At 39.5% G+C, this 115,343-nt stretch carries 112 protein-coding genes, 1 tRNA gene, 2 pseudogenes and 1 other annotated feature (1 of these 116 cut by a window edge); of the genes and pseudogenes, 5 read left to right on the top strand and 110 right to left on the bottom strand.

Annotated elements, in window-relative coordinates; genetic code table 11:
* Positions 1-177: 177 nt before the first annotated feature.
* From U5921_RS08250 to U5921_RS08240, 3 genes are all read right to left on the bottom strand, one after another.
* The gene (locus U5921_RS08250; protein WP_324822154.1) at positions 178-687 is read right to left on the bottom strand and encodes a EutP/PduV family microcompartment system protein; all 510 of its coding nucleotides are present in this window, start codon (positions 685-687) and stop codon (positions 178-180) included.
* A 146-nt stretch (positions 688-833) separates the two neighbouring features.
* On the bottom strand, positions 834-2,057 hold the full coding sequence (locus U5921_RS08245; RefSeq protein WP_324822151.1) for a hypothetical protein: 1,224 nt from the start codon (positions 2,055-2,057) through the stop codon (positions 834-836).
* Between the two features lies 1 nt (position 2,058).
* The gene (locus U5921_RS08240; RefSeq protein WP_324822148.1) at positions 2,059-3,456 is read right to left on the bottom strand and encodes a Sapep family Mn(2+)-dependent dipeptidase; all 1,398 of its coding nucleotides are present in this window, start codon (positions 3,454-3,456) and stop codon (positions 2,059-2,061) included.
* Positions 3,457-3,627: 171 nt separating this feature from the next.
* Here U5921_RS08240 and U5921_RS08235 point away from each other — a divergent pair, with 171 nt between their 5' ends.
* A complete protein-coding gene (locus U5921_RS08235; RefSeq protein WP_324822145.1) occupies positions 3,628-4,659 on the top strand; it encodes an aminopeptidase in 1,032 nt (343 codons plus the stop codon).
* Positions 4,660-4,958: 299 nt separating this feature from the next.
* On the opposite strand, the gene U5921_RS08230 is transcribed toward U5921_RS08235, so the two are convergent.
* From U5921_RS08230 to rpsJ, 34 genes and pseudogenes are all read right to left on the bottom strand, one after another.
* A complete protein-coding gene (locus U5921_RS08230; RefSeq protein ID WP_324822142.1) occupies positions 4,959-6,254 on the bottom strand; it encodes a purine-cytosine permease family protein in 1,296 nt (431 codons plus the stop codon).
* 105 nt (positions 6,255-6,359) lie between these two features.
* On the bottom strand, positions 6,360-7,511 hold the full coding sequence (locus tag U5921_RS08225; protein WP_324822139.1) for a PucR family transcriptional regulator: 1,152 nt from the start codon (positions 7,509-7,511) through the stop codon (positions 6,360-6,362).
* A 143-nt stretch (positions 7,512-7,654) separates the two neighbouring features.
* A complete protein-coding gene (gene rplQ, locus U5921_RS08220) occupies positions 7,655-7,996 on the bottom strand; it encodes a 50S ribosomal protein L17 (protein ID WP_206459848.1) in 342 nt (113 codons plus the stop codon).
* A 20-nt stretch (positions 7,997-8,016) separates the two neighbouring features.
* Positions 8,017-8,964, bottom strand: coding sequence for a DNA-directed RNA polymerase subunit alpha (locus U5921_RS08215; protein ID WP_324822135.1), 948 nt, complete (start codon positions 8,962-8,964; stop codon positions 8,017-8,019).
* 91 nt (positions 8,965-9,055) lie between these two features.
* A pseudogene (locus tag U5921_RS16210) lies at positions 9,056-9,139 on the bottom strand (30S ribosomal protein S4); the annotation flags it as partial.
* Positions 9,119-9,622: pseudogene (gene rpsD, locus U5921_RS08210) on the bottom strand (30S ribosomal protein S4); the annotation flags it as partial. The pseudogenes rpsD and U5921_RS16210, both read right to left, overlap by 21 nt.
* A 75-nt stretch (positions 9,623-9,697) precedes the next feature.
* A complete protein-coding gene (gene rpsK, locus U5921_RS08205; RefSeq protein ID WP_206459851.1) occupies positions 9,698-10,096 on the bottom strand; it encodes a 30S ribosomal protein S11 in 399 nt (132 codons plus the stop codon).
* A gap of 15 nt (positions 10,097-10,111) precedes the next feature.
* Positions 10,112-10,483, bottom strand: a complete 372-nt coding sequence (rpsM, locus tag U5921_RS08200; protein WP_324822127.1) for a 30S ribosomal protein S13 — start codon at positions 10,481-10,483, stop codon at positions 10,112-10,114.
* Positions 10,484-10,662: 179 nt separating this feature from the next.
* On the bottom strand, positions 10,663-10,776 hold the full coding sequence (gene rpmJ / locus U5921_RS08195) for a 50S ribosomal protein L36 (protein WP_130861956.1): 114 nt from the start codon (positions 10,774-10,776) through the stop codon (positions 10,663-10,665).
* Positions 10,777-10,796: 20 nt separating this feature from the next.
* Positions 10,797-11,015 (bottom strand): translation initiation factor IF-1, encoded by a 219-nt coding sequence (infA, locus tag U5921_RS08190; protein ID WP_206459853.1) that lies wholly within the window; start codon positions 11,013-11,015, stop codon positions 10,797-10,799.
* Positions 11,016-11,144: 129 nt separating this feature from the next.
* Positions 11,145-11,891 (bottom strand): type I methionyl aminopeptidase, encoded by a 747-nt coding sequence (map, locus tag U5921_RS08185; RefSeq protein WP_324822120.1) that lies wholly within the window; start codon positions 11,889-11,891, stop codon positions 11,145-11,147.
* 1 nt (position 11,892) lies between these two features.
* Positions 11,893-12,537, bottom strand: coding sequence for an adenylate kinase (locus U5921_RS08180; protein ID WP_324822117.1), 645 nt, complete (start codon positions 12,535-12,537; stop codon positions 11,893-11,895).
* A 15-nt stretch (positions 12,538-12,552) separates the two neighbouring features.
* On the bottom strand, positions 12,553-13,833 hold the full coding sequence (secY, locus tag U5921_RS08175) for a preprotein translocase subunit SecY (protein WP_324825971.1): 1,281 nt from the start codon (positions 13,831-13,833) through the stop codon (positions 12,553-12,555).
* Positions 13,834-13,840: 7 nt separating this feature from the next.
* On the bottom strand, positions 13,841-14,281 hold the full coding sequence (rplO, locus tag U5921_RS08170; protein ID WP_324822114.1) for a 50S ribosomal protein L15: 441 nt from the start codon (positions 14,279-14,281) through the stop codon (positions 13,841-13,843).
* Between the two features lie 18 nt (positions 14,282-14,299).
* Positions 14,300-14,482 (bottom strand): 50S ribosomal protein L30, encoded by a 183-nt coding sequence (gene rpmD, locus U5921_RS08165; protein ID WP_324822111.1) that lies wholly within the window; start codon positions 14,480-14,482, stop codon positions 14,300-14,302.
* A gap of 14 nt (positions 14,483-14,496) precedes the next feature.
* Positions 14,497-15,000 (bottom strand): 30S ribosomal protein S5, encoded by a 504-nt coding sequence (gene rpsE / locus U5921_RS08160; protein ID WP_324822108.1) that lies wholly within the window; start codon positions 14,998-15,000, stop codon positions 14,497-14,499.
* Positions 15,001-15,016: 16 nt separating this feature from the next.
* A complete protein-coding gene (gene rplR / locus U5921_RS08155; RefSeq protein ID WP_324822105.1) occupies positions 15,017-15,385 on the bottom strand; it encodes a 50S ribosomal protein L18 in 369 nt (122 codons plus the stop codon).
* A 16-nt stretch (positions 15,386-15,401) separates the two neighbouring features.
* Positions 15,402-15,950 carry a 50S ribosomal protein L6 gene (gene rplF, locus U5921_RS08150; RefSeq protein ID WP_324822102.1) on the bottom strand — a complete coding sequence of 183 codons (549 nt, stop codon included), beginning with the start codon at positions 15,948-15,950 and terminating at the stop codon, positions 15,402-15,404.
* 28 nt (positions 15,951-15,978) lie between these two features.
* Positions 15,979-16,377 carry a 30S ribosomal protein S8 gene (gene rpsH / locus U5921_RS08145; RefSeq protein ID WP_324822099.1) on the bottom strand — a complete coding sequence of 133 codons (399 nt, stop codon included), beginning with the start codon at positions 16,375-16,377 and terminating at the stop codon, positions 15,979-15,981.
* Positions 16,378-16,404: 27 nt separating this feature from the next.
* A complete protein-coding gene (locus tag U5921_RS08140; protein ID WP_324822095.1) occupies positions 16,405-16,590 on the bottom strand; it encodes a type Z 30S ribosomal protein S14 in 186 nt (61 codons plus the stop codon).
* Between the two features lie 12 nt (positions 16,591-16,602).
* A complete protein-coding gene (gene rplE / locus U5921_RS08135) occupies positions 16,603-17,145 on the bottom strand; it encodes a 50S ribosomal protein L5 (protein ID WP_324822092.1) in 543 nt (180 codons plus the stop codon).
* A 24-nt stretch (positions 17,146-17,169) separates the two neighbouring features.
* Entirely contained in the window at positions 17,170-17,475 is a 306-nt protein-coding gene (gene rplX / locus U5921_RS08130) for a 50S ribosomal protein L24 (protein ID WP_324822089.1), read from the bottom strand.
* Between the two features lie 14 nt (positions 17,476-17,489).
* Positions 17,490-17,858 (bottom strand): 50S ribosomal protein L14, encoded by a 369-nt coding sequence (rplN, locus tag U5921_RS08125; RefSeq protein WP_324822086.1) that lies wholly within the window; start codon positions 17,856-17,858, stop codon positions 17,490-17,492.
* An 18-nt stretch (positions 17,859-17,876) separates the two neighbouring features.
* A complete protein-coding gene (gene rpsQ, locus U5921_RS08120; RefSeq protein ID WP_324822083.1) occupies positions 17,877-18,134 on the bottom strand; it encodes a 30S ribosomal protein S17 in 258 nt (85 codons plus the stop codon).
* Positions 18,135-18,153: 19 nt separating this feature from the next.
* Positions 18,154-18,357, bottom strand: a complete 204-nt coding sequence (gene rpmC / locus U5921_RS08115; RefSeq protein ID WP_206459866.1) for a 50S ribosomal protein L29 — start codon at positions 18,355-18,357, stop codon at positions 18,154-18,156.
* Positions 18,357-18,791 carry a 50S ribosomal protein L16 gene (gene rplP, locus U5921_RS08110; RefSeq protein WP_324822076.1) on the bottom strand — a complete coding sequence of 145 codons (435 nt, stop codon included), beginning with the start codon at positions 18,789-18,791 and terminating at the stop codon, positions 18,357-18,359. The genes rpmC and rplP overlap by 1 nt, the downstream gene beginning before the upstream one ends.
* 26 nt (positions 18,792-18,817) lie before the next feature.
* The gene (gene rpsC / locus U5921_RS08105) at positions 18,818-19,687 is read right to left on the bottom strand and encodes a 30S ribosomal protein S3 (RefSeq protein ID WP_324822073.1); all 870 of its coding nucleotides are present in this window, start codon (positions 19,685-19,687) and stop codon (positions 18,818-18,820) included.
* A 24-nt stretch (positions 19,688-19,711) separates the two neighbouring features.
* Entirely contained in the window at positions 19,712-20,044 is a 333-nt protein-coding gene (rplV, locus tag U5921_RS08100; RefSeq protein WP_324822070.1) for a 50S ribosomal protein L22, read from the bottom strand.
* Between the two features lie 17 nt (positions 20,045-20,061).
* Positions 20,062-20,343 carry a 30S ribosomal protein S19 gene (rpsS, locus tag U5921_RS08095; protein WP_324822068.1) on the bottom strand — a complete coding sequence of 94 codons (282 nt, stop codon included), beginning with the start codon at positions 20,341-20,343 and terminating at the stop codon, positions 20,062-20,064.
* 20 nt (positions 20,344-20,363) lie between these two features.
* Positions 20,364-21,197: a 50S ribosomal protein L2 gene (gene rplB, locus U5921_RS08090; RefSeq protein WP_324822065.1), complete on the bottom strand. Its 834-nt coding sequence runs from the start codon at positions 21,195-21,197 to the stop codon at positions 20,364-20,366.
* A gap of 14 nt (positions 21,198-21,211) precedes the next feature.
* Positions 21,212-21,502 carry a 50S ribosomal protein L23 gene (gene rplW, locus U5921_RS08085; RefSeq protein ID WP_324822063.1) on the bottom strand — a complete coding sequence of 97 codons (291 nt, stop codon included), beginning with the start codon at positions 21,500-21,502 and terminating at the stop codon, positions 21,212-21,214.
* The gene (gene rplD / locus U5921_RS08080; protein WP_324822060.1) at positions 21,502-22,125 is read right to left on the bottom strand and encodes a 50S ribosomal protein L4; all 624 of its coding nucleotides are present in this window, start codon (positions 22,123-22,125) and stop codon (positions 21,502-21,504) included. The genes rplW and rplD overlap by 1 nt, the downstream gene beginning before the upstream one ends.
* Before the next feature lie 27 nt (positions 22,126-22,152).
* Positions 22,153-22,788, bottom strand: a complete 636-nt coding sequence (rplC, locus tag U5921_RS08075) for a 50S ribosomal protein L3 (protein ID WP_324822057.1) — start codon at positions 22,786-22,788, stop codon at positions 22,153-22,155.
* A gap of 162 nt (positions 22,789-22,950) precedes the next feature.
* Complete coding sequence (gene rpsJ / locus U5921_RS08070; RefSeq protein ID WP_324822054.1) at positions 22,951-23,259, bottom strand: 30S ribosomal protein S10; 309 nt, start codon at positions 23,257-23,259, stop codon at positions 22,951-22,953.
* 656 nt (positions 23,260-23,915) lie between these two features.
* On the opposite strand from rpsJ, the gene U5921_RS08065 reads away from it, so the two are divergent.
* Positions 23,916-25,424: an N-acetylmuramoyl-L-alanine amidase family protein gene (locus U5921_RS08065; protein WP_324822051.1), complete on the top strand. Its 1,509-nt coding sequence runs from the start codon at positions 23,916-23,918 to the stop codon at positions 25,422-25,424.
* 230 nt (positions 25,425-25,654) lie between these two features.
* Positions 25,655-26,335 carry an ATP-binding protein gene (locus tag U5921_RS08060; protein WP_324822049.1) on the top strand — a complete coding sequence of 227 codons (681 nt, stop codon included), beginning with the start codon at positions 25,655-25,657 and terminating at the stop codon, positions 26,333-26,335.
* Between the two features lie 82 nt (positions 26,336-26,417).
* Here U5921_RS08060 and U5921_RS08055 read toward each other — a convergent pair whose 3' ends face one another.
* The 53 genes from U5921_RS08055 to U5921_RS07795 all read right to left on the bottom strand — a co-directional run bounded on the left by U5921_RS08055 (position 26,418) and on the right by U5921_RS07795 (position 86,985).
* A complete protein-coding gene (locus tag U5921_RS08055; protein ID WP_324822046.1) occupies positions 26,418-27,611 on the bottom strand; it encodes a cation:proton antiporter in 1,194 nt (397 codons plus the stop codon).
* Positions 27,612-27,958: 347 nt separating this feature from the next.
* The gene (gene tuf / locus U5921_RS08050; protein ID WP_324822043.1) at positions 27,959-29,152 is read right to left on the bottom strand and encodes an elongation factor Tu; all 1,194 of its coding nucleotides are present in this window, start codon (positions 29,150-29,152) and stop codon (positions 27,959-27,961) included.
* A 77-nt stretch (positions 29,153-29,229) separates the two neighbouring features.
* Positions 29,230-31,293 carry an elongation factor G gene (gene fusA / locus U5921_RS08045; RefSeq protein WP_324822040.1) on the bottom strand — a complete coding sequence of 688 codons (2,064 nt, stop codon included), beginning with the start codon at positions 31,291-31,293 and terminating at the stop codon, positions 29,230-29,232.
* 21 nt (positions 31,294-31,314) lie between these two features.
* Positions 31,315-31,785, bottom strand: coding sequence for a 30S ribosomal protein S7 (rpsG, locus tag U5921_RS08040; protein WP_324822037.1), 471 nt, complete (start codon positions 31,783-31,785; stop codon positions 31,315-31,317).
* A gap of 115 nt (positions 31,786-31,900) precedes the next feature.
* Positions 31,901-32,317: a 30S ribosomal protein S12 gene (rpsL, locus tag U5921_RS08035; RefSeq protein WP_324822034.1), complete on the bottom strand. Its 417-nt coding sequence runs from the start codon at positions 32,315-32,317 to the stop codon at positions 31,901-31,903.
* 192 nt (positions 32,318-32,509) lie between these two features.
* Entirely contained in the window at positions 32,510-36,190 is a 3,681-nt protein-coding gene (rpoC, locus tag U5921_RS08030) for a DNA-directed RNA polymerase subunit beta' (RefSeq protein WP_324822031.1), read from the bottom strand.
* Between the two features lie 59 nt (positions 36,191-36,249).
* Positions 36,250-40,074: a DNA-directed RNA polymerase subunit beta gene (locus U5921_RS08025; RefSeq protein WP_324822028.1), complete on the bottom strand. Its 3,825-nt coding sequence runs from the start codon at positions 40,072-40,074 to the stop codon at positions 36,250-36,252.
* Between the two features lie 288 nt (positions 40,075-40,362).
* Positions 40,363-41,814, bottom strand: coding sequence for a sodium-dependent transporter (locus U5921_RS08020; protein WP_324822024.1), 1,452 nt, complete (start codon positions 41,812-41,814; stop codon positions 40,363-40,365).
* A 335-nt stretch (positions 41,815-42,149) separates the two neighbouring features.
* The gene (gene rbsB, locus U5921_RS08015) at positions 42,150-43,052 is read right to left on the bottom strand and encodes a ribose ABC transporter substrate-binding protein RbsB (RefSeq protein ID WP_324822021.1); all 903 of its coding nucleotides are present in this window, start codon (positions 43,050-43,052) and stop codon (positions 42,150-42,152) included.
* A gap of 64 nt (positions 43,053-43,116) precedes the next feature.
* Positions 43,117-44,082, bottom strand: coding sequence for a ribose ABC transporter permease (gene rbsC, locus U5921_RS08010; protein WP_324825946.1), 966 nt, complete (start codon positions 44,080-44,082; stop codon positions 43,117-43,119).
* The gene (locus tag U5921_RS08005; RefSeq protein WP_324825970.1) at positions 44,070-45,560 is read right to left on the bottom strand and encodes a sugar ABC transporter ATP-binding protein; all 1,491 of its coding nucleotides are present in this window, start codon (positions 45,558-45,560) and stop codon (positions 44,070-44,072) included. Before U5921_RS08005 ends, rbsC begins: the two co-directional genes overlap by 13 nt.
* Before the next feature lie 36 nt (positions 45,561-45,596).
* Positions 45,597-46,016 carry a D-ribose pyranase gene (gene rbsD, locus U5921_RS08000; protein WP_324825945.1) on the bottom strand — a complete coding sequence of 140 codons (420 nt, stop codon included), beginning with the start codon at positions 46,014-46,016 and terminating at the stop codon, positions 45,597-45,599.
* A 1-nt stretch (position 46,017) separates the two neighbouring features.
* Positions 46,018-46,944 (bottom strand): ribokinase, encoded by a 927-nt coding sequence (rbsK, locus tag U5921_RS07995; RefSeq protein WP_324825944.1) that lies wholly within the window; start codon positions 46,942-46,944, stop codon positions 46,018-46,020.
* Positions 46,945-46,955: 11 nt separating this feature from the next.
* A complete protein-coding gene (locus tag U5921_RS07990) occupies positions 46,956-47,966 on the bottom strand; it encodes a LacI family DNA-binding transcriptional regulator (RefSeq protein ID WP_324825943.1) in 1,011 nt (336 codons plus the stop codon).
* Positions 47,967-48,188: 222 nt separating this feature from the next.
* Entirely contained in the window at positions 48,189-48,554 is a 366-nt protein-coding gene (rplL, locus tag U5921_RS07985; RefSeq protein WP_324825942.1) for a 50S ribosomal protein L7/L12, read from the bottom strand.
* 75 nt (positions 48,555-48,629) lie between these two features.
* Positions 48,630-49,127, bottom strand: a complete 498-nt coding sequence (gene rplJ / locus U5921_RS07980) for a 50S ribosomal protein L10 (protein ID WP_324825941.1) — start codon at positions 49,125-49,127, stop codon at positions 48,630-48,632.
* An 18-nt stretch (positions 49,128-49,145) separates the two neighbouring features.
* Positions 49,146-49,274: a sequence feature (ribosomal protein L10 leader region), on the bottom strand.
* A gap of 10 nt (positions 49,275-49,284) precedes the next feature.
* Entirely contained in the window at positions 49,285-49,983 is a 699-nt protein-coding gene (rplA, locus tag U5921_RS07975) for a 50S ribosomal protein L1 (protein ID WP_324825940.1), read from the bottom strand.
* 49 nt (positions 49,984-50,032) lie between these two features.
* Entirely contained in the window at positions 50,033-50,458 is a 426-nt protein-coding gene (gene rplK, locus U5921_RS07970) for a 50S ribosomal protein L11 (RefSeq protein WP_324825939.1), read from the bottom strand.
* Between the two features lie 123 nt (positions 50,459-50,581).
* Entirely contained in the window at positions 50,582-51,115 is a 534-nt protein-coding gene (nusG, locus tag U5921_RS07965) for a transcription termination/antitermination protein NusG (protein ID WP_324825969.1), read from the bottom strand.
* Positions 51,116-51,243: 128 nt separating this feature from the next.
* Positions 51,244-51,465 carry a preprotein translocase subunit SecE gene (secE, locus tag U5921_RS07960; protein WP_324825938.1) on the bottom strand — a complete coding sequence of 74 codons (222 nt, stop codon included), beginning with the start codon at positions 51,463-51,465 and terminating at the stop codon, positions 51,244-51,246.
* 15 nt (positions 51,466-51,480) lie between these two features.
* Positions 51,481-51,630: a 50S ribosomal protein L33 gene (gene rpmG / locus U5921_RS07955; protein ID WP_324825937.1), complete on the bottom strand. Its 150-nt coding sequence runs from the start codon at positions 51,628-51,630 to the stop codon at positions 51,481-51,483.
* A 253-nt stretch (positions 51,631-51,883) separates the two neighbouring features.
* Entirely contained in the window at positions 51,884-52,156 is a 273-nt protein-coding gene (locus U5921_RS07950; protein ID WP_324825936.1) for a DUF1294 domain-containing protein, read from the bottom strand.
* A 125-nt stretch (positions 52,157-52,281) separates the two neighbouring features.
* Positions 52,282-53,475: an elongation factor Tu gene (tuf, locus tag U5921_RS07945; protein WP_324822043.1), complete on the bottom strand. Its 1,194-nt coding sequence runs from the start codon at positions 53,473-53,475 to the stop codon at positions 52,282-52,284.
* Between the two features lie 73 nt (positions 53,476-53,548).
* Positions 53,549-53,624, bottom strand: a tRNA-Thr gene (locus U5921_RS07940).
* 85 nt (positions 53,625-53,709) lie between these two features.
* Entirely contained in the window at positions 53,710-54,390 is a 681-nt protein-coding gene (gene sigH, locus U5921_RS07935) for an RNA polymerase sporulation sigma factor SigH (RefSeq protein WP_324825935.1), read from the bottom strand.
* Between the two features lie 33 nt (positions 54,391-54,423).
* Entirely contained in the window at positions 54,424-55,185 is a 762-nt protein-coding gene (rlmB, locus tag U5921_RS07930) for a 23S rRNA (guanosine(2251)-2'-O)-methyltransferase RlmB (RefSeq protein WP_417765055.1), read from the bottom strand.
* Between the two features lie 5 nt (positions 55,186-55,190).
* Positions 55,191-55,697 carry a dihydrofolate reductase gene (locus U5921_RS07925; RefSeq protein ID WP_324825933.1) on the bottom strand — a complete coding sequence of 169 codons (507 nt, stop codon included), beginning with the start codon at positions 55,695-55,697 and terminating at the stop codon, positions 55,191-55,193.
* Between the two features lie 17 nt (positions 55,698-55,714).
* On the bottom strand, positions 55,715-56,545 hold the full coding sequence (gene thyA / locus U5921_RS07920; RefSeq protein WP_324825932.1) for a thymidylate synthase: 831 nt from the start codon (positions 56,543-56,545) through the stop codon (positions 55,715-55,717).
* A 141-nt stretch (positions 56,546-56,686) separates the two neighbouring features.
* Complete coding sequence (locus U5921_RS07915; RefSeq protein WP_324825931.1) at positions 56,687-57,967, bottom strand: MFS transporter; 1,281 nt, start codon at positions 57,965-57,967, stop codon at positions 56,687-56,689.
* Positions 57,945-59,336, bottom strand: a complete 1,392-nt coding sequence (fumC, locus tag U5921_RS07910; protein WP_324825930.1) for a class II fumarate hydratase — start codon at positions 59,334-59,336, stop codon at positions 57,945-57,947. The genes U5921_RS07915 and fumC overlap by 23 nt, the downstream gene beginning before the upstream one ends.
* A gap of 31 nt (positions 59,337-59,367) precedes the next feature.
* Positions 59,368-60,540: an NAD(P)-dependent malic enzyme gene (locus U5921_RS07905; protein ID WP_324825929.1), complete on the bottom strand. Its 1,173-nt coding sequence runs from the start codon at positions 60,538-60,540 to the stop codon at positions 59,368-59,370.
* 119 nt (positions 60,541-60,659) lie between these two features.
* Positions 60,660-62,042 (bottom strand): argininosuccinate lyase, encoded by a 1,383-nt coding sequence (gene argH, locus U5921_RS07900; RefSeq protein WP_324825928.1) that lies wholly within the window; start codon positions 62,040-62,042, stop codon positions 60,660-60,662.
* 29 nt (positions 62,043-62,071) lie between these two features.
* On the bottom strand, positions 62,072-63,616 hold the full coding sequence (locus U5921_RS07895; protein WP_324825927.1) for a Na+/H+ antiporter NhaC family protein: 1,545 nt from the start codon (positions 63,614-63,616) through the stop codon (positions 62,072-62,074).
* A 193-nt stretch (positions 63,617-63,809) separates the two neighbouring features.
* Positions 63,810-65,927 carry a sigma-54 interaction domain-containing protein gene (locus tag U5921_RS07890; RefSeq protein ID WP_324825926.1) on the bottom strand — a complete coding sequence of 706 codons (2,118 nt, stop codon included), beginning with the start codon at positions 65,925-65,927 and terminating at the stop codon, positions 63,810-63,812.
* Positions 65,928-66,128: 201 nt separating this feature from the next.
* Entirely contained in the window at positions 66,129-66,638 is a 510-nt protein-coding gene (locus tag U5921_RS07885; protein WP_324825925.1) for a hypothetical protein, read from the bottom strand.
* 272 nt (positions 66,639-66,910) lie between these two features.
* Positions 66,911-69,001 (bottom strand): sigma-54 interaction domain-containing protein, encoded by a 2,091-nt coding sequence (locus U5921_RS07880; RefSeq protein WP_324825924.1) that lies wholly within the window; start codon positions 68,999-69,001, stop codon positions 66,911-66,913.
* Between the two features lie 9 nt (positions 69,002-69,010).
* A complete protein-coding gene (locus tag U5921_RS07875; protein WP_324825923.1) occupies positions 69,011-69,415 on the bottom strand; it encodes a Mini-ribonuclease 3 in 405 nt (134 codons plus the stop codon).
* Positions 69,416-69,471: 56 nt separating this feature from the next.
* A complete protein-coding gene (locus U5921_RS07870) occupies positions 69,472-70,020 on the bottom strand; it encodes a metallophosphoesterase (RefSeq protein WP_324825922.1) in 549 nt (182 codons plus the stop codon).
* A gap of 37 nt (positions 70,021-70,057) precedes the next feature.
* A complete protein-coding gene (gene scfB / locus U5921_RS07865) occupies positions 70,058-71,407 on the bottom strand; it encodes a thioether cross-link-forming SCIFF peptide maturase (RefSeq protein ID WP_417765048.1) in 1,350 nt (449 codons plus the stop codon).
* A 187-nt stretch (positions 71,408-71,594) separates the two neighbouring features.
* Positions 71,595-71,744 (bottom strand): six-cysteine ranthipeptide SCIFF, encoded by a 150-nt coding sequence (gene scfA, locus U5921_RS07860; RefSeq protein ID WP_206459912.1) that lies wholly within the window; start codon positions 71,742-71,744, stop codon positions 71,595-71,597.
* Between the two features lie 228 nt (positions 71,745-71,972).
* Complete coding sequence (locus U5921_RS07855) at positions 71,973-73,343, bottom strand: short-chain fatty acid transporter (protein ID WP_324825921.1); 1,371 nt, start codon at positions 73,341-73,343, stop codon at positions 71,973-71,975.
* 48 nt (positions 73,344-73,391) lie between these two features.
* Positions 73,392-74,321 carry a 3-hydroxyacyl-CoA dehydrogenase family protein gene (locus tag U5921_RS07850; protein ID WP_324825920.1) on the bottom strand — a complete coding sequence of 310 codons (930 nt, stop codon included), beginning with the start codon at positions 74,319-74,321 and terminating at the stop codon, positions 73,392-73,394.
* Positions 74,322-74,359: 38 nt separating this feature from the next.
* Positions 74,360-75,199 (bottom strand): 3-keto-5-aminohexanoate cleavage protein, encoded by an 840-nt coding sequence (locus tag U5921_RS07845; RefSeq protein ID WP_324825919.1) that lies wholly within the window; start codon positions 75,197-75,199, stop codon positions 74,360-74,362.
* Positions 75,200-75,510: 311 nt separating this feature from the next.
* Entirely contained in the window at positions 75,511-77,001 is a 1,491-nt protein-coding gene (locus tag U5921_RS07840; RefSeq protein ID WP_324825918.1) for a sigma-54 interaction domain-containing protein, read from the bottom strand.
* Between the two features lie 145 nt (positions 77,002-77,146).
* Positions 77,147-78,553, bottom strand: a complete 1,407-nt coding sequence (cysS, locus tag U5921_RS07835) for a cysteine--tRNA ligase (RefSeq protein WP_324825917.1) — start codon at positions 78,551-78,553, stop codon at positions 77,147-77,149.
* Entirely contained in the window at positions 78,550-79,230 is a 681-nt protein-coding gene (gene cysE, locus U5921_RS07830) for a serine O-acetyltransferase (RefSeq protein ID WP_324825916.1), read from the bottom strand. The genes cysS and cysE overlap by 4 nt, the downstream gene beginning before the upstream one ends.
* A gap of 193 nt (positions 79,231-79,423) precedes the next feature.
* Positions 79,424-80,890: a M23 family metallopeptidase gene (locus tag U5921_RS07825; RefSeq protein ID WP_324825915.1), complete on the bottom strand. Its 1,467-nt coding sequence runs from the start codon at positions 80,888-80,890 to the stop codon at positions 79,424-79,426.
* Positions 80,891-81,289: 399 nt separating this feature from the next.
* Positions 81,290-81,781 carry a peptidylprolyl isomerase gene (locus tag U5921_RS07820; RefSeq protein ID WP_324825914.1) on the bottom strand — a complete coding sequence of 164 codons (492 nt, stop codon included), beginning with the start codon at positions 81,779-81,781 and terminating at the stop codon, positions 81,290-81,292.
* Between the two features lie 33 nt (positions 81,782-81,814).
* The gene (locus U5921_RS07815) at positions 81,815-82,333 is read right to left on the bottom strand and encodes an NUDIX hydrolase (protein WP_324825913.1); all 519 of its coding nucleotides are present in this window, start codon (positions 82,331-82,333) and stop codon (positions 81,815-81,817) included.
* A gap of 22 nt (positions 82,334-82,355) precedes the next feature.
* The gene (locus tag U5921_RS07810) at positions 82,356-84,074 is read right to left on the bottom strand and encodes a proline--tRNA ligase (RefSeq protein WP_324825912.1); all 1,719 of its coding nucleotides are present in this window, start codon (positions 84,072-84,074) and stop codon (positions 82,356-82,358) included.
* 71 nt (positions 84,075-84,145) lie between these two features.
* The gene (gene ispD, locus U5921_RS07805) at positions 84,146-85,351 is read right to left on the bottom strand and encodes a 2-C-methyl-D-erythritol 4-phosphate cytidylyltransferase (RefSeq protein WP_324825911.1); all 1,206 of its coding nucleotides are present in this window, start codon (positions 85,349-85,351) and stop codon (positions 84,146-84,148) included.
* A gap of 23 nt (positions 85,352-85,374) precedes the next feature.
* Positions 85,375-86,472, bottom strand: a complete 1,098-nt coding sequence (locus U5921_RS07800) for a PIN/TRAM domain-containing protein (protein ID WP_324825910.1) — start codon at positions 86,470-86,472, stop codon at positions 85,375-85,377.
* 39 nt (positions 86,473-86,511) lie between these two features.
* Positions 86,512-86,985, bottom strand: coding sequence for a CarD family transcriptional regulator (locus U5921_RS07795; RefSeq protein ID WP_324825909.1), 474 nt, complete (start codon positions 86,983-86,985; stop codon positions 86,512-86,514).
* Between the two features lie 262 nt (positions 86,986-87,247).
* On the opposite strand from U5921_RS07795, the gene U5921_RS07790 reads away from it, so the two are divergent.
* Entirely contained in the window at positions 87,248-87,919 is a 672-nt protein-coding gene (locus tag U5921_RS07790) for a response regulator transcription factor (protein WP_324825908.1), read from the top strand.
* Entirely contained in the window at positions 87,909-89,387 is a 1,479-nt protein-coding gene (locus U5921_RS07785; RefSeq protein WP_324825907.1) for a sensor histidine kinase, read from the top strand. The genes U5921_RS07790 and U5921_RS07785 overlap by 11 nt, the downstream gene beginning before the upstream one ends.
* Before the next feature lie 112 nt (positions 89,388-89,499).
* On the opposite strand, the gene radA is transcribed toward U5921_RS07785, so the two are convergent.
* The 20 genes from radA to U5921_RS07685 all read right to left on the bottom strand — a co-directional run.
* Positions 89,500-90,876: a DNA repair protein RadA gene (gene radA, locus U5921_RS07780; protein WP_324825906.1), complete on the bottom strand. Its 1,377-nt coding sequence runs from the start codon at positions 90,874-90,876 to the stop codon at positions 89,500-89,502.
* A 181-nt stretch (positions 90,877-91,057) separates the two neighbouring features.
* A complete protein-coding gene (gene fusA / locus U5921_RS07775) occupies positions 91,058-93,118 on the bottom strand; it encodes an elongation factor G (RefSeq protein ID WP_324825905.1) in 2,061 nt (686 codons plus the stop codon).
* 491 nt (positions 93,119-93,609) lie between these two features.
* On the bottom strand, positions 93,610-95,004 hold the full coding sequence (gene asnS / locus U5921_RS07770) for an asparagine--tRNA ligase (protein WP_324825904.1): 1,395 nt from the start codon (positions 95,002-95,004) through the stop codon (positions 93,610-93,612).
* Positions 95,005-95,026: 22 nt separating this feature from the next.
* Complete coding sequence (gene lysS / locus U5921_RS07765; protein WP_324825903.1) at positions 95,027-96,541, bottom strand: lysine--tRNA ligase; 1,515 nt, start codon at positions 96,539-96,541, stop codon at positions 95,027-95,029.
* 52 nt (positions 96,542-96,593) lie between these two features.
* A complete protein-coding gene (greA, locus tag U5921_RS07760; protein ID WP_324825902.1) occupies positions 96,594-97,067 on the bottom strand; it encodes a transcription elongation factor GreA in 474 nt (157 codons plus the stop codon).
* 157 nt (positions 97,068-97,224) lie between these two features.
* Positions 97,225-98,214, bottom strand: coding sequence for a tRNA dihydrouridine synthase DusB (gene dusB / locus U5921_RS07755; protein WP_324825901.1), 990 nt, complete (start codon positions 98,212-98,214; stop codon positions 97,225-97,227).
* A gap of 18 nt (positions 98,215-98,232) precedes the next feature.
* The gene (locus U5921_RS07750) at positions 98,233-99,051 is read right to left on the bottom strand and encodes a type III pantothenate kinase (RefSeq protein ID WP_324825900.1); all 819 of its coding nucleotides are present in this window, start codon (positions 99,049-99,051) and stop codon (positions 98,233-98,235) included.
* A 30-nt stretch (positions 99,052-99,081) separates the two neighbouring features.
* Positions 99,082-100,251, bottom strand: a complete 1,170-nt coding sequence (locus U5921_RS07745) for a PucR family transcriptional regulator (protein WP_324825899.1) — start codon at positions 100,249-100,251, stop codon at positions 99,082-99,084.
* A gap of 55 nt (positions 100,252-100,306) precedes the next feature.
* A complete protein-coding gene (gene ftsH / locus U5921_RS07740; protein WP_324825898.1) occupies positions 100,307-102,316 on the bottom strand; it encodes an ATP-dependent zinc metalloprotease FtsH in 2,010 nt (669 codons plus the stop codon).
* A gap of 67 nt (positions 102,317-102,383) precedes the next feature.
* Positions 102,384-103,838, bottom strand: coding sequence for a tRNA lysidine(34) synthetase TilS (gene tilS / locus U5921_RS07735; RefSeq protein WP_324825897.1), 1,455 nt, complete (start codon positions 103,836-103,838; stop codon positions 102,384-102,386).
* 121 nt (positions 103,839-103,959) lie between these two features.
* Positions 103,960-105,813, bottom strand: coding sequence for a SpoIIE family protein phosphatase (locus U5921_RS07730; protein WP_324825896.1), 1,854 nt, complete (start codon positions 105,811-105,813; stop codon positions 103,960-103,962).
* A gap of 174 nt (positions 105,814-105,987) precedes the next feature.
* Entirely contained in the window at positions 105,988-106,806 is an 819-nt protein-coding gene (locus tag U5921_RS07725; protein WP_324825895.1) for a TatD family hydrolase, read from the bottom strand.
* 155 nt (positions 106,807-106,961) lie between these two features.
* The gene (metG, locus tag U5921_RS07720) at positions 106,962-108,923 is read right to left on the bottom strand and encodes a methionine--tRNA ligase (protein ID WP_324825894.1); all 1,962 of its coding nucleotides are present in this window, start codon (positions 108,921-108,923) and stop codon (positions 106,962-106,964) included.
* A 128-nt stretch (positions 108,924-109,051) separates the two neighbouring features.
* Entirely contained in the window at positions 109,052-109,720 is a 669-nt protein-coding gene (bioD, locus tag U5921_RS07715; RefSeq protein ID WP_324825893.1) for a dethiobiotin synthase, read from the bottom strand.
* A 9-nt stretch (positions 109,721-109,729) separates the two neighbouring features.
* Positions 109,730-110,692, bottom strand: coding sequence for a biotin synthase BioB (gene bioB, locus U5921_RS07710; RefSeq protein WP_324825892.1), 963 nt, complete (start codon positions 110,690-110,692; stop codon positions 109,730-109,732).
* 22 nt (positions 110,693-110,714) lie between these two features.
* A complete protein-coding gene (locus U5921_RS07705; protein WP_324825891.1) occupies positions 110,715-111,293 on the bottom strand; it encodes a biotin transporter BioY in 579 nt (192 codons plus the stop codon).
* 124 nt (positions 111,294-111,417) lie between these two features.
* Positions 111,418-112,020, bottom strand: a complete 603-nt coding sequence (locus U5921_RS07700; RefSeq protein WP_324825890.1) for a histidine phosphatase family protein — start codon at positions 112,018-112,020, stop codon at positions 111,418-111,420.
* Positions 112,021-112,280: 260 nt separating this feature from the next.
* On the bottom strand, positions 112,281-113,312 hold the full coding sequence (locus tag U5921_RS07695; RefSeq protein ID WP_324825889.1) for a lysylphosphatidylglycerol synthase transmembrane domain-containing protein: 1,032 nt from the start codon (positions 113,310-113,312) through the stop codon (positions 112,281-112,283).
* Positions 113,309-114,454 (bottom strand): MGDG synthase family glycosyltransferase, encoded by a 1,146-nt coding sequence (locus U5921_RS07690; RefSeq protein ID WP_324825888.1) that lies wholly within the window; start codon positions 114,452-114,454, stop codon positions 113,309-113,311. The genes U5921_RS07695 and U5921_RS07690 overlap by 4 nt, the downstream gene beginning before the upstream one ends.
* A 135-nt stretch (positions 114,455-114,589) precedes the next feature.
* On the bottom strand, positions 114,590-115,343 hold the 3' portion of the coding sequence (locus tag U5921_RS07685; RefSeq protein WP_324825887.1) for a DUF4097 family beta strand repeat-containing protein. It continues 170 nt past the right edge of the window; the window shows 754 of its 924 coding nt (coding positions 171-924); its start codon lies beyond the right edge, outside the window; it ends in the stop codon at positions 114,590-114,592.

Raw genomic sequence — 115,343 nt, 5'->3', positions numbered from 1 at the left:
TTTTACAAAAAAAGCACCTAAACAAATACAATAACGTGTATTTTGCCTAGATGCTACTTCGCATACTATCATTCCGAGCTTTTTACTACGTCGCACAAGCTCTTTTGCTTTATAGTATGGATTATATAGAAAAAAAATTTTATTGTCAAGCATCTATCGATCAATTTTCTCAATATTCTACAAACTGTGTCCTTCTTTTACTTTATTTTTTATATATTTTAGAAAAGGCTCAAATCCCACGCCTTTCACACTGCTCGTTACAAAGCAGGTTTTCGCACCTGCACGAATCAAATGATCGGCAGCTTGCTGAATTTGCTCCTTGCTTGCGGCATCACTCTTTGTTATGATTCCGACAATCGGCTTCCCTCCGAACATCATACCGAAGGAGGGAGCAAACATTGTGCCGTCTTCAGTCGCATCCTGCACAAGCACTATGACATGAGCGTCTGCTGCTGTGACAGAAAGTGCACCATAATAGCCCTTCTGCTCCAAATATTCACCCGGTGTATCTAAAATACAATGATTAATAAATTGTACGGTTTGTGTTTTATGATAGTGAAGCTCCTGATTAGTTAAATATTGGCAAAGCGTTGTTTTTCCGCTGTGAGACCTTCCCACTAATATCATTCGAGGAATCTCTTGTCCATTGTCTTTTAAGGATTTTAAGGTAACTTCCTTCTTTTGCATAAGACGATCCTTCCTTTTCTCTTGTTTGGTCAATTATAGCATTTCTTTCTGCAATTTTAAATCCTTAAAGTCTTTTCTTTTTTATAGGTTATGCTTGCAATATTTTTTATATAACTAAAAAGAATGTACTATATATTTGATTTTATCTAGAGAAAAAGGATGTACATGATATGAGCACTCATCCCTGCACAAAGGCCTCCAACTGTATGGCATAAAATGGCATGTCCAGTTAATTCTCTAAATTGTAAACTATCCATCATTGCAACATGGGTACTCAAGTATCCGCTCCAGCACATACACATAGCGGTAAACACTGCAATATCATTTCCACTTGCCAAGCCATTAGATACCAGACTAGGAATGAGGCCGATTGCTGCCCCTGCCGCACCTAATGCCGTAATTGGAACAGATATTCCCTCAGGTGAAGCAAATCCAAACAACGGTGTTAAGATAAAATCCATTTTTTCAGCAAGAAAGGGCAGCAAGCGAATTCCTTCATAGGCGTTACCTGTAAATATCCCATTATCAGAAGGACCATTCGTGAGCATCATGACAATCGTACATATTATCAGCACACCCGGAATAATTGCCGTTCCCATGTAAACTCCATTTTTCCCTCCTTCAAGCATGGCTTCCATGAATCGTTCCATCGTACTGCCATCTCTGATGATTCGTTCGTCCATACTGATCTCACATGGTTCAGATTTTATGGAGGCCATTTGCTCTTCACCAAATAATCGTTTGCTCTTTATAAGCATAAGCCTGGCACTCACGATACTGCCCACTATTGCGCCAAAATTTCCTATTAAAGCTGAAAAGATAAAGCTTCCACCTTCAGGATTTTTTATACCAATCATATACGTCGTAATGATTAACCCCATGCCAAACGCAGTTCCTATATTCGTAAGTGCAGGAAGCTGATACTTCTTAAAATATCTTCTAAAATTATCATCATCGGCCAAAGTTAAAATTGCCGGATTATCGGATAGATAGGTTGTAACTACACCCACCACGCTAGCACCAGGCAAACCATATAAAGGTTTCATTAAAGGGGATAGTATTTTATTTATGGCCGCAACAACACCAAATTCGGTAAAAAGACCTGCTATTGCACCCGCTACTACTGCAATCGCCATAATATATAGAACGGTATTAAGCAGTAAATCATATGCAGTATTCATCATGGTATTCAGCATATTGACTGTTCCCATTTTACTGCCTAAAGTACCAAAAATTATTATAAAAATTATAAGAAACAGTAATGTTTCAAAACTCAGTGCTTTCTTCACCTTTGTTTGAGAATAAGAAGCGTTTTGGTTCAAACTGTTAGAGTTATTTTCTTTAGTCATTGTGGATAGATTCATCTGCATTTTATTCACCTTTAATTTTTAATAAATTTTCTAATGCATCCGCGTAAATCTCTGTCATTTTCATATAGCTGTCTATTGAAAGAAATTCATTCGCCTTATGAGCCATTTCTTCTTCATGAGGAAACAATGCCCCAAAAGCTACCGCACCCGGTATCGCTCTTGCATAGGTTGCTCCGCCGATTGCGAGAGGATTTGTTGTCACATCTCCCGTAATTCTTTGGTAAGAGGACATTAATGCTTCAAATACCGGAGATTTTTCCTCAATAAATACCGGAGCGAGATAATCATATTCCTCATACTCAAAATTTGATTTGTCGCCCGTATCTTTCATTACATCAGTTATTTCTTCTTTTCGCATGGATGCAGGATGTCTTAAATTTCCTTCCAAATGAACTTTGCCTTTATCAAAAGTTATTTTTCCTATATTGAATGTAAGTTTGCCAGACATCTCATCATGAAACCCCAATCCAAAAAGACCTCCATTGTAATCCATTCCAATGTATTTGTTATACCTTACTGCAAAATCAGCAAAATCAGATTTTACATCAAACAGTGAAAGTACTCCTATAAGTCTGCTTATCGCATTTTCGCCTTCGTCTGGAGCCATTGCATGACAGGCTTTGCCTTTCGAAGTAATTGTCATCTGTGTTCCCGTGACAGCAACCTTTATATTTTCTGTTTTCGGAATCTTTCTGAACACATCTCGAACAGTTTTTTCATTACAAAATTGAATATTGCAAACAGCATCCGAAGGAACTACATTTCTCCCTGCACCGCCTCTAAACTCCACAAGGCTGGCTTCTGATTCACATTCTTTTATATGAAAATCCAGATTAAAATCCAATAACCCTTTCTCACAAAACACAACAGGAAAATATCCGTCCGGAACAATAGAGCAATCAGGCAACCTGTCTGCATGCGCGGTATAATACTGAATCCCTCTCCAAAGCTCTTCTTCATCCGTGCCCAATATCATACGCAAAGAAGTCCCTTTAGGTATCAGATTGTTTTCTTTTAAATATTTCATTGCATAAAGGCAACTTATTATCGGCCCCTTATCATCTGATGATCCTCTCCCGTATATTTTCCCTTCATCCACAAATGCATGAAATGGCTCACTCGTCCAACCTTCTCCAGCTTCAACTACATCTATATGCCCCAGTATTCCTACCATATATTCCCCATCCCCAATAGTAATTTCACCGGCATATCCATTTAAATTTTTAGTATTCATATTCATACTTTCCGCTAAAGCCATCACCTTTTCAAGCGCCAAACCTACAAACTTCCCAAAGGGTCTGCCCGGCTCAGCTTTCTCACTAAAAATGCTAGGTATATTAATTAATTCGATTAAATCATATATCATACAATTTCTTTCATTCGTCAGAAAATCCTTCATTTCTTTTTCCTTTCAATTAAAATTTATTATATGTAATTATATAAAACAGTTCATTCATTTGCTTTGTTATAATTTTAAATTTAGCATCTTATAATTATTTTTTTTACAATGATACTTATTTTTCGTTTATGTATAATCTCTTTAACACAATTAGAATAGGAGAGGTGAAAAATGTTAAAATTTGAATTACAACATGCTGCAGATAAACTTATATTTGAAATATTTGCAGTGAAAAAAGGAGAAACAGTTGTCGTTACTGCAGATACAATGTCTGATTCGGATCTTTTAGATGCAGTATCCGCCAGTGTGTACAAAGCTGGTGGTTTTCCAATGGTGATTATGATTGCAACTCCTGCTTCTGTTGGAAAAGCAGCTGACCCTGATATTCCAGTAGAAGCCTTAACAGGTGCATTAATGGGAGCCGATGTATGGATTGAATTTAATCACCAATGGCTTCTTTACTCAACTCCGTTTGAACGAGCAATGGCAGGTAACCCTAAACTAAGATATATGTGTCTTGTAGACTTTTCAAAGGAATTATTAGTCAGAACAGTTGGAAATGTAGAAACTCCTCAGCTTCAAGTATTTATGAACAGAGTGAAAGAACTGCATGAAGCTGGTAAACAAATGAGAGTAACGACTCCCGCCGGCACCGATGTTACATTTGAGCTTGATCCAAATCATGTCGTCGCTAGCGACTGCGGTGATGCTTCTGCACCGGGAATGCACATGCTTACAGGGCAGCTGAATGTAGTACCAAAATTCGGCACAGTAAACGGAAAAATTGTATTTGATGGCACTGTAACCCCACCATTTGGAAAGGTTCCATCACAACCAATTGAGCTGACTATTAAAAGGGGAAAAATTGTAAAATTTGAAGGTGGATCTGAAGCTGCAGAATATGAGAAGTACCTGAATTCATTTAACGATGAAGGAATGTTTAAAATGGCACATATCGCTTATGGTTTTAACCCTGGTGCAAAGCTTACAGGAAACGTCGTAGAAGACGAAAGAGTTTGGGGCTGTACAGAATGGGGCATCGGATATGTAAGTCCAATGGATGCACCTCCGATTGGACAAGACGCAAAATCTCATACTGACGGAATCTGCTTGAATTCAACCGTATACCTGGATGATAATCTTATTATGAAAGAAGGCAAAATCGTAGATGATGAATTGCGTGAGCTATCTCCGATAAAATAAGGTGCTCTGCCCGATAGAATGCGGATGGGGCGTATTTAATGCTATAATTTTATAAAAAAATGTTGGAGTAATTTTTACCCCAACATTTTTTATAGAAACTATAATAGTAATTATATGAATCAGATTTTTACCTTCCATCCACAATTCCTTTTACATTCTACAATACTAAAACAAGCTCAATAATTGATGTGACCCCATAGTACATTTCCTGTTTCAGGATTCCAAAGAAGTTTTCCATTACGGAATTATCATGACAATTTCCTTTTCTAGACATACTTTAAAATATCCCACCGCCTTCTCTATTTTTCTAAAAGATTTCCCTCTAAATCAAATTCGTCTTTTTTCGGCAAGACCTGATACAGCGCTGCATACAAAATTGCTGATGTTGCAAATCCAAGGAAAATTGCCCCGCTAACCGCACACCAAATTGAAACTGCGGTTCCCAGAAGCCAGCTAAAAACACCTGCCCAATTGAAACCTTTGCAATATCCCCATCTATGGACGAGTCCTTTTCTGATAATCCAATAATCTGCTACCATTACACCCCCTGTCGGCAAGAACAGATAGCCCAGCCAATCAAAGAAGAAGCTCACATTATCTAATAGACCTAACACTGCCAGCGCGGTACCTATAATGCCCGCAATACCGGTTACAAAGGCTCTTTTATCATCTTTTGTGTTAAACAACATCACCATGTTTATACCTGCGGTGTAAGCGTTTGTTGTATTGGTTGTCCATGTTGCTAATATTAATACAATTGTTCCAAGGAGGGGAAGTCCAATCATACACATAATTAAACTTAAATCATTTTCCCCAACTATTTTAGTCAAAATTGCTCCCACTATCAATAAAGCTACCCCTGGTGGTATAATCCCAATAAAAGAAGATGCCCATACCCCGCCTCTGCTTTTTTGGTATCTTGTAAAATCTGGTGCACATGCCATTCCTACACCTAAAAAACTGGCCGTAAGAACAATCCCATCAACAATAGACATTGTCGCTTCAACTTCTACATTTAATTGACTTGTTCCAAAATTTTTTATTGCCATATAACATCCGATTCCCATTATAATGACCAGTGCCGGGACTGAAATTTTATTCAACCATTTTAAGGAATCAATACCAACAACTGCAGTGACAAGCATAATAATGCCCCATATTGCGGCTGCCAGTTTACTGGAAAAATCAATTCCCATAGTCGCCATAAAACTTGAAAATGCACTCCCACAAACATTATTTTGTACTGCGAACCATCCAATGCATGATACTGCGAAAATAGTTGAAATTATAATTCTCGCACCATTTTCTCCGAAAGAAGATTTTGTTACTACACAGGTTGGCACATGCAGGTCTACCCCAACTATTCCGGTTAATACAGTCACAATTACTGAAATAACATATCCTAGTATTCCTGATATAATAGCGTTTTTAAGGGACATCCCACTAGCCAGCAAACCGCCTACTAATAATGAAGGTACGCAGATGTATACACCTGCCTGAATCAGTGCAACATCGCCCCAGCTTTTCCGCTCATTTTCTGGAACGCGTTCCAATGTGGTTGTTTCAATATTAACTACTTTTTCTTTTGTATCCATGTTGGCCTCCTTTTTTGTAAGATTATATAGAATTTAAAGGCCTTCTACTTTATAATTATTTTAAAAAAGCAAATTATTTTTTAAAATAATTACAAATTTCTGAAATTATAGCTTCCTGGATAATACATGTCTAAGTTTTACAGCTATCGCAATTGTTTCATAAAATTTAATGTTATCCGCTTCCATATGAAGTGCCACCTTTACTTTATTAACTCTGTAACGAATGGTATTTTCATGTTGATTCATTGCCTTTGCACATTCCAAATAATTCCCTGAATGTGCAACAAATAATTCAATCGTCTGTAAAAGCTCGGTAAGGTTCTCTTCCGAAACCTTCTGTCGAATCATTTCAACGTAAGCATCATAAAAGTCGTAGGCTTCTTCCGAATCTTTTACACATAATAGCAGCTGCAGAGACATCAATGGATCATATTCCTGCTTTGTTATTTCCAGAGACTTTGCAGTGTCTAAAGCGCGTCGTCCCTCTTCCAAAGCCTTTGCTATGTCCTTTCTGTTATGGATCCGACTATATCCCAACACTGAATTTTTCATCAGATCAGATATCCTGCTTGACACCACATCCGAATTATGTTTTACGCTTTTACCGTCTTGTCCGCTTAAAATAAATAAAGAATAATTGTTGCTTCTTATATAAATATCACTTTTACGATTTAGAAATTCTTTATAAAATTCCCCTTGAGCTATTTGCGATTCAAATTCTCCATTAACATAAATCACTCTGAGATTTTGTTCTATATTCGGATTGATGCTATATAATATTTCTACCTTCTCATTACCAGTTATATTTCCATAACGAATCTTATCAATTTTTAACGAATTGATTGCGTTTGCATTATCAATGGCAATGTATTTGTTAATGGCATGCATTATGTGCGCATACGGCAAGTTCTCTCTTATCAAAAGAATTGGAAAGCCATTTTCATTGCATTTTTGAAGAGTATCTTTATCTAACGTGTCTATGCAATCATCGTTTACAACAAGAAGTCCGCTGCATTTTCCTGAAATCAATGAATCAATAAATTTTTCCATATTGCTTTGATTCACTTTAAACTGTTCTAGGCATGAAATAAAAAAATCGCCCTCATCTACAATTTTGTCGTCTAAAATGTCTTCTTTATAGGGACAATCAAAAACAGAAATCCTTTTTACTTTTCGAAATAAGCCGGATTCTCCTGCTAATATCTCAATATCTTTAAATAAATCATTCTTAATGATTTCACTTAATGTTATATTCATTCTCATTCCTATCTTAATACACAAAAACTTAAATTTTTCTAAATTTTAATATAGATTTCAAATTAAGAAAAGGGCAATGCTTAACTTGTAAAAAAAGCCTGAGGAAACTACCCCAGGCTTTGTATTTGATTCACAAAATAAGCTTATACTAATTCTAAAAATACCAACTCGGCACAGTCCCCTCTTCTAGGTCCTAGCTTTAGAATTCTGGTATAACCACCGTTACGTTCTGCATATTTTGGTGCAATTTCATCAAACAGCTTTGTTACTACATCTTCATCAAAGACGTAAGCCAGTACCTGTCTTCTTGCATGCAAATCTCCACGTTTTGCCAATGTAATCATTTTTTCTGCTTCTCTTCTTGCTTCTTTTGCTCTTGTATCTGTTGTTGTGATACGACCTTCTCTTAAAAGATCGGTCACAAGATTTCTTAACATAAGCTTTCTATGAGCAGTCGGTCTGCCTAATTTTCTATAACCTGGCATAATTCATCCTCCTTCCGCAATTATTCTTCGCTCGGCTTTAATCCAAGGCCTAATTCTTCCAACTTGTGCTTTACCTCATCCAAAGACTTCTTGCCTAGGTTTCTCACCTTCATCATATCGTCTTCGGTTCTATGAGTCAGCTCCTCTACTGTATTGATCGCCGCACGTTTTAAACAATTGAAAGAACGAACGGAAAGCTCAAGCTCTTCAATCGTCATTTCCAAAGCCTTTTCTTTCTGATCTTCTTCCTTTTCAACCATGATTTCAACCGAATCCATGCTGTCTGTCAAGTCAATAAACAGTTTTAAATGTTCTTGCATGATCTTTGCACCAATCGATACACCCTCATCAGGAGCAATGCTGCCGTCGGTCCAAACTTCAAGAATCAGTCTGTCGTAATCGGTCACTTGACCGACTCTGGTATTCTCAACCATAAAATTGACTTTGCGAACCGGTGTATAAATGGAATCCACCGGAATCACTGCAATTGGAGTGGATTCTGTCTTATTTTGGTCTGCAGGCACATACCCTCTTCCCTTTGCAACATTAATCTCCATTACTAAAGTTGCATTTTCTTCTAAGGTTGCAATATGCAGATCCGGATTGAAGATTTCCAAGTCACTGTCAGCAATGATATCCGCAGCAGTTACTATCTTAGGACCAACTGCATTGATAATCACTCTTTTTGTACTTTCATTGTTTAAGCGAACTGCGAGTTTCTTTAAATTAAGAATAATCTCGGTAACGTCCTCTTTCACACCAGGTATGGTTGAAAATTCATGAAGAATACCATCAATTTTTACAGATGTGACAGCAGCTCCAGGAAGCGAAGAAAGAAGAATTCTCCGCAGGCTGTTACCTAAAGTTGTACCGTATCCTCTTTCCAAAGGTTCGACTACAAATCTGCCGTAACTCTTATCTTCATCTGAATAGATACACTCGATTGTTGGCTTTTCAATTTCGATCACTCAAAATCCCTCCTTTTTTAATCGAATCAACTGGAGGAATTCCAAATCGGCCTAGGCCGCGGAATTCCCATATGGGACCATCTTACGTGGCTTACTTTGAGTACAATTCGACGATGAGATGTTCTGCGATCGGTGTATCGATGTCTTCTCTTCTTGGCATTGCAAGAATTTTACCTTCAAGTTTATCTGGCTCAACCGTAATCCAGTTTGGAGTGCTGATAGACATTTCTCTAATTTCCTTAAATTTAGGAGAAGAAGCACTCTTTTCTTTCACTTTGATTACGTCACCCGGTTTTACTTCAAGGGAAGGAATATTTGCTTTCTTTCCATTAATCGTAAAATGTCCGTGTCGAACGAGCTGTCTTGCTTCTTTTCTGGAAGAAGCAAATCCCATTCTATATACTGCATTGTCAAATCTTGTCTCAAGCATAATTAACAAGTTTTCACCAGCAATACCCTTTTTCTTCTCAGCTTTATCAAAATAATTTCTAAACTGTGTTTCCAATATTCCATAGAAACGCTTTGCCTTCTGTTTTTCTCTGAGCTGAAGTCCATATTCAGAAACCTTTTTTCGGCTCTGACCATGTTGCCCCGGAGCGTAGCTTCTCTTATCGATCGCACATTTACTGCTATAGCATCTTTCGCCCTTTAAGAACATTTTTTGGCCTTCTCTTCTGCATAATCTGCAAGCAGGACCTATATATCTAGCCATATTAACTACACCTCCCTTTCACTAAACTCTTCTTCTCTTTGGTGGTCTGCATCCGTTATGTGGAATTGGAGTAATATCCTTAATCATATTAATCTCAAGACCAGCAGTCTGCAATGCTCGGATTGCAGCTTCACGTCCGGAACCTGGTCCCTTTACGTATACTTCTACCGTCTTCAGTCCATGTTCCATTGCACCTTTAGCCGCCTCTTCTGCTGCCATCTGTGCTGCGAACGGTGTTGATTTTCTAGAACCCTTAAATCCTAAAGAACCAGCACTGGACCAAGACAATGCATTTCCACTTAAATCTGTTAGAGTAACAAGAGTGTTATTGAAGGTCGATTGGATATGAGCTTGACCGCGTTCAATATTTTTACGTTCTCTTCTCTTTTTACGAACCGTCTTTTTTATTGCTTTTGCCATTTTAATCTCCCCTCCTTACTTTTTCTTTTTTCTACCAACTGTCTTCTTAGGACCCTTTCGGGTTCTTGCGTTGGTCTTTGTCTTCTGTCCGCGAACAGGAAGCCCTCTTCTATGTCTAATTCCTCTGTAGCAGCCAATTTCCATCAATCGCTTAATGTTCAGGGAAACTTCTCTTCGAAGGTCTCCTTCTACGTTGTATTCCGAATCAATAATCTTTCTAATTGCACCTACTTCATCCTCAGATAGATCTTTGATTCTGGTATCCGGGTTGATTCCTGCTTCTGCTAAGATTTTAGCAGCAGTCTTTCTACCGATACCGTATATATAGGTGAGTCCAATTTCTACTCTTTTGTCTCTTGGTAAATCGACACCGGCTATACGAGCCATCCTTACACCTCCTATTTTTTCCTTTTTTTACCCTTTCCATACAGGGTTTTACGGAAAACAATTTGCTAATCTCTTATTGTTTTTATTTGAATGTCCTAGGTTGTTTCGTTGCCTCACGGCAGGGAAACACAGCCGCTCCCCAGGATACACTCCAGCTGTTTTATGATGATTATCGTTTATTAGCCTTGTGTCTGCTTATGCTTTGGATTTTCACAGATAACCATAACCTTGCCATTTCTCTTGATTACCTTGCACTTCTCGCAGATAGGCTTTACTGAGGCTCTTACTTTCATATTAATCCTCCTTAACTGCTCTATTTGTCTCTCCAGGTAATTCTACCTCTGGAAAGATCGTAAGGTGATAATTCCACCTTTACTCTGTCTCCCGGTAGAATCCTGATAAAGTTCATTCTAATTTTACCGGAAATGTGTGCAAGCACTTCGTAGCCATTTTCAAGCTTTACAACAAACATAGCATTAGGTTGTGCTTCCAGCACGGTGCCGAATACTTCTATGACATCTTTTTTTGCCATATATGGCGCACCTCCTCCTTTACCCGGTTCTACTTATTTAACAATACCGATTTATTTTCTTACCGCAATTTGCCGCTCAAATTTATTTTGCACAAAATTCATAAAGCACTGCTTAGAATCTCACTGTTTTTACAAAGTCAGCAATTCGGGTTCATCTTCCGTAATCACAACTGTATTCTCATAATGAGCGGAAAGCTTTCCATCACACGTCTTCACTGTCCAATTGTCCAGCATCACATCTACTTCATAGCTTCCTTGGTTAATCATTGGTTCAATTGCAAGTACCATGCCCGGAGCCAGCTTTGGCCCTCTTCCAGGCTTTCCGTAATTCGGAATTTGCGGATCCTCGTGCATTGCCCTTCCGATTCCATGCCCAACGTAATCTCTTATGACAGAAAACCCAGCCGCTTCTACACTTTCTTGAATGGCATGCGATACATCTGATAAACGAAATCCTGGCTTGCAGAATTTTAAGCCTTCAAAAAAACTCTGTTCTGTTACTGTAATCAAGCGGTGTGCTTCTTCGGAAATTTTTCCTACGCCGTAAGTTCTTGCTGCATCACTGTAATACTTTCGGTAAATGGTCCCAAGATCGACACTGACAATGTCACCTTCCACCAGCTTCCGTTTCTTTGACGGAATACCGTGAACCACTTCATCATTTACCGATACACAAGCACTCGCAGGAAATCCACCATATCCTTTAAATGCAGGGATCATATTGTTTTTCAATATCGTTTCCTCTACATAGTCATCAATGTCCTTTGTGCTCATGCCCGGTGTAATAATATTTGGCAGCTCTTTTAGCATGGCTTTCGTCACAGTAGCCGCATCTCTCATAAGATCAATTTCTTCTTGTGATTTCAGAATAATCATTCTATACTCCTAAAACCTCCACAATTTTGCTAAAGACTTTATCTAAAGCACCAGCTCCGTTAATGTGAGCTATGTTTCCGGCTTTTTCATAATAATCAATCAGTGGACTCGTTTGCTCAAGATAAACTTGAAGGCGATTGCTTACTGTCTCTAATGTATCGTCCGCTCTTTGGTAAATCTCTCCACCGCAAACATCACATATACCTTCTTTTTTCGGAGGCATATTTTTTACGTGATAAGTTGCGCCACAGTTTTTGCAAACTCTTCTACCAATCATTCGATCAATCAATATATCTTTTTCTACGTCAATGTCTAAAACCTTATCGATTACCGAATTTTTTTCTTTTAAATAAACGTCAAATTTTTCTGCCTGATAAACGGTTCTTGGAAAACCATCCAATAAAAATCCGTTCTTGCAGTCATCTTCTGTCAAGCGATCCTCTACTAATTCAATCACTAAATCATCCGGAACAAGCTCTCCCTTAGACATATACTCTTGTGCTTTTTTACCAAGAGGTGTTCCTTCTTTTACATTTTTTCGAAAAATATCACCAGTAGAGATATGAGGAATATTATATTTCTCAGCAATTTGGGTTGCTTGTGTACCTTTGCCGGCACCCGGAGGGCCTAACAAAACTAAATTCATTTTTTTATCCTCCAATTATTTCAAGAAGCCTTGGTAGTTTCTCATTACCATTTGCGATTCCAGCTGCTTCATCGTGTCAAGTGCAACACCGACTGCAATCAGAAGGGAGGTTCCACCGAAGCCAATCTGCAAATGTGTAAACTGTTGCAGAAGGGTTGGCATGATAGCAATGGCAGCTAAAAAAACTGCTCCTACAAAAGTAATTCTTGTCATAACTTTGTTTAAATAATCAACAGTTGGTCTTCCCGGTCGAATTCCAGGAATAAAACCACCGTTTGCTTTCATATTATCTGCTACTTCCATTGGATTAAATGTAACTGCTGTATAAAAATACGTAAATCCTATAATCAAGATAACATCTAATGCTGCATAAAGCCATATACCAGGTGCTGGTGCTGCCGGTGACAGCCATGCATGAACAAAGCGTGCAAATCCCGAATCAGCCCAAAAATAAGTTAGGGTTAATGGAAACTGCAATAATGATATCGCGAAGATAACTGGAATAACGCCTGCCTGATTTACCTTCATTGGAATATGTGTACTTTGTCCGCCATACATCTTTCTTCCAACGACTCTCTTTGCATACTGAACAGGAATTTTTCTCTGTCCTTGCTGAACAAGAACAATACCGATTACCACAACAAAAGCAAACAGTATGAAAAGTATGACGGATAGCCATGTCACATCACCGGCTTGAAGCTTCGTCCAAGTCTGTGCGATTCCTCCAGGCATCCTGGATACGATTCCGGCAAAGATAATTAAAGAAATACCGTTTCCGATTCCTTTTTCATTAATCTGCTCGCCAAGCCACATCAGGAATGCCGTACCAGCTGATAACGTCATAACGATGACAACGATAGAAAATACATCTGTGCTTACTAACGCACGGCGGAATAAACCAACCGTCAAACCGATTGCTTGGATTAAAGCCAAGATAACGGTTAAATACCTTGTATATTGTGCGATTTTTTTCTTTCCTTCGGTCCCCTCTTTTGCCAGCTCCTCTAAACGAGGAATTGCAATGGTGAGTAACTGGAGAATAATCGATGCCGTAATGTACGGTGTGATGCTTAGAGCAAAAATGGTAAAGTTACTGAACGCACCGCCAGAAAACAAGTCAAACAATCCAAACAACCCTGTATCACTCGAGCTAAACAACTGAGCTAATGCAGCTCTGTCAATACCCGGTACCGGAATGTTTGATCCCAAGCGGAAGACCACCATCATAAATACAGTGAACAAAATTTTCTTTCGAATATCTGAAATTTTCCACGCCTGAGCCATTGTCTTTATCATGCTCATATTAGATCACCTCTGCCTTTCCTCCGGCAGACTCGATTTTTTCAATTGCTGTTTTACTAAATTTCTGAGCCTTCACGGTTACCTTCTTCTCAAGTGTTCCATCTCCTAGAATTTTAACACCATCAATAACCTGCTTCGCAAGTCCTTTTTCCATGAGTAGCTCTGGTGTAACCACGGTTCCATCTTCAAATACGTTCAATGATTCAACATTCACACCAACATATTCTTTTCTCCAAATATTCGTAAAACCTCTTTTAGGAATTCTTCGATACAATGGCATCTGCCCGCCTTCAAAGCCAAGGCGAACACCACCGCCACTTCTGGAATTTTGGCCATTCATACCTCTTCCGGCAGTTTTACCCTGACCGGTTGCAGTACCTCTGCCTTTTCTCTTCGGCTTTTTGGTTGAACCCTCTGCCGCTCTTAATTCATGTAGTTTCATTCTCATACACCCCCATTCTTAATCTTCTACTTTTAAAAGATGTGATACTTTTGCTACAGCTCCGCGTGTCTGCGGTGTATCTGGGAGCTCAACTGTATGTCGAATTTTTCTTAGTCCTAACGCTTCTACCACTTTTCTCTGAGCAGGGGAAGCGCCGATTACACTCTTAATCAGTGTAATTTTCACTGTCTTATTAGCCATTTTGCGTTTCCTCCTTATCCTAAGATTTCTTCTTTTGTTTTTCCTCTTAGTCTGCATACCTGATCAAGTGTTTTCAGATTTCTCAACCCTTCTACTGTTGCGTAAGCCATATTTCCATTGTTATTAGAACCAATTGATTTCGCTCTTACATCTTTCAATCCAGCATGTTCCAAAACGGTACGAACGGAACCACCAGCGATTACTCCGGCACCCTGTGCAGCAGGCATAATCAATACTCTTCCTGCTCCGAATATACCTAAAGATCTATGTGGTATCGTTGTTCCAACCATTGGAACGAAAATTAAATTCTTTTTTGCATCTTCAATTGCTTTTCTTACTGCTTCAGGAATTTCCTGAGCTTTTCCAAGACCGCAGCCTACATGACCTTCACCGTCACCGATTACTACCGTTACGCTGAATCTGAAGTTTTTACCGCCTTTTACAACCTTCGCAACTCTTCTGATGTTTACGATCGATTCTTTTAAGTCCAGCTTGGATGCATCAATCATATTTCGCATTCTGTTCCTCCTCCTGTTAGAATTTGAGTCCAGCTTCACGAGCACCATCAGCCAATTCTTTCACTCTTCCGTGATACAAGAATCCACCTCTATCGAAGCATACTGTTTCGATACCTTGCTCTAAAGCTCTCTTTGCAATTGCAGCACCTACAAGCTTTGCAGCTTCTTTGTTTCCACCATAAGCAGCCTGTGCTTTGATATCCTTATCCAAAGAAGAGGCCGCTGCTAAAGTCTTTCCTGCAACATCATCAATGATCTGCACGGAAATGTTCTTTATGCTTCTATGCACGCACATTCTTGGTCTTTCAGGAGTTCCAGATACATCTTTTCTAACTCTGGCATGTCTTGCCAGACGTCTATCATTTCTACTATCTTTCTTTGCCATTTCTATTCACTCCTTCCTACTTTTTCTTAGCGCCGGCCTTGCCTTCTTTTCTACGTACCACTTCATCCACATAACGAACGCCTTTTCCCTTGTAAGGTTCCGGCTTTCTCCATTTACGGATGTTTGCTGCGTAGTTTCCAACAAGTGCCTTGCTGATCCCCTTTACCGTAAGTTCCGTAGGAGAAGCAACCTCCGTCTGGATACCTTCCGGATCCGGCATTTCGATTGGATGTGAATATCCTAAATTAAGAACAAGTACATTGCCTTTTTTCTCAGCCTTATAACCAACACCAATCAATTGAAGTTTCTTTTCAAATCCATTGGTTACTCCAGCGACCATATTTTGAATCAATGTTCTGGAAAGTCCATGTGCGGATCTTGCTTCCTTCGCATCGTTATCTCTTGTAACGGTTAATACACCGTCCTTCACTTCTACTTTTATTAAATTGCTAATCTGCTCCTGCAGCTCTCCCTTTGGTCCTTTTACAGTAACAAGATTGCTGTCACTGATTTTTACTTCGACACCAGCAGGAATCGTTACAGGGAGCTTGCCTATTCTTGACATTTGCTATACCTCCTAATTCCTTCTCTTGTTACCAAACGTAGCAAATTACTTCGCCGCCGACACCAAGTTCTCTCGCTTGCTTGTCGCTGATTAATCCTTTAGATGTAGAGATGATTGCAATTCCTAGGCCACCAAGCACCTTAGGCACCTCTCCGCTCTTTGCATATACTTTTAATCCCGGTTTAGAGATCTTTTTAATTCCACTAATTACTCTTTCTTTATCAGTACCGTATTTCATCTGAACTCGAATTACGTCCTGAACTTCGTTCTCAATTATATCATATCCTTTAATATAACCTTGCTCGGTTAAAATTCCCGCAATCGCTTTTTTCATCTTAGAAGCAGGGATGTCAACAGTAGCGTGTCCTACAGTATTGGCATTTCTGATTCTTGTAAGCATATCTGCTATAGGATCTGTCATAGTCATAGTTCAAGTGCCTCCTTCCTTTTAATACTACCAGCTGGCTTTTCTTACGCCAGGAATTTCTCCTTTATAAGCCAATTCTCTAAAACAGATACGGCAGATACCGTATTTTCTTAAATAAGCATGCGGTCTTCCACAGATTCTGCATCTAGTGTATTCCCGTGTACGATATTTTGCTTTTCTCTGTTGCTTTACTTTGAGAGATGTCTTTGCCATAATTCCCTCCTACTACTTTTCAAACGGCATGCCGAGCATTTCCAAAAGAGCTTGCGCTTCTTCGTCCGTCTTAGCCGTTGTTGTGAATACGATGTTCATGCCCCTAATTTTCTCTACTTTATCATAGACAATTTCAGGGAAAATTAATTGTTCCTTAATACCCATGGAATAATTTCCTCTTCCATCAAAGGAGTTTTTGCTCACGCCTTTAAAGTCTCTTACGCGAGGAAGTGCAATGTTAAAAAACTTATCCGCAAATTCATACATTTTTTCGCCTCTTAACGTTACTTTTGCACCGATCGTCATTCCTTGTCTAAGCTTAAAGTTAGCAATGGATTTTCTTGCTTTTGTCGCAACTGGTTTCTGTCCGCTGATTAAAGCCAATTCATCAATTGCCATTTCTACCAACTTTGTATTGTCTTTGGAATCTCCAAGTCCCATATTAATGGTGATTTTCTCAAGCTTAGGAATTTCCATAACATTCTTGTATTTAAACTTATCCATTAAGCCATTAAATGCTTCATTCTTATATTTGTCTCTTAGTCTAACTGCCAAGATGATTCCCTCCTTTCAAACTGATTAGTCCAAAACCTGGCCCGTTTTCTTGGATACTCTCTTCTTATGCCCGTTCTCAACCTTGTATCCAATTCTGGTTGGAGCCTTGGCCTTTGTATCGTAGTACATCACATTGGAAACATGAATGGAACCTTCCTGGTGCTTGATCTCACTCTGCGCCGTTCTGGTCTGCTTCTGATGTTTTGTCTGAATGTTTATGCCTTCTACGATGACTCTTTCTGTCTTAGGGAATACCTTTAAGACTTTACCTTTTTTGCCTTTATCTTTACCAGTAATTACTAATACTGTATCATCTTTTCTAATCTGCATCTTTTCACCTCCCACTAAAGCACTTCAGGTGCCAAAGACACGATTTTCATGAAGCTCTTTTCTCTTAATTCTCTCGCAACAGGTCCGAAAATACGAGTCCCGACAGGATTCTTATCTTCTTTGATAATTACTGCTGCATTTTGATCAAACTTCACATAACTGCCGTCAATTCTTCTGGCTCCCTTGCAAGTACGTACAACTACGGCTCTTACAACGTCACCTTTTTTTACAACACCTCCAGGTGTAGCATCTTTAACGGCACATACGATAATATCGCCAATGTTCGCGTATTTACGGCTCGTTCCGCCGAGAACACGGATACACAATAATTCCTTAGCGCCTGAATTGTCAGCAACTTTTAATCTGCTTTCCGGCTGAATCATAATTGGTGCCTCCTTCTACTATTTTACCTTCTCAATCACGTTTACAAGTCTCCATCTCTTATCCTTGCTGAGAGGTCTTGTTTCCATAATTCTTACTTTATCACCGATATTGCACTCATTTTCTTCATCATGTGCCTTAAATTTCTTCGTTCTCTTTACTGATTTTCCGTAAAGGGAATGTCTGACGGACTGTTCCACAGCGACAACGATCGTCTTATCCATTTTGTCACTTGTAACGAAGCCAACTTTTGTCTTTCTTCTGTTTCTGTCTAACATGTTCGCACCCTCCTTCCGGTTAACCTTCTACCTTCTTAAGCTGTTTTTCTCTTAAGATTGTCTTTACGCGAGCAATATCTTTCTTGATATCTCTCAATTTAATAGGGTTTTCTAACTGACCAGTTACATGCTGAAATCTTAAGTTAAATAATTCGTTCTTAAGCTTCTTTACCTCTGCGTTCAGTTCAACCTCAGACATATTTCTAATGTTTTCAATTTTCATTACGCTTCACCACCTTCTGCTAACTCTTGGCCTTTGATGGCAAATTTACACTTTACAGGAAGCTTATGCATTGCAAGACGCATTGCTTCTCTTGCAGCGGCTTCCGATACACCCTCAATTTCAAACATAACTCTGCCCGGCTTTACAACAGCTACCCAATACTCAGGAGCACCTTTACCGGAACCCATACGTACTTCCGCCGGTTTCTTTGTTACGGACTTATGCGGGAAAATTTTAATGTATACTTTTCCGCCTCTCTTGATGGATCTTGTCATCGCGATACGAGCGGCTTCTATTTGATTCGAACGAATCCAACCACATTCTTGTGCAACTAATCCATACACACCATAAGTGATGGTATTTCCCTTGGTTGCTACGCCCTTCATTCTTCCTCTGTGGACTCTACGACGTTTTACTCTTTTTGGCATTAACATCGTTTCTCTCCTCCTTTCTCTGACGATTATTCTTCTACATTTGCAGCTTTTTCTTCTACCGCTACTTCTGCTTGTGGTGCTGGCTGTGCCGGCTTTGCAGGACGTTTTCTAGGGTTTACAAACTTCTTTTCTTCTTTAAAGTCTCTGTCACCTCTAGAATTTCTTCTATCGCCACGATCTCTTCTTGATCTGTCATTGTTGCGATTATTATTTCTACGCCCTTCCGGTCTGCCGGAATCTTCCGGTAAATTACTCTTTAATCCTTTTGTTAAAATCTCGCCATGATTAATCCACACCTTAACACCCAGCTTACCATAAGTGGTATCTGCTTCTGCAAATCCATATCCGATATCTGCTCTCAATGTGTGTAGAGGAACGTTACCTTCGCTGTATTTTTCACTTCTTGCAATTTCTGCACCGCCTACACGTCCGGAAACTACAACTTTAATTCCCTTTGCACCGGCCTTCATCGTTCTGCCGATTGCCTGCTTCATCGCTCTTCGGAAAGAAATTCTCTTTTCCAAAGCCTGTGTAATACTTTCTGCTGTCAACTGTGCATCAAGTTCTGTTCTTCTTACTTCTACAATATTGATCTGCGTTGTTTTCTTCGTTAATTTTTCAACTGCAAGCTTTAACTGATCAATGCCATCTCCGCCACGACCAATTACCATACCCGGCTTACCAGTCAGTATGGAAATTTTCAACTGGTTGTTAGCTGCTCTTTCGATTACTATTTTAGAAACTCCAGCGGCATATAATTTTTTCTTCACGAATTCTCTGATTTTCTGATCTTCTACCAGATAATCAGCAAAGTTTTTCTTATCTGCATACCATTTGGAATCCCAGTCTTTTATAACGCCCACTCTTAATCCATGTGGACTTACTTTCTGACCCATTCAATAAACCTCCTGTCCTGAAAATTATCTTTCCTTTAGTGTTACGCCAATGTGGCTGCTTCTCTTAAGAATAACGGATGCACGTCCCTGAGATCCCGCTCTCCATCTCTTCATGGTAGGTCCCTGATGTGCATACACTTCAGCAACAAAAAGCTTATCGACGTCCATATCATGATTGTTTTCTGCGTTTGCTGCTGCAGATTTTACTACATTCTCTACTAACTCCGCACCTTTACCCGGAGTGAATTTTAAAATAGTCAGCGCCTCCTGAAGGCTTTTTCCTCTTACTAGGTCAGTAATAGGCTTAAGCTTAATCGGAGACATTCTAACGTATTTTGCAACTGCTTTTGCTTCCATCTTTCATATCTCCTTTCTTATCTTTTCACCTTAGAAGACTTATCTGCCGCATGTCCTCTGTAGTTTCTTGTAGGTGCAAACTCACCGAGTCTGTGTCCTACCATATCTTCAGTGATGTACACCGGAACATGTTTCTTTCCATCGTGTACAGCAATTGTATGTCCTACCATCTGCGGAAATATAGTTGATGGTCTTGACCATGTCTTTAATACCTTCTTTTCGTTTACTGCATTCATTGCTTCAATTGCTTTCAGAAGCTTTGCATTGACGAAAGGGCCTTTTTTTAGCGATCTACCCATTTAATTTATCCTCCCCTCAACTATTTTTCGTTGCGTTTTTTAACAATATATTGATTAGAAGCTTTATTCTTCTTTCTCGTCTTGTAACCAAGTGCAGGTTTCCCCCAAGGAGTAACCGGACTTACACGACCAATACCAGCTTTACCTTCACCACCACCATGAGGGTGATCGTTCGGGTTCATTACAGAACCTCTGACGGTTGGGCGGATTCCCATGTGTCTTTTACGACCGGCTTTACCAATCACAATATTTGCATGATCCAAGTTTCCAACTTCACCAATGGTTGCTCTGCATTCCATTCTAATCTTTCGAACTTCACCGGACGGCAGTCTTACCTGACAGTAATCGCCTTCCTTTGCCATCAGTTGTGCGCCATTTCCTGCGGAGCGAACTAACTGTGCTCCTTTACCAGCCTTCAGCTCAATGCAGTGAATAACGGTACCAACTGGAATATTCTTAAGAGGCAGTGCATTTCCATTCTTGATATCTGATTCTGGACCGGAGAAAACCACATCACCAACTTTTAACTTGTTTGGCGCAATGATATATCTCTTTTCACCATCTGCGTAAACAATCAATGCAATATTCGCACTTCTGTTTGGATCGTATTCAATGGTCGCAACCGTTCCAGGAATTGCATCTTTGTTTCTCTTAAAATCAATAATTCTGTACTTTGCTCTTGTGCCACCGCCTCTATGTCTAACGGTGATTTTTCCTCTTACATTTCTTCCAGCATTTTTCTTTAAAGTAACCGTCAAAGATTTTTCCGGTGTACTTGCAGTGATTTCTTCAAATGTGGAAACCGTCATCCCTCTTACTCCAGGAGAGGTCGGTTTATACTTTTTGATTCCCATTTAAGCGTCCCTCCTTACAGGCCCTGGAAGAATTCGATTTCCTTACTCTTATCTGTAAGGGTTACGATTGCTTTCTTGGAAGCAGCACGTCTTCCTACATTTCTTCCCATTCTCTTTAATTTACCGTTAACGTTCATGATGTTGACTTTTTCAACTTCTACTCCGAAGATCTCTTCAACGGCCAGCTTAACCTGTGTTTTATTTGCGTCTACCGCAACCTTGAACGTATATTTCTTTTCCTGCGCATCATCCATACTTCTTTCGGAGATAACAGGTTTTATAATTACATCATAAGGCGTTGACATTATGCGTACACCTCCTCGATTTTGTTAATCGCATCCTTCGTAACGATAAAGCTTGTATAATTTACAATCTCATATACGTTCATTTCGGATACCATCGTGGTTTTAACTCCAGGAATGTTTGCTGCGGACTTGATTACATTCTCGTCCTTCTCGCCTGTGATAATTAAGGCTTTCTTTGCAGCTTTTACATTTTCCAATACTTTAATCATTTCTTTTGTTTTTGGAGAATCAAACTTTAATTCATCCAAAACAATGATTTCATTTTCTACCACCTTAGAAGTAAGTGCAGACTTCATTGCAAGTCTTCTTACTTTCTTAGGTAATGTATAACTGTAATCTCTTGGCTTTGGTGCGAATACCACACCGCCTCCGATATGATTCGGGGATGTTAAGCTTCCCTGGCGGCCGCGGCCTGTTCCCTTCTGTCTGAAAGGCTTTCTTCCGCCTCCTCGAACTTCAGCTCTCGTCTTTGCAGATTGAGTTCCTTGTCGCTGATTTGCCAAATAATTTTTAACGACAGCGTGTACCGCAAACTCGTTTATTTCTATTCCAAAGATATCATCTTTCAATTCAATCTTACCGGTCTCTGCTCCGGTCATGTTCAGCATAGTTACTGTTGCCATTTGACTTCCTCCTTTCTGAGTCGATTCTTATTTGTCCTGTCCCTTAATTGCGTACTGAATGCGAAGCAATCCGCCTTTGCGTCCGGGAACCGCTCCCTTGACAAGCATTACATTTCTGTCTGCAATTACCTTAACAAGTTCTACATTCTGAACCGTGATGGTTTCTCTTCCCATTCTTCCAGGTGCTTCGTTTCCTTTAAATACTCTGGAAGGATACGTACCAGCAGCTAAACCGCCTGGCAGTCTCTTATGCTTAGAACCATGAGTCATCGGGCCTCTGTGATGTCCGTGTCTCTTAATATTACCTTGGGTACCTTTACCCTTTGAAGTACCGGTGATGTCAAGCTTTATACCTTCTTCAAAGTCAGCGACGGTAATCACCTGTCCAGCTTCATAGCTTTCATCATCAGCAAGTCTGATTTCTGTCAAATGCTTCTTTAAAGGCGCCTGCCATTTTGCAAAATGTCCTTTTGCTGGCTTGTTGAGTCTTTGCTCTTTGGCATCTTCAAAGCCGATTTGCACGGCATTATAGCCATCAGTCTCAACAGTCTTGATCTGGGTAACTACTGCCGGTCCTGCTTCAATTACAGTTACCGGAATTGCTGCACCCATCTCAGAAAAAATTTGTGTCATTCCGACTTTTTTCCCTAAGATTGTTTTCATTCTTTCTTCCTCCTAATTTCTTACAGCGGATTACGCTACGTAATCATACTAAGTGGTGGAGATCCTTTGAAACCCTGTTCGCATGAAATCAGGTCTCATACAGAAAGTTCCGAAATCATAGATTTCGTGTTTTTTCAGTTGGAATCTATCTTTTCTTAGTATTTACAGTTTAATTTCGATATCTACACCAGCTGGCATATCCAGTTTCATCAAAGAATCAATGGTTTTAGGTGTTGGGCATAAAATATCGATCAATCTTTTGTGCGTTCTCTGTTCGAACTGCTCTCTGGAGTCCTTGTACTTATGAACCGCTCTCAAGATTGTCACTACCTGCTTTTCAGTCGGCAGTGGAATCGGTCCGGAAACTTCTGCTCCGGTCTTCTTGGCTGTCTCCACAATTTTTGCTGCGGACTGATCCAATGATTTGTGATCATAAGCCTTTAATTTAATTCTGATTTTCTGATTGCTCATTTTTTCTTCCTCCTTATTTTTCGTACGTTTTCGCTATGCTGTACGAGGGGGTTTTCAGTTCCGTTTTCACGTTTTTTTGCTTTTCGTCCACCATTCACACGTCACCGTGTGTTTCATAATTTTTTACTCAAAGCAAAAAGCATGAGAATCCCTTCGCCCGTTTCTGGAACGGACAATTCTCTGCAGAAATTACCTGATAGCTCAGCAACTTCCTGCTTCATCGCATTACAAGCAAGCTTTTTTAGTATAAAACAGTACGATACATAATGCAAGCTTTTTTTAAAAAAAATTTAGTTTTTATAATATTTATTATCAATTGTTTTCTTGATGTTTTCAATGCTTTAACCACTTGCATAATTTTGAACTTATCAAACACTCATCCTAGTGTTTCTTATTTTTGTTTTTTTATACCATAATTATATATTCCTTTCAATTAGGCCCATTTATTAACTATAAATATAATAAAAACTTTAGTATAAAATGAATTTTTAAATTAAAAATAAAAATTTAAAATATAGATTATCGGAAAATACACGCTTCTTTTTTCAATTTGATGTCGGATATCTTACAATTATGTAACATTGCACTCTTTCCTTTTTCATTTTGACGAAATGAAGTATACTATAAAGTAACATCATTAGAAACGGGGAAAAAAAATGAAAGAAATACAAAAATTTTCACTTCTGCGGATAAGTGTGCAGTTTTTACTGTTTATATTGCTACTTTTAATCAGTACGACAACTGCCTCCGCAATCGGGGCCGCCGATGGAAGCGACCACAAACTGACCATTGACGGAAATTTAATTCAAACCACAGTTCCACCTTACATAGAAAGTGGCAGGTCATTGGTCCCTGCAAGAGCTGTATTTGAAGCGATTGGCGCTACAGTAGAATGGTCCTCGGATAATCCCAACCATGTGGGCATCGCCTATGCAAATACGCAAGTAAGCCTTACTTTAAATTCTTCCACTGCATATGTAAATGGAGAAGAAAAAACTTTAGAGGTGCCTGCAAGACTTCATAATAACAGTACAATGATACCAGTTCGATTTGTATCAGAAGCTCTGTCTTTCGGTGTTGGCTACGATGTGGATCAGCGCATTATTCAACTGACTTCACCTAAAATTTCACAAACAACCTATGGTTCAATTGACAAGATAACTTATGAAGATCTTCAATATTTTTACCGTATTGCAATTACTTCAAATGATTCAATTCAAACCTATCAAGCTTCAACATTATCAAACCCTAATCGATATGTGCTTGACTTAACCGGATTTACTTTAGATTCCTCTGTCAGTGAGAAAATTCTTCCGCCAGATGTATCAAACAATGCGGTTTTTACTGCGATTCGAACTTCTCAATTTACGCCCGATACGGTACGAGTCGTTGTTGATTTACTGGATAAGCAGACGGGTTCTTTGACACTTTCATCTGACAAGAAAACTCTCTATATCGATTTTTCAAAGCAATATACGAGCGATGCTCCTGTAGTTCCTACTAAAGATCCGACCACAGCAAACGGCTCTCCAAACAAAAGGCCAAGTACTTTAAATGAGGTTCTTATTTTAATTGACCCTGGTCACGGCGGAATTGACCCCGGATCACAAGGACGTTCAAATGGAACAGTTCTATTAAATGAAAAAGACATCAATCTTGATGTCGCGACACGATTGAATGAAAAATTAAGTAATGCTGGTTTCAATACCATGATGTCTCGCAGTGGAGATCATTTTGTAAGTGCAAGCTCTAAAAATGCAAAGGAAGACCTTATTGCCCGCTCAGACTTAGCAAATCGTTCAAACATCACATTGGTCATTTCCATTCATAATAACTCAGCAGCAAAAGCACCAAGTGCACGCGGAACCGAAACGCTTTATAATGAGACAGACGAAAAGTCAGCTTATGGCATATCCAGTAAAGAACTAGCAACTTTAATACAAAAAAAGATGGTGAGCTATGCGGGCACTTATAATCGAGGCGCAAAAAGCCGGCCGGATCTCTCTATTCTTCGCCGTACAGAAATGCCTGCCATTATTGTTGAGGGTGCTTTTTTAAGCAATGCGAACGACTTACAGCTTATGCTTACGGATACATTTCGAGAAAACTATGCAACGGCTGTTTCCGAAGCAGTAGTTGAATATTTAAGTTCTCTTTATCAATAATAAATTCTTTACAAAAAGATAGCCTGTCAATTAATGACAGGCTATTTTTTATGCTACAATTTGGAGTTTGTTTCTACTATCTTATTATGATTTTTTCTAAAAAAATTTTACAAAAGATAATTTTTGTTGCAAATGTAACAGAAATTGAAGATCTTATGCTTTATACTAAGGCTACAATCTACAATTAAAACAAAATATATTTTTAAAATAGAAACCTAAAGGAGAATATTATGAAAAGAAGAATTATAAAAATTAACGAAGAAAAATGTAATGGCTGTGGAATTTGTGCAGCTGCTTGTCACGAAGGAGCCATTGGTATGGTTGATGGCAAAGCAAAACTATTAAGAGAAGATTATTGTGATGGTTTAGGCGATTGTCTCCCTTCCTGCCCGACTGGTGCCATTACCTTTGAAGAACGTGAGGTTCCTGCTTACGACCACGCTGCAGTTTTAGCCTCACAAGCAAAGAAAGCAGCGGATGGCGGATGTCCATCTGGTGGTGGTTGCCCTGGTTCACAATCCAAAACCTTGCATCACACTCCGCAGGGTTCCCAATTGAACCAATGGCCGGTTCAAATTAAATTAGCACCTATTAATGCACCTTACTTTTCCAATGCTCATTTGCTAATTGCTGCAGACTGTACGGCCTATGCTCATGGGAATTTCCACAGTACCTTCATGAAAAATAAGGTAACTTTAATTGGCTGTCCAAAGCTTGATGCTGTAAATTATGCAGAAAAATTAACTGCAATTCTAGCAAACAATGACATCCAGGCAGTTACCGTTATCCGAATGGAAGTCCCTTGTTGCGGCGGCATAGTACAAGCGGTAGAAACTGCAATGAAAAATAGCGGAAAGCACATTCCATGGCAAGTGATTACAATTACAACTGACGGAGAAGTTGAATATTAAAGACTAAAAGCTTAACATGCGGAAAAGCAAGGGAGTAAAGTAATCCCTTGCTTTTCTTTGTATTATATTATTCATTCTATACTCATGCCGCAGCTTTTCTTCTTCTGTAGTGGTCATCCTTTAGTATAAGCCCTAGAAGAACCGGAGTGATTAATGTTGTCACAATAACCATTACAATCACAGCGGGAAAGAGTTCTTCATCAACCAAAGCCGCCTCTGATCCTTTCTGTGCCACGATCAAAGCGACTTCCCCTCTGGAAACCATCCCAATTCCCACTGCCATCGATTCTCGATCTGTAAATTTACACAACTTAGCACCCAGTCCGCATCCAAGCATCTTAGTTAAAATGGCGATTACTGTCAAAACAACCGAAAAGACTAAGATTCGGCCACTTAAACCCTGTATATCTGTCTTAATTCCAATACTGGCAAAAAACATAGGTGAAAACATCAGGTATGAAATTACAGTTAGCTTTTTAACGATGTATTCCTTTGTTTTGGTAACATTACAGAGGAATAAGCCCGCAAAATAGGCACCGGTAATATCGGCTATTCCAAAGAAAACCTCTGTGATATATGCCATAATCAAGCAAAATGCAAACCCATAAATCGCCATGCGCCTTACAGTACCATGCCATCTCTCCAAAGCTTTAAAAATCATCGGTACAAAAATTCCAACAAAGAATATAAAGACAAAATATAAACCAATTTTTACAAATACTTGTCTTGGCTGTACGTCTGAGTTCGTAAAGCTTATAACTAAGCTTAATATAATGATACCTAAAATATCATCAATAATCGCCGCTCCTAAAATGCTGCTGCCCACTCTGCCGTTTAACTTGCCCAGTTCGCGAAGCGTTTCTACCGTGATGCTCACAGACGTGGCGGTTAAAATAACGCCCATAAATACCGCTTTCAAGAAATGTTGCGGATCTGTTGTATCCTGGAAAAACATCTGATAAGCTATATATCCTCCGGCTAACGGGACGACAACGCCAATCACTGCAATAATTAATGAGGCAATACCTGTCTTTTTAAGTTCCTGAATCTCTGTATCTAAGCCGGCAAGAAACATTAGGATAATCACACCAATTTCCGAAGTCTTTAACAAGAAGTCTGTTTCTGTGATCTGCCCAAGAACACTTGGTCCCAGCACAACGCCTGCTATTAACGCCCCAACCACCTGTGGCATATGTACCTTTCTCGACATGAGACTAAATATTTTGGTGACCAACAAAATAATTGCTATAGACAATAAAAAATCGTAAGATTCCATATCTGCTCCTTCTCTATATTTTTGAAATAATTGATTTTTAAATAAGAAAAAAATATATACAAAAAAATCAAAGATTTTTATTTACAAATACATTGTTAAGCAGCACAACATTAAATATGATACTTGCGAAAACAGGAAGTAGTCTATTTTATGTATGTGCATTAAGTAATTATGTTTTTTCATATTTAAATAAATAATAATGAAGCTTAAACAACTCTTTTTAAATCATTTATCTTAGCAAATAAAAGACTTTTTTTATTGTATAAAAAGAAAGCACGCTGCTCACAGCATGCTTTCTATGCTAAATAACTTTTCGAATAGCACTGGAAAGTCTTTCTTATAAGCGATTAAGCTTCAATTTTAGATACAACTCCAGATGCTACTGTTCTTCCGCCTTCACGGATAGCGAAACGTAGTCCTTCTTCAATTGCGATTGGAGTAATCAGTTCGATCTTCATGCTGATGTTATCTCCAGGCATACACATTTCTGTTCCTTCCGGTAACGTTACGTTTCCAGTTACGTCTGTTGTTCTGAAATAGAACTGTGGTCTATATCCGTTAAAGAATGGTGTATGACGTCCGCCTTCTTCCTTCTTTAATACATATACCTCTGAACTGAACTTTGTGTGCGGGTGAATCGTTCCAGGTGCTGCTAATACTTGACCTCTCTCGATTTCACTTCTCTGGATTCCACGAAGCAATGCTCCGATGTTATCTCCTGCTTCTCCCTGATCCAATAGCTTACGGAACATTTCAATTCCTGTTACGACTACTTTTCTTGCTTCTTCTGCAAGTCCTACGATTTCTACTTCGTCGGATACCTTCAGAATTCCTCTTTCTACTCTTCCTGTTGCTACAGTTCCTCTTCCTGTGATTGAGAATACATCTTCCACCGGCATCAAGAATGGTTTGTCTGTTGCTCTTGTAGGCTCTGGAATGTATGCATCTACCTGCTCGAACAATTCAACGATCTTATCTCCCCATGGGCCTTCTGGATTGTTCAATGCTTCCAGTGCGGATCCTCTGATGATTGGTGTATCATCTCCTGGGAATTCATATAAGTCAAGTAATTCTCTTACTTCCATTTCTACTAAGTCTAGCAGCTCTTCGTCATCTACCATATCGCACTTGTTTAAGAATACTACGATGTATGGTACGCCTACCTGTCTGGAAAGCAGGATATGCTCTCTTGTCTGCGGCATTGGTCCATCTGTCGCTGCTACTACCAAGATCGCTCCGTCCATCTGCGCTGCTCCTGTGATCATGTTCTTTACATAGTCAGCATGTCCCGGACAGTCTACGTGTGCGTAATGTCTATTTGGTGTCTCATACTCTACGTGGGACGTTGCAATCGTGATTCCTCTTTCTCTTTCTTCCGGCGCTTTGTCGATCTGGTCAAATGCTACCTGTTCGCCTAGTCCGTATCTCTGATGAAGAGTTCTTGTAATTGCAGCCGTTAATGTAGTCTTTCCGTGGTCAACGTGACCAATTGTACCAATGTTTACATGTGGTTTCGTTCTCTCAAATTTAGCCTTTGCCATTATAAAATTCCTCCATTTTATAAATATGTCAGACACCCCTCACAGCATATGCATGCAAGGAATGTCTCTATATTTTCTTATTTATTGATTTTGTCAATTAAGCTGTCAGGTAACTTTTCAAAGTGATCCATCTGCATTACATAAACGCCGCGACCCTGTGTTTTCGAACGTAAATCTGTTGCATATCCAAACATTTCAGACAGCGGTACAAACGAACGAACGGTTACCGCTCCATTGAGAATTTCTGAACCTTCAATTCTTCCTCTTCTGGAACTAATATCACCAATAATGTCGCCCATATAATCTTCTGGTGCGTTTACTTCAACCTTCATGATTGGCTCAAGCAATGCTGGTTTCGCTTTTTTAACAGCTTCTCTAAATGCCATGGAAGCAGCAATTTTAAACGCCATTTCGGAAGAGTCAACTTCATGGTAAGAACCATCGTATAACTCAACACCGACATCCACAACCTGATAGCCTGCTAAAGGACCATTCTGCATGGATTCACGAATTCCTTCATCAATCTTAGGGATGTATTCCTTCGGAATCGCACCACCAATAATCGAATTCTTGAATTCATAGCCTTCACCCGGATCTCTCGGATAAATTCTAATCTTAACATGACCATACTGTCCACGTCCACCAGACTGTTTTGCATATTTATTGTCCACATCCGCTGTGCCTGTGATCGTTTCTTTGTAAGATACTTGCGGCTTACCTACATTTGCTTCTACTTTAAATTCACGCAAAAGTCGGTCAACAATAATCTCCAAATGCAACTCACCCATTCCGGCAATGATCGTCTGTCCGGTTTCTTCATGCGTAAAAGTTTTGAAAGTAGGATCTTCTTCTGCTAACTTAGAAAGCGCAATACCCATTTTTTCTTGACCAGCCTTCGTTTTAGGCTCAATCGCAATCTCAATTACCGGTTCTGGGAAATCCATAGATTCCAGAATGATTTCTTCCTTTTCATCACACAGAGTGTCACCAGTCGTTGTATCCTTTAATCCTACTGCAGCTGCAATATCACCGGCATAAACCATTTCGATTTCTTCTCTCTTGTTCGCATGCATCTGCAGAATTCTTCCGATTCTTTCTTTTTTACCTTTTGTGGAATTATAAACATAAGAACCTGAGGCTAATGTTCCAGAATACACACGGAAGAATGCAAGCTTTCCAACAAACGGGTCAGCCATAATCTTAAATGCCAATGCTGAAAACGGACCCTTGTCGTCTGCTTTTCTTTCCGCTTCTTCTTCCGTATCCGGTAAAATCCCTTTAATCGGAGGAATGTCCAGTGGTGAAGGTAAAAAGTCTAATACTGCATCCAGCAAAGGCTGAACACCCTTGTTTCGATATGCAGAACCACAAGTTACAGGAACCATTTCACCGCTTATGGTCATTTTTCGAATCGTTCTCTTAATTTCTTCATTGGTCAGTTCTTCACCATCCAAATACTTCATTAAAAGCTCTTCATCACCTTCCGCAACAGCTTCGATCATCTTTGCTCTCCACTCTGCTGCTGCTTCTTTCATATCATCCGGAACGTCTACAAATTCAAGCTCTTTTCCAAGTGCATCTTTATATACTTCCGCTTTCATCTCAATTAAATCAATAATTCCGACAAAATTTTCTTCTTTTCCAATAGGCAATTGAATCGCAACTGCATTCGCTTTCAATCGATCCTTTATCATATCCACAACACGGTAGAAATCCGCACCTAAAATGTCCATCTTATTGATAAAGATCATCCTTGGTACACCATACTTATCTGCTTGTCTCCAAACAGTCTCGGATTGTGGTTCAACACCGCCTTTTGCACATAATACTGTTACAGCACTGTCTAATACTCGCAGAGATCTTTCAACTTCTACGGTAAAATCTACGTGTCCTGGCGTGTCAATAATGTTGATTCTGGTATCCTTCCACTGTGCAGTAGTAGCAGCAGAGGTGATCGTTATTCCTCTTTCCTGCTCCTGTGCCATCCAGTCCATGGTAGCCGCACCTTCATGAGTTTCACCAATCTTGTGAGTTCTTCCTGTGTAAAACAAAATTCTCTCTGTTGTTGTGGTTTTTCCTGCATCAATGTGGGCCATGATACCTATATTTCTAGTCTTTTCTAATGGAAACTGTCTAGGCATATCTGACTCCTCTCTCTATGATTACCATCTGTAGTGAGCAAATGCCCTATTTGCTTCAGCCATCTTATGGGTATCTTCCTTCTTCTTTACAGAGGCTCCGGTATTATTTGCTGCGTCCATAAGCTCTTTTGCGAGTCTTTCAGCCATATATTTTTCTCCTCTGAGTCTAGTATATTTTGTCAACCATCTCAGACCAAGTGTCTGGCGTCTCTCAGGTCTCACTTCAATCGGAACCTGATAGTTTGCACCACCCACACGTCTTGCCTTAACCTCTACAACAGGCATGATATTGTTCATAGCTTTTTCGAACACTTCCAGCGGTTCTTCATTTGTTACTTCTTTAATTTTATCAAAAGCGTCATAAACAATAGATTGTGCTACGCCCTTCTTTCCATCCAACATAATGCTGTTAATTAGCTTCGCTACAACAACACTGCCGTATACTGGATCAGGAAGCACTTCTCTCTTTGGAATATTTCCTCTTCTTGGCACTTCTCTTCCCTCCTATTTCGGTACTCGACACGATGCATTCACGTGCCGTGGTGCCACTCAACATCTATATTAAGGGCACTTTTTAGTTTTCCCGATTCTTTCCTAATTATAACTCTTATTTTTTCTTAGCTCTTTTCGCTCCATATTTAGAACGAGCCTGGTTTCTGTTTGCCACTCCAGCTGTATCAAGTGTACCTCTAACGATATGATATCTTACACCCGGAAGGTCCTTAACTCTACCGCCACGGATCAACACAACACTATGCTCTTGTAAATTGTGTCCGATTCCCGGGATATAAGCAGTTACTTCAATACCATTCGTCAGCTTAACTCTTGCTACTTTTCTTAATGCGGAGTTTGGCTTCTTAGGAGTTACAGTCTTTACGGAAGTACATACGCCTCTCTTTTGAGGTGCTTCAGTGTCTGTCGGCATTCTCCTAATGGAGTTCATACCCTTTAACAGCGCAGGAGCAGTTGACTTCTTTTCAGCTCTGACTCTTCCCTGTCTTACCAGTTGATTAATTGTAGGCATCTAAATCTCCTTTCTTTGCGCAAATCTGTTTGCACAAAAACTAAATAATTTATATTTAAACCCTAATGGTTTAAACCCATAGCGAACCAAAGCTCAGTATATCATTAAAGTGACAAAGTTGTCAATTTTTTTTAATACTGAGCAATAGTAATTTTTTATTCTTTAATTTTTCAGCAAGTTTTTTTGCTTTTATTACACTTCTGTAAAGCCAATATCCAAATTATCATCTGAAGGGCTCACTTCTGCCGGAACTGCTGCATCCGTTTTTACAATCTCATCTTCAGGCTTGAAAAACGGAGCATTTTCTTCCAAAACATTATCAAATTCGTCATCTTCATCAAGATTTGTTTTAAATGAATTCATATATTCCGTATTTACGCCATAATCCAAATTGATGCCTCGGTACCGTTTCATTCCGGTTCCGGCCGGGATCAGCTTACCAATAATAACATTTTCCTTCAGTCCAAGCAGCTTATCATTTTTACCTTTGATCGCCGCATCTGTCAAGACACGAGTTGTCTCCTGGAAGGAAGCCGCTGATAAGAAGGAATTGGTTGCGAGGGATGCTTTTGTAATACCAAGAAGCACACGCTTGCCAACAGCCGGCTGCTGTCCTTCTTCCAACGCAGCATTTGCATCTGCTAATTCCAATTGGCTGTAAAGACCGCCTGGAAGAAGTGCTGTGTCTCCCGCATCTTCAATTTTACACTTTGATAGCATCTGGCTTACAATAACTTCAACATGCTTATCATTGATATCTACACCTTGCTGCTTATATACTCTTTGTACTTCTTTAAGCAGATACTGATATACACCTTCTACACCATTGAGTCTCAATATATCATGTGGATTTAGCGGACCCTTCGTAATAGCATCTCCTGCTTTAATAAAATCGCCTTCCAATACACGTAAGCGTGCACCATAAGGGATGATATAAACATGCTCTTCTTCACCGCAGATCTTGACCTCAGTTTTATTGTCTTTGCGGCTTTCAATCGATATAACCTTACCATCTGCTTCACAAATTTCAGCAAGACCTTTTGGTTTTCTAGCCTCAAACAATTCTTCAACTCTAGGAAGACCTTGTGTAATATCGTTTCCTGCAACAGATACACCACCCGTATGGAACGTACGCATTGTAAGCTGAGTACCCGGTTCACCAATGGATTGCGCTGCTGTAATACCGACTGCTTCACCAATATTAACTGCTTCACCAGTAGCGAGGTTTCTTCCATAACATTTCGCACAGATACCGGATTGGCTCTTACAAGCCATAACTGAACGGATTTTAACACTTTCAATTCCGGCTTTTTCAATCGCCTCTGCCGCTGCTTCTTTAATTTCTTCTCCAGCAGCAACGAGTAAACTTCCCTTTGTATCGTAAATATCTTCCATCGCAGTTCTTCCTACAATACGAAGTTTTAATGCCTCAATTACTTCTTTTCCATCTGTAAAGGCTCTGACTTCAATCCCTTCTGTCGTACCACAGTCCACTTCTCGAACGATGGCATTATGGCTGACATCTACCAATCTTCTTGTCAAATATCCAGAGTCAGCTGTACGCAGAGCCGTATCGGCCAATCCTTTTCTAGCTCCATTAGAAGAAAGGAAGTATTCCATAACAGAAAGACCTTCACGGAAATTCGCTGTAATCGGAATTTCAATCGTCTTACCGGTTGCATTTGCCATCAGACCACGCATACCGCCTACCTGTTTAATTTGGTTCTTACTACCACGGGCTCCGGAGTGCGCCATGATATATAAGTTATTTAAAGTTCCCAAAGAATCCATTAATGCATCCGCAACATCATCTGTCGCCTTATGCCAAGTTTGAATGACTTTCTCATAGCGCTCGTCGTTAGACATTAGACCGCGCCGATAAGCAGACTGGTATTTATCAACAACCGCTTGCGCCTGTTCAATAATCGCCTTTTTCTCCTTTGGCATTTCCATATCTGCTACGCTGATCGTAATTGCAGCTTTTGTGGAATAACGAAAGCCAGTGCTCTTGATATGGTCGAGCATTTTTACGGTTTCTGTATTGCCGTGCCGGCGATAGCATTTATCAATAATCTGTCCCAGCTTTTTCTTGTCACACAGGAAGTCGATTTCTAACGAATACGGGTCTGCTATTCTGTCAACATAGCCTAAATCTTGCGGTATTCTATCGTTAAAGATAAATCGTCCAACCGTAGATTCGACTAGTTTACCGGAGTCTTCCTTAGAGAGTTTCTTTCGAACTTTTACCCTTGCATGAATTCCGACAGCACCTGTTTGATATGCCATCAGAAGTTCATCGTAGTCTGTAAAAATACTCCCATCGCCTATTTCTGCCTTTGTATTTCTTTCCTCCAGACCCGGATGTGTCAGATAGTAGCTTCCCAAAATCATATCCTGAGTTGGAGTTGTGATTGGAGAACCATCCTTCGGTGCTAAAATATTATTTACAGAGAGCATCAAAAATCTTGCCTCTGCCTGTGCTTCTACAGAAAGCGGAACGTGTACTGCCATCTGGTCACCGTCAAAGTCCGCATTATATGCAGTACAAACCAACGGATGAAGCTTAATCGCTTTTCCTTCAACCAATACTGGTTCAAAAGCCTGAATACCCAGACGGTGAAGTGTCGGCGCACGGTTCAAAAGCACCGGGTGATCCTTAATCACTTCATCTAAAACATCCCAAACTTCTGGTCTTACTTTCTCTACCATCCGTTTCGCGCTCTTAATATTATGTGCATGACCGTCTTGAACTAATTTCTTCATAATAAACGGTTTAAATAATTCCAACGCCATTTTTTTTGGAAGACCGCACTGATAGAATTTCAGTTCCGGACCTACAACGATTACAGAACGTCCAGAATAATCAACACGTTTACCTAATAAGTTCTGACGGAAACGTCCTTGCTTTCCTTTTAACATATCCGATAAGGATTTTAGCGGTCGGCTTCCAGGTCCGGTTACCGGCCTTCCTCTTCTTCCGTTATCAATTAAAGCGTCGACTGCTTCTTGAAGCATTCTTTTTTCGTTTCGAACGATAATATCCGGAGCTCCCAAATCTAAAAGTCTCTTCAAACGGTTATTCCGGTTGATCACTCTTCGATACAAGTCATTTAAATCGGAAGTGGCAAATCTACCACCATCCAATTGTACCATCGGTCTAAGATCAGGAGGAATGACAGGGATCACTTCCAGTATCATCCATTCCGGTTTATTCCCGGAAGTTCTTAACGCTTCAATGACTTCCAAACGACGGACAATTCGAATTTTCTTTTGTCCAGAAGCATCTTTTAATTTATTTCTCAAGTCATCCGACAAAGCAACTAAATCAATTTGTGAGAGCAATTCTTTGACTGCCTCTGCACCCATAGCTGCTTTAAATCCGCTTCCGAATTTATCCTTTGCTTCGCGGTATTGCTGTTCAGTCAATATCTCTTTATAACCCAGTCCGGAATCAGCCGGATCGGTTACGATATATGCAGCGAAATATAGTACCTTTTCCAAATTTCTTGGTGAGATATCTAATACCAAGCCCATTCTGCTTGGAATGCCTTTAAAATACCAAATATGAGAAACTGGAGCAGCAAGTTCAATGTGCCCCATTCTCTCTCTTCGTACCTTTGCTTTTGTAACTTCAACTCCACAGCGATCACATACAATCCCTTTATAACGGATTCTTTTGTACTTTCCGCAGTGGCATTCCCAGTCTTTTGTCGGCCCAAATATTTTTTCACAAAACAAACCTTCTTTTTCAGGTTTTAATGTTCTATAGTTAATGGTTTCTGGCTTTTTTACTTCACCATGGGACCAGCTTCGAATCTTTTCTGTGGAAGCTAAGCTTATTTGTAATGATTCAAAATTGTTTAATTCGTACAAGGAGCGTCTCCCCTTCCCTTTATTCGTTCTAAGTGAAACAACGGATGCTTTTGTATTATCTAAACAAGGTCATCGTCTACGAAATCTTCTTCCAGATTTAATTCACCGTCGGTCTCTTCCAAGTCGTCATCATCCACCAATTCTTCACTGAATCCAGACTCTTCTTTAAAGAATTCATCTTCCGAAGAGACTGCCTCAATGTCTATAATACTTTCTAATCCGGATGCACTATCCAATTCATCTGATTCTTTAATTTCAATTTCCTGTTCGTCATCCGTTAAGACCTTTACATCCAACGCCAAACTCTGCATTTCCTTAATTAATACCTTAAAGGATTCTGGAATCCCCGGTTCAGGGATATTTTCATCCTTTACAATTGCTTCATATGTTTTCACACGCCCAACTACATCATCTGATTTTACAGTTAAAATCTCTTGCAGTGTATAAGCAGCACCATAGGCTTCCAAAGCCCATACTTCCATCTCTCCGAAACGCTGTCCGCCAAATTGTGCTTTACCGCCCAAAGGCTGCTGCGTAACGAGCGAATACGGCCCTGTACTTCTAGCATGGATTTTATCATCAACAAGGTGATGCAGCTTCAGCATATACATATATCCCACAGTTACCGGGTTATCAAACTCTTCACCCGTTCTACCGTCTCTTAAACAAAGTTTTCCACTTTCCGGGTAACCACATTCTTTTAATAGATCAATAATATCTATTTCACTTGCGCCATCAAATACCGGTGTTGAAATATACCACCCTCTATACTTAGCAGCCAAGCCTAAATGAACTTCCAATACCTGCCCGATATTCATACGAGAAGGAACGCCAAGAGGATTTAACATGACTTGCAGCGGTGTACCATCCTGCATAAAAGGCATATCTTCCTGTGGCAGAATCCTGGAAATAACACCTTTATTTCCATGGCGCCCTGCCATCTTATCTCCTACGTTTATTTTTCTCTTTGTAGCAATATAGCAGCGTACTAATTTATTGACACCAGGAGGTAATTCATCGCCGTTTTCTCTTGAGAAAATCTTGACATCAACAATGATTCCGGTCTCACCATGTGGTACACGCAAAGAAGTGTCTCGAACTTCTCTCGCTTTTTCTCCGAAAATAGCACGGAGCAATCTTTCTTCGGCTGTTAATTCCGTTTCACCCTTCGGTGTTACTTTTCCAACCAAAATATCAGATGCATCTACCTCCGCACCAATACGGATGATGCCTTCTTCATCTAAATCTTTTAATGCATCTTCCCCTACATTTGGAATATCTCTTGTAATTTCTTCTGGTCCTAATTTTGTATCTCTGGCCTCCGATTCATATTCTTCAATATGAATCGATGTCAAAGCATCTTCCATAAGAAGCTGTTCATTCAGAATAACAGCATCCTCATAGTTGTACCCTTCCCAAGTCATAAAGCCGATCAGCAGATTCTTTCCAAGTGCAACTTCTCCAAGATCCGTTGATGGACCGTCTGCAATCACTTCATTTTCTTCTACGTGCTCCCCATGTGATACGATTGGTTTTTGATTGATGCACGTGCCTTGGTTGGAACGTTTATATTTGAGCATCTTATATTCATCCAAGCCGCCGTCTTTATCTCTGCGGACTTTAATGCGTACTGCATCCACATATTCAACGACTCCTGAATTCTTAGCTAAGATTACAACTCCTGAATCGCAGGCAGCCTTATATTCCATACCGGTACCTACAATTGGAGCATCACTGACTAATAGAGGTACTGCCTGACGCTGCATGTTTGCTCCCATCAGGGCACGGTTTGCGTCATCATTCTCAAGGAATGGTATCAAAGCCGTTGCCACAGATACAACCTGTCTTGGCGATACATCCATGAAGTCTACAACTTCTCTATTATAAAGGTCAATTTCTCCGCCTGCTCCTCTTGCTACTACCTTGCGGTTAACAAAGTAGCCATCACTGTCTAACGGCTCGTTTGCCTGTGCAATGATAATTTGTTCCTCTTCATCGGCGGTTAAATAATAAATATCCTCAGTTACAATACCAGTCTGCTTATCCACCCTTCGATAAGGTGTTTCAATAAAACCATATTCATTTACAATTCCATATGTTGTAAGAGAACCAATCAAACCGATATTCGGACCTTCCGGCGTTTCAATCGGACACATTCTTCCATAGTGAGAATGGTGTACATCTCGAACTTCAAATCCGGCTCTCTCTCTGGACAGCCCACCAGGCCCCAGTGCAGAAAGTCTTCTTTTATGAGTCAGCTCCGCCAATGGATTGTTTTGATCCATAAACTGTGATAGCTGAGAACTTCCAAAGAATTCTTTAATTGCAGCAGTAACCGGCCGTATATTCATAAGTGCCTGTGGCGTTGTCACTTCAATATCCTGAATCGTCATTCTCTCTTTTACGACACGTTCCATACGCGCAAGACCAATACGAAATTGATTTTGCAACAATTCGCCGACAGTTCTTAATCTACGATTGCCTAGGTGGTCAATATCATCAACGGCTCCTATGCCATCGGAAAGATTCAAAATATAACTTACAGAAGCAATGATATCATCTAAAATAATGTGCTTTGGCGAAAGCTTATTTTTCATCGAAATCAAAGTTTCTTTTAAGCGTGCTTCTTCTGTATTATCTAAAATATAACGTAATACCGGATAGAAAACCTTTCTTGGCAGCTTGTTTTCTTCCAGGTCAAAATCTACATAGCTCTGTAAGTCGACAAAATTGTTTCCGATTACTTTTACGGTTCGTTCTTCATCGATCTTACTTAATACCATCATGCTCTCAACGCCGGCATTTTCAATCGCAAATCCCAAATCTCTTGAAATCTTTGTATTCGTTTCAACTAAAAGCTCGCCCGTAGCTGGATCAAATACATCCTCAGCGGCAACACAGCCTATGATACGGTTGCTCAGTCCTAATTTTTTATTATATTTATAACGGCCAACTCTAGCTAAGTCATACCTCTTGGCATCAAAAAACAACGCTTCAATTAAATCATAAGCGCTATCAAACGTAGCTGGCTCACCAGGTCTCAATTTCTTATATATTTCTTTTAAGCCTTCATCATAATTGCTTGTGACATCCTTTGCCATAGATTTATTCAATCTTTCATGGCTGCCAAAAATCGATTCAATTTCAGCATTATCCCCTTCATAAAGCGTCTTTGCAATCTCGGTAGAAAATTCATTATAGCGGCGAATCTTCTTTGCAAGTTCTGCTTCTGTGATATTCGGATTTTTTCTTCTTTCTGTTTCCACCTTATCATCGACAGACTTATAAGCTAAAGCTCTTAAAATAGTCGTGATTGGCTGCTTTCTGGTTCGATCTACACGAACCGAAATAATTTCATTGGAATCCGTTTCAAACTCCAGCCATGCTCCTCTATTTGGAATGATTGTAGTTGAAAACAGCTTATTATTTGATTTATCAATTGCTACATCATAATAAGGTCCTGGAGATCTTACGAGCTGTGTAACAACAACACGTTCTGCTCCATTATAGATAAAGGTACCTTTTTCGGTCATAATCGGAAAATCTCCCATAAAGACTTCCTGTTCCTTTACCTCTCCGGTTTCCTTATTGACTAGGCGAACTTTCACCTTTAAAGGCGCCGCATACGTCACGTCGCGTTCCTTACATTCTTCCTGACCGTATTTTGGTGCATCTGTTAAGGAATGTCCAATAAATTCCAGTACCAAATTGTCAGCATAATCCCGAATCGGGGATATGTCTTCAAAAACTTCTGTTAAGCCCTCTTCCAAAAACCATTTGTAAGAATCCGTCTGAATCTGAATCAGGTTGGGCATAGGAGCTACAACATTAATTTTTGAATAGCTCATGCGTTCTTTTTTACCTATTTTAACGGGTTGAGGCATGTTCTTCCCTCCTTGCATTGAAAACAAAATACTTTGCGTGGCAATGTACTATAATAGCATACGTTTTTCAACTAGTCAAGGAAATTATTGACTATTTCACAAAATATTAATCCAATTAAAAAGGAAATTTTTCCAAATTACTTCTCCTCTGTCGACTTCTTTCCATTTTTCTCTGCTTCTAGAGCTGATTAATAAGAAAAAAGGGAAAATGCTACATTCTCCCTCTTTCTTCATTCATTTTATTTCTCAGATTCTTTTATTCATTTTTCTACTATTTTAAACTTTACTTTATGCCTCTTTATTTCTTCCACCAAAGGAAACAAATCCAATGTATGCTAAAAATGCAAATCCAACAATCATCCAGCCTGCAGAGTGGAATTTATCCCAGTAACCCTTTAGATAGATTCCCACAACTAAAATAGGCAGTATATAAGTCATATATCCTCTTATAAAATTTGGAAAACGAATTCCTTCACCGGCGTTTGCCTCTTTGGTGAAGTTATCCCAACCCCATCCATACCGAGATGTACAGAAAATCAGATATACCATAGAACCCAGCGGAAGTAAATTGCTAGAAACAATAAAGTCTTCTAAGTCCATGATATTTGTTCCGGCTCCCAATGGCTGGATTGCAGAAAGAGTGGAAAAACCTAAAACACAAGGCATGGATAATATAATAACCGTAACAATATTTACCAATACTGCTTTTTTTCTTTCCCATCCCCATAAATCGATTGCAAAGGATATGATGTTTTCAAATACTGCAATGATCGTTGACAACGCAGCAAAAGACAGGAACAGAAAGAAAAAGGCTCCCCATACACGACCGCCCACCATTTTTTCAAAGATATTCGGCAGTGTAATAAAGACCAAACCCGGACCGGAATCAGGTTCTACATTAAATGCAAAACACGCTGGAATTACAATCAAACCTGCCATAATTGCAACAAAGGTATCCAAAAGTGTAATACTTGTAGCCTCACCCATCAAAGAGCGGGATTTATCTAAATAGCTCCCAAAAATCGCCATGGATCCAATACCGATACTCAATGTGAAGAAAGCCTGCGAAAGTGCTCCGAACACTACATTTCCAATTCCATTATCTATCATCTTTGCAAAGTCAGGAACCAGATAAAATTTAATTCCCTCCCCTGCACCTTCCAAAGTAAGCACACGTGCAACAAGCACAATCATAATAGCTAAAAGACATATCATCATAATCTTTGTGATACGTTCCACACCATTTTTTAACCCAACTGAACAAATAGCAAAAGCCAAAAGAACAGCAATAACCATCCAAAGTGTCATTGTCCCTGGGCTTCCAAGCATATTTGCAAATCCATCTCCAACTTCTTGCGGTGAGGCTCCTACAAATTCGCCAGCCATCATGCGATAACAATAATAAAGCATCCAGCCGCCAACCATAGTGTAAAACATCATAAGTACATAGTTTCCGATCATTCCAAAATAGCCAAAATTATGGAACTTGCTTCCCTTTGGCTCTAATACACGGAAAGAAGATGCCACACTTTTTTGACTCGCACGCCCAACTGCAAACTCACAAACCATGATTGGTAATCCTAAAATAACTAAGAATATTAAATAGATAAGTATAAATGCGGCGCCACCATACTGGCCTGCCATGTATGGAAATTTCCACACATTTCCTAATCCGACAGCACATCCCGCGGAAACAAGAATAAATCCTAACCGCGACCCAAATTTTTCTCTTTCTGCCATAAAAAAACACATCCTTTCTCTATTATTATATTTTATTATTGCATCAAGCGCAATCTACACTTAGTATAATATAATGCTTTTATTTTCAGGTCAATCATCTGCAATTACAGCAATGTCCACTTCTCCAGCAGATAATTCTGCTGAATATGTATTTCACAGTATTTTCTAAATCCATCTTATAAAATTATCGCCTGTTCCTTTACCCAAAAAAGGATGTGTCGCAATTTCAAGTTATTTTTATTTTTTAAATTACTCCCCTATTCCGACAAAATAGTCAAATAAAATACCGAGCAGGATGACCTGCTCGGTATTTTATCGTTGACTAAGCGATTCACTTATTTTTTTGTTACAAGTTGTAATTCCACCGGAATATAGGTATCGATATTTTCGCCGCCGATTACCTTTAATGCTGCATCAACACCGCTTGCACCAATTTCCTTTGGAAGCTGCTGTACCGTAGCAGCCATCGTCCCTGCTTCTACCGCAGCGATTGCATCGTCCGTTGCATCAAAACCAACTACCAAAATGTCTCTTCCGGAATCTTTGATTGCTTCTAATGCACCTAGAGCCATTTCATCATTGTGCGCAAATACAGCATCAATTTCCGGCTGTGCTTGCAAAATATTTTCCATTACGGAAAGTCCTTCTGCACGGTCAAAGTTTGCAGTCTGCTTTGCAACTACTTCTAATCCGCTGTCCTTGATTGCTTTATTAAATCCTTCTCCGCGGTCTCTTGCTGCTGATGCACCGGGGATTCCTTCTAATTCAACCACTTTCCCTTTTCCATCAAGCTTTTCAATGATATATTTCCCCGCCATTTCTCCGCCTGCAACATTATCCGATGCAATATGAACTGCAACTTCACCAGAATTCGCTGCACGGTCTAATGTAATGACCGGAATACCTGCTTCATTAGCAGCTGCAACAGCACTTCCAACCGCATCCGAATCTGTTGGATTAATTAGAATGAGATCCACTCCTTGCGTAATTAAATCTTCCACATTAGACATTTCTGTTGAAGCGTCATCCTGAGAATCTAAAACGACAAGCGTAGCTTTTAATTCATCTGCTTTCGCCTGTGCCCCATCTCTCAAATCAACAAAAAATGGATTGTTTAATGTAGATACTACAAGTCCGATAGTGGGTGTATCGCCTTCTTCTGCTGGTTTTTCAGCGCCACACGCACCCATTCCAAAAGCAAGAATCACCACTAATAAAATAAGAAATCCTTTTTTCATTTTTTTTCCTCCTCACTTTAGGTTAAAAAATTCTATCTATTTTAATCCAATACGGATTAAAATCTTAGCGCAACGCCTTCTGCTGCCGATCAAGCAGTACGGCTATTAAAATAACAATCCCCTTTGCAACACCTTGATAGTAGGATGGCACCTGCATTAGATTCAAAGCATTATTCAAAATCCCAATAATCAATGCACCAATTGCTGTACCGAATATACTTCCTACTCCTCCAGACATGCTGGTTCCGCCCAATACAACAGCGGCAATCGCATCCAATTCATACCCTTCTCCTGCTGTAGGCTGTGCCGAACCTAGTCGAGCAGTGACCAGAATTCCTGCAAGAGCAGCTAATAAGCCAGCTGCCCCGTATACAAATATTTTAATACGATCCACCTTAATACCGGAATATATCGTTGCTTCTTCGTTAGAACCTAGCGAATAAATGTAGCGTCCAATTCTCATATATCTCAAAATATAATATGCAATGATAAAGACGAGAATCATAATGTAAACAGGAACTGGAATTCCGACAAAAAATCCTTTTCCTATTTTACTAAACAATTCTGCATGTTCCGCGCCTCTCGTACTGATTGGTTTTCCTTGTGTGTAAACCAGAGTCGCACCTCGGAGCAAAGTCATTGTACCTAATGTAGCGATAAAGGGTTGTATTCTCCCCTTACTAATTAACAAGCCGTTGACAATTCCAATCCCAACGCCCAAAAGAAGTGTTAAAAGCAATGTCAATGCGACGTCCATGCCTGCAGCAATCATCGTTGCTGCAACAGCACCGCAAATACCCAAAACCGATCCTACAGAAAGGTCAATTCCTCCAATTAGAATCGCAAATGTCATCCCCGTAGCAATCACTGCATTAATTGATGTCTGACGTAAAACCGTGATGATATTTCCCCATGTAAAAAAACGTTCGCTCAGAAAAGACATGACCAGTGCTAAAATGAATAATACAATGAATGGCTTATTTTTTCTAATGACCTCTTTTATTGCTGTTTCTTTTCTTAAATACTGCATTCCGTTTTCACCTCTTTTCCAACCGCTAAGCCCATAATTTTTTCTTGGTCTGCTTCTCTTTGACTTAACTCACCAGTGATTTCGCCTTCGTGCATGACCACAATACGGTCACTCATACCCAGTATTTCCGGAATTTCTGAGGATATCATTAAAATACTCATCCCTTCCATTTTAAAGCGATTGATTAAGTCATATATTTCTTTTTTAGCTCCAACATCCACACCTCGAGTCGGTTCATCTAAAATTAAAATCTTAGGACTAACATTCAAATTTTTTGCCAAAGAAACTTTTTGTTGGTTCCCTCCGCTTAAATACTTAAGAAGCTGTCTGCTCCCAGAAGTTTTGATGGACATATCTTTCATATATTGCTGTGCGGATAATTCTTCTTTCTTACGATAAAGATTCCCAAGCTTCCCGCTGAATTTTTTTAAAGATGCCAAGGTAACATTTTCTGTGACGCACATCCCCAGTACAATACCATTATTCTTTCGATCTTCCGAAACATAAGCAATGCCATGCTTTAATGCATCGGTAGGGCTATTAATTTTTATCTTTTTTCCATCTATAAATAATTCACCTTCCTGGATTTTATAAATACCGTAAATCGTTCTTGCAAGTTCAGTCCGTCCGGATCCCATAAGCCCCGCTATTCCAACAATCTCATTTGCCCTTAATTCCAAATTTATATTTTTAACAAACAAATTTCCCATATTTTTAATTTCCAAAATGGTTTTTCCAGGTTCACAGGAAACTCTTGGATATTGTTCCGTTAATTTTCTTCCAACCATATTTTCAATTATTTTATCTTCATCAAGCTCAGATATCGGCATCTCGCATACAAATTGACCATCCCTTAATATCGTAACATCATCACATATTTTAAAAATTTCTTTTAGGCGATGTGATATGTAGATGATGCTCTTCCCCTCTGCCTTCAAGTCTAAAATAACTTCAAATAGTTTTCTTGTCTCAGAAACCGTAAGTGCACCAGTTGGCTCATCCATAATCAATATTCTTGCATTTAAGGAAAGTGCTTTTGCAATTTCAACTAACTGTTGTTTCCCCACACTGATGTTTTTGACTAACGTTTCCGGATTTTCATTCAATCCTAATTTTTCAAGCCATATCTTTGCATCTTCATTTAATTTTTTCCAATTCATCTGTACGCCAAATGAAAGCGGTTCTCTTCCGAGAAATATATTTTCTGCTATGGATAAATCTTTGATTAAATTCAGTTCTTGATGAATAATTGCAATTCCTTTTGCTTGTGACTGCCGGATATCTTGAAATGCAACCTTCTCTCCATCGATCATAATTTCGCCTTGGTTTTTTTGATAAGCTCCCGTTAGAATTTTCATCAATGTCGATTTACCTGCTCCGTTTTCACCCAAAAGAGCCATAATTCGACCCTCGTAGATATTAAAATCTACATTTTTTAAAACAGGAACACCGGAAAAGCTTTTGCTTATCCCTTTCATCTCAATCAATTTGCTGGGCAATCACGACACCTCCGTTTAAAATACAACACCAGAAATCAATATAATGTTTGCATAAGGAGTAAATTCTCCTGTTCTTATGGCACCTACACATCTTTGTGTTTCTTCTTTAAATGTCTCGTGAGGAATATATACCACACCCAATTCTGTCTCTTCTTTTTGCTCCATTGCAAACAGCAGATCAATGACTTTCTGATGCAGCTGCGGACTAACGTGTGCAAATTCTTCTGCCATAATTACCTTTTCAATCTTCTGCTCTGACAAGACAGCTTCTAAAACTGTCAAAAAGTCTGGTACTCCCTCCGAAACCGCTAGATCAATCTGCTGAACCTTATCTGAAACGGGAAGACCAGCATCACCGATTACAAGCCGATCTTTGTGCCGCATTCTTGCAATCAGATAAGAAATATCTGATTGCAGCAGCTTTGTTTTTTTCATTTTATTCTTCTCCTTTTTTTAACCATTCCGTAAATGCATCAACTTCTTTTTTATACGGAAGCGATGTTTGCGCCCCTTCTTTTGTTACAGTCATGGCACCAACTTTCATTGCATATTCAATTGCTGCATCCATACAGTCTCCTCTCTCTAAGCAGACTGCCAGTGCCCCGTTGAAACTATCCCCCGCCGCAGTTGCATCGACACTTTTAACATTATAAGCATGAAATCTTTTCGCCGTATCTTTCGTAACATGTACACAACCTTTTTCTCCAAGTGTAACAACAATTTCTCCGACTCCGTTTTTTATTAATACTCTAGAGGCATCGATCAACTTCTGCTCCGTGTCAATTCTGCCCCCCGTTAACGTCTCCAGTTCTGTTTCATTCGGTGTTAAAACATCTATATTCTTTAGAACGGCCCTTCTAAGACTCCATGCAGGTGCCGGGTTTAGAATGGTTTTCTTCCCGGCCTCCTTTGCCAAAGTCAGAGCCGTTTCTACAACATCCATCGTTGTCTCCAATTGTAAAAGTACAATGTCTGTATCTTGAATTACTGCTTTTTTATCTTTTATATCATCCACGCTAAGCGCATAATTTGCTCCCGGTGCAACCGTAATCATATTGTTCCCAAATTCTTCAACAAGAATTGCAGCTACGCCGGTAGAACTATCTTTTTTTTCAAAAATATGTTTTGTATTTACTCCGTCTTTCTCTAGCGTTTGTTTCAGCACTTGACCCATTTGATCTTCTCCAATGCAGCCAATCATCTGAACATCTGCTCCTAGTCTTGCAATTGCAGCTGCTTGGTTTGCGCCTTTACCGCCGGGAACCTGTTTAAATTTTCTTCCCATGATCGTTTCTCCCGGTTTGGGCAATCTTGGGGTATTGATGACTAAATCCATATTTAAGCTTCCTATTACTGTAATCATAAGATCCCCCTTTACTTTGTAGATTGTCTAATAAGCAGTTCCGTTCCTAGAATTAAACGGTCTTTCTGCTTGTTATCATTTGCGCCATGTTCTATGACATTTACCAGTAGCTCTACCGCCTTATATCCCATTTCATATTTGGGCTGCCGTATTGTTGTAAGCGGCGGTGTTGTCATCTTGGCAATATAAATATCATCAAATCCCAGTATCCCTACATCTTTGGGAACGTGAATTCCGAATTCCTTTAAGGCCTTAATTGCACCAATTGCAATCAAGTCATTTCCACAAAATACAGAATCAAAGGGAACGAATTCTTTTTTCAGTTCACAAATCGCCTCATAACCCCATTGACTCCGGTAGCAGCCTCTCTTTACCCTCTTTTCATAATAAGGAAGGCCATGCTCCTGCAAGGCACTTCTATATCCCTCTAAACGGTCCTGGGCGGTCTTCGTTTTCATCGAACCTGCAATATATGCAATCTCTTTATAGCCTTTCTGAATCAAATAACATGCTCCACTCATCGATGCACTCTTGTTATCAACCAGAACTCTTCCCACCACATTGTCTGATTTAGAATCTCTATCAATTAAAACAATTGGAATATTAAGTTTACTGAAATCTGCTTCTTCTTTCTCTGCAGAATGGGCAAAAATAATCCCGTCTACCATCTTTTCTGTTAATATTTTTATATAATTCTCCTGTCTCTTTATTTTATCGTCCGTATTGCAATAGATTACGCTATATCCCCATTTACTTGCTGCATCTTCTGCACCTCTTGCAATTTCGGGAAAAAATGGATTTGTAATATCGGGGATGATCAATCCAATTATTTTTGTTTGTTTCGTAACTAAACTACGGGCCATTACATTTGGAACATAACCTCTTTCGGTAATTAAATCCAATACACGTTTTCTTGTTTCATCACTTATGTTCTTATCTTTATGGTTGCAGATCATAGAAACCGTAGCAATTGACACACCCGCTTCTTTTGCAATATCCTTCATCGTCACTTGTCTTTTCATGCCAATCTCCTCAGAGAGCTCTTATCTATGCTTTAGTTAAACGTTTAACTAAATTTATATTTATTCTACTATAGAGTATTTCAAATTACAACTTAAAATTTTATTTTATCCATTTATCAATTGTTTCAATCAATCCTTTTAACAGTTAATTTCATTGAATAAAAAAACCGCTGCACATTCCATGCAACGGTTTTTTGATGTCTAGCTCTTTTAAAAACAAAATTATTTTAATTCTACGGAAGCTCCAACTTCTTCTAACTTTGTTTTGATTTCATTTGCTTCTTCTTTCGTGATGCCTTCCTTTAAGGTTGCAGGAGCACCATCTACCATATCTTTTGCTTCCTTAAGTCCAAGACCTGTAATTTCTCTTACTGCCTTGATAACCTTAATCTTTTCACCACCTGCAGCAGTTAAGATTACATTAAACTCAGTCTGTTCTTCAGCAGCAGCATCACCACCTGCAGCACCAACTACAGCAACTGGAGCAGCAGCAGATACGCCGAACTCTTCTTCACAAGCCTTAACTAATTCATTTAATTCTAAAACGGTCATCGCTTTGATCGCTTCAATGATCTGATCTTTGTTCATTTTTCAATCCTCCATATAGATTTTTATTTAGAAAACTTTATTTACATTTTCATTATTTGTTTTTGATACACTGCTTTATTCAGCAGGTTTTTCATCTGCAATCGCCTGTAAAGTACGTACAAATTTGGATACAGGGGACTGGATGCTTCCCATAAATTTCGCAATCATCTCATCTCTGGATGGTAAGTTTGCAATCGCTTGAACGCCTTCTGCATCAAAGAAAGTTCCTTCAATGACGCCAGCCTTAAATGCCATTTTTTTATAATCTTTGATTACTCCGTTTAATACTCTGGCAGGTGCTACTGCATCATCATAGCTGATTGCAATGGCACTCGGTCCTTCCAAAACATCTTTCAGTCCTTCATAAGGTGTTCCTTCTATTGCTCTAACCATCAATGTATTTTTATATACCGTGTAATCAACGTTTGCTTCACGAAGCTTTTTTCTCATTGCGTCCGCCTGTGCAACAGTCGTTCCGATGTAATCAATGATAACAGCAGACTGTGCTTTTTCAAGCTTTTCTTTGATTTCATCAATAATCAGCTGTTTTGCCTGTAAATGTTCTACTGACATATCAATCTCCTTTCCGGCTTTTATAAAAAAAAGCCTTTTCGGTTCTGTAGACGGAAAAGGCTCATAATTATATGATTCAATAACCTCGGCAGGATATTAAGTCCATATTCGGACACCGGCTGTCTACAGTTCTTATTTACTTTTTAAGTGATCTCCCTTACAGGGTAATCTTCAGTGCATTTACCTTTACTCCAGGTCCCATAGTTGTCGCTACAGTTACACTCTTCAAATACTGTCCTTTCGCTACGGACGGCTTTGCCTTTAAGATTGCTTCCAGCAATGCATTAAAGTTATCGACCAACTTTTCCGGTCCAAAGGAAACCTTTCCGATTGGTGTATGGATGATGTTTGTTTTATCAAGTCTATATTCAACTTTACCAGCCTTAATTTCTTGAAGTGCTTTTTCAACATCCATAGTAACAGTTCCAGATTTTGGATTTGGCATTAAGCCCTTAGGACCTAATACTTTACCTAATCTACCAACAACACCCATCATATCAGGGGTCGCAACCACTACATCAAAATCAAACCAATTCTCTTTTTGAATTCTTTGCGCTAATTCATCTGCACCTACATAGTCAGCTCCAGCCGCTTCTGCTTCCTTCGCCTTATCACCTTTTGCAAATACAAGAACTTTCTTTGATTTTCCAGTTCCATGCGGAAGTACAATTGCACCTCTAACCTGCTGGTCAGCGTGTCTTCCATCAACACCAAGCTTAATGTGAACTTCTACTGTTTCATCAAACTTAGCTTTCGCTGTCTGCACCGCTAATGCGAGTGCTTCATTTACTTCATAAAAGTTGGCTCTGTCTACCAATTTTGCAGAGTCCTGATACTTTTTACCTTTTTTAGGCATTGTTTACCTCCTTGTGGTACAAACGGTTCTTTTCAAACCTCCCACTATTTTAGTCTTCAATAACGATTCCCATGCTTCTTGCTGTACCCTTGACCATGGATGTTGCAGACTCAAGGTTTGCAGCATTCAAATCAGGCATTTTAAGTTTCGCGATTTCTTCTACCTGTGCAGTCGTCAATGTAGCAACCTTTTTCTTATTCGGTTCACCAGAAGCGGACTGAATATTTGCTGCTTTCTTTAATAAAACTGCTGCAGGCGGAGTTTTCGTTACAAACGTAAACGATCTGTCAGAATATACCGTAATCACAACCGGTATAATCATTCCAGGCTGATCAGCCGTCTTTGCATTAAATTGCTTACAGAAATCCATGATATTTACACCCTTTTGTCCAAGTGCCGGACCTACCGGTGGTGCAGGTGTTGCATTACCAGCAGCAATCTGAAGCTTAATTAAACCTTCTACTTTCTTTGCCATCTCTATCTCTCCTTTCTTTCTTTACACCATAAAGCTACCCTTATCGGGTAAGTTCACTCGTAAAGAATAGTCGTTCTGATGCAAATTCATCATTATTTAAATTAATCTTATTTGCTAAGTTCACTAGATTTTATCAACCTGTCCGAATTCCAATTCGACCGGGGTATCTCTTCCAAACATAGATATTTTAACCTTAAGAATTTGTTTATCCATATTGACCTCTTCTACAACACCCATGAAGCTTTCAAATGGTCCATTAATTACCTTAACATTATCGCCAGGATCAATATCCAAATCAATGTATACCTTTTCAATACCCATTCTTCGAACTTCTTCATCAGATAGTGGAATTGGTTCGGAACCATGTCCGACAAATCCGGTTACACCCTGTGTATTTCTAACCAAATACCAGGATTCATTGGTTACAATCATCTTTACAATAACATAACCCGGAAACATCTTTCTGGTTTTAACCTTACGTTGACCGTTTTTAATCTCTACGCGATCTTCCGTAGGTACTACAATAGCAAGAACCAAATCTTGCATACCCCTATTCTCAACAAGTTTTTCAATATTAACTTTTACTTTGTTTTCGTGGCCAGAATAAGTGTGCACAACATACCATTTGGCAAGCTTAGAAGGATCGGTATCATCCACTCTTCCATCTTTGATGACTTCTCTTCCCACGGATTCTCCCGCTTCCGACTCGATCAAAGATTCTTCTTCCACAAATTCTTCCCTATTATTTTCATCTGACATTTTTGCCTTCCTTTTCGTCTAAACTCTTAGAAAGTAATTTTTAAAATGCCCTGCAACGCAGCTAGAAATACGCTGTCTACCAGCCAAATTCCAAGAGCAGAAACAGCACAAGTCAATATAACCACACTGGTATAAGAGGAGAGTTCCTTCTTAGTGGGCCATACTACTTTCTTCATCTCTGTCTTGATTCCTCTAAAATACTCACGCGTACCGCCTGAATTTTTTACAGCTGTGTTTTTATCTGCCATTTTTCACACCTCCTATTATTTGGTTTCCTTGTGAAGTGTGTGCTTTTTACAGAATTTGCAATACTTATCAAACTCAAGACGATCTGGATCGTTCTTTTTGTTCTTTGTCGTGTTGTAGTTCCTTTGCTTGCATTCTGCGCACGCTAATGTAACCTTTACTCTCATGACTGACCTCCATTATAAATTTTCAAAGCAGCAAATGAATTGTTGCTTATCTCTTTATTTTATGACACACGGTGAACAATTTTATCATTTAATCATAGATTCACTTTATAAACCTACCATAGTTGTTCTCATATGTCAATATATTTATTTTAAACGGCAATTCATATTAATTTGTAAAGCCTCTCAAAATGAAATACCATTTAAAAAGACCTCCGTATATCGGCAGGCCATTGTCTATACTATTATTCTACACTTAAATGAATGAAAATACAAGCCAAACTATAATACAATCAAAAATAATTCCAAGGGGAACAAAAAGACGAAATGTCCAATGCTTTGTTTTATGTCGAAATACAAGCATCCCTGCTCCAATCCCAATTCCGCCCAAACACCAGGCAGAGAAAAAAAGTGTTTTTTCAGGAATACGCCATTTATGCTTAATGGCACACCGCTTATCCCATCCCATTAAAAAAAATGAAAAAACGTTCCAAATAATTAATAGCAGGATTCCCATTTCAAATATCATCACGTACCCCTTTTACAGAATCTTTTGTTTCACTCAAACGAAAAATCCGGAAGAAAATTCCGTTTTTATCTAAAAAAGCCCAATCCAAAGATTGGGCTTTTAAAACGTTTGTTTCTTATAAGCGATTAAGCTTCAATTTTAGATACAACTCCAGATGCTACTGTTCTTCCGCCTTCACGGATAGCGAAACGTAGTCCTTCTTCAATTGCGATTGGAGTAATCAGTTCGATCTTCATGCTGATGTTATCTCCAGGCATACACATTTCTGTTCCTTCCGGTAACGTTACGTTTCCAGTTACGTCTGTTGTTCTGAAATAGAACTGTGGTCTATATCCGTTAAAGAATGGTGTATGACGTCCGCCTTCTTCCTTCTTTAATACATATACCTCTGAACTGAACTTTGTGTGCGGGTGAATCGTTCCAGGTGCTGCTAATACTTGACCTCTCTCGATTTCACTTCTCTGGATTCCACGAAGCAATGCTCCGATGTTATCTCCTGCTTCTCCCTGATCCAATAGCTTACGGAACATTTCAATTCCTGTTACGACTACTTTTCTTGCTTCTTCTGCAAGTCCTACGATTTCTACTTCGTCGGATACCTTCAGAATTCCTCTTTCTACTCTTCCTGTTGCTACAGTTCCTCTTCCTGTGATTGAGAATACATCTTCCACCGGCATCAAGAATGGTTTGTCTGTTGCTCTTGTAGGCTCTGGAATGTATGCATCTACCTGCTCGAACAATTCAACGATCTTATCTCCCCATGGGCCTTCTGGATTGTTCAATGCTTCCAGTGCGGATCCTCTGATGATTGGTGTATCATCTCCTGGGAATTCATATAAGTCAAGTAATTCTCTTACTTCCATTTCTACTAAGTCTAGCAGCTCTTCGTCATCTACCATATCGCACTTGTTTAAGAATACTACGATGTATGGTACGCCTACCTGTCTGGAAAGCAGGATATGCTCTCTTGTCTGCGGCATTGGTCCATCTGTCGCTGCTACTACCAAGATCGCTCCGTCCATCTGCGCTGCTCCTGTGATCATGTTCTTTACATAGTCAGCATGTCCCGGACAGTCTACGTGTGCGTAATGTCTATTTGGTGTCTCATACTCTACGTGGGACGTTGCAATCGTGATTCCTCTTTCTCTTTCTTCCGGCGCTTTGTCGATCTGGTCAAATGCTACCTGTTCGCCTAGTCCGTATCTCTGATGAAGAGTTCTTGTAATTGCAGCCGTTAATGTAGTCTTTCCGTGGTCAACGTGACCAATTGTACCAATGTTTACATGTGGTTTCGTTCTCTCAAATTTAGCCTTTGCCATTTGAATACTCCTCCCTTTTACTTGCGTCTTTCACAAATATCTTTCATAAATTAATTTCATTTGTTAGTAAAATTGGAGCTGTTGAGCAGGTTCGAACTGCCTACCTCTTCCTTACCAAGGAAGTGCTCTACCTACTGAGCTACAACAGCAAATCAAATATAGACAAGCCGCCTATACCGTTTCATATTCTACTATGGTTTAGGTATGAATGTCAACCTCTTTTCTGTTTTCTTTTTAATTTCCGTTTCTAAAATAAGCTGCAATTTTTCTCTTTGTTCTTTGTATTGCGTTATCAATTGTTTTCGGATTTTTCCCCATTTGTTCAGCAATTTGTATGTAACTGCTTCCCTGTAAATATTCATACCATACCTTTAATTCCAATTCGCTGAACAATTCTGCCCCATTGCCATGTATATAATCAACAACTTCTTTTAAAAGTAGTCTCGCCTCCGGATCTGAATTGCTATCGGAAAATAGGGTCTCCTGCAAGGTATTATTCCCATTTTCCTCTGACAGCGGCTTACTTAAAGAAATTGAAGTGTTTAAGGGTGCATGCTTCAATCTGCTTGCTCTTTTAATTGCCGTGATGATTTGACGATTGATACAAAGCTCAGCAAAGGTACGAAATGAAGCCTTTCTATCCGCTCTATAACTGCGTATCGCTTTAAAAATGCCGATCATCCCTTCTTGAGCAACATCTTCGCGATCAGCGCCTGCCATAAAGTAAAGATGCGCTTTGGTTTTCACAACATCTTTATATTTTCGGATTAAATATTCTTCCGCATCCGTATTGCCGTTCTGCGCCAATTGGACTAATTCTTCCTCTGTGTACTGATCTCTAAAAGGCATCCAGTCATTTGTATCATCCTCTTGAAGTTTCTTTTCTTCCAAACGTTCCAAATTTTCTTTGCTCATATTCTTAATCCCATTCCCCTATCTGCTATCTAATCATTTAATCCTTGCTTTTATTCTTTGGCGCATTACTTCATACATCAATACTGCAGCCGCATTCGATGCATTCAAAGAACTAATCTTCCCTTTCATTGGAATGGAAAGTATAAAATCGCAAGTTTCACGAACCAAACGGCTCACTCCTTGACCTTCTCCCCCTACAACAATCGCAATGCCCCCTGTCAAGTTCGCTTCATAAAAGGTCTCTCCTTTCATGTCACAAGCAGCAATCCACAGACCCTTTTTCTTTAATTTGTCAATTGTCTGCACCAAATTAGAAACTTTTGCGACCGGCACATATTCAATCGCTCCTGCCGAAGCTTTTGCCACTGTGTCGGTAAGCGAAACCGAACGGCGGTTTGGGATAACGATGCCATGCGCACCAACTGCATCTGCTGTACGCATAATTGCACCTAGATTATGCGGATCTTCTAAGCCATCCAATAAAATCAAAAATGGTTCTTCATCCTTTTTAACGGCAATTTCTAGAATGTCCTCAATTTCATAATACCCATATGCAGCAATATATGCAGCTACCCCTTGATGACTTCCGGCTCCTGCAATCCGATCTAACGCCGCTTTATCAACGTATTGTAGCATAACTTTCTGTTCACGTGCCATTGCCGCAATCTTCTTAATGGAACCTTCTCCATCTTTTTGCATGATTATTTTATCTATTTTGCGGCCATTTTTAAGTGCTTCAATAATTGGATTCCTCCCAATTATCAAATTTGCATTCACATTTTCATTCTGCTTCACCAAGCTTATTTTCTCCTATACTCCATAAAACGATAAGAATACCCGTTTTCTTCAATTGGGTCCTCATCTGTTACAACATCCCACTCCGATTGTTCATCTAAATTTGGAAAATGCTTATCAGCCTCCGGAAAAGCAAAATCTATTTTTGTGACATAAACTGCTGTGCAATATTCCAAAAGCTGCCGGTATATTTTTTCACCACCGATTACAAACGAATCTTCCATATCTCCATTTTCAATCAGCTCTGTAAACAGGGCACCGATAGAGCCACATACCGTAAAATCACACCGAAGAAAATCCTCTGTCAAATTTACATTTTCCGTCAACACTATATTTTTCCTGCCAGGTAACGGGTGTTGCTTCGGAAGAGATTGCAGGGTCGCTCGTCCCATAATCACAGTGCTTCCCATCGTAATTTCTTTGAAATGTTTCAAATCTCCGCAAAGATGAGCCAAAAGCCCGCCATCTTTTCCAATCGCCCAGTTTTGATCCACTACCACAATTGCCTTCATCCCATATCTCCTTCCATTTAAACCGCTACCGGAATACCTTTTATCTGTGCACCTGCCTCATACCCTTCAAATATAAAGTCATCCACCGTAAAATCATAAAAATTCTTTATATTTGGGTTCATTTTCAATTTAGGAGCAGGATGCTGTGGACGCTGAATCAATTCTTTTACTAAAGGAATATGGCGATCATAGATGTGAGCGTCCGCAATAACATGTACGAATTCTCCAACCTGAAAATCGTTTACCTGGGCAAGCATATGCACCAAAATTGCATATTGCGCGACATTCCAATTATTCGCCACCAAAATATCCTGTGAACGCTGATTCAAAATTGCATTCAAACGCCCATCCGTTACATTAAATGTCACACTATACGCACATGGGTATAAATTCATTTCATGCAAGTCTTCATGTACATAAATGTTTGTCATGATTCTTCTGCTGTATGGGTTATGCTTTAAATCGTAGAGTACGCGATCGACCTGATCCATCTCTCCCTCACTGTATTTATGTTTTACTGACAACTGATATCCGTAAGCTTTTCCAATGGAACCCTCCTCATCTGCCCAAGCATCCCAAATGTGACTCGCTAGGTCGCTGACATGATTGGATTTTTTGCTCCAAATCCAAAGAAGTTCATCAATTGCTGATTTCATTGGTGTAGGTCTTAATGTCAGCGCTGGAAATTCCTTCGCTAAATCATATCTATTTACTACTCCAAATTTTTTTATTGTATGCGCCGGTGTTCCATCCTCCCAAACCGCACGGACATTTTGCCCCTCGGAAGAATATCCATTCTCAATAATATCGCTGCACATCCCTACAAAAATTTGATCCGCCTTGCTCATTGTGTCTCCTCTATTTCTCATTAAGTATTATTTATTATCTATCGTTTCATTTATTTTATCATAGTTCTATAATTTCACAACCACATTCTCAATTGCGTACTTTTAAATTAATCACATCGAATTAAAAATATCTATAATAATTTATATGAAATATTTTCTGTTTTTCTTACTTCGCTTACGGTTTTCCTCTGCACGGTAAAGTATAAATAATGCAAATGCCATTAAAATGCACAAAAACGCAATTAGGATCCATGCCGATTCCATACTATGTTCCAAAAGAAACAGGCCGAAAGCCAGCGGTCCAAATGCTTTTCCTATCCCTCTGGCAAATTCGTACAGAGACTGAAACCGTGCCCTGTGGCTCTCCGGTGAATGCGATGCTATGTATTCACCGGAACAGGTTGAAATTAAAATTTCTCCGGAAGTCCACACAGCTACCAAGATCACATACAACACAATCGACTGTGTGAACGCATAAAATCCAAATCCTGCTGCATATAGCAATGCCGCTATAAACATATTAAGCAGAGGTTCTTTTTTCTTTGTCAAAAATACCAAAATCGGAGATACGGTCACCACCACAATGCCATTACAGGCACTCATAATTCCAAAATATCTTGCACCCACCTCAACTCCAAATATGTCTTTTACTTGCAAAGGCAGAATAAAGTCTATTTCAATATAACAAAAAGTCAGTACAGCCAGGCATAAAATAAAACAGAAAAGAATAGGACGCTCCAGCAAAAGTAAAAATAAGCTTCGATCCGCTTCCCTTCTTTTTTCTTCTCCCAAGTTCGAAATCGTTTCACTTTCGGTTTTTTCTGTATTGATACAACTTGCCTCTGCAATTGGCATCGTATCACTTATGAAAAAAAACACAAGCAATGCAGTCAAGAAGCAGCTGATGCCCTGCCCCCAAAAAATCCAAGGCGTATGATTGTAAAAGAGCATCCCTGCAATCAAAGGTCCCATAGATATGCCAATGTTGGTGCTTAAGTACAACAAAGAAAAGCATTCTCTCCGATTGTTTACATTTGACAGATCTGTAATCATCGCTGCAAGAACAGGCATAGTCATACTAACAAAAAAGTAAACCACTACAACCACAGGCACTACCCAAAATTCTTCGCAGACAACGCCTCCAAAAAACAAGGAAACGACACAGCCGGTCAGAGCAAAAAGATAAATTTTTTTTCTCCCAAATCGATCTGCCAGCTTTCCGGCAAGCAAGGTTCCCATTATGTTTGCCGCTGCTATGTAAAGCATTACTTTTCCGATTTGAAATTCATTATAACCTAACCGTGTATTCAGCAGCAATGAGAGAAATGGGTAAATGAACATCCCCATCGCTGTAATCATGCGTGCCAAAGAAAGCAAATAAATCGGTTTAGGCAGCCCGCTATATTGACGAATCGCATTCAATTGTCTTTACCATATTGGCCGGAACCACTGCCTTATCAAATGCTTCTGCAGTTAACAACCCTAGCTTAACGGCTGCTTCCCTGAGTGTAATTCCCTCTTTGTGTGCAGTCTTTGCAACCTTCGCTGCATTTTCATATCCGATATGCGGATTCAACGCCGTTACCAGCATCAAAGAACGGTCTAAATTCTCTTTAATCCTTTCCTCATTTGGAACAATACCGACCGCACAATGGATACGAAAAGAAACCAATGCGGTTGTAAGAAGCCGGACTGACTGTAAAAAATTATAAATCATCATAGGCATAAACACATTAAGCTGAAAATTTCCCTGCGACGCGCCCATTCCAATCGCCACATCATTTGCCATTACCTGTACACAGGCCATCGTCATCGCTTCACACTGTGTCGGATTTACTTTTCCGGGCATGATCGAACTTCCCGGTTCGTTCTCTGGAATACAGATTTCACCAATGCCGCAGCGCGGCCCACTGGCCAGCCAGCGTACATCATTTGCAATTTTCATTAAGTTACATGCCAACGCTTTTAAAGCTCCATGTGCATACACCAACGCATCCTTGCTGGTCAGAGCGTGGAATTTATTTGGTGCCGTTTCAAATTCTTTTTCTGTAAGCTTTGAAATTTCTTCTGCAACCAATGCACCGAATTTCTCCGGCGCGTTTAATCCGGTACCGACTGCCGTTCCTCCTAAGGCCAGCTCTTTTAAGCCTTGTTCGGAGTTCATAATCATATCTGCACACTTTGCAAGCATCTCCTGCCATGCGCTGATTTCTTGACCAAGTGTCAGCGGCGTCGCATCCTGCAGATGCGTTCTTCCTGTTTTAATTATGCTGCTATATTTATCTGACAGTTCACGAAATGTTTCTTCCAGCTGCCAGATCGCCGGCAACAAATCATTTTCCAATTCCATAAGTGCTGCTATATGCATCGCCGTCGGGAACGTATCGTTAGAGCTTTGCGATTTATTGACATGATCATTCGGGTGTAGGAGCGTTTCCCCTAAAATTTCATTTCCCCGATTCGCAACGACTTCATTTACATTCATGTTAGACTGAGTCCCGCTCCCGGTCTGCCAAACAACCAACGGAAACTGTTCATCCAATTTTCCTTTTATGATCTCATCGCACACTGCAGAGATTGCGTTTGCCCTTTTTTCATCTAATGTTCCAAGCTTGCAGTTCGTAAGCGCCGCAGCTTTTTTTAAGACGCCAAAAGCCCTTATTATCTCGGTCGGCATTCTTTCGCCTCCGATTTTAAAGTTTTCAAAACTCCGCTGTGTCTGCGCTCCCCAATATTTATCCGCTGGTACCTTTACTTCTCCCATGGTATCATGTTCAATTCGATATTCCATTCCGTTCCTCCTATGCAACTTTCTTAACCTACTATCTTCGATTCAGACCCAGGCGAACTGCTTCTGCTGCAACGGCATCTGCAACGGCCTTAACTACATTTTCGTCAAAAGCATCCGGAAGTACGTAATCGGCCGTCAATTCTTTTTCATCAATCACACCGGCAATGGCTCTTGCAGCCGCCTCTTTCATGCTGTCAGTGATTTCTCTGGATCGAACCGATAACACGCCTTTAAAAATGCCAGGAAACGCTAATACATTGTTTACTTGATTTGGGAAGTCACTTCTTCCCGTCCCAACTACAGCAGCCCCCGCTTCTCTTGCCAAATCCGGCATAATCTCCGGTATTGGGTTTGCCATCGCAAAAATAATTGGGTTGTCCGCCATAGAACGCACCATCTCCCGTGTTACAATTCCAGGCTTAGAAACACCGATCAGTACATCTGCACCTTTCATCGCATCCGCTAAGCTGCCGACCAATTTTTCTTTGTTTGTAATCTTCGCCATTTCCTGCTGTGCCTCATTATTATAAGGGGCATTTTCATAAATCGTGCCTTTGCTTCCGCAAAGAATTACATCCCCGAAATCCATTTGCAAAAATAATCGTGCAATTGATATTCCGGCCGCACCGGCACCACTGATGACAATTTTAAGTTCACCCATCTTCTTTCCGGTCAGGCGAACCGCATTTAAAAGTCCTGCTGAAGTAATGATTGCCGTGCCGTGCTGGTCATCATGAAATACCGGAATATCACATCTTTTAATCAGTTCTTTCTCGATTTCAAAACATCTAGGAGCGGAGATGTCTTCCAGATTAATACCGCCAAAGCTCTTCGATATAGCAACCACCGTATCAATGATCGTTTTCGGATCCTTTGAATCAATACAAATCGGGAAAGCATCAATATTTGCAAAGCGTTTAAATAAAGCGCACTTTCCTTCCATGACCGGCATACCTGCACTCGGTCCGATATCTCCCAAGCCTAAAACGGCACTTCCATCTGTGATTACTGCTACCAAATTTCCTTTTCTCGTATAATCATACGCCAAACTCTCATCTCTGGCAATTTCCAAGCAAGGCTCTGCAACCCCAGGTGTATAAGCAATCGCTAATTCTTCTCTTGTATTAATAGGTGCCCTCGCTATGATTTCGAGCTTCCCCTTCCATTCCAAATGTTTTTCCAATGCAACTGATTTTTGTGTCATATCAAGTTCCCTCCATCTGTTGTCCAACTATATCCAAGAAACAATGGAAGGTTCAGAGAGCCTTCCATTGAAAAATACCATATTCTCTTCTATATTCCGATTGTAACATAATTTTTATTTTATGCCAACGTATTCAACCAATCTTCTTCTTCCTGAATTTGGCGGCGAACTTCAGTTGGTGCGGTTCCGCCAAAAGACACTCTCGCATTGACACAGCCCTCTATACTTAGATCTGGCATCTTCGCAAGTGAAAGGCGTTCATCAATCTCTTTTAAGTCCTCATCGGTTAAATCAACAAAATCATTCTCGTGATGCTCACAGTATTTTACCATTTTTCCTACAATCTCATGTGCTTCACGGAATGGAATACCCAGTTTCACAAAGTGTTCTGCTAAATCCGTCGCATTCAAGAAGCCCTTGCTTAGATGTTTTTCAATTACATCCATGCGAAATTCCGTTTTTTCTATCATCTTTGCAAAGATTCGCAAAGATGCCTTCCACGTATCGATGGTATCAAATAAGCCTTCTTTATCTTCTTGAAAATCTTTGTTATAAGCGAGCGGTGTCCCTTTTAATACGGTCAGCATCTGCATTAGATGCCCATAAACACGCCCTACTTTACCACGAAGAAGCTCTGCCATATCCGGATTCTTCTTCTGCGGCATAATGCTGCTTCCGGTACAGAAGCTGTCATCTATGGCGATATAACTGAACTCTTGTGAATTCCACCATACAAATTCTTCTGCAAAGCGGCTGATGTGCATCATTGAAATGGATGCATCACTTAAAAATTCAATGATGTAGTCTCTGTCACTTACGCTGTCCATCGCATTTTGTGTCGGTCCTTGAAATCCTAATATTTCCGCAGTTCTGTGACGATCAGTCGGAATCGTAGTACCTGCAAGTGCACACGCTCCCAGCGGACAGTAATCCATACGTTCATACGTATCCTGCAAGCGTTGAATATCTCTTTTGAACATCTGAAAATAAGCCATAAAATGAAATCCGACTGTAACCGGCTGCGCATGTTGCATATGTGTAAAGCCAATCATTATCTTATCTGCATAGCTTTCCGCTTTCTCTAAAAGTACCTTTTCCATATAAATCAAATTTTCAATAATTTCTTTTATTTCTTCTTTCAAATACAGCCTTGTGTCAACTGCGACCTGGTCATTTCTGCTTCTTGCTGTATGAAGTTTTTTTCCAACCTCTCCAAGTTCGGAGATCAAAGTACTTTCCACCGCCATATGAATGTCTTCATTTTTAACTGTAAAGGTCAGCTCTCCTTTTGCAATACGCTCTCTAATGCTTTCAAGCCCTTTAATAATCTGTTCTTTTTCTTCTATGCTTACAATTCCTTGTTCTGCCAGCATAGTCACATGCGCAATGCTGCCTTGAATGTCACAGGCATACAAGCGTTCATCAAATTCTATGGATGCATTGAATTTTTCTACAATTTCATCCATTCCTTTTTCAAATCTTCCACCCCATAAATTTGCCATTTGTTCGTTTCCTTTCTTTTTCCTATGTCTTATTTATTCATTTTTTCTATATCTGTTAATGCCAGGTTTTCAATCTTAATGCCCCATATCTTTGCCGCTAAAACATAAACAACAACCATCGCTGCCATACAAGCGCCTGTAACAATCACACTCTCAAAGAATCCCGCAACCACATACCCTGCAATAGAAACCGATGCACAAAGAAGTGCGTAAGGGAACTGTGTCTTCACGTGATCCAAGAGCGAACAGTTGGAACCTGTTGCTGCCAAAATTGTTGTGTCGGAAATCGGAGAGCAATGGTCTCCAAAGAGTCCGCCAGATAATACCGCTGCTATAGAAACATATAAAGGTGCTCCTAAATGAAATGCCATAGGAATCGCAATTGGCATCATAATCGCAAAGGTTCCCCATGAAGTTCCCGTCGCAAAAGAAATCAAAGCACCTACGATAAAGATAATGGCGGGAATGCTCCAGCTCGGAATGTTTCCCTTTGCTATATTTACGATGAAGTCCGGAGTTCCGATGGCTTTTCCAACAGAACTCAAAGACCAAGCCAGTATCAATATAACAATGCATTCAAACATCTTGCCGTAGCCTTTAAAATAAATGCGTATACCTTCTTTAATTGTCTTTACCTTATACCATGCCATCATCAAAATCATGGTAACCGCTCCATAGAAATATCCGCTGATTAACGCAATCCGGAATTGACTTCCGGGAACCTGCTTTACAGGAAATCCTAATGGTGCTAAAATCCCAAAGAGCGTTACAAACAATACCAAAAGCGGAATGATTACCACGAGTGGTGATACGTTGTTATTTGTCAGCATCATCGGCGCCTTTGATGCGTCTTCATCTAGCTGGCTGAAAATGCCTTTCTGGGCATTTTGCTCCGCTTTTGCCATGAAGCTGAATTCCCTTCCTGAAAAAGCGACCAACGGTACAATCAAAAGGCAGAGAATCGGATAAAATTGAAATGGAATCGCAGAAATAAATGCTGTCCAGTCTGTAATTTCTGTGATTTTCAGTGCATCAAATTCTTCCTGAATCAACCCCATTGAGTAAACGCCCCAGCCGATAAACGGAATCAAAATACAGACAGGTGAAGCCGTCGTGTCAATGATCCATGCCAGCTTTTCTTTTGAAACCCGAAGTTTTTCAAATAAAGGTGTAAATACCGGTCCTACTATGAGCGGTGTCCCTAGCTCGGAAAAAAATACTAAAATTCCGCCAATCCATGCTGCAACCTGCACCTTGCAGCGATTATTCACCAATCCGGCCACCTTTCTTGCAAAGGCTTCCGCACCTCCCGACTGCTCAATTAGAGTCACAAAGCCTCCGATAAAAACAAGCAGGATAATGATGCCGGCATTATAGCCGTCCTGAAGCTGCGCAAACAAATAGTCACCCACCATTGTTGTCGTTGCAGTAACAGGATTCCCTCCGACCTGCAGCAACACACCGGAAAAGACTCCGATTCCCAAAGATAAAATTACATTCTTCGTCTTAATTGCAAGACCAATCGTCAATAATACCGGTATAAGAGATAAGATTCCTAAATAAGATGTTTCCATGATGATTCCTCCTTTTTTCTTGTTGCTATTTAATAGAGCAAGCATCATGCCAATTATCCTTTTTTTTAAGATTCTGACTGTTCAAACCGTTCTAAAGCTTTAATTTATAGTAAATACAAAATTTTATCACTTTTTCTTTCAGTCTTTATTTTATTATTTTCGGGCTAAAGGAACCGGTTCAACTGGTCTTTTATTAACCAATTAAACCTTTTATATCGTTTAATAACGAGAAACCACTTTCCGTAATTACACTGCCTCCTCTGCCGATTCCGGTAGAAACAAATCCAAAGTCATCTAATTTTCGAAGCGCCGTTCTAATCTCAGCCTCTGTAAACAGACTCCCTTCTTTCAGCGCTCTTTGCATCAACCCGCTGCGCCCTATACGCTTCCTGCACTGATAATTTTCAGCCAGTTCCGATAATATAAAAAGAAACAGCTCCACACGCTTCCCTTCCCTCAAAAGGAATCTATAATTAAAATGTGCAGAGTACTCTTTTTCTTTTTTTAAAATACTTCCTCCTGCATTTTCAGCAGCAGGGATTCCCCGCGGTCCTTCTGCGTCTTTTGCAAAGTTGCGTAATGACGGAGGCAGATCCACAACATCAATTTCCACTTTATTTAAATTGGCAAGATACTCTGCTGCATTACGCAATTCACGAATATTGCCCTGCCACGGATACCTTTCAATTATTTTTTTCGCAGAATGGCTGAATGTAAAGCTGCAATCCATAAGAGACAAAAACCACTCCAGCAAGTTCATAATATCTTCCGAACGTTCTCTGAGACTTGGTATCTGCAAAGGTAAAACATTAATACGGTAATACAAGTCCTCCCGAAAATTACCCTCACAAACCAGCTGCATGAGATCCTTATTGGTTGCTGCAATAATCCGAACATCTACATTCACAACTTTATGCGATCCGATTTTTACAATTTTTCTTTCTTCAATCACACGAAGCAATTTTGATTGCAGCAAAAGGGGCATTTCGCCAATTTCATCAAGAAAAATCGTCCCTTTATGCGCCAGCTCAAAGTAACCGATTTTACCGCCCTTGCGTGCTCCTGTAAACGACCCTTCTTCGTAGCCAAACATTTCACTTTCCAGCAAATTTTCAGGAATCGCCGCACAATTCACCGCGACGAAATTATAACTTGCACGTGAGGATTCATTGTGAATGCTCTGTGCAAACACTTCCTTTCCCACGCCGCTTTCTCCCGTAATAAGAACCGATGAATCGGAGCGAGCCATCCGTTTTGCAGCTGTGATTACCTTTTCCAATTCTTCGCTTTTCCCTTTTATATCCTCAAAATGGTAGCGTGCCTCATGATCCACTCCGCTCAGCTTGCTTCGAAGGCCGTGCTGCTGCTCTTCTATCTTTTCAAAATTATCCAAAATGATTACATTGCCTAAATGTTCTCCATCTTGAACAATGCCACTTAACGAGACAACTAAGTTTTCGCCATTTATCTCAATCAGTTCTTTGTCACTGTTCTCCTTTCGGTTTGTCGCAGTGAACGCTTTCAGCTCTGGTAAAATATCCAGCATATCAAAACCAATCAAAAGCTCTGATCTTCTGCGCAAAAAAGCCTGTGCCTTGTCGTTATGCAGGCATACTTTCCCTAAGACATCTGTGATAATGATGCCTTGATCCATCAGATGAAGGAGTGCTTCTATCCGACCGGATAAATTCTTATTCAAACCTAGAATTCGCTCGATATTCGCATTTCCGAAATACATATTGTTTTTCGCTTCAAATGCCTCCCGAGAACCAAAAAGCGTCTCTGCACCAAGCTTATCTGCAATGTCATAAATGCAATTTAAATCTATGATACGTTCTCCGATATTAATAATCTTTTCCATCCCATCAGGAACCAGCCATTCCTCATCGGGGGTGATTGCCAGCTTAATGCTTTCATCATAGCCGTTTGTCCCCCAATAAGGAATCAGCTCTACATTACGAAAGCCTGCTGCATACAAGGATGTAATTACCTGCATGCATGTCCGTTCATCAATATTTACAAGAAGCGCACGTGTTCCCTTAGAAAGTTTTCTCAAGGGTTCAACCTTCTCTTTATTTAACGTAATGCTAATTACAATCAGTTCTGAGGTTTCCTTTATCTTTTCCTTTACTCTTTGAAAAATAGTAAAAGCCGACACAAGGACAAACTCTTCAGGAATTTGTTCCATTCGTTCTACTTCTGCCACCGTATAATAGCAGATCTCAGCATAATTTGATAAATAAAGCGCCAGATTATCTCTCAAATACTTTGCATACTGTTTTTCCATTGCAACGACCGCGATCCGCTTCATAATACACCTCAAGCTTCCTTTGTCATGATGAGTTTTCCTTACTCTTTTCTGCACTCCGATTGTAACATAATTTTTATTTTATGCCAACGAATTCAATCATGCTTCCTCATCACTGGTTTAACGCCGTCTTTTCGAGCTGGCGCTCTTACATTCCGTCCTTTCATATCCAAATTCAATGTCTTTTCCAACAGGATTCGTTTATCACGCTCCTTCCCAGCCTGTCATTTCTTTCCCGGTAGCAAACCAGATATCTTCAAATTTACTCATATATTCAAAAAGTTCTTCCAGAATTCCAATTCTCCCTGGGTTTCCAATAGTTTGAGGGTCTATTTGAAGCACATAGCAAAGCCCGTAATGGTAATAGCCGTAGAATTCATCCTTCCAATTGTTTAGCACACCAATGATGTTTCCAGGTCCAACCCGCATTGCCGTGCTTAGCATAAAAGCCGCCAGCGGTGTAACACCAGTTTCATCTCTTTTCTTTTTCATTAAGGATTTTAGACCTCTTTTGAAGAAACGGAACTGTACCAGATTAAACTTGATCGAAAAAAAGATACCCATGCCCAAAAGCAGCAGAACTGCAAATGTAAAATTGCCTAAAATGGGAATTTTCGTATACCATTCGAAGTTCGTAGGGAATCCCCACATAGCATCCCCAATAGGAACTATGTTTGCATAAAAATCATTAATTGTTTGCAAAATGCTATTCATGTAAAATCCATCCTTTCTAAAGATATTTATTATTTCACATTCATATAAAAGCAATTTCCATGCCAATTAGCAGAAAATTATAAAATATAAATAAACTCTCAATATTCCGTCGCATTTGGACTGCTTTTTCTTGATGGAGTGTTTCCTACCCTGCATTTCTTTCATTTAAAATGAAAGGTTTCCTCATGCAAACATAAATAATCAGCAATTTATCCCCACATAACAAAAAAACAATAGGCATTATTGGTATTTCATTTGCCTATTGTTCCTATTTATAATTTATTTAATGATCGATATAAATGAATTCCACGATCGAGAATAGAAGTGCCTCTCCTTCCGCTCCTGCTGTCTAAAAATCCAGCTTCACTTAAGCTGCGGATCATCCCCCGGATTTCTCCCTCCGTAAATGAAAGTCCCCTTTCCGTTGCTTTGCGGTACAGCTTATTTCTGCTTAAAAATTCCTTATCGCCCTTTGCTTTTATCAACTCCTCCAGCACAAATCGCATAAGCGGAATTTTATTTCCAAACCGCAGAATATAGCTTTTCTCGTATTCTGCTATTTCTCCGCCGACTTCATTTCCTAATTTTTCTTCCTGCATCAATGAACTTCTTCTCACCGTTTGCGTTTCCCGTAAAAAGATCAGATCCTTTAATTCTATTTTTTCTTTGCCCAAATTACATAAAAATTCCACCGCATTTCTCAATTCCCTTATGTTGCCTCGCCACCCATAGTAAATCAAGGCTTCTTTTGCTTCTTCCGTAAAGGAAAGCGGAATGCCTACCTGCTTCATAAAGTGAAGCAGAATCGGATAGATATCCGATTTTCTCTCTTTAAGGCTCGGAAGACGAAGCGGCAGCACATTCAATCTGTAATATAAATCTTCCCGAAATCCGCCCTTCTCCACCAATCCAAACAAGTTTTTATTCGTTGCACAAATAATCCTTACATCAACATAAAATTGCTTATTTGATCCTACCTTCGTAATCTGGCGTTCTTCAATTACTCTTAATAATTTGGATTGAAGATTCAAAGGCATTTCTCCGATTTCATCCAAAAATATGGTTCCTTTATGGGCCAATTCAAAGTATCCTACCGTTCCACCCCTCTTGGCTCCCGTAAACGCACCCTCGGCATAACCAAACATCTCACTTTCTAAAAGATTTTCTGGTATCGCCGCACAATTTACTGCTACGAAATTGTAACGACTTCTCAGTGATTCGTTGTGAATGCTCTGTGCAAAAATTTCTTTTCCGGTGCCACTCTCTCCGATAATCATAACAGAAGAGTCTGATTTCGCCATACGACGGGCAATCTGAATCGTCTTTATAATTTCATGAGAATCACCTATGATATCCGAGAAACTATATCTCGCTTTGTGACCGGATGAACTCATGCGCGTTCGGATACCGTGCTGTTTTTCTTCCACTTCTTCAAAATTATCAAGTGTTATAATACTTCCTCTGATTTCTTCTTCTACTATAATCTGAACGACAGAAATAATTAAATTCATGCCGTTGATGCAAATCAATTCATCTCTAGGCTCTTTTTTCTGCTTCTGGTAACTTTGAATTTTAATTTCAGGGAGCAGTTCAGAAATATTAAAGCCCACGAGTAATTCAGAACGATTCTGCAAAAGTCTTTGTGCTTTTTCATTGCAGGTATAAATGTTTCCTACAATATCTGCCAGTATGATTCCTTGCTTCATAAGCTTGATCAAAGTATCGACTCTTTCTGTAAGGCTTTCATTTTCTCCGAGCAAACGCTCCATTCCAAAATTAGAAAAATAGCCGATTTTTTTGGCACGTATTCCTTCCTTCGCAGCAAATACGTCCGAGACACCCAGCCGCTCTGCAATATGGTACAAGCAGCTGAAATCAATTACGCTTTCTCCTATATCTATTATTTTTTTAATTCCCTCAGGAACCAGCCTCACTTCATTCGGCGTAATCGCAAGATGAATGGTATGGTCATAATCATCCTCTCCAAAATAAGGAACCAGCTCCAGATTATGCAGTCCCGCACCGTAAAGGTTCGTAATTGCCTGCACACAGGTTCGGTAATCAAAGTTTACAAGAAGTGCCCTTGTTCCCATTGGCAGCTCGTAAAGCGGCTTTATCTTTTCACGGCTCAGCGTTACATTGACCACAATCAGCTCTGATTGAGTCGTCATCTTATGTTTCACTCCCTGAAAAATAGTAAAGGTAGAAATGACAACAAATTCTTCTTCAATGAAATCCATCTTTTCTATTTCAGAAAGAGAATAATAATAAAACTCCGCATAATTCGATAAATACAATGCTAAATTATCTCGCAAATACTTTGCATATTGTTTTTCCATTGCAACGACCGCAATTCGCTTCATAACATTACCTCAAAGCTTTTCAATAATAGAAACGGTTTGTTCCATAATCTCATTTCTGCGGGCCTTCTGTCCACTCAGGTGCAGGTATCCAATCAGCGCTTCAAATGCCGTCGCCCATTTATACGTAATGGGGTCTGCATTCTTCGGTTTTGAAGTTATTTTTTTATTTCGCGCCCGCTTCACCAACGCCAGTTCAGTTTCCGATAAATCTTCAAGCATTTTCTTTAATGCTTTTGCCTGCCCTTCCGCTCTTACATATCTGACAGCTGATTGATGCAGCCGATCTGCATGAATTTGTCCACTTGCAATCACATGCTCACGAACAAATACTTCATATACCGCATCTCCCATATAAGCAAGCACCGTCGTATTCATATACGCTGTTTGATCTGTTTTTTCCATACTTATTCCCATCCGCAGCCCTTCCCGCCGCCTCTATTCTTCCATTTTATACATGATTACCAAACGTCTTATGCCCGGTCACTGTTATTTAACAAGTCCCGCAAATATCCGCCTGTTACCTTTGGCTTTTTTGGGGGTTCAAACAGGATCGTAGCCCGAAATTCTTCCGAACTGGTCTCAATCATTGCATAAGAGCCAGGGTTTCCGCCTTTTGGAAGTGATAAGCTTCCCGGATTTAATAAATAAATTCCATTTGCATCTACAAAGGAAGGGATATGTGTATGACCGTAAAGTGCAGCCTTACAGCCAAGTTCTTCCGCTCGGTACAGTAAATTCTGCGTATCGTACTTTACATTTTGCATATGTCCGTGACACAGTAAAAGGTTTCCATACTCTGTTGTTAAAATTTTATAATCCTCTTCCGAATGACTTCCATCCATATTACCCTTTACACTAATAACCTCTGCGTGCAATCTTGCTTTTAGAGCTCTGGCATCGGACACTAAATCGCCCAGATGAACAATGCAGTCGATCGGCTCAATCTCATGCTGGTTACGATAGATTTCCATTGCTGGGCTCACATAGCCATGCGTATCGCTTATTACTAAAATTCTCAATGCCGCTCTGCCCTCTCGCTTTCTTCTCTATTTATACTTATCTGCATGCTTCTACCGCTTTAATTCCGATTGCACATTCCAATCGTTTCTTCTCCAATTCGCATCCAAGCTCATAAGGTTTCAAAATATCTCCATTGCTGTGATAAGCATTTGCATGGCATCCGCCGCTGCAATAAAATTTTGCCCAGCATTCCCGGCAAGCTTCTTTATTATAGATATGCGCCTTATTGAAGCGGTCAAAAAGCTTATTCTCGAACTGATCCTCTTTCACATTCCCAAGCTTAAAGGATTCATTTCCCACAAATTGATGACATGGATAGATATCACCTTCCGGTGATACAGCAACGTATTCCGTTCCTGCTCCACAGCCGGCAACTCTCTTATAAACACATGGTCCTTGATTTAAGTCTAAATTAAAATGGAAGAAAGAAAAATCCTTTCCTGCCTCCTCATACTCTAGAAACAAATCAGTCAAGCGGTCATATTCTGCTTTTATAACCTTTGAATCGCTCTCATGGAGTGCATAATCCAAAGTAGGGTCCGTGACCACAGGCTCTACTGATACATTTTTGAATCCCAAATCCACCAAATGCTTCACATCTTCAGCAAAGTCGAGATTTTTTGCAGTAAAGGTTCCTCTCACATAATAGAGTCCTTCTCTTTTTTTAACAAAACGTAGATAGTTGTCCATAATCACATCGTAGCTTCCCTGTCCATTTATCGTCTGACGCATTTCGTCATTTACTGCTTTTCTTCCGTCTATACTTAAAATAACATTTGACATTTCTTCATTAATAAAATCGATCTTTGCATCATCGAGCAAAACGCCGTTTGTCGTGATGGTGAAACGGATATTCTTATTCAAAGGCTTTTCCGCTTCTCTCCCGTAACGTACCAATTGCTTCACTACCTCAAAATTCATCAAAGGTTCCCCACCGAAAAAATCAAGCTCCAAATTTCTACGACTTCCTGATTGATTTAGCAGAAAATCAATTGCCCTCTTCCCTGTTTCCAAAGACATCAGTGCACGTTCGCCGACGTAAGCTCCTTTATCTGCAAAGCAATATTTGCAGCGTAGATTACAATCATGAGCTACATGAAGGCACATCGCTTTAATGACAGAGCCTCGCCCTTCCAGCATCTCATTTGTTATTTGAGAATCATCCGAAAAAAGCATATTCTCTTCTTCTAAGGTCTGAATATCTGTATAAGCTTTTTCTAATTCTTCCTTTTTATACCTATTTCCTAATAAAGTATAAATTTCTTCCTTTGTCTTTTCCTTATAACATCCTAATATATCATAAATGCTGTCACTCACAAGATGAATGGCACCACTATTGACATCCAGCACTATATTCTGATCCTTAAATTTATATTTATGTATCACAGGTATCCTCCTATTATTTTTAAAATTTCTCTTATATTTTATTCTATCAAAACGGCATAGTACAAAGCTTGTCTGTTTTTGCTCAATCTTCCATTGACAAGAGTCTTTCTATTCTGTCCGCAGAATAGCAATCCTCCAACAGATAAAAAAAACAGCACAACTGCTGTTTTTTTAACTTAAAGCTTAACTATCTACGTCTGGTATTTTCGCATTCCTGATTTGCAACAGTACAAGAAGTTTTGCAAGCAGACTGGCATGATGTCTGACATTCACCGCAGCCTCCCTGACAAGCTGATGTTTTTAATGTGGGTTTTGCAATTGTCTTTACATTCTTCAAAGTAGTCCTCCTTCGATGTCCTCGTTTTAGTGAGTCCGTCCTTTTCTTTCTATTTATTAATACATGCTAAATTGTATCGAATAAATATTCTATTGTCAAGCAGTTCCGAAACGCTTATCTCCTTTTCCCAGCAACAAACCCAGCAGCTCTTTTAAAGAAATACCCCGTAGCTAATTTGCTTTAGGGTATTTCTTTAGATAACTTAAAATGTATTAACCCATACTTCATCTAAACAAACATAGGAATAAAATACAAACCTAGACATGTAATAACTGACCAGAAGACCCAGATGAATGCCATAAATCCCCATACATCCTTGAGCTTCATTCCAACAACTGACAATGCTGGAATTACATAAAGCGGCTGGAGCAGATTTGTAGCTTCATCGCCGAGCACAAAAGCATTAATACAATCAATCATGTTTGCTCCAGTCTGCTGAACTGCATCAACAATCAGAGGACCTTGAACAATCCACTGCCCACCTTGTGATGGGATAAACAGATTGACAACAGATGCCGAAAGAAATGAAAACAGCGGCATTGTCCGCGCATTGGCAACAGAGACGATAGCACTTACTATAACCTGACCCAGTCCACAATTCATCAGTCCCATGATTCCACCATAGAACGGAAACTGAATGAGAACCTCACAGGAAAGCCGCATATTGTCCTTGTGAGCTTCAACAAAAGCACGTGGAGAATTATATAAAAAGCAGTTAATAATGAGAAACAAAAAAATGATAAAATTTACAGATAGGGATCCGAGGAAGCCTTTGCTTATAAAACTATATAGAATAGCTACCAGTCCACCCACTCCAATAAGCCACATAATGATACGGCTTCCATTCATTTTGTCCGCCGGGGTAAGTTTTTCAATTACATCATAATTAGGCGACACGCTGTCTAATGCACTTGAGAATTCTACCGTTTCATGCTTTGGCGGACGAGTAAAGATCGCGATAACCATAAAGGATACAGCCAACACAGTCCACAGAATTACGTTCATAGTATTATAAGTTGTCTGCGCCTGAGTGAGCACGCCTATTTTATCTTCAAGGAAGTGACCGGGAGTTGCAAGCAAAGCATACAAGGATGCGGATGGTCCCAAGCATTGCCCTAAAATCATGCAAGAATATCCTGCAGCTATCATCATAGGAAAATGAAGGCCATTTATGCGCTTCGCAAGCTGCATGGCAAGGATGGGCGTTACAATTGTACAAAATGCCCAATTGACAAAGCTGGAGCCATAGCCGAACAGCATGAGTAAAATCATAGCTCCTGTTGGAGTATGTACCAAATCTGCCAGCTTTGTTAAGAGTCTATTTACCTGAGCCGATTTAGCACAGGTAGCACAGACAACAACCATCAAGCTCATCTGAAACGCAAAGGTAGATTGTGTCCATAGTCCGTCAGCCCAAGCATTCACCAATTCCAAAGGTTTTGCACCTGCCACAAGTGAGCCTATAAATACAATAAATGTAAGAATCAAACAAAAAACAAAGGAATCGGGAATAATTTTTTCTGCCGCAAACTGAAACTTTTTACTCATTTGCCATAAAAGAGTACCCTTCTGAAGGGTTGAATTGGTATTACTTGACATTTATACGTCTTCCTTTCTTTAAATACACCTCACCCTGCTATGGAAGCATCATTTTCCATAGAGCATGTTCACAAGATATTCATTTAAGTCTGATTTCGATTTTTCAATTTGTTCGGGCGTCCATTTCTGGAATCCTTCTCCGGTCTTAAAACCAAGCTTTCCGTTGTCACACATTTTTTTCAGCACCGGCAAAGGCATGTGGGTATCCTCCAAATGCTCAAATATATATTCATGGATATTATAAGTCAAATCAGCACCTACCATATCCACATTTTCCAGAGGTCCTAATTGAGGAAGGCGCATCCCAAACGAATATTTTACCGCCTTGTCAACAGTCTCGGCATCTGCAATTCCATTCTCCACAATTGAAATTGCTTCCCTCCACAGGGCATGCTGCATACGATTGGCAATAAAACCCGGAACATCCTTCTTGCACAGCACCGGCTCTTTGCCCACTGATTTCAGCACTTCCATAACAGTTTGTGCGACTTCATTGCTCGAAGCATCCGATTTTACAACTTCAACTAGTGGGATCAGATGTGCGGGATTCCAAAAGTGGGTTCCGACAAATCGTTCTCTGTATTTTAAGTCAGCAGAAATTTCGCTTGGACTCATAACGGATGAGTTCGTACAAAATATTGCATCCCGGCAGCAAAGCTGCTCCAACTTCGCAAAGGTCTCTCTTTTTAACTGCATATCCTCAAAAACTGCCTCTATAACCAAATCCGAACGTTTTACCAATTCACTTTCCATATCTGTGGTAAAAGAAATCCGGTGAAGACGAGCTTCCAGTTCTTCTTTAGATATTGCGTCTTTATCAATAAGCGGCTGCACATTTCCGCGTATATCATCATTTATATTGGTTTCATTTAAATCATACACACCTATTTCGAAGTTTGGGTTTGATGCCATGACAAAGGCTATGTTCTTACCCATCATACCTGCACCACAAATCAGAATATATTTTATTTCTTTCATGACCTTTCCTTTCTGAAAAGATAAGCGGTTCATTCCGGTTATTTTTTCAAACCGAGAATTTCACGAGCGTCTGCAGGTGTTGCAACCTCATTTCCAAATTCACGGATAATACGAGCCGCCCTTTCAACAAACTGTACGTTGCTGTCTGCCAGCTTGTCGCTGGAATACATTACGTTGTCTTCCATTCCCACACGAACATGCCCACCCAAAGCAATTCCCGCATACAAAATTTCCATTGCAGAGTGCCCTACTCCAAAGCAGCTCCATGTAGATTCAGGACAGAGCATCTCCATTGTTTCTTTCATGAACAGCAGATTTTTAAGACTTCCTGGTATTCCATTGGCACATCCCATGCAAAACTGAAAATGCAACGGTGCTTTAATGACGCCTTTTTTAAGATAATATGCGGCATTTGCTATCATTCCGGGATCAAAGCACTCTATCTCAGGTTTAACCCCACATACTTGCATGCTTGCAGCCAGCTGCTCCAAAAACTTAGGATGGTTAATAAACAATCCAGAGTGCATCCAATTCATCGAACCGCAGTCAAAGGATGCCATCTCAGGATGCAATGCTTTAATATGAGCCTGTCGTGTTTCATCGGTTGCATTTAAATCTCCGGAGGTTGTAAGGTTTAATACAATGTCACAATCCGGATACTTTTCTTTCATCAGTTTAACCGTTTCGCTAAACTTCTCGGTGGACATGGTTCCATTTCCCTCCTCGTCCCTCATATGCAGATGTGCAACAGCAGCTCCTGCTTTCCAACAGTCATAGACATCTGCAGCAATTTCAGCCGGTGTCATAGGCACATTGGGATTATTTTTTTTCTTTGGCCAAGCGCCTGTTGTAGCAACAGTTATAATTGTTTTTTTCATGTAAATGCTCCTTATCTATTTTTAATATTTTTTCACTTTTCTTTAAGAGCAAAATACATGCCAATTTATTTTTAAAGTACAACAAGGCTTGAATCTTTGTAATTTCAATGTTTTTTATCCAATTAAAATCAAAGCATTACGCAAACAAAAAACAGCAGGTGATTTTTTTCACCTGCTGTTTTTTGTAGAATAATATTATAACCGCAATTATTAGATGATATAAACTAATATTTGATCTAAATACACCACTTTTTTCTTAAAAAACAACAATATTTTTTCGGTGAATTATTTCACATATATGGTGAATTAATTCACTGAAATTCCTGATTATATCGCTGAAGCTTTTTGACAAGAGTGGAATGATCTACTCCCAAAACCTTAGCAGTCCGCCGCAGCGACCCTTCTTCTTTTAATGTTCGAATAATAATACTGTGCTCATATATCCGCACCATATCTTTAAGTGTACTGCTGCTTTCAATCTCTTTATAAGACGATAAGGCTTCTGGACTTAGAGCCACAAAAATGCTATGGCTGGTAATATTTTTGCCGCGACTGGTAACTACCAGTCTTTCTATCATATTTTCTAATTCTCGTACATTTCCGGGCCAAGAATATTTCTTTAATGCATTCATTCCTTCTTCGCTGATTAAAATCTCTTTATTATATTTTTTGTTATATTTTTGACAAAATTTTTCAGCCAAATAAGGAATTTCTTCCTTACGCTCTCTTAGAGGCTTTAGGTTGATTGGAACTACATTCAGCCTGTAATATAAATCTTCCCGGAAACGTTTATTCTTAATCTCCTCCAACAGATTTTTGTTCGTAGATGCAATCACCCTAATATCAAGCGAAACTGTGTTATTTCCGCCTATCCTTATAAACTCTTTCTGTTGAAGAACTCGCAAAAGCTTCGCCTGAAGCGGAAGAGACATATCTCCTATTTCATCAAGCAATATGACCCCTGTATTTGCCAATTCAAACATTCCAACCTTACCATTCCGCTTTGCTCCGGTAAACGCTCCAGCCTCATACCCAAACAGCTCCGATTCCAGCAGCTCTGCCGGTATTGCTGCACAATTTACTTTAATAAAGGGCTTGTCTTTACGATTGCTATTCTGATACAACTCGTTGGCAACCAGTTCCTTGCCTGTTCCGGTTTCTCCTGTTATTAAAACAGTTACATCGGTTTCTGCAACTGTTTTAATCGTTTCCATAACTGATTTCATCGCATCACTGAAATACAAAAGCTGTTTTCTTCCGGTTTGCTGTTGACGCATATATGCCAACTCTTCATTTTTTTTGTTTCTCTCTTCAGAGAGTACAATAAGCCGGTGCTCCAGCTCCTTCAGCTCCGGAAAATCACGAGTGTTTGTTACTACCAGTTTAATTTTACCCTGCTTGTCAAAAACAGGGGTTCCTGTCACCAATACATCTTTATTTACTTTAATAATTCTAGCGACAGAATTGACACGTTCTTTCTTCTCTAAAACAGCTCCTGTAACCGATCCTTTATATAAGCACCCTTCCAACTCAATATCTGGAACCTTTTTCCCGATTATTTCTTCAGGAAATATCCCTGTTGTTCGGGTATATGCTTTATTTATAAAAAGTATCTTTCCCTCTCCATCTGTAATATGAATGCCATCATAAAGATTCTGACAGACTTCCTCAAAATCCACGTAATCCGGACGAAGCCTACCTAATGTTTCTATCAAAGCATCCAATTCTTTTTCTCTTCCATCGGAAAGTAATAAGGCATCAATTTGTTCTCTGATTCTCTTTTGATCCACATCTTTTAACAATCCCTTATCCTCCTTCTTTCCGATTCGGAGAGTCTGTTTTTAGCACTTACAGGTGTGCTCTACTGTCAATTGCAAAAAGGTCCGTGTTCCCACATTACACTGATTTATAATTTCCACATAGGCTTTGGAGACAGACAACATCAAATTAACACGATTCGCGAATAATCTGAACACCCTGCGGTGTATCCTTTAATGTAATGCCTTTTTCCTTTAACACATCTCGGATCTCATCCGCTCTTGCGAAATTCTTTGCTTTTCTTGCTTCCTGTCTTTCTTCGATTAGTTTTTGAATCTCACTATCCATTTCTGTATCGGAAGCCTCTTTTCGAAGCAATCCCAAAACGCCAGTCAATTCATCCAAAAGAGAAAGGGATTTTTCAGAAAATTCTTTTGAGGCACCATCTTTTGTCACCGTATTCATATCCCGAATCAACTCGAACACTGCGCTGATTGCATCTGCGGTATTCAAATCGTCTTCCATTGCATTATTAAATTTATCACGGTATTTCTCCAGATTAGCAAACTGTGCAGCTTCGTCATGCGTCATACTACCTTCTCCATTTTGAATCAAGTGTTGTAAATGAAGCTTTGCATTCTGCATTCGCGCTAAGCTGTTTTTTGCTTGTTCCATCAACTCCTGGCTGAAATTAATCGGACTCCGATAGTGACCGGATAGCAAAAAGAAACGCATTACCTCTCCATCATAATCTTTTAGTATATCTCTCACTGTAAAGAAATTACCTTTTGATTTTGACATCTTTTCATTGTCAATTGTAATATATCCATTGTGCATCCAATAATTTGCAAATGGCTTGCCTGTTTGCGCTTCCGTCTGTGCAATTTCATTTTCATGATGTGGGAAAGTAAGATCCTGCCCGCCTGCATGAATATCGATGGTTTCTCCTAAATATTTCGTAGACATAACTGAGCATTCAATATGCCAGCCCGGCCGGCCCATTCCCCAAGGAGACTCCCATGCGATCTCATCCTGTTTTTTTTGTGCCTTCCACAGCGCAAAATCCAATGGGTCTTTTTTCTTTTCACCCACTTCAATGCGTGCACCCGATTCCAAGTCTTCAATGTTTTGTTTTGACAGCTTTCCATAATCCGAAAACTTACGTGTGCTGTAATACACGTCACCATCTATTTCATATGCGTAGCCTTTGTCAATCAATCCTTGTACAAACCCAATGATTTCGTTCATGTTTTCAGTTACTTTCGGATGTACACTAGCCTTTTGTACGTTTAAAGCTGCCGCATCTTTATAATATTCTTCTACGTACTTTTCACTGATTTCGCTGGCATCGACGCCTTCTTCTCTCGCCTTATTAATAATCTTATCGTCCACGTCAGTAAAATTCTGTACAAATTTTACATTTTTGCCCCGATACTGCAAATAATTTCTTAATGTATCAAATACAACAAAGGGTCTTGCATTCCCAATATGAAAATAGTTATATACTGTCGGACCGCACACGTAAATTTTTATTTCCTTTTCATCGATCGGCACGAACTCTTCTTTCTGCCGTGTCAAGGTATTATAGATTTTCATTTTGCTTCCTCCTCACTACCACACATTCCCTGTATCTTTTCCTTCTCTGTTGCTCTTAATTTATTTTCAAGCATAACGATGCGTTTTCGTAAACATTCCAGTTCTACTGCAATTGGATCTGGCAAATCCACCTGGTTTAGGTCCTCTGCTCTCTGATTTCCTCTCTTTACAATCTTTCCAGGTACACCTACTACTGTACAATTCGGAGGTACGGCTTCCAGCACAACAGCCCCTGCTCCTATCTTGGAATTATCCCCTACTGTAAAAGGGCCTAATACCTTTGCACCGGAGCTAATCATTACATTGTTTCCGATAGTAGGATGACGCTTCCCGCTGTCTTTCCCTGTTCCTCCCAGAGTCACTGCCTGATAAATCGTAACATCGTTACCAACTTCTGCCGTTTCACCTATGACCACAGCCATACCGTGATCTATAAAACACCGACGTCCAATTGTTGCTCCCGGATGTATCTCAATTCCGGTGAAAAATCTTGCAAGCTGTGACAGGATTCTCGCAAGCAGCTTTAGATGATGATGATACATCCAATGCGCTGGCTTATGTAAAATCAATGCCCATACTCCAGGGTAACAAAGCAATACCTCAAAGCCGCTTCTTGCCGCAGGGTCACGATTTAAAACAGCTTGAATATCCTCCTTCACTTCACCAAAAAAAACCATATTTGCCTCCATATATAAAAAAGCCATCCCAGAAAGCTTCAGTTTTTATCATGCAAAAATCACATACTAATATTTATACCACAACTTTTGTTTTTGAAACAATTTAGAGCGAGTTCACAAACTCGCTCTAAAATTATATACCATATTCGATTGATTATCAAAAGTTTTCTAATCATATCAAATTCTTGTATTCTTATAAATAATTCAATGGATTTTGCGGCACACCATTTTTTCGTACTTCGAAATGAAGATGATATCCGGTTGCGCTCCCCGTAATACCTACCGTCGCAATTTGCTGCCCTTTGCTTACGCGAGCACCAACCGATGTCACGATTGTATCACAGTGTGCATACCAGGTCTCTATTCCATTTCCATGAGATACCTTTACTATATTCCCATAGGTTCCCGAATAACCTGCAAACGTGACTACTCCGTCATCTGTAGCATGTATTGCTGTTCCTTTTGGATTTCGAAGGTCAACTCCGGTATGTCGCCTTCCTCCTCTGGCTGCGCCAAACGGAGAGGATACATTCAATGGTACCGGTCTAAGAAAACTTCCTGAACCTACCAGCTTTGACAAGGCCTTTGTCCCTCGGTAAGCGACCTGTGGCTGCGGCTCTGATGTAACAGTGGTGCCTAAGTCAACAGCGGAGGTCTGAACACCATTCTCCTTTGTCAACTCAACGACTGTTTCTTTTTTTCCATATACACCTGCCGTTTTTACCTTAACTTCACCTTTATACAATGTGTTCGTAGCTTCAAAAACTGTATCAAAATCAATTTTCTCTGTTGTTGTAACCTGCTCTTTGGTAATAACGGTAATATAAGGATGTATTTCAACCAGACTTAAGGTTTGTCCGATTTGAATTTTATTCGAGTCAAATCCCGGATTCATTTGCTGAAGCTGTTCAGGTGTCATATTGTTCCCAATTGCAATATCCCATACTGTATCTCCAGGCTGCACAACATACGACTTTGGTTCAGCATTTCCTGTTAATAATAAGTTAACGCCATCTTCTACATTTAAAATATCTGAAACAGACACTTTCTGTGAAGCAATATTTACATTTTCCTTATAAACTGTACTGACAATTTGCGATCCTTCTGTCTGATATTTCGCAACAACATTATTCAATACTTCTTTTGCATCTTCTTCACTCGCCAATGCCAATACATCCGTATCATTTATCGATATGCTCCAAGCATCTGCAATAAATAGCTTTGTTAATAAAAATTTCTCTTTTAACTGTTCTTCCGATAAGATGGATGCATCTTTTTTTAAGTCTCTGATTGCAGTGCATTTCAAAGCGGATTCATCACAGTAAACTTCTTCTACACCTTTTGACTCGCTCATTTCTGTTCGAATCGCGTCAATCGCTTCGTCCATCGTCGCCGGACTTTCAATATAAGCAAATGGCACTTCATTTACCGCCAGCATATAGGCGTCCGGTGTCATAATTTTTACTGTAACAAATGATAGTATCGCAACTCCGATCACAGCACCACATGCAATTGCAATGCTTTTTTTCCGATTGGGATGAAGTAATATTTTATCTTTTATCAAGAATAATGCCTTATTTTTCGTGGACAGAGCCTTGTCCTTTATCTTCTGAAATCTTTCTGAAATCTTTTCTTTATCGAAATTATCTTTTAAGTTCATCTTACTCTCCTTTGTGCAAATCTACCGTTTCTATTTTCATACCTCCTTGCTTCCGGATTCGTATTAAACTTTTATAAAATAAAGATAGAATCTTTTAGTAGTTTCTCCTATTTATTCTTATGTATGTATCCTATGAAAAAGTACATTTAAATGTTACAAGAATGTTACAAGAATGTCAAGTACATCATTATCATTTCATAAATTTTCACATTTTCTACATAAATTTGGCTCAAATGACAAAGCAGAATCTTTTTATTTGCAGATATTATTTCTTTATTCTCGCTTTTTCGCAACATATCCGAAACCGCATCCAACGCTTTTTTTATAAAATTAATTTTTTATTAATAAAAGTAAGAGGCTTCCTCTCTACAGAAAGCCCCTTACTCTTTTGTTTTTTCTTTACTCTTCGATTTCTTCAACCGTAACAGATTTCATTTTTTGCTCTGTCTTCGGCTTATCCATTGCATCTCTTTTTACAGCTACAATCTTCCTTGCCACCTCTAAGCCTTCAATTAGTTTCCCAAAGGCAGCATATTGACCGTCTAGATGAGGAGCATCTTCTACCATGATAAAAAACTGTGATCCTGCCGAATTGGGGTCCATCGCTCTCGCCATAGATAAGACACCCGCTGTGTGCTTTAGCTCATTTTTAAACCCATTTGCCGCAAACTCTCCTTCAATGGTATGCCCTGGTCCGCCCATTCCTGTACCAGTCGGATCTCCGCCTTGAATCATAAATCCCGGAATCACTCTGTGAAAAATAGTGCCGTCAAAAAACTTCTTTTCAATTAAATCAACAAAGTTTTCCACTGTTTTTGGGGCAACTTCCGGATAAAGCTCCGCTTTCATCACATCACCGTTCTCCATTTCGATGGTAATAATCTTTTTCATATGCGCTCTCCTTTTCTTTGTTATAAGCATTTACTATTTTCTTAGCTTAAATGGATTATATCCATTTTCTTTTTCGTTAAAATGATCCATCATGAGTTTATGAACCGAATCGGATAATACATCGCAGTCGATATAGCGTCCAATCGCATACCAAAGTTCGTCTCGCAAATAATCCGGATAAACATGTTCCAAGGACAGTACTTCTTTTTGTGTCAAAAATTGAACGTCACGTAGTACCTGATGCTGTGAATCAAATTCAGGGTCTTCTCCCAAGCATAATTCTCCCCCAATTTTATTTGCCAAAAAGAAATTTACAAAGCGCTGTCCTCTTTCCTCCGAAACTTCTTCTACATGCCAGAGCAGCTTTACTACTTTAATATCCAAACCTGTTTCTTCTTTTACCTCACGTACGGCAGCCTGTGAAGCATTTTCTCCAGCCTCAATGCCTCCGCCAGGCACCATCCAAATGTCCTTATCCTCATGATGCTGTTTTACCATTAAAATACGCTTGTGTTCATCCAAAACAACAACTCGTACTCCACCAGTCCACATACTCGCCCCTCCTGCTTTTTGCTTACTTTTTCTGATTTACCAGTACCACTGTTTTTTCCAAAGCCTCTGTCGCATTCATATTTACGGAGTCGCTGCATTCACGAAGCTTCCATTCAACGATTCGATCAGTTGCCTGCTTTCCAACTGTGATCCGCACAGGAATTCCCAACAAATCAGCATCCTTAAATTTTACGCCTGGACGTTCTTTTCGGTCATCCAAAAGAACTTCCACGCCAGCTCTTTGAAGCTCTTGATATAGTTCCTCTGCAAGGCTGATCTGCTCTTCATTATTAGTGTTTACAATCGTGACTACCACATGGTAAGGTGCAACCGGCATCGGCCAAATGATACCATTTTCATCATGATGCTGCTCGACGATGGCAGCCAAAGTTCGAGAGACTCCTACACCATAGCAACCCATAACCATGATGTGATCTTTCATATTTTCATCTTTATAATAAGCGTTCATCGCTTCGCTGTATTTCGTTCCAAGCTTAAACACCTGTCCGACTTCAATCCCTCTTGTGATTTTAACCGGAGCTCCACATACCGGGCAAGGCTCACCTTCTTTTAACAGCTTCAAGTCCGTTACGATGTCACCTTTATAATCTCTTCCATAATTGACATTTATTAGATGATGATCTGCTTTACATGCACCGGCACATAAATTTTTTGCTTCAACCAATTCTGTATCAACTACAATCTTGCAATCATGCAAGCCAATTGGTCCTGTAAATCCTCCAACGCATCCAGTTTCTTTATGCATTTGTTCCTCATCAGCAAATTCAATCTCATGCTCTGCAATTTTTAAAATATTGATCAGCTTCGTCATGTTTAATTCCCGATCTCCACGGACAAACGCTGCTACATACTTGTAGTCCTGATTATAGACTTGAAATAGAAGTGCTTTGATCGTTTTAGTAACCGGAATTTTTAAAAAATCGACGACTTCAGCTATGCTTTTCGTTCCTGGAGTCATTACCTCTTCTAATGGCAATTCCGCTTCCTGCGGTGCCTTTTCATCGACACAAGGAGCACGTTCTATCGTTGCTGCCATCTGACATGCTTCACAATAAGCAATTTCACTTTCTCCGACTTCAGATAATGCGCAGAATTCATGTGAATTACTGCCGCCCATAGCTCCAGTATCTGCCTCCACTGCACGGAAAGTTAATCCACAGCGTGTAAAGATCTTCGTATATGCATCGTACATATCGTCATAGCTCTTATCCAGCCCTTCCCAATCTCGGTCAAAGGAATAGGAATCCTTCATAATAAATTCCCGGCTTCTCATCAGTCCGAATCTCGGTCTTTTTTCATCTCTGTATTTTGTTTGTATTTGATAAAGATTGAGTGGGAGCTGTCTATAGGAACTGATTTCACTCCGCACAATATCCGTAAAAATTTCTTCATGAGTAGGGCCTAGGCAAAACTGTCTTTCATTCCGATCTTTGAGGCGAAACATTTCCGGTCCAAATGCCGCCCATCTGCCTGATTCTTCCCACAATTCGGCGGGCTGGATTGCAGACATCAAGATTTCCTGCGCCCCCTTCTTGTCCATTTCTTCCCGAACAATCTGTTCAATTTTTCGCAGAGAGCGATAACCCAAAGGCATAAATCCATATACGCCCGAAACCAATTTCCGAATCATACCAGCCCGAAGCAGTAAAATATGGCTTGGTATCTCTGCTTCTGAGGGTACTTCTCTCAACGTTCTTAAGTACATTTTTGAAAGTCTCATACAAGAATTCTCCTTCTATATTTCTATTTTTCATTTCGTCACCCTCCTTTGTGAAAGGATGGTATCATTTTTCATTGGTAAAGTGTGACAGAAGCTTGTGCTGCAATGCCTTCTTCACGACCGCAAAATCCCAATTGCTCCGTTGTCGTACCCTTTATATTAATGCAATTTAATTTCATTTGCAATGTTACGGCTATTTTTTGTCTTATTTCTTGTATATATGGTGCAATTTTTGGTTTTTGCGCAATGACAGACGCATCTATATTCCCAATAGTATAGCCTTCTTCTTTTAAAATGTGATCCACCTGTTTTAACAGTTCTAAGCTGGAAATACCGCAATATGCGGGATCACTATCCGGAAAGTGTGTGCCAATATCACCAAATCCACCTGCACCCAGCAAAGCATCCATAATCGCATGCAACAATACATCCGCATCGGAATGTCCTAAAAGACCCTTTTCAAAAGGAATTTCAACTCCTCCTAAAATGAGTTTTCTTTGCTCAACCAATCGATGGACATCAAATCCCGTCCCAACTCGAATTATATTTTGTTTACATTCCTCTTTCAAAAGAAATCCACCTTCCCTGCCTTTTTTTACAATTGCTTCTCCAAAAAGTAAATCTTCTTCTGTTGTAATTTTAATATTATCGTAATCACCTTCTACGAGGTATACTTTTTTTCCAATTCTTTCTACCAATACCGTATCGTCTGTTCCATAAAAATGGTCTAAAGAAGCTTTTTCATGCGCCTCTTTCAACACTGAAACATGAAATCCCTGCGGTGTCTGAACATGATAAAGGCAACTCCGGTCCGGTGTTTTCGTAAAAACTCCATCTTCACTCATTTTAATGGTATCTTTTACAGTGACTGCTGCCGCTGCTGCAACGCCGTGCGACAAAGCCTCTACGGTTCTCGTTATCACATCCCGTGATACAAATGCTCTCGCCCCGTCGTGAACCAAAACAAATTCGTTATCCGGCTCTAAAGCTTTTATTCCATTAAAAACAGAATCCTGCCTTGTTTCGCCACCTGCAACGATTGCTTTTATTTTTTTTAATCCGTATTCGTCTATCATCTGTGATAAGGTCTGTTGTTCTTCTCTTCTTGCCACAATGTAAATTTCATCGATAAAAGAATGCTCTGAAAAAACACCAACGGCTCTTACCACTACAGGCAGGCCGCTGATTTTTCGAAATTGTTTTGATTGCCCACAGCCCATTCTCGTTCCAGAACCGGCTGCAGCAATAATGACTGCTACTTTTTTATTCTTATACATAATGCTTTCCTATGCTTTACTTCTTATCGTTTCGGCTTAGCAAAAATCATACGTCCGGCAGATGTTTGCAATACGCTAGTTACAGCAACATCAATCGTCTTGCCGATGTAGCGCTTCCCTTCTTCTACAACAATCATCGTTCCATCATCTAAGTAAGCAACTGCCTGATTATTTTCTTTTCCTTCTTTTACGAGGAAGAGCTGCATGTCCTCACCCGGAAGTACAACAGGCTTTAAAGTATTTGCCAATTCATTGATATTAAGTACTTCAACCCCTTTAATCATGGCTACTTTATTTAAGTTGAAATCGTTTGTGACAACCTTTCCATTCATAATTTGCGCAAGCTTCAACAGTTTTACATCAACTTCAGGAATTTCGTCTAAAGCTTTTTCGGAATTTGTATTATAAATATCAATACCGTAATCATTTTGAATTCGATTTAGTATATCCAAACCTCTTCGTCCACGATTCCTCTTTAGGCTGTCCGAAGAATCTGCAATATGGCGCAGCTCAACTAACACAAATTCAGGTATTACAATTGTTCCCTCAATAAAGCCAGTCTTCATAATATCTGCAATACGCCCATCGATGATTACGCTGGTATCTAAAATCTTTGGGGTAGCATCATTTCCTTTGTTCTTGCTTTTCGTCTGCTTTTTTGAAACACTCATCCATTGGTAGGCAGGAACATCCTTGCTTTTCTTTTGCGCAACACTCATTCCCAAATATCCCAGGAATAAATAAGTAATTACCGATAAAATCGTACTAATATACGCAACACTTAAAATCGTGATGGAATACAATATCTGACTAATAAAAAATGCGAGAATCAACCCAATAATTAATCCAATAATTCCTGCAACCATATCATTCGTTGGAACCTTTGACAAATCAGATTCAATCCCCTTTGCCACTTTAACCCCATGCCTACGAACCAATGGTGCTAATTTAAAAAATATAATTCCAGACAGAAGAATAAAAGCTCCTGCCATAATAAGCTCTTCCGACTGCCGCATTCCTAAAACTGAACTTATATTACTTACCTTAACTAATAAAGCAATACCATATCCAAATAATAGTCCACATAGTGTAAATACTATTCTAAAAATTTTTGTGAACACGCGTTCACCCCCCCTTGTTTTATTTTGTAGTCTCTATTCTCAAACTGCTGCATCTACTATTGCTGTCGCTGCATCTCGGTCTATTTCTTTCACCAATATAATCTCACTTACTAAAATCTGATTTGCATTGATAAGCATCTTCTTTTCCCCTGTTGAAAGCTTCTTATCCCTTTCGCAACGAGTAAGATCCCGAACGACTTCTGCGACTTCTTCAATTTCCCCTGTTTTCAACTTTTCCATATTCTCGCGATATCTACGATTCCAATTCGTCGACATAACGGATGATTTACTATTCAGTATCTCAAAGACACAGGATAATTTTTCCTCTGACACCACAGCTCTTACCCCAATTTCATCGGTAGCATCTACAGGAATCATAATCTTTATATCACTGCAAGAGAGCTTTAATATATAATACCTCCTAGATTCTCCCAAAATCTTCTTTTCTTCAATCGTTTCAATAACACCCGCTCCGTGCATTGGATATACAATTTTTTCACCAATTGTAAACATAATAAACGCCTCCAGTCTATTTATAGTATAAATGACAGAAGCATGTCATGTCAAGAAAACAATTTTTCATTTTATCATAATGGTATTTATGTGTCAACACAAATATTTTATTAAAAAATCACTTAATTTTCACAAAGAAAACGTATTCTTAAAGAAATGCACATGCGACTATGTTATAATCGAATCAGAAAAAGCAATAAATAAAAATAACTAATGATTTAAACGTGAAATAGATTTTAAAAAAAGGAGAGGGGATATTGTTATGGCGCTAATTTTAATTGTTGATGATGAACAAAAAATTCGTGAAGTTATCCGTGAATATGCTGAATTTAATGGCTATGAAGTGAAAGAAGCTGCCGACGGCATGGAAGCCGTTGCGCTTACCAAACAATATGATTTTGATCTTATCGTAATGGATATTATGATGCCTAAACTAGACGGTTTTTCAACCTGCAAGGAAATAAAAAAAACGATGGACATTCCAGTTATTATGCTTTCTGCACGGGGCGAAGAGTACGACAAACTATTTGGATTTGAGCTCGGTATTGATGATTACGTAGTAAAGCCCTTCAGCCCAAAAGAGTTGATGGCACGGATCAATGTAGCGCTGACACGAAGAAGACAGCAGAGCGCGCAAAATAATGAGGTCCTCACTTTTGATGGCTTGGAAATCAACATTCTTGCACGTAACGTCACAATTGACGGAGAAAAAATAGAATTGACACCAAAGGAATATGACCTCTTATTTTATCTCGCTCAAAATAAAAACATTGCGTTATCAAGAGATAAGCTTTTACGTGATATCTGGGGATACGATTTCTTCGGAGACGACCGCACCATCGATACACACATTAAAAATTTAAGAAACAACTTAGGTAAATATCGTGATCACATTGTTACATTACGAGGGGTAGGCTATAAATTTGAAATTTAATTTAAGTTCTTATAAAACCATTGATACAAAAAGCCTTCAATTTAAATTATGGATGTATTTCGGCTTGTTTGCAGCCTTTGTCTTGGTTATTTTGTGGTTCTTGCAGATATTTTTTTTACAAACTTATTATCAGGATATGAAAGCTCGCCAGATTTTAAAAATTGCTGCCACAATTTCTAAGGATTATGCTTCCTCTGACTCTTCTACATTTACGAACATGATTGAAGAAATTACACAAATTTCGTATAAAAATGATATGTATGTGTACATGGAGTTCCCGGAAGGAATCATTCTTACGTCATACGGTAACTATCCTCCAGCCCGGGCTTCTTATAAACCATCACAGGATATTAATTTAATTAAGCATCAGGTGAAACAGAGTCCGACACACACGGTTTCTTTTACCACAGCCAGTCCTTCCGGTAAAAAGGATACTATGATATATGGCAGCTTAATCAAAAACAATACAAATAAAACCACTTTTCTTTGTATCTTTGCACCACTTTCTCCGGTTGAAGCAACGGTAGATATCTTAGCCAATCAACTGGTCTATGTTACTATAATTTCGCTGACTCTGGCTTTTTTCTTGTCCTTATTGCTTTCACGCCGTATTACGCGCTCAATCATTCATATGAAAAATTCTGCGGCACAGCTTGCTAAGGGAAATTATGATGTCACTTTTGACGGTGGTCATTATTCAGAAATGGTTGCACTTGCAGATACGCTAACGTATACCTCTCAAGAGTTAGCAAAAACGAGTAATCTGCAAAAAGATCTGATTGCAAATGTATCTCATGATCTGCGTACCCCCCTTACAATGGTAAAGTCTTACGCTGAAATGATTCGCGATTTATCCGGTGAAAATCCCGAAAAACGGAATGCTCATTTACAAGTAATCATCGATGAAGCCGATCGTTTAAATCTTCTAGTCAGCGATCTTTTAACCATTTCGAAAATGCAATCCGGCGTAGATGCTTTACAAATTCACGACTTTGATCTAAAAAAGGTGGTCACAAGTTTGCTGCAAACATATCTCATTCTAGAAGAGCAGGAAGGGTTCCAATTTGAATTTGACTGCGAACAAGATTCGGACAACTACATGGTGTCCGGAGATGAAACCCGCTTAACGCAGGTGGTTTCAAATCTTTTGAACAATGCAATCCGCTACGGAGGGGAATCAAAGCACATCCGTGTCTCACTTAAAAATGAGAATAATTGGATTCATTTAAGTGTCACTGACTTCGGTCAGGGTATCTCACCCGATGAACTAGAGCAGATCTGGGATCGATATTACAAAGCGAGCAGCCATCAAGTTCGTGCTCTTTCGGGCGGTTCCGGTCTCGGCTTATCTATCGTAAAGGAAATTCTTTTGCTGCATGAGGCACGATTCGGCGTGGAGAGCGAAAAAGGAAAAGGCAGTACCTTCTGGTTTGAATTAAAAGCAAGTGACTGTAATAAAAAGAATTAATATGTTATTCGTTGTATACTAGAAATTGCAAGGTTTGCAAAGTTTATGTGCGATCAAAATTCTTTGATCGCGCATAAACACTGCGAAAGGCTGAGATAATCTGCTTTTTATTTTATCTATATGTTTTCTGAATGGCTTCCTTTAAATTAGTAACGCCTACCAAGGTCATTCCTTTCGGTATTTCAATGATCTTTTCCGCATTCTTTTTTGGCAGCAATATCTTTTCAAATCCCATTCGAGCAGCTTCTCTTACAATTTTTTCTGCATTCTGAACGGAACGTAAATCTCCAGTTAATCCGATTTCTCCCATTGCAATCATTTTTGCAGAACCGGGCAATCCTTTTAATGTAGAGTAGATTGCTAATGCAACAGCCAAATCGGTAGAAGTACCCTCTGGCTTTAGCCCTCCTACCACATTCACGTATACGTCTTGATTTACAAGTGACACGCCCGCTTTTCGTTCAAGAACTGCTAAAATCATATTCAATCTTGATAGTTCCACTCCCAATGCAGTTCGCCTTGCAAATCCAATGTTAGTAGGCGAGGTCAAGGACTGTACTTCTAGCAGCAATGGACGTGTTCCCTCATACACGGCAGTCGCCATAGCCCCCTCGGTTCCATCCTCTAGACCTTCTAAAAAGCTTTTTGATAGATTCTCAATTTCAAGTAACCCTTGCTCTCCCATTTCGAAAGCACCAATCTCACTGGTTGTTCCAAAACGATTTTTATAGGCTCTTAAAATTCGTAATTCTTGATTCCTTTCTCCTGTAAAATGTAACACACAATCCACAAGATGCTCTACAATTTTAGGTCCTGCCAAATCTCCGCTTTTGGTTACATGTGCCACAATAAAAACAGGAATCTGTCCATTCTTTCCAATTCGCATCAGCATGTTTCCACAGATTCGCACTTGAGATACGCTTCCCGGTGCCGAATCCAAATCTTCAGAATACATAGTTTGGATCGAATCAATAATAAGAAATGCTGGTTTTATCTCTTCCTCGACTTTAGAAATAACATCCATGTTTGTTTCTGCAAGTAAAAATAAGTTTTTCATGTCTCCTTCACAAACACGATCTGCTCTCATTTTTATCTGTTCTTCTGATTCTTCTCCACTCACATATAATACTTTCCCATATTTTTCAGCTATTTTCGCTGCTGCTTGTATAATCATTGTTGATTTGCCAATGCCCGGTTCTCCGGAAATTAAAGTAAGTGAGCCTTTCACCATGCCGCCTCCCAGCACCCGATTCAATTCCGCAATGCCGGTATCCATACGTGTATAATCTCCGGAATGAACCTGATTGATTGGCGTCGCTTTCGGGCAAATGCCGCTCTTCCCACGTCTCCTTTTATCATCACTCTGCACCTCTACTAACTTTTCTTCAACCATCGTGTTCCACGCACCGCAAATACATTGTCCCATCCATTTTGCACTTTCATATCCGCATTCCTGACATACAAACACTGTCTTTGACTTCTTTGCCATATTAACTCCTTTAACCCGCCCTCTTAAACATAAAGCGAATTGCATCCTAGCTTCTATATAAATAATTTTTTGTCTGAGCAAATTATAAACTTTTCATTTATACTTCGTCAATCATTCATCCAACAAAAATACCGCGGTTAATTGGAGGCCCGCGGTATTTTTGTCATACAGTATGTCAGGGTTATTCACCACTCTGCTTTGCTTCATCAATAATCTTCTGGCTTAAATGCATCGGCACTTCTTCATACCGTTCAAAGCACATGCGAAAGCTCGCTCTTGCCTGCGTCATGGAACGTAAAGTGATTGCATATGTAAGCATTTCTGCCATCGGAACTTCAGCCATAAGTTTTTGCTCATCAGATAAAGGTTCCATACCTAGAATCTTCCCTCTGCGCTTATTCAAGTCGCCCATAACATCGCCCATAAATTCATCCGGAACCAATATCTCAACATGCATAATCGGCTCTAACAGGATAGGCTTTGCTTCTGCAATCCCTTTTTTAAACGCTAATGAGGCCGCAATTTTAAATGCCATTTCATTTGAATCTACATCATGGTAAGAGCCATCATATAAAACCGCTTTCACATTTACAACCGGATATCCGGCAAGTGGCCCCTTGCTCATGCATTCTCGCAATCCCTTTTCAACCGCAGGAACATAAGATTTTGGAACAGAACCTCCAAATAGTTCTTCACTGAATTCGAATTCTTCTGTAGAAGGAGAAAAACGAATGTGTACATCTCCGTATTGACCAGCACCGCCTGATTGTTTTTTGTGCTTGCCTTGTACATCAGAATTTCCTTTAATCGTCTCTCTATAAGGAATTTTTTGACTTTCAATCTCTATATCAACACCAAATTTTTCTTTCAGTTTCGCAATAATAATACCAATTTGAATTTCTCCCTGTCCGCCAACTAGCATTTGATGCGTTTCAGGATTTCGAATGACCTCAAAAGAAGGATCTTCTTCCATCAGCTTGTTTAAGCCGGTTCCAATCTTTTCTTCGTCCCCCTTTGCTTTCGGTACAATTGCCATCTGTAAAGAAGGCTCTGGGAAAAAGATTTCAGGAAAACGAATTGGAGCTGCCTTATCACAAAGCGTGTCGCCGGTTTTTGCATATTGTAACTTAGCAATAGCCGCAATATCTCCCGCCTCTGCTGCTGAAGCATCAAATTGTGCCTTCCCTCTCATAAAAAATAATTTTCCGATTTTTTCATTCTTCTCTGTATGCATGTTATAGTATTCACTTCCCGCCTTAATAGAGCCGGAAATTACTTTTATCATAGATATTTTTCCTACAAACGGATCAACCAATGTCTTAAAAATAAAAGCAGATGAGGGTTCATCAGAAGAGCAGGCACGCACCTCTGTCTCATCATTTTCATTTAATCCTGCATATTCTTTGTGATCCTTCGGCGTAGGAAAATAATCACAAATCATTTCTAAGAGCGCCTTGATTCCTACCACCTTAGTTGCCGAGCAGACCATCACCGGCGCTAAGGTTCCGGCATTGATTCCCGCCCGTAAGCCCTTTAAAATCTCTTCATCCGTAAATTCAACTCCTTCAAAGAATTTATTTAAAAGTTCTTCATCAGACTCTGCAACTGACTCAATCAGCATTTGACGGTATTCCTCCATCATCTCTTCTTTGTCCTGCGGCACCTCAATGCTTTCAGATCCTTTCCCCGTAAACTTATATGCCTTGCGGTCAACAACGTTTACATAGCCTTTTAGCTCTTCTCCTTCCATAATCGGGAGCATAAAAGGCGTCACAATTTTTCCGAATTTTTCTCTTAAACTAGATAGGGTGCTTTCAAAATCTACGTTTTCTTTATCCATTTTATTTATAAGGAAGAATGCAGGCATGTCACTATGTACCGCTTTCCATGCTTTTACAGTTCCGACTTGAATACCAGCCGACGCATCAACCACCACAATCGCACTCTCCACTGCGCGAAGTGCCGATTTCACTTCACCGATAAAGTCAAAATACCCCGGAGTATCCACAAAATTAATCATAGTATCATTATATTCCGCAGAAACAACGGTCGCATTAATAGAGTAGCCTTTTTCCATTTCCATCTTATCGTAATCGGATACGGTATTCTTTTCTTCTACCCTACCCATTCTGGATATGACTCCGGTATCAAACAAAAGAGCTTCGAGCAGCGTAGTCTTCCCACAGCCTCCGTGCCCGATCAGGGCAACATTTCTGATCGCATCACTTGTATATCCTTTCATCTCAGCATCCTCCTATACTTTTTTATTTTCTTCTTTGGCATTGCGCCTTGAATTTATTATAGCATTCGAGATATAAAATAGCAAAATAAAAATCAAAATAGTTTGCCTTTTCAGAATAGTTTGTCCAGGAATTTTCTATAAAAATTCAAGTAAATAAAAAAAAATTAAAAGAAAATCTGCTTTTGAAATAATAAAAACAGGTTTTCTTTAAATTCTATAGAATATCATATATTATATATATGTGAGTTTTCTACATTTAGGAACTAACAACTACATCCTATCACTACAACTTATCTTAATAATAATAATCTATTTACGGCAAGAAAAAATGTTAAATTCACACTTAAAAAAATAAATCATAATATTTCTATGCTTATATTAAAACAATTTATTGCAGAAAGCTATTATGAGGAATTAGTCATTCTCAGTAAGATATATAACAGGACCGCCTATTTTATAGGCGGTCCTGCTTACAAGTTTATATCATCTCATTAAAATTCTGCATTTTTAGGAGTTCTAGGGAAAGGGATGACATCACGAATATTACTCATTCCTGTAATATACATAATGATTCGTTCAAATCCCAATCCATAGCCGGCATGTTTAACGCCGCCATATTTTCTTAAATCTAAATACCAGCTGTAATCTTCTTCGTGAAGCTGTAATTCATTGATTCGTTTCAGCAGATAATCAAGACGTTCTTCTCTTTGGCTTCCGCCGATTATTTCTCCTACTCCAGGTACTAATAAATCCATTGCAGCGACCGTTTTGTCATCCTCATTCATACGCATATAAAATGCTTTTATTTCCTTTGGATAATCCGTTACAAATATTGGTTTCTTAAAGATCTGCTCCGTCAAATACCGTTCATGCTCTGTTTGTAAATCAATGCCCCAGGAAACTGGATATTGAAATTCTTGCCCTGCTTTCAAAAGCAAATCAACCGCTTCTGTATAAGTCACTCTGGCAAAGTCGGAATTTACAATATGATGCAGACGCTCTAAAAGCCCCTTGTCCATGAATTGGTTAAAAAATTCCATTTCTTCTGGCGCATGTTCTAATACATATCGAATAATATGCTTAATCATAGCCTCTGCCAAATCCATGTTGTCTCCCAAGTCAGCAAAAGCGACTTCCGGTTCAATCATCCAAAATTCTGATGCGTGTCTTGCCGTATTTGAATTCTCAGCACGGAAGGTCGGACCAAAGGTATATACATTTCGAAATGCCATAGCAAAAGTCTCTGCTTCCAGCTGACCACTTACCGTTAAATTTGTTTCTTTTCCAAAAAAATCTTCTGAATAATCTATATCTCCATCTTTTTTCTTAGGCAGGCTATCCATATCTAAGGTTGTTACTCGAAACATTTCGCCTGCGCCTTCGCAATCACTACCTGTGATAATCGGTGTATGCACATAAACAAAATGATTCTCTTGAAAAAATTGATGAATGGCATAAGCGACTAAGGAACGAACACGAAATACAGCCGAAAAGGTGTTACTTCTAGGGCGTAAATGCGCGATCTCTCTTAGAAACTCTAAGCTATGCCGTTTTTTCTGCAACGGATAATCCGGTGCAGAGTCTGCTTCTATTACAATTTTTCTTGCTTTAATCTCAAAAGGCTGCTTTGCCTCTGGAGTTAAAACCAGCTTCCCTTCCACATAGATAGCCGCTGCAATCGGTGCTTTAGAAATCTCTTCAAAGTTATCAATAAACTCTGCCTCATAGACTACCTGCACAGATTTAAAAAAGCTTCCGTCATTTAATTCTACAAATCCAAATTTATTGGAACTGCGGTTCGTTCTTAACCATCCACGAACCACAACATCTTGTTCTTCATAAGATTGGGTATTTCGAAACAATTCTCGCAGCTTGATATCTTTCATCTTACATTACACTCCTTTTTGTTTATAGTGGTTTCATGGTCGGGAAGAGGATAATATCTCGAATAGATGGTGAATTCGTCATCAAGATAATCATTCGATCAATACCGATACCTAAACCTCCGGTTGGAGGCAATCCTACTTCCAATGCATTGACAAAGTCTTCATCCATTGGATGTGCTTCATCGTCTCCGCCTTCTAGCTGTGCCTGCTGATCCTTAAATCTTTGATACTGATCAATAGGGTCATTTAACTCAGAAAATGCATTGGCAACTTCCCATGTATTAATGTAAGCTTCGAATCGTCTCGTAATTCTAGGGTCTTTCGGGTCTCTTTTCGCAAGCGGAGAAATTTCAACCGGATGACCTGTGATAAATACCGGCCCATCTAGATATTCTTCACAATTCTCTTCAAAAAGCTCTGCAATAATTGTGCCTCTTGTCATCGTCTTCGCATCTTCCGGAGCGATACCGTGAGCAATTGCTGCTTTTCTTGCTTCCTCATCAGTCTGAATCTCGTCAAAATCTACGCCTACCCATTTCTTAACCGCTTGAGCCATATCCAATCGCTGCCATGGCGGCTGTAAGTCAAATTTCTTTCCCTGATATTCAATTACGGTCGTACCGTAAAGTACCTTCGCTACATTAGCAAACACATTTTCGGTGATATCCATCATATCATCCATGTCACCATATGCCTGGTATAATTCCATCGAAGTGAATTCTGGATTGTGATTCCGGTCCATACCTTCATTTCGGAACATTTTTCCCATCTCATAGACACGATCCAAGCCCCCTACAATTAATCTTTTTAAATAGAGCTCATTTGAAATACGCATTTTCATATCAATGTCTAATGTATTGTGGTGAGTCGAAAAAGGTCTTGCATTTGCTCCGCCGGCAATGGTCGTCAAAATCGGAGTATCCACTTCCAAAAACCCACGATCTTCTTCTAAGAATCTCTTTACCTCGTGGATGATTTTAGAACGTAGGATAAAAGTTTCACGCACGTCCGGATTCACGATCAAGTCCACATATCTTTGACGGTAACGCATGTCCTGATCTTTCAGTCCATGCCATTTGTCAGGAAGCGGCTGCAATGACTTAGATAATAAAGCCAGTTCTTTTACCTTGATCGATATTTCTCCATGCCTAGTCTTAAAGACTTCGCCTTTTATTCCTATAATATCACCCAAATCATATGTCAAAAATACTTCATATTCTTCCGGTGTGATGGCATCCTGTCTCACATAACACTGAATGCGGCCCTGTTTATCCTGAATGTCCACAAAGGAAGCTTTTCCCATTTGCCGTTTTGCCATGATTCGGCCGGCCATAACAACAAATTTTCCTTCCATTTGTTCAAAATTGTCTTTGATGTCTTTACTGTGATGGTCAACGTCCCATTTTTCAACTAAAAATGGGTTTCTTCCCATTTCCTGCAATTTTGCTAACTTTTCACGACGAATTTGAACCTGCTCGTTGTGCTCCTGCTCCTCTGTTTGAGGAACCACTGTGTTTGTGTTCATTTCTTCACTCATAATGCCCTCTTTCCCGGATATTATAAAATATCCCTTATCTATTGTATCTTAATTATTTTGTAATTTCTAAAACCTCATAGTGAATCAGCCCAATTTCCGCCTGCACTTCAACAATATCGCCGACTGCCTTCCCAAGTAAGGCTTTTCCAACTTTAGATTCATTTGAGATTCTTCCTTCAAAAGGATCCGCTTCTGTGGAGCCAACAATGCTATATTGCATGATCTCCCCTTCATCTAAATCCTTTACCTTTACTTTCAAACCTAAATTGACATGTTCTCCTGTCAACTCAGAATCATTAATAATTTTACCCTTTCGGATCATATTTTCTAATTTTAATATTTTTTCTTCTAATTCAGCCTGTTCATTCTTCGCAGCATCATACTCAGAGTTTTCAGATATATCACCATAGGAAATGGCTTCCTTAATACGCTCTGCGACTTCAGCTCTTCTTACGGTAACCAATTCTTCATGCTCTGCTACAATTTTATCATAGCCTTCTTTGGTTAATAAGATTTCATCTGCCATAGCATGTTCTCCTTTTCTACTCTTATAATTTTCGCATATTTACTAATTCTATGCTTTTTTATTTTCCTTATGATAAAATCAGCCACATTCTTTTGCCGGTTTTCACGCGACGATACAATATTCATAAGATTATAAATCAAATGTGAAAGTTTGTCAATTAGATGTTCCTCTTTTGAAGTGATTCAAACAGCTCCAGCAATTTCTCAGCTTCCTGTATTTCATTTACTTTCCTTCGAATTTCTGCAGAACCGTACATTCCCTTCAAATACCATCCCACGTGTTTACGCATTTCTCTCACTGCAGCATATTCACCTTTTTCTTCACATAAATCGGTCAATTGCTTTTTAATTGTATCTAATTTTTCATCAAAGGAAGGCAGCATCGGTAATGTTTCTCCGTTCCAAAGAGCCAAAGCTTCTTTAAATATCCACGGATTTCCCAATGCGCCTCGAGCGATCATGACAAAATCACAACCTGTTTCTTCTAGCATCCGTATAGCGTCTTCCCCACAAAAAATGTCTCCATTTCCAATGACAGGGATACTGACTGCATCTTTTACTTCTTTTATATAGGACCAGTCTGCTTTCCCTGTATAAAGCTGTTCTCTCGTTCTGCCATGAACTGCAATCGCAGAGGCTCCTGCTTCTTCCATTGCTTTTGCAAAGGAGATAACATTCTTTGTTTTCTCATCCCAGCCAATCCTTGTTTTTACTGTAACTGGCTTTCCTGCATGGGAAACTGCTGACTTCACAAGCTGTGCAGCAAGCTTTACATCTTTTAATAAAGCAGAGCCTTCTCCGTTTTTTACCACTTTAGGAACCGGACACCCCATATTAATATCTAGTAAGCAATTACCCCGTTCAGCTAAGGTTTTTGCCGTAATCTCCATAATTTTAGGATCTGCACCAAAAACTTGAAAGGCCACTGGCTTTTCCTCTTCGTATATACGAAGTAGGCGCTCTGTGGCTTTGTCATTATAAAAAAGTCCTTTTCCGCTAACCATTTCAGAATATACAAGACCTGCACCCTGCTTTTTACAAAGTCTTCGAAACACTCCATCTGTTATCCCTGCAAGCGGTGCTAAAAAAAACGGATTTTCCAAAGCAACTGAACCGATTCTTAATTGTTTTCTTTTCTCTTTTTTCAAATCTTCCCCCAACACCTATTATACATGCTGCCTGCATTTTCCGCTTCCATGAGACGTCCGATTTTTTTCATAAATAATCTTTAAACCTTCTAGTGTCAGCATTTTATCTACATAATCAATGCAGTCAATTCCACTTTCAATCAATGTCGCAAGTCCCCCTGTTGCAACAACAATTGGTTCACGGTCGCTTACGCAGTATTCTTTTAATTCTTCCTTCATTCTTCTTACAATATAATCTACGACACCCATATGCCCATAGACCAAACCGGACTGCATACTCTCATTGGTATTTTTACAAATAGCATGTCCCGGATCTTCTAATTCCACACGAGGCAGCTTTGATGTTTTTTCAAATAAAGCATCCGAAGAAATTTTAATACCCGGAGCAATCGTCCCTCCCAGATATTCAGATTTATCCGATACTGCACAAAATGTAGTGGCTGTTCCAAAATCAATAATAACTAAAGGCCCGCCATACTTTGCTAAAGCCGCTACCGCATTTACAATTCGATCGGCTCCAACTTGTTTTGGATTATCATATTTTACAATTAGTCCGGTTTTAATTCCAGGACCAATCACAATCGCACGTTTGTTAAAATATTTTTGAGATAGATGCTGCAATGTATAAAGAATGGATGGTACAACAGTGGAAATAATTACATCTCGTACCTCTGACACCTTCAATCCCTCGTAGGCAAAAAGCTGATTGATAATCATTCCATACTCATCTGCGCTTTTATCTTTATCCGTTTCCATTCTCCAATTCTGGATCAAATCACCGTCTTTAAAAACACCAAGTACGATGTTTGTATTTCCTACGTCGAATGCTAATAACATTACCAGTTCTCCTTTAAATTCTAAAAGTTTTTATAATGATTTTACCATCTTTTCAATCCGACCTACCGCCAGTGCCATCATTAATCCAGGTACAATGGTGTTGCCAGTAATGTCTACCCCTAAAATTTCTTTTATTCTTTTTAGGCGATACTGCACTGTATTTGTATGAATATCCATAAGCCGAGATGTTTTTGCCGTGTTCAATCCTGCATCTAGGACAAAAGCTTCCAAGGTCTCTAACAGCTGTTTTGCTTTTGTCTCACCCGCACTCTTTAAAGGTTTTAATAAATCCAGATAATTTTTCTTGACTTGCCCGCCTTTTAACGAGATATTTACACAATCCGAGGCGAGTGCTAGCTCATATTTTGAAAATGCTCGTTTCTGTGGAAAAATCAATTGAATGAATGGTTCGGTTTCGTTGATTATTTGAAACGCACTACCGGCATCTTCAATCCCATCGATTCCATTAAAATAAAATATCTTTTTTGCACCGGCCGAAGACAAGTGTTTTGCTAACTTTTTCCATTCCTCTTCTCCTACCTGCTTTGCTTCATCATTTGAAAGCAGGACACCGCAAATTTCATCACCTTCTGCGATCTTTAAGCTATGAATATCATATTCCTTTTCAAAATTAGCTAAAATCTTCAAACCGGCATCTTTATCTACATCAGGTATATCATAAATCCCTTCAATTTTTTCATCGTTGAATTCTGCTTCTGACTTTAAGCTATACGCTAGACTCTTGTTCCCTCTACGAAGTGCTTTAATAAATTCCGCAGTCAGATCTCGCTCCGGTGAATATTTCCACATGCCCATTGCCAATTCGACAATTTCAGCAAGTTTTGTGATTTCTTCCTGCGAATAAGAATCTTCATTATCTACCAGCATCAGGTAATGGCGAATGCCATTGATTCGAATCGGGCCCCAATAAGTAAGGACTCCATTTACATTCACGCGAGTATTAATCTGATTTTTGTCTACATCTTTTTCAATCCCATGACGAATTGCATCTTCTATCGTTGCTCGATGCTGTGTTTCAACAGAAAAAACGGTATTGAAATCCTCGCTAAGCAGAACGATTTGAAAATTATTATTGATCGCTGCTTCTCGTGCTGCAGACTGAAAACTGCTATGCTTTTCAAAATTCAGTAAATGATAAATTGTATTGCTGATTAAACTGTTAGAAAACGTTTCTCTCATTTAAAATGCCCCCTTAAGGAACGAAACGCAGGGATCTCCCCTGCGCCTCAGATCTTTATTCTTCGTCATCAGAGTCAGCGTCATCTGCCAATTCTTGGTGTTCAGATTGCTCTTCACTTAAATCTTCATCTGTTTCTGCATCGCTTAACGTTTTTTCCTCATCCCAAGCAGCCTCTTTTGCCTCTTTACTGTCTGCAGCAGCCTTTACCTGCTCCATGTCTCGCACTTCTTGAATAATTTCATCGGGAGTCTTTGTTCCGCTGAATAAATCTTCAAATTGCGTTCCATCTAAAGTTTCAATCTCAAGCAACACATTCGCTACCTGATGAAGCTTTTCCATATTCTCATTTAGTATCTGTTCCACATTTTTAAATTGTGCTTCTATAATTAATCTTATTTCATGGTCAATTCTTGAAGCAACTTCTTCTGAATAATTCTTTTTAGACGTAAAATCCCGTCCCAAGAAAACCTCGTCTGACTCACTGTAACTGACTGGCCCAAGCTCGACACTCATTCCATATTTCGTCACCATGCCTCTTGCAATACTTGTCGCACGTTCCAGGTCGTTGCTGGCACCCGTACTGATATCGTTAAGAGTCAGCTTTTCTGCCACACGTCCGCCAAGAAGATGAGCAATCTGCTCTTCCATGTCCGTCTTCGTCATGTAATACTTGTCTTCCTTCGGTAAAATCATCGTAAACCCACCGGCTCTGCCCCGTGGCATAATCGTGATTTGATGAACCGGATCCGTATGCGGAAGCACCCGTGCAACGATTGCATGACCAGCTTCATGGAAGGCAGTCAGCTTGCGCTCTGCCTCACTGATTACCCTGCTTTTCTTTTCCGGTCCGGCAATCACCTTGGTAATCGCCTCTTCAATATCCGCCATGTGTATTTTACTGCCGTTCCTTCTTGCAGTAAGCAATGCCGCCTCATTTAGTAAGTTTTCAATGTCTGCAGGTGTAAATCCTGGGGTTCTTCTTGCTAATACTTTAGGATCGACGGTCTCATCAAGGGGCTTGTTTTTTGCATGCACCTTAAAGATCGCTTCTCTACCTTTTATATCAGGCACTCCGATTACAACTTGACGGTCAAAACGGCCTGGCCTTAAAATCGCTGGATCCAATACATCCGGACGATTTGTTGCAGCTAGAATAATAATTCCTTCGTTGACACCAAATCCATCCATTTCAACCAAAAGTTGATTTAGAGTCTGTTCTCTTTCGTCATTTCCACCGCCAATTCCCGCGCCTCTTCTTCTTCCCACTGCATCAATTTCATCAATAAAAACAATACATGGCGAATTTTTCTTTGCTTGTTCAAATAAATCACGTACACGAGAAGCTCCAACACCTACAAACATCTCTACAAAATCGGAACCGCTTATTGTAAAAAACGGCACACCCGCTTCTCCCGCCGCAGCTTTTGATAAATAAGTCTTTCCAGTTCCCGGCGGGCCTACAAGCAGAATCCCCTTCGGTATGCGTGCTCCTAAGCTTACATATTTTTTTGGATTTTTTAAGAAATCAACAACTTCTGTCAACTCCTCTTTTTCCTCGTCCAACCCTGCTACATCCGCAAAGGTCACTTTTTTCATATCCTCTTCTTTATGGAGACGTGCCCGACTCTTTCCAAAAGTCATTACTCCTTTTCCCCCACCTTGGCCTTGATTCATAAATGAGAACCAGAAAAAGGCGAAGATAACAATCATTACAATGGTCGGCAACAGATTCCATATCCATCCGGAGTTATCCGGCTTTACGCTTGGCACCTTTAATATGCCTTCCGCAGCCTGCGGCATTACATAGTTTTGGCTGACCTGCATCAGCTCATATGGTGTCGGTGCATATGCACTTACAATTGTCCCATTTTTCAATGTTCCCTTAAGGTGCGTCTCTTTTATTGTTAACTCAGTCACTTGCTGTTTTTCTAAATAGGTCACCATGTCCGAAAATTCAATGGCTTTAATCTCTTTCGCTGGCACTCCTTTGTACACCCATGCCATTATAACGACTATGACAAAGATTAGTAAGTATATCCCAACATTTTTAGCTGTTCTATTCAATTTTATATTGTTCCTCCTACTTCTTAGCTTTTCATTTTTTAATTACGCTCAGTAATGCTTTATTTTATCATATTCTTTCATCGTATTCAAGCAAAAGGATGACTTCTGATTTACTGGTAACCTTATACTTTTCATTGATTGCTTCCCCAACAATCCAAAGTATTTCAGATCCGCATGCTACTAAAGGAATAGTATCGCGCAACTCTTTCGGTATTTTTTGATCAATGAAATAATTTTTCAATTTTTTTGTTCCATTCATTCCAAGTGGCCGAATAAAATCTCCTGCTTTTCTTGTCCGTAATACCAATGGCATCCCATTTTCTTTTACTACATTATAATCAAAAGCTCTTATGTTTTTTTTCATCTTTTTCAATTCCGAAACTTCATCCTGCCTAACCAGTTTTTCCTTTATTTCACCTTTTAATGCATACTCTTTCTTAAGATGCATCTTATTTGCTTTCTTATTATTTAATGTAATACTTTTTTCACATATGATTTCTGCCTTGTCATATGTGATTCTTAGGCGATAGCCGTTGGGAAATTCTGCAACGCACGGCTGCCTTCCTGATCGCACCAGCTGATCCGCATGCTCCAAATGCACGGCTGAAACATTTTGAAGCAGCCCTTTTTCTTTCAACATGAGAATTATAATACGTTTTCGAATTGCTTTCGGTTGTTTTCTCAACTCTTTTAAATCAACAATTTCTGATTTTTTCAACACATTAGTTTTTTCACTCTTTTTCTCTTGCAGACGACAGCTTTTCCAGGCCTTTTCTGATACATCGTTTAAATACGATGCATCTTCTGCTGCAACTTTCGCAAGGCGGGTAAATGCGGCGATTACATTTGGATTAAAGTTCTGTTCCATGTAAGGGAGCAGCTCTAAGCGAATCCGATTTCGTGTATACACCGTTTGCAAATTCGTGTGATCAATGCATGGCTCTAAATGATTTTCGACACAATAGCCTTCAACTTCTGCACGAGATACATCTAAAAGCGGGCGGATCACACCATCTTTTCTTTTGTATTCAATCCCAACTAATCCATCAAGGCCGGTTCCTCTCATTAAGCGCATTAATACAGTTTCTGCCTGATCATTTTGGTTTTGTGCAATCGCAATTACAACTTCTTTCAAAGAATTTTCTTCCTTTAATTCTTTTTCCAGGCGTTTTTTTTCTTCAAAAAAAGCTTGATAACGCACTTTCCTTCCGGCATCTTCTGTGCTTAAACCTTCTTTTTTCGCAAGTGCCGCCACATCGCAGGTGACTACATGGCAGGGAATTCCCATAGCTGCACACGTATTTTCTACAAAAACCTGGTCCCGATCGGCTGCTTCTCCTCTCAGCTGATGATTTACATGCACCGCAAAAATATTTATGGATAATTCTTCTTTTATCGTTTGAAGTACAGATACGAGACAAAGTGAGTCCGGTCCACCGGAAAGACCTACAATAACAAAGCTCCCCTTCGAAAGCAGTTCATATTCTTTCACTGTGTTCTTTACTTTTTGAATTACATTCATCTTTCTACTCCTCTTTCAAGGCTTCTATATCTATTTTAACATAAAAAAGATTTCTCAAAACAAAATTTGAGAAATCTTTTAAAAAGGTAAAGAAGGATATTGGGAAAAGAGAATATCCTTGTTATTGGATGGTCGTTACAATGACGGTCATATCATCTCGTTCACGAATCCCGCAGCGCTCGACCGCCTTATTAATGATTAAATCTGCTGCGGTCTGCGGATCGGTTGATTTGATTGCGGCAATTGCTTCTTTGAGCCATGAAAGACCGGATTCTCCTCGATCGGCTTCAGTTATCCCGTCCGAAACAAGTATAATTTGATCCCCCTTGCGTAAGGAGACTTCTATTGATTCAATTGGAATTTGATCTATAATCCCAATTGGTAAAGCAGATACTTTAATCATCTCCACTTCATTTCCTCTCTTAATAAAGGTTGCCGCACCTCCTATTTTAAACAGACGCATTCGGCCTGTATACAAATTCACCATAGCTAAGTCAACTGTAGAGAAAATTTCCTCTGTGGACTTGACAAGAAGAATGGAATTAATGATCTTCAATGCCAACTCGGCATCAAATCCAGCTTTCATTAAATAATGCAGTGTATTAACGGTTAGGGCACTTTCTTCTGCCGCCTTTTTTCCTTTACCCATCCCATCACTGAGCACAATCATATATTGTCCAGGCTGGAATTCTGTGCAAAGATAACTATCTCCTGATATGCCTTCTGCCTTTGCATACGTCGAAATTCCTTTCTGTACACTATACCGAACTACCTTAGGAATGAGTCTCTCCCCAAGGCCGACAGTCTCTATTTCTTCCATCATGCCGCCAACTGCTTTGGCCATACCACGAAACTGGCAAGCCATTACTTCCCGACTGTTCTCTGCGCTGCGCAGCCTGGCTTCTCCGCGTGATTTTCCATAAGCTAACGCCAGATATTGAAAGGTATCATAATAGTTTTTAAGCTTTGACTTCATTTGCTTTTTAGCAATCAATTCATAGCGGGCCCCAGGTCTACCTACCTTTACCAATAAAAGGTCCACCTTTTGCAAGATTCTACCTGGTATCAATATAAAGATTACACCTGCAATCACCGGTTCGTATACAGCCATATATAGATCCGGATTGCCTCTCAGCACACCAAAGCTAAGGCATATTCCCATGAAACCAAGTGCACATAAAATGCGATGTTCTCTTCGAAGTACTCCTGCCATCATGCCGCCGCAAGCAAGAATCCCACTGATGGAAGGCATTCCATTCGCAATGCCCATAATGATAAGACCTCCTACAACTCCGCAAATTGCTCCTTCCATAATTCCAAGCTTATAACCTACCATTACGGACAATAGTAAGGCTCCTATGTAAAGCGGTGATAATTCATGAATCATTGATGGAAACAAACCTGAAATAAAAACCAAAGCCACAACCGTCACCGTCGCTATGCTCTCAGCTGTTGACTTTTGTTTTGTGGAATTTTCCTCGATTAATGTAAACATTCTGGCAAAAATATGAGTAAAAAATAATATGAGGATACCCTCTCCTCCAATTTTAACTCCATCGTATAAATAAAATACTTGACTGTTTAATCCATATGCTATCTTAATTACAACCGTTATTACTGCGGCAAACAAAGCTCGTTTTGAAAGGTCAAACCATTGTTTTTTCCAAAAGAAGAAAATAATGCCGCAAACTCCGGTAGCAATCAAATCACCCCAAAGCGGATAGCCAACTCTCTGATTTGTAAGAAGGCTTAAAAGCACTACCGGAAGAACATATATGTTTCCTTTCTCCCTGCTCATCAAAAGTGTAACCAATGCAATGCCGCATGGATACATATAATAGAAAAAGGATACCCGGGATACAAAAAAGGCAAAGACCAGCGTGCTGACGACAGAAAAGATCAAAGAAAGATTTTCTCCTTTTATCTTCTGCCTTTCAAATAAAATTGTTTTTAAGTTGTCCATGAGAAGTTCCATGATTTCTTTCCCCCTGTCTCTCTCCAAGATTCCCAATGGAACCGAAAGCTTGTCCTAAGTATAGCGAAAAGAAATTATTTTTTTTGTAAAAACCTGCTCATAAATTTATTTTTTAATTGACAATTTCATCCTTTTATTTTTGCATTTTTCCCTTATTCTTTTATCCTTTTCCTTTTACTCTGTAATATCAAAAAAACGTTTGGCATTTTCGCACGTAATTTGCGCTACTTCTTCATAAGAAACCTCTTTTAATTCTGCTATTTTTTCTGCGGTATGCATTACATACGTCGGTTGGTTTCGTTTTCCTCGAAATGGTTCAGGCGTCAAATAGGGGGAATCCGTTTCAATTAACAGGTGTTCCAATGCAATTGCCTTTACTACCTCAACTGTCTTTCTGGCATTTTTATACGTAACTGGTCCGGCGATCGATATCGTCGCTCCCAGCTTCACATACTGCTCCGCTAATTCTCTGCTTCCAGAATAACAATGCAAAAGCAATCGTGCATCAGCAAGCCCACAAGGCTTTTTAGGAAAACATTGTAAACGGGCAGTATCAAAGACGCCTTCTTCTTTTAAAATACGTAAGACATCATCGTTTGCCTCTCGGTCATGAATGATAATCGGCAGTTTCAACTGCAAAGCCAATTGTATTTGTTCCCGAAACCAATGTTTTTGTATGTCTCGATCCGAATGATCATAATGGTAGTCTAAACCAATTTCTCCAATGGCTTTTACCTTTGTTTTCTTTGCAAGTCCTTTGAAAAGTAATAAGGTCTCTTCGTCCATGTCTTTTGTATCGTGCGGATGGCATCCAACCGCTGCATAACACCAAGAGTATTTCCCTGCATCCTCTACTGCCTTAACCGAACTCTCAAAGTCAAAGCCAACATCCATAACATAGGAGACGGGTGATTCCTCAATCTGTTTACAGATTTTCTCCCTGTCAAAATCAAAGCGTTCATCATTAATATGTGCATGTGAATCAAACAGCATAGCCTTTCCTCCTTAAAAAAGTGTCCTTTTTATCTATAGGAGACTCTAGTCATTTTTTCTATAGATAAAAGCAGCTCGTCTTTTTCATTGAGACGAGCTGTCATTCTTTCATTCATTGTAGTTTCATGCAATTTTTTTAGATATTAGATAGATGGTTAACTTACGATTTCTCCATCTCTTGCAATTGTCGTAATGAACTCACACCGCCCGCCATTTTCTGCAAATAGAAGCATGCCATTGGATTCTTCACCACGCAGTTTTCTTGGCTTCAGGTTAGCCACTACAACAACTTTCTTGCCCACACATTCATCTGGTTTAAAATCAGCGGCCACTCCTGAAATAATTTGGCGTACCTCTTTTCCTATTTTAATCTGGAAAATCAGCAGTTTATCTGCCTTAGGATGCTTTTCACAGGAAAGCACTTTTCCGACACGAAAATCAATTTTTGCAAAATCATCATACTCAATTGCATCTTTATAAGGAATTTCCGGTGCTTCTCCCTCTCCTTCAGCAGTCTCATCATCTGCCTGTGCGTTCTCAGCTTCTTTTTTGCTCTGCTCCTGAAGGAGAGCTAGCTCCGCAAGTTCTTTTTCGATATCTAAACGTGGGAAAATTCCTTCTCCCTTTTTCACTTGGTCACCATCCATCCGATCAAATACAAATGCATCTTCCCAAGCAACATCTGCATACCAAATTCCCAGTTGTTTCCGAATCTTCGTAGAAGTAGTATGCATAAATGGATGGATCAAAACAGATACAATTCGAAGTGATTCCGCTAAATTATGAAGTACCGTATTTAAACGTTCTTTTTTCGCATCGTCTTTCGCTAAAATCCAAGGTGCATTTTCATCAATGTATTTGTTTGTTCTTCGAATCAATGTCCATATTTCCTCTAATGCCAAGCTAAAGCTGAATTTGTCCATATGGGCTTCCACTTTATCGGCAGCCCCGACAGCCAGAGCTTTCAGCTCGCTATCCGTACCTTCATCCACGCCTGCCCCCGGAACAATACCTGCATTATATTTTTCAATCATGGATACGGTTCTGCTCACTAAATTACCCAGATCATTTGCTAAGTCAAAATTCATGCGATTCAACATAACTTCATTGGTAAACAGCCCATCTTGTCCAAATGTATATTCTCTCAATAGGAAATATTTTAAAGCATCCACACCATAGCGTTCAATCAATTTTACAGGGTCTACAACATTTCCTCTTGACTTAGACATTTTTCCGCCTTCTAAAAGAATCCATCCATGTCCCAGTACTTTCTTTGGAAGCGGCACTTCAAGAGACATCAGCATAGCCGGCCAGATCACAGAGTGGAACCGTACAATTTCTTTCCCTACTAAATGAACGTCTGCCGGCCAATATTTCGCATATTTTTCAGGTTCGTCTGGATAGCCCAATGCTGTAATATAGTTGGAAAGCGCATCCAGCCAAACATAAATTACGTGTTTTTCATCAATCGGTACTTGAATCCCCCAGTCAAAGCTGGAACGAGAAATGCAAAGATCTTCTAATCCTTGTTTTACAAAGTTAAGCATTTCGTTTCTTCTGGATTCCGGTTGCAAAAACTCAGGATTTTTTTCAAAGAGCTCAATTAACCGATCCTGGTATTTGGAAAGTCTGAAAAAGTAAGCTGATTCCTTTGCCTTTTCCACCGGTCTTCCGCAATCCGGGCATTTTCCATCCACTGCCTGAGTCTCCGTCCAAAAGGATTCACAAGGGGTGCAATACAAACCCTCATACTCACTTTTATAAATATCGCCCTTTTCATACATTTTATTAAAGATAGCCTGTACTCTTTTTACATGTCTTTCTTCCGTTGTTCGAATGAAATCATCGTAGGAAATCTCCATCACTTTCCACAATTCTTTAATCCCATCCACCACATGATCCACATAGGCCTGTGGCGTCGTATGATTTTCATCCGCAATTTTTTGTATCTTCTGTCCGTGTTCATCCGTTCCTGTTAGAAACATTACATCATAGCCGGTCAAACGCTTGAAGCGTGCCATTGCATCAGTCATTACCGTGCAATACGTATGTCCAATATGAAGATTGGAGCTTGGATAATAAATCGGTGTTGTAATGTAATAGGTTTTTTTAGTCATTTGCATTCTCTCCTTTTTACGCCGTGCAAATGAGCACAGTCGTTTTTGATTGCTTCTTTAAAAAACTATACCTATATCTTATGGAAAATGCAAGCAAATACACGCCATACTTTATAATTCTTATGAATTCAGAGCAAATTTTGAATACAGAATTCTAACTCCTCTGCATTTTCTTGTACAATTGCTATAACCGGTATCCCGGTAAGGCGTTCAATCTGTATCCGGTTGTCTTCATGCAAAAAGTTTCCTCTTTGAAAGCGGTTTAATACGATTCCTCTTATCGGTATTTTATGCTTTTGAGCAAAAGCGACCGTTAGAATCGTTGTATTGATTGTTCCCAGCTCTGCAGAGGCTACAATCAGTATTTCCAATCCAAGCATTTGCACAAGATCCGTTAATAAAATGGTTTCTTCTCCTAAATAAATCGGACAAGCAATCCCTCCACAGCCTTCCACCACCATATAATCATATTCTTTACTTACCCGCTGGAAATCACTGAATATCTTCTCTTTTTTTATTGGCGTACTTTCCATTTTAGCAGCTAAATGCGGAGAAGCTGCCATTTTAAAAGCATAGCTTACTAATTCTTCCGGCCTCTTCAAGAGCTTTGCTGTTTTGCATACATAGTGAACATCACTATCAACCATTCTGCCATTTTTTGTTTGTGCCCCGCTCAACACCGGCTTAAAATAACCTGTCGAAGTTCCCTTCTTTTTCAATTCTTTCATCCACAAGGATGAAACATAAGTCTTCCCAATATCCGTTCCGGTTGCTGTAATAAATATCCCTTTTTCCATGATTCCACCTCAAAGCCTTTTCAAATCAAATCCAAGTGACTCTATCATTTTTCGATCCTCTTGTATCCCATTTCCCGATGTTGTAAGCATATCTCCTGAAATAGCAGCATTTGCGCCACCCCGGAATAAACATGCGCCCTGATCCGAAAGTAATCCTCTCCCTCCTGCAAGACGCAATACTGCTTTTGGCAGTATAAAACGAAACACAGCGATACTTTTTCTTATTTCCTCCAATGAAAGCTTGGGAAGGTTCTCAAATGGGGTTCCCTTGATTGGATTTAAAAAATTAATGGGGACAGAGGCAATTTGAAGTTCTCTCAATGCGAGTGCCATTTCAATTCGATCCTTCATTTCCTCACCAAGACCAATTATTCCTCCGCTGCAAACCTCTAATCCTGCTTTCTGCGCATTTTGAATCGCTGCTATTTTTTCTTTATAAGTATGCGTTGTGCAAACCTTTTTAAAATAGCCTTCCGATGTCTCCAAATTATTATGGTAACGGGTAAGTCCCGCTTGTTTTAATTGAATAAATTGTTCCAATGTTAACAATCCGTGTGACCCACATAAAGAAATTCCACTTCTGCCTGCGATTTCTCGGTAGCTTTCCGTTAATGCATCGACTTCTGCATCGGATAAACTCCTTCCGGAGGTCACGGCAGAGAAGCGCATGATGCCTTTTTCTTCATGTGTAAGAGCAGCGTCGAGTAATCTCTCTGTTGAAAGCAAAGGATATTCGGTTACATTCGCTCGATAATGAATGGACTGCGCACAATACTTACAGTCCTCACTGCACCTCCCGCTCTTTGCATTAATAATCGCACACAAATCAAACATATTTTTACAAAAATAATTTCGAATCTGATCTGCTGCATCTGCAAGCTCGTCTACATCCTGTTCAGCCAGTTCAAGTGCTTGTTCTCGATTTAACAAGGTCCCGTTTAATACGAATTCTTTATACTCATTTACTCTCATTTTATATCCTTTCTTCTCTGTTTTATCTGTTTTCTATCAAATTTTCTCTCTCTAATATCTTCTTAAGACGCGGAACAAGGCTTGCTGCAGCAATACATAAAACACTGTCTCCCGGAATATCCAAAGGAAAGGCCGATAAAAGCAGGATAAAAAAAGGAGCCGGTTCGTTTAAATAAAAATTAAGCAATATGTATTTATAAGAAAGTCCCACTGCATAGGTTAAAATCATGCCTGAGAATGCAATAAATAATGTATTACAAAAGGTAAGGTGAATGCTTCGATCGCACAAGAATCCAACAGTAAAAGCCGTTGCAATAAATCCAATCAAATAGCCAAAGCTCGGACGAAATACATATCCAATCCCTCCCCCTGCCGCAAACACCGGAAATCCGATGAGTCCCACTGCAACATACACTGCTGCGGAAAGCAATCCCAGCTTTGGACCCAAAAGCATTCCGGAAAGAAGAACAAAGAGAAATTGCAGTGTAAAATAATCCATAAAAGGAACAGGAATCTGAATCCAAGCCCCAATTGCTATCAATGCAGCAAACAAAGAACACAAAATTAATTCTTTTGGTGTAAGTTTACTTTTCTGTGACATATCTTTTACTCTCCCATCCATTTAGCCATTTTTACCGATTTTTTCCCATTATAATACAAAAAGGACACATTGTAAACTTATATTATAATATAAGTTTACAATGTGTCCTTTGTTTAAACTCTCTTTATTTAATCGGTGCTTTTAACCCTTGCAGCATCGCAAATTCAGCTTCGTAATGGATATCTACTATAGAAGCCGGGTCTATCTTTATATGCCAAATATCATCTAATTCAATCTGAAGCAAGTAGGCCAATGCCGCTCGAATCACCATGGAATGTGCGACAAATACAATGGTTTGCTCATCAGAATGATTTTTAAAAGTCTCCTTTAAGAAGGAGACCACACGATGGTACACCATTTCAAAGGATTCGCCTTGCGGGATAACGTATTGGTTATAATTATTTATGAGTGACTCATATTCATCTTTATACTTTTCTTTTGCATCACTAATTGACATATTTTCAAAAATACCGCAATGCATCTCTATCAGACGGTCTTCAAATAAAATGTCGTCAGCATCATGATCTTTTGCAATCTGCTCAGCCAAATACGCAGTTCTTTTTAAAGGGCTTGCATATATCACATCAAAATTCAGCTCCTTCATTTGTTCCACGACCCACAAAACGCTGGCCTTTCCCATATCTGAATAATCGGATTCACTTCTTCCGTAAATCAGGTTTTTCACATTCGCCTGTGTTTCTGGATGTCGAATAAATAGCAGTCTCATGTAAGTCCTCCTTCTATTATGCCTTATCATAGTACCATAATTTCATTTCTCTTCTTATCATATCGGTTCCCAAGTACTTTTTCAAGGCAAGTCCTCAAAGTCTTCCTATTCCGCTTAAATTCAAGCTCCCTTTACCAACCGCACTTCCAACAGCCGGTGTAACCCGCTTAGCCGAACAGGTAAACAAACAGAGAAAAAGAGCCGCCTCTTTTGAAACAGCCCTCGTCATTAAACTGTGTAAAAAGAAGGCGCAAGAATCGCTACGCTGCCCATTCTTTTTGTTTATAAAGCTTCAATCCGGAGGACACAGAGAAAATCCCTCCGCTTAAAAGCAGCATAGCATAAAAGCTGATTCCTCGAGTCAAAACCATACCAGGCAGCAGAAATGCAGGTGTAAACAGCATGCCGAAGAGCATGAGAAAAACGCTTTCACTTACACCGACCGAACCCGGAAGTGGTAAGGCGGATACCGCTACTGTTAGAATCGCCTGCATTGCCACCATCTGCAATGCGGTGTGTCCTTTTAATCCCAAAGAAAGGTATACAAAAAACGGAACCAAATAAAGGAGTGTCAAGCGAAGCACCGTAATTGCAGCAAGCTTTCCAATCAATCCAGGATTGCTACGAATATATCTTGCACCTTCTCTGTATTCAAAAAAAAGCTTATCTACTTTTTCTTTCCAAGCAGGGATTTTTTTGCATACTTTAATTTTATTAAGATAATTTAAAGCGATATGTGCATACTTTTGAAGCTGTATAGGAAAAAACAGTGCCAATAGAATCAATAATACAAAGAACGTATTCATCGCTGCGCTCAGCAAGAGCAGCCATTTGATTCGAAGTACAGATTGCATTAAAAAGTGATACTCTATTGCATACATTGCTACACCATAAGCAAGCATGGATATTTGATAAACACTGCTAATTAAAAGCAGTGCGACCATAGAATGAGAAATGCTGCATCGATCCTTCGCCATAAAGTAAATCTGCGCCGGCTGCCCTCCTGATGCGGATGGTGTAATCCCGCTAAAATAAAAACCAACAAACGCATACCCTATGCAGCGCATAAGTGACGGATTTTCTCCCATACGTTTCATCGTTTCTTTAATGCAGACACCTTCCAATGCTACATAAAGCAGCATAATGAATAAACCAAGCAATAAGTAAGGTATATTTGCCCGCAAAATTGCCGCTATCATCTCTTTAAGCGGAGCCTTTCTTAATAAAAGGTAAAACGTTGCCCCAATTAATAGTGACGTTCCGCCCAAAAACAGAAGCGATTTTTTTTTCATGAAACCCAATCTCCTTTGTTCTGATTTTCTTTTGATTGAATCCCCCTCTCTACACGCTTTAAAATCAATTCCATAGCGCCTAGGTCAAACTGCTCTTTTAAAGTACGAATATTATCTTTCATTTTCTTCAAATTGCCATCGTCTTTCATCGCCTTCTTAACCAAAGAAAGACATTCTTCTTCTTTCCCACTAATTACAATTCCTATGTGATTTCTCAGAACAAAACGCATATTATTTACTTCCTGCTGTAAAAATGGACGAAACAGCAAAATAGGCTTTTCACAGGCGATTGCTTCAAATACGCTGATTCCTCCAGGCTTCGTCATAACCACATCCGCATCATTCATATACATTGGAACATTTCGCGTGTATGCGATAACCTCTATGTTTTCATATTTCCCATAAATTAACTGATATAATTTTTTATTGTTCCCGGTGATAACGGTCGTATAAACCCCCTCTAGCGCATTCAATCCTTCATAAAATGCCTTTGTTTTAGGCAAAAGTCCTAATCCCCCGCCCATGACAAGCAAATGCTTCTTATACTTCCCATTACTTTTTTCCTGTATTTTTAAACCGTAAGAATCTTCCTGTATATGGAATGCCTTCTTTACCGGGATCCCCGTTATAAAAATTTTCTCTTCATAAACTCCTTTCATCAGCAACATCCGTTTTACTAAATGACTTCCAACTAAATAATAATTCGTATTCTTATGAAGCCATTCTTCATGACTGCTGATATCCGTGATACAAGTTATCAACGTATAATTGGAATTTACTTCTTCTTTGTACCATGACATCAATCTTGCACATAGCGGCAATGTTGAGATGATAACATCTGGCTGTGTTTCTTCTAAGAGACTTTGCAATCTTTTTTTGAACAATCGGCACCAAAAGGAAAATTCTTTCGTACTCTTGTGATTTGACTGCTTATAAATTAAATTGTATAATGAATTCCCGCTCTTTGCGACAATAGCAAAAGATTTATAAATGCTCTCCGCATAGTCGGGCATAATATATTCAAAAATATCCAAGCAGACAATATTTGCTGCCGGATACTTCCCCATAATCTCTTCTTTTAAGGCTTGGGCCACAGAATTGTGACCCATCCCAAATCTTCCTGTTAGAATTAAAACGTTCATTTTTCCCCCTACCATCCTTCTTAAATCTCTGGCATTTGCCCTTTTTCCCATTTTTTCTTTCTCTTATGACCTTATTATGACATACTTTTGTTAATTGTGGCTTAACAAAATCTTACGATTTTTTTAAGTTTTTATTTATGATCCGAAATTTAAGTTAATATCTCCGGCATTTGTCTTTAAATTTATTTTATTTTCTACCGCATTGGTCTTATTTGTTTTATTATCTATTTTATCACCATTAAGACGTATACTTCCTAATTCGGTTTCCAATTCATACGAGTATTCTTCCTCCTTACCCGTCACACCCAGCGTAATGCTTCCCAATTCACAATCTACATTTATTTCTCCTAAAAAACGACCTTCTAAATTCGCTTCGCCACTGCTTAGCTCGGCGACCAGCCCCTTTGTATTCCATTCATTTGTAGTAAGTTTCCCCAAATCAAGCTCAAGCTCAGCTCGGTCAGCACTTCCGTTTGCCAGATTCACATCTCCGGTTTCTGCTCGAATTTGCAAAGTCTGTGTCTGCACATCATCTACAGTAATGGAACCAATTCCAACATCTACTTGAAGATTGCTGCAGGACACCTCTTTCACATTCACTTTTCCAATATCGCTTATAATCCGTACATCGCGCAATGTCGTTTGCTTTGGATAGGTGATTTCAATAAAGCCAGCAATATCTTTTCCTTGAATGGCTGCCAGTAAATCGCCTCCAAGTCCTAATTTATCTTTTTTCGCTTCTGTTACAACTAATTTACCATCTTTGATCTCATGTGACAGGCTGCTGTATTTACTGTCATAGCTATATGCGATATGAAAAGTATCTCCTTCTTTTAAGCGAATCTCTTGATAATTGGTCTCAATTGAAATATTTTGAAAATCCTGCAAT

Source organism: Sinanaerobacter sp. ZZT-01, assembly GCF_035621135.1.
In the GTDB taxonomy this organism is placed as follows: domain Bacteria; phylum Bacillota; class Clostridia; order Peptostreptococcales; family Anaerovoracaceae; genus IOR16.
Note: the sequence above shows the minus strand (reverse complement) of the source record. Positions and strands in the feature narration are given on the sequence as shown.

What these genes read in the sequence shown, in the direction of transcription:
- U5921_RS08055 (WP_324822046.1), bottom strand. Translation starts at nt 27,611, where the DNA reads ATGGAATCTTACGATTTTTTATTGTCTATAGCAATTATTTTGTTGGTC.
- rplP (WP_324822076.1), bottom strand. Translation starts at nt 18,791, where the DNA reads ATGTTAATGCCAAAAAGAGTAAAACGTCGTAGAGTCCACAGAGGAAGA.
- rbsK (WP_324825944.1), bottom strand. Translation starts at nt 46,944, where the DNA reads ATGATTACAGTAATAGGAAGCTTAAATATGGATTTAGTCATCAATACC.
- cysS (WP_324825917.1), bottom strand. Translation starts at nt 78,553, where the DNA reads ATGAAAATCTATAATACCTTGACACGGCAGAAAGAAGAGTTCGTGCCG.
- U5921_RS07695 (WP_324825889.1), bottom strand. Translation starts at nt 113,312, where the DNA reads ATGAAAAAAAAATCGCTTCTGTTTTTGGGCGGAACGTCACTATTAATT.
- rplK (WP_324825939.1), bottom strand. Translation starts at nt 50,458, where the DNA reads ATGGCAAAGAAAGTAGAAGGTTTAATTAAGCTTCAGATTGCTGCTGGT.
- greA (WP_324825902.1), bottom strand. Translation starts at nt 97,067, where the DNA reads ATGGCAGATGAAATCTTATTAACCAAAGAAGGCTATGATAAAATTGTA.
- rplD (WP_324822060.1), bottom strand. Translation starts at nt 22,125, where the DNA reads ATGGCAACAGTAACTATGCTGAACATGACCGGAGCAGAGACCGGTAAG.
- secY (WP_324825971.1), bottom strand. Translation starts at nt 13,833, where the DNA reads ATGATAAAGACAATGGCTCAGGCGTGGAAAATTTCAGATATTCGAAAG.
- rplO (WP_324822114.1), bottom strand. Translation starts at nt 14,281, where the DNA reads ATGAAACTACATGAATTAAGAGCGGCAGAGGGTTCAACCAAAAAGCCG.
- U5921_RS08065 (WP_324822051.1), top strand. Translation starts at nt 23,916, where the DNA reads ATGAAAGAAATACAAAAATTTTCACTTCTGCGGATAAGTGTGCAGTTT.
- metG (WP_324825894.1), bottom strand. Translation starts at nt 108,923, where the DNA reads ATGACTAAAAAAACCTATTACATTACAACACCGATTTATTATCCAAGC.
- rbsD (WP_324825945.1), bottom strand. Translation starts at nt 46,016, where the DNA reads ATGAAAAAAACAAAGCTGCTGCAATCAGATATTTCTTATCTGATTGCA.
- ispD (WP_324825911.1), bottom strand. Translation starts at nt 85,351, where the DNA reads ATGTATAAGAATAAAAAAGTAGCAGTCATTATTGCTGCAGCCGGTTCT.
- tuf (WP_324822043.1), bottom strand. Translation starts at nt 29,152, where the DNA reads ATGGCAAAGGCTAAATTTGAGAGAACGAAACCACATGTAAACATTGGT.
- U5921_RS08250 (WP_324822154.1), bottom strand. Translation starts at nt 687, where the DNA reads ATGCAAAAGAAGGAAGTTACCTTAAAATCCTTAAAAGACAATGGACAA.
- U5921_RS07705 (WP_324825891.1), bottom strand. Translation starts at nt 111,293, where the DNA reads ATGTCACAGAAAAGTAAACTTACACCAAAAGAATTAATTTTGTGTTCT.
- fumC (WP_324825930.1), bottom strand. Translation starts at nt 59,336, where the DNA reads ATGGAATATCGAATTGAACATGATACCATGGGAGAAGTAAAGGTACCA.
- U5921_RS08140 (WP_324822095.1), bottom strand. Translation starts at nt 16,590, where the DNA reads ATGGCAAAGACATCTCTCAAAGTAAAGCAACAGAGAAAAGCAAAATAT.
- radA (WP_324825906.1), bottom strand. Translation starts at nt 90,876, where the DNA reads ATGGCAAAGAAGTCAAAGACAGTGTTTGTATGTCAGGAATGCGGATAT.
- rplB (WP_324822065.1), bottom strand. Translation starts at nt 21,197, where the DNA reads ATGGGAATCAAAAAGTATAAACCGACCTCTCCTGGAGTAAGAGGGATG.
- U5921_RS07925 (WP_324825933.1), bottom strand. Translation starts at nt 55,697, where the DNA reads ATGAAGGCAATTGTGGTAGTGGATCAAAACTGGGCGATTGGAAAAGAT.
- U5921_RS07875 (WP_324825923.1), bottom strand. Translation starts at nt 69,415, where the DNA reads ATGGGAATAAGTATGGAAAAAACAGATCAAACAGCGTATATGAATACG.
- fusA (WP_324822040.1), bottom strand. Translation starts at nt 31,293, where the DNA reads ATGCCTAGACAGTTTCCATTAGAAAAGACTAGAAATATAGGTATCATG.
- tuf (WP_324822043.1), bottom strand. Translation starts at nt 53,475, where the DNA reads ATGGCAAAGGCTAAATTTGAGAGAACGAAACCACATGTAAACATTGGT.
- U5921_RS07815 (WP_324825913.1), bottom strand. Translation starts at nt 82,333, where the DNA reads ATGTGGACTGGTGGAGTACGAGTTGTTGTTTTGGATGAACACAAGCGT.
- rplW (WP_324822063.1), bottom strand. Translation starts at nt 21,502, where the DNA reads ATGTCAACGCCTTATGATGTAATTATAAAACCTGTTATCTCCGAAAGA.
- rpsK (WP_206459851.1), bottom strand. Translation starts at nt 10,096, where the DNA reads ATGGCAAAAGCAATAAAAAAGACGGTTCGTAAAAAGAGAAGAGAACGT.
- U5921_RS07690 (WP_324825888.1), bottom strand. Translation starts at nt 114,454, where the DNA reads ATGAACGTTTTAATTCTAACAGGAAGATTTGGGATGGGTCACAATTCT.
- U5921_RS08230 (WP_324822142.1), bottom strand. Translation starts at nt 6,254, where the DNA reads ATGGATACAAAAGAAAAAGTAGTTAATATTGAAACAACCACATTGGAA.
- U5921_RS07905 (WP_324825929.1), bottom strand. Translation starts at nt 60,540, where the DNA reads ATGACACAAAAATCAGTTGCATTGGAAAAACATTTGGAATGGAAGGGG.
- rplV (WP_324822070.1), bottom strand. Translation starts at nt 20,044, where the DNA reads ATGGAAGCAAAAGCAGTTGCAAAATACGTTAGAATGTCTCCGATTAAG.
- rpsH (WP_324822099.1), bottom strand. Translation starts at nt 16,377, where the DNA reads ATGACTATGACAGATCCTATAGCAGATATGCTTACAAGAATCAGAAAT.
- bioB (WP_324825892.1), bottom strand. Translation starts at nt 110,692, where the DNA reads ATGAGAGTAAATGAGTATAAAGAATTCGTATTAAACGGGACCTTGTTA.
- rplL (WP_324825942.1), bottom strand. Translation starts at nt 48,554, where the DNA reads ATGAACAAAGATCAGATCATTGAAGCGATCAAAGCGATGACCGTTTTA.
- U5921_RS07895 (WP_324825927.1), bottom strand. Translation starts at nt 63,616, where the DNA reads ATGGAAACATCTTATTTAGGAATCTTATCTCTTATACCGGTATTATTG.
- rpsL (WP_324822034.1), bottom strand. Translation starts at nt 32,317, where the DNA reads ATGCCTACAATTAATCAACTGGTAAGACAGGGAAGAGTCAGAGCTGAA.
- U5921_RS07730 (WP_324825896.1), bottom strand. Translation starts at nt 105,813, where the DNA reads ATGGAACTTCTCATGGACAACTTAAAAACAATTTTATTTGAAAGGCAG.
- argH (WP_324825928.1), bottom strand. Translation starts at nt 62,042, where the DNA reads ATGGCAAATTTATGGGGTGGAAGATTTGAAAAAGGAATGGATGAAATT.
- U5921_RS07750 (WP_324825900.1), bottom strand. Translation starts at nt 99,051, where the DNA reads ATGTTATTAGCATTCGACGTAGGAAATACAAACATCGTACTTGGTGTT.
- U5921_RS07950 (WP_324825936.1), bottom strand. Translation starts at nt 52,156, where the DNA reads ATGATATTTGAAATGGGAATCCTGCTATTAATTATTTGGAACGTTTTT.
- rpmD (WP_324822111.1), bottom strand. Translation starts at nt 14,482, where the DNA reads ATGGCTAATAAGACAGTGAAAATTACACTGATTAAGAGTGTAATCGGC.
- rplC (WP_324822057.1), bottom strand. Translation starts at nt 22,788, where the DNA reads ATGAAAACAATCTTAGGGAAAAAAGTCGGAATGACACAAATTTTTTCT.
- rpmC (WP_206459866.1), bottom strand. Translation starts at nt 18,357, where the DNA reads ATGAAAATTGAAAACATTAGAAATATGTCTGAGGTTGAACTGAACGCA.
- U5921_RS08235 (WP_324822145.1), top strand. Translation starts at nt 3,628, where the DNA reads ATGTTAAAATTTGAATTACAACATGCTGCAGATAAACTTATATTTGAA.
- rbsB (WP_324822021.1), bottom strand. Translation starts at nt 43,052, where the DNA reads ATGAAAAAAGGATTTCTTATTTTATTAGTGGTGATTCTTGCTTTTGGA.
- U5921_RS08060 (WP_324822049.1), top strand. Translation starts at nt 25,655, where the DNA reads ATGAAAAGAAGAATTATAAAAATTAACGAAGAAAAATGTAATGGCTGT.
- U5921_RS07880 (WP_324825924.1), bottom strand. Translation starts at nt 69,001, where the DNA reads ATGAAGCGAATTGCGGTCGTTGCAATGGAAAAACAATATGCAAAGTAT.
- rbsC (WP_324825946.1), bottom strand. Translation starts at nt 44,082, where the DNA reads ATGCAGTATTTAAGAAAAGAAACAGCAATAAAAGAGGTCATTAGAAAA.
- U5921_RS07820 (WP_324825914.1), bottom strand. Translation starts at nt 81,781, where the DNA reads ATGAAAAAGATTATTACCATCGAAATGGAGAACGGTGATGTGATGAAA.
- rpsM (WP_324822127.1), bottom strand. Translation starts at nt 10,483, where the DNA reads ATGGCTCGTATAGCCGGTGTCGATTTACCAAGAGACAAAAGAGTAGAA.
- rpsQ (WP_324822083.1), bottom strand. Translation starts at nt 18,134, where the DNA reads ATGTTAGACAGAAACAGAAGAAAGACAAAAGTTGGCTTCGTTACAAGT.
- U5921_RS07850 (WP_324825920.1), bottom strand. Translation starts at nt 74,321, where the DNA reads ATGAAAGAAATAAAATATATTCTGATTTGTGGTGCAGGTATGATGGGT.
- rplX (WP_324822089.1), bottom strand. Translation starts at nt 17,475, where the DNA reads ATGCAGATTAGAAAAGATGATACAGTATTAGTAATTACTGGTAAAGAT.
- lysS (WP_324825903.1), bottom strand. Translation starts at nt 96,541, where the DNA reads ATGAGTGAAGAAATGAACACAAACACAGTGGTTCCTCAAACAGAGGAG.
- U5921_RS07825 (WP_324825915.1), bottom strand. Translation starts at nt 80,890, where the DNA reads ATGAACTTAAAAGATAATTTCGATAAAGAAAAGATTTCAGAAAGATTT.
- secE (WP_324825938.1), bottom strand. Translation starts at nt 51,465, where the DNA reads ATGGCAGATAAAAACACAGCTGTAAAAAATTCAGGCGGTACGCGTGAG.
- U5921_RS07885 (WP_324825925.1), bottom strand. Translation starts at nt 66,638, where the DNA reads ATGAATAGCATTTTGCAAACAATTAATGATTTTTATGCAAACATAGTT.
- rplQ (WP_206459848.1), bottom strand. Translation starts at nt 7,996, where the DNA reads ATGCCAGGTTATAGAAAATTAGGCAGACCGACTGCTCATAGAAAGCTT.
- sigH (WP_324825935.1), bottom strand. Translation starts at nt 54,390, where the DNA reads ATGAGCAAAGAAAATTTGGAACGTTTGGAAGAAAAGAAACTTCAAGAG.
- bioD (WP_324825893.1), bottom strand. Translation starts at nt 109,720, where the DNA reads ATGGAAAAAGGGATATTTATTACAGCAACCGGAACGGATATTGGGAAG.
- rpsS (WP_324822068.1), bottom strand. Translation starts at nt 20,343, where the DNA reads ATGGGTAGATCGCTAAAAAAAGGCCCTTTCGTCAATGCAAAGCTTCTG.
- tilS (WP_324825897.1), bottom strand. Translation starts at nt 103,838, where the DNA reads ATGAATGTAATTCAAAAAGTAAAGAACACAGTGAAAGAATATGAACTG.
- U5921_RS08245 (WP_324822151.1), bottom strand. Translation starts at nt 2,057, where the DNA reads ATGCAGATGAATCTATCCACAATGACTAAAGAAAATAACTCTAACAGT.
- rplR (WP_324822105.1), bottom strand. Translation starts at nt 15,385, where the DNA reads ATGGCAAAGAAAGATAGTAGAAATGATAGACGTCTGGCAAGACATGCC.
- infA (WP_206459853.1), bottom strand. Translation starts at nt 11,015, where the DNA reads ATGGCAAAAAAAGATGTCATAGAAGTATTCGGCACCGTGCTGGAAGCA.
- U5921_RS08225 (WP_324822139.1), bottom strand. Translation starts at nt 7,511, where the DNA reads ATGAATATAACATTAAGTGAAATCATTAAGAATGATTTATTTAAAGAT.
- rplA (WP_324825940.1), bottom strand. Translation starts at nt 49,983, where the DNA reads ATGCCTAAAAAAGGTAAAAAGTATCAGGACTCTGCAAAATTGGTAGAC.
- U5921_RS07990 (WP_324825943.1), bottom strand. Translation starts at nt 47,966, where the DNA reads ATGAAAAGACAAGTGACGATGAAGGATATTGCAAAAGAAGCGGGTGTG.
- cysE (WP_324825916.1), bottom strand. Translation starts at nt 79,230, where the DNA reads ATGGTTTTTTTTGGTGAAGTGAAGGAGGATATTCAAGCTGTTTTAAAT.
- U5921_RS07790 (WP_324825908.1), top strand. Translation starts at nt 87,248, where the DNA reads ATGGCGCTAATTTTAATTGTTGATGATGAACAAAAAATTCGTGAAGTT.
- rplJ (WP_324825941.1), bottom strand. Translation starts at nt 49,127, where the DNA reads ATGTCAGTAGAACATTTACAGGCAAAACAGCTGATTATTGATGAAATC.
- rplF (WP_324822102.1), bottom strand. Translation starts at nt 15,950, where the DNA reads ATGTCAAGAATAGGCAAGCTCCCTGTAACGATTCCTGCTGGTGTCGAA.
- U5921_RS07845 (WP_324825919.1), bottom strand. Translation starts at nt 75,199, where the DNA reads ATGAAAAAAACAATTATAACTGTTGCTACAACAGGCGCTTGGCCAAAG.
- rplN (WP_324822086.1), bottom strand. Translation starts at nt 17,858, where the DNA reads ATGATTCAGCCGGAAAGCAGATTAAAAGTTGCTGACAATTCAGGCGCT.
- asnS (WP_324825904.1), bottom strand. Translation starts at nt 95,004, where the DNA reads ATGAAAGATATCAAGCTGCGAGAATTGTTTCGAAATACCCAATCTTAT.
- U5921_RS07745 (WP_324825899.1), bottom strand. Translation starts at nt 100,251, where the DNA reads ATGAGAGAAACGTTTTCTAACAGTTTAATCAGCAATACAATTTATCAT.
- map (WP_324822120.1), bottom strand. Translation starts at nt 11,891, where the DNA reads ATGATTATTCTGAAATCACAAGAAGAAATTGATCTTATGAGAGATGCG.
- rpmG (WP_324825937.1), bottom strand. Translation starts at nt 51,630, where the DNA reads ATGAGAGTAAAGGTTACATTAGCGTGCGCAGAATGCAAGCAAAGGAAC.
- U5921_RS07855 (WP_324825921.1), bottom strand. Translation starts at nt 73,343, where the DNA reads ATGTCAAGTAATACCAATTCAACCCTTCAGAAGGGTACTCTTTTATGG.
- U5921_RS08180 (WP_324822117.1), bottom strand. Translation starts at nt 12,537, where the DNA reads ATGAATTTAGTTTTGTTAGGCCCTCCGGGTGCCGGCAAAGGTACACAA.
- U5921_RS08025 (WP_324822028.1), bottom strand. Translation starts at nt 40,074, where the DNA reads ATGCCTCAACCCGTTAAAATAGGTAAAAAAGAACGCATGAGCTATTCA.
- U5921_RS07810 (WP_324825912.1), bottom strand. Translation starts at nt 84,074, where the DNA reads ATGAGACTTTCAAAAATGTACTTAAGAACGTTGAGAGAAGTACCCTCA.
- rpsJ (WP_324822054.1), bottom strand. Translation starts at nt 23,259, where the DNA reads ATGAGCAATCAGAAAATCAGAATTAAATTAAAGGCTTATGATCACAAA.
- U5921_RS08240 (WP_324822148.1), bottom strand. Translation starts at nt 3,456, where the DNA reads ATGAAGGATTTTCTGACGAATGAAAGAAATTGTATGATATATGATTTA.
- U5921_RS08020 (WP_324822024.1), bottom strand. Translation starts at nt 41,814, where the DNA reads ATGGCAGAAAGAGAAAAATTTGGGTCGCGGTTAGGATTTATTCTTGTT.
- U5921_RS08005 (WP_324825970.1), bottom strand. Translation starts at nt 45,560, where the DNA reads ATGAAAGGGATAAGCAAAAGCTTTTCCGGTGTTCCTGTTTTAAAAAAT.
- fusA (WP_324825905.1), bottom strand. Translation starts at nt 93,118, where the DNA reads ATGAAAGGATATACAAGTGATGCGATCAGAAATGTTGCCCTGATCGGG.
- rpmJ (WP_130861956.1), bottom strand. Translation starts at nt 10,776, where the DNA reads ATGAAAGTAAGAGCCTCAGTAAAGCCTATCTGCGAGAAGTGCAAGGTA.
- U5921_RS07795 (WP_324825909.1), bottom strand. Translation starts at nt 86,985, where the DNA reads ATGTTTACAATTGGTGAAAAAATTGTATATCCAATGCACGGAGCGGGT.
- U5921_RS07890 (WP_324825926.1), bottom strand. Translation starts at nt 65,927, where the DNA reads ATGAAGCGGATCGCGGTCGTTGCAATGGAAAAACAGTATGCAAAGTAT.
- thyA (WP_324825932.1), bottom strand. Translation starts at nt 56,545, where the DNA reads ATGAGCAAGGCGGATCAAATTTTTGTAGGGATGTGCAGCGATATTATT.
- rpsE (WP_324822108.1), bottom strand. Translation starts at nt 15,000, where the DNA reads ATGCGAAATATGATTGATGCATCCAAGCTGGACTTAAAAGAATCGATC.
- U5921_RS07700 (WP_324825890.1), bottom strand. Translation starts at nt 112,020, where the DNA reads ATGAGACTGCTATTTATTCGACATCCAGAAACACAGGCGAATGTGAAA.
- rpsC (WP_324822073.1), bottom strand. Translation starts at nt 19,687, where the DNA reads ATGGGTCAGAAAGTAAGTCCACATGGATTAAGAGTGGGCGTTATAAAA.
- U5921_RS07725 (WP_324825895.1), bottom strand. Translation starts at nt 106,806, where the DNA reads ATGCTGTTTGATTCACATGCACATATTAATGATGAACGCTTTGATTTT.